This window comes from Actinoplanes sp. CA-252034 (assembly GCF_050956125.1).
Lineage (GTDB): Bacteria > Actinomycetota > Actinomycetes > Mycobacteriales > Micromonosporaceae > Actinoplanes.
Map to the genome: position 1 here is coordinate 5,303,106 of NZ_CP191846.1, position 111,313 is coordinate 5,414,418.

The window sequence follows — 111,313 nt, forward strand, 5'->3', positions numbered from 1 at the left end:
AGCTGGAGCTGATCCCGGGACAGGTCGACATCAGGTCGCGCATCGACGAGCAGTTCAACCAGGCGTTCCTGTGACCACGACGGCCAGTCCCCCGGTCGTCGGGACGCCCGCGCCGGCCAGGCGGCGGGGTGCCCGCGCGCCACGCCGCTGGTCCCGGGTGATCAGCCCGCTCGCACTGCTCGTGCTGTGGGAGGCCACCGCCCGTACCGGCGTGCTGCCGCCGGAGAAGGTGCCCGCGCCCAGCCTGGTCGCCGAGACCGGATGGCGCCTCGCCGTCGACGGCTCACTCGGGGAGCACCTGCTCAGCTCCCTGTCCCGGGCCGGGATCGGGCTGGCGATCGGCGGCATCCTGGCGGTCACGCTGGCCGCGGCGGCCGCGCTGCTGCGCGTGGGCGACGACGCCATCGACCCGCCGGTGCAGATGGCCCGCATGCTGCCGCACCTGGGCCTGGTGCCACTGCTGATCATCTGGGTCGGCATCGGTGAGGAGCTGAAGATCAGCCTGGTGGCGCTGGGCAGCTTCTTCCCGCTCTACTTCAACACGTACGCCGGGATCCGCGACATCGACCAGCGGCTCGTCGAGGCGGCCAAGACGTGCGGGCTCGACCAGTGGCAGCGCCTGCGGCACGTGGTGCTGCCCGGCGCGCTGCCGTCCCTGTTCCTCGGCCTGCGGCTCGCCATCGGCGCCGCCTGGCTCAGCCTCGTGGTCGGCGAGCAGGTCAACGCCCAGACCGGCATCGGGTTCCTGATGATGGAGGCCCGCGAGTTCGCCCAGACCGACATCGTCGTGTTCGGTCTGCTCGTCTACGCCGGGCTCGGCCTGCTCTCGGACACGCTCATCCGGATCGCGGAACGGAGGACCCTGGCATGGCGACGCGGCCTGCAGGCGACCTGACGGTACGGGTGACCGGCCTGCGCCGGGCGTTCGGCGACACCGTCGTGCTCGACGGCACGGACCTGACCGTCGGACCGGGCGAGGTGGTGGCGCTGCTCGGCGGCAGCGGCTCGGGCAAGAGCACGCTGCTGCGCGCGCTGGCCGGTCTCGACGCCGAGGCGACCGGGCAGATCGAGGTGCCCGCCCACTACGGCGTGGTGTTCCAGGAGCACCGCCTGCTGCCGTGGAAGCGGGTCATCGACAACGTGGCCCTCGGCCTGATCGGCACCGACCCGCGCGGGCGGGCCCTGGCCGCGCTGACCGAGGTGGGTCTGGGCGACCGCGGCGGCGCCTGGCCGGCCGAGCTGTCCGGCGGTCAGGCACAGCGCGTCGCGGTGGCGCGGGCGCTGGTCCGGGAGCCGGAGCTGCTGCTGCTCGACGAGCCGTTCGGGGCGCTGGACGCCCTGACCCGCCTGCGGATGCAGCAGCTGCTGGAGCGGCTGCGCGAACGGCACGGTTTCGCGGCGCTGCTGGTCACCCACGACGTCGACGAGGCGCTGCTGCTCGCCGACCGGGCGCTGGTGCTGGAGGGCGGGCGGATCGCCGAACAGATCCCGATACGCCTGCCCAAGCCCCGCCACGCCGACGATCCCGGCTTCGGCGGCCTGCGCCGCCACCTGCTCGACCGTCTCGGTGTCCCCGTCGTCTAGTGGGCCACCGTCCCGGGCCCGGCGGCTCGGACGGTGTCCACGCCGTGGCGCCCGCCGCCTCCCCTCGGCCCCGGGATGCGGCGTCGCCGTGGCCGGCATGCTCCTGACCACTCCGGCCATGATCGTCTGGTCGGTGCTTCGGGCTCCCCCGGTTGAGGTTTTGGCTTAGTGGTGGCGCTCACATGCCGAAGATCCCGGTGTGATGGGTTTGAACCGGCTGAGCATCAAACTGCGGCTGATCATCTGCGTGCTGCTGATCACCGGCGTGTCCCTGGTGCTCGTCGCCACCGTCATCACCCGCCGCAACCTCACCGAGGCGCGGGAGTCCGGGTTCGCGTACGCCCAGGAGATCGCCGTCCGCAACGCCACCGACCTGCAGGTGCAACTGATGACGGCGCTGGGCAGCGCCCGCGACCTGAGCGGGATGATGGCGGCCGAGGCGGCGTCCGGCGCCGATCGCGGCACGGCCAACGTCATGCTGCGTACGCTGCTCGACCGGCACCCGCGCTACTTCGGGGTGTGGGCCGCCTGGGAGCCGAACGCGTTCGACGGCCGGGACACCCGGTATCGCGGCAGTGACGCCCGGCACGACACCACCGGCCGGTTCGTGCCGTACTGGTACCGGGACGGCGACACCATCACGTCCACGGCGCTGACCTCGTACACCGAGGAGGGCGACGGCGACTACTACCTGATCGCGCAGAAGTCGGGCGAGGAGAAGGTCCTGGAGCCGTACGCCTACGAGGTCGGCGGCAAGAGCGTGCTGATGACCACGCTCGCCGTGCCGATCGTCGCCGGCGGCAAGGTCGCCGGGGTGGCCGGCATCGACGTCACCCTCGACGCCATCACCACGGCGCTGGCGCAGATCAGACCGTTCGGCACCGGCAGCGCCATGCTGGTCACCGCCGGCGGCCTGCTCGTGGCGGGCGGCGATCCGGCGCAGGCGGGCAAACCCGCCGACCGGGCGGTGGCCGCGCTGGCCGCCGACGCGGTCAAGGGGGGCGCCCCGGCCCGGCGCCTGATCGCCGGCGACGACGAGCAGGTGCAGATCGCCGCGCCGCTGGCCATCGGCGCCACCGACACGTGGTCGCTGATCGTCACCGTGCCGACCGCGACCATCCTCGAAGCGGCACACGGCTCGCTGGTGATCAGCATGTGGATCACCGCGGCGGTGCTGCTGGTCGCCGCGGTGATCGCCCTGATGGTGGCCCGTGGCGTGGTCCGGCCGATCGAGCGGCTGCGCGACCGGATGGCGGAGATCGCCGACGGGGACGGCGACCTGACCCAGCGGGCGACGGTACGCGGCGACGACGAGGCCGGTCAGCTGGCGGCCGCGTTCAACCGGTTCGTGGAGAAGGTCGGCGGAACCGTCCGCGGGATCGCCGGGTCGGCCGCCGAGGTGCGGGCCGCCGCCGACCGGCTCGCCGACGGCACCGCGCAGCTCAGCGCGAACGTCGTGCACGTCTCCGACAACTTGGGCACCGCCGCCGAGGCCACCCACACGGTGAACGTCAGCGTGCAGTCGGTGGCCGCCGGCGCCGAGGAGATGAACGCCGCGATCGCCGAGATCGCCGGCAGCGCGGCCAAGGCGGCCCAGGTCGCCAACGACGCCCGCACCGTCGCCGAGAGCACCAACACGCAGGTCGCCCAGCTCGGCACCGCGACCGAGGAGATCGGTGACGTGGTACGGCTGATCACCAGCATCGCCGAGCAGACCAACCTGCTGGCGCTCAACGCCACCATCGAGGCCGCCCGGGCCGGGGAGATGGGCAAGGGGTTCGCGGTCGTCGCCGGGGAGGTCAAGGAGCTGGCCCAGCAGACCGCGCAGGCGACCGAGGAGATCACCGCCCGGATCACCGCGATCCAGGCGATCAGCACGTCGGCGGCCACCGCGATCAACGAGATCGTGCAGGTCATCTCCACGATCGGGGACTACACGACGTCGATCGCGTCGGCGGTCGAGGAGCAGACCGCCACCACCCAGGAGATGAGCCGCAGCGTGTCCGAGGCGGCCGGCAATACCAGTCTGGTCACCGGGGCGATCTCCGACGTCGCCGATTCGGCCCGTGACGCGTCGGCGAACGCGCGCACCGGTCAGGAGGCGGTCGCCGACCTGAACCGGCTGGCCGGCGAGATGACCGCCATCATCGACAACTTCCGTTACTGAGGCACCGGGCCGCCCAGCTCGGACAGCTCGGTGTCGAGGAGCTCGGCCAGACGGGCGTACCGCTCGGGGTGGCCTTCGCGGGTGATCCGGCGACTCGGCATCTCCACCGTCATGAGCAGGTAGAGGTGCAGCCGGTACAGGCTCAGGCGCCGCCGCGCGGGCGCGTCGAAGCGGACCCCGCCGTAGCCGCGGACGAACGGGTTGTCCGGTTCGTCCTCGATCCGGCGGAACAGCGCGGCCGAGGTGAAGTCGAGCAGCGGGTCGCCGTGGAGGAACCGTTCGCCGTCGACGAAACCGGTCAGCCGGCCGTCGTCGACCAGCAGGTTGCCGTCCCAGCCGTCGAAGTGGAGCAGCGCCGGTCGCCGTACCGTGTCGAGCAGCCTCTCGTGGCGGGTGATCAGGTCACGGATCCGGCCGGGTGTCGCGGGCAGCTCCACGTCCCAGTCGGCGGCGTCGTCGAGCAGGTCGGCGATCATGGCGTGGAAGGCGGCCGACCAGGTCGGCGCGCCGGTGCGGCCCGCGTCGTAGCCGAACCGGTCACCGGTCAGGCGGTGCACCCGGGCCAGGGCCGCGCCGAACGCCTCCCGCACCGGCACGTCGTCGACGTCGTCCCCGGCCAGGGCGAGGTTGACCCCGGGCAGGCGCCCGGTGACGAGGAAGTCGGGACAGGCGTACAGCACCCGGGGCACCGGCACCTCCGGCGCCTCGGCGGCGAGCCGTCGCAGGTAGCGACCCTCGGCGCCGATCATGTCCTGCTCGTAGCGCAGCAGTCGCGCCTCGGGCCGCGGGCCCACCTTGACCACCACGTCGGCACCGTCGTCGAGGCGCGCCCACCAGACCGTCGCGAAGCCACCACCGGTCAGCGGCCCGCTGCCGACGACGCGCCGCTCCGGCAGGGCGGTGGCGATCAGGCGATCGACGTCGGTGGCGTCCAGGACTCGTTGCGTGGGGCTCAGCGCGGTCACCGCGCGACCCTATCGCCGCCGCCGGATGCGTTCCGCCCCGCCGCCGGTCGTCAGGAGCTGATCAGGCGGTGCAGGGCGGCACGGGCCGGTGGGCCCCAGGTCGCCTTGCCGCCGGGGCGGCCGTGGACGCCGTTGTCGCCGATGAGCAGGCCGCTCAACACCCGGGCCATCGCCCAGCCGCGAGCCCGGCGGCGGGTGGCGGCGTCGGCGACCGGACGGTAGGCGGCGTAGAAGTCGTCGGCGCCGCCGTCCGGCAGCAGGAGCCAGGCGGCGGACAGGTCGTAGGCCGGGTCGCCGGCACACATGTCGCCGAAGTCGATGATCCCGCACAGGGCGCCGCCGTCGGTGACGACGTTGGCCGGATGCAGGTCGGCGTGCAGCCACAGCCGCGGTCCGTCCCAGGGTGGTGCGGTGACCGCGTCCCGCCAGATGGCACGCACGGCGTCCGGGTCGTCGACGAGCCCGCGATCGGTGGCCATGGCGACGCCCGCGGCGAAGGCCTCGGACTGGTCGGCGAGCGGGCCGCCCCGGTCCCAGCCCTGGGGCGCGTCGGCGGGGGCGGGCCGGTGCAGGGCGGTCAGGAACCCGGCCAGGGAGGCGGCCGCGTCGCGGCTGGTCACCGGTGCCCGGTCGGCGGGCTCGCCGGGCACCCAGGTGGTGATCAGCCACGGCCGGGGGAAACGTGCGGACGGTACGCCGAGCCGCTGCGGAACCGGAACCGGCAGCGGGAGGCCGGGAGCCAGCACGGGCAGCCAGGTGTGCTCGTTGTGCAGCAGCTCGTCAGCACCGGTGACGGCCCAGGGCAGCCGGACCGCGAGGTCGTCGCCGAGACGCCACACCTGGTTGGCCCACCCGCGGGCGCCCAGCCGCACCGGGCGGCCGGCGAGGTCCGGATGCTGGTCACGCACCAGGTCGCCGACCAGCTCGGCGGTGATGTCGAAAGTGGAGTGGGTCACGCGCGGCGACGATAGCCCACCCCGGCAATCCCGGCGGGTCAGCCGATGCCGGTGCCCGCGTAGTGCCGGGCGATCGCGGCGAACGCCGCCTTGGGTTCCCAGGGCAGGCCGGGGTACGTCTCGCCGGTGCCGCCCTCCAGGACCCTGACGATGCCGGGGCTGGCCAGGTCGAGGTCGTCACGGGGGTCGCCGCCGGGCCGGTGCGGGAAGTCGTCGAGCGCGAACAGATACGGGAAGGCGCTGTCCACGCCCTCGTCGTCGAAGATCTCGAGCAGCTCACGGAAGTAGGTCGCCTGGCCCTGCTCGTCGCGCTCGTAGTGCCCGTCGAGCCGCAGCGGCGCCCCGGTGACCGGGTCGTTCTCGACGATCTCCATGCTGCGGGGCGCCACGTCTCCCGCCCCTCGCCAGGCCGCCGTGCCGAAGCCGGTGACGGCGACCGGCTTGGGCCCGGCGGTGAGCGTGCGGACGGCGTCGCGGAACCGCCCGGCGACCTCGGCGCTGCGGATCAGCTCCAGGGTGACGATGTCGAACAGGTCCCAGTCGACGTCCTCGAACGGGATCGCCGCGTAGGTGACCCGCCCGTGGAAACGCCGCCGGGCGGCGGGGACCACCTCGCGCAGGAAGTCGCCGAGGCGGGTGCGGGCCTCCGCGATTCGGCCGGCGAACAGCTGGGCGAGGCGGTCGCCGAGGCTGTCACCGTCGATGAAGCCACGGTTCATGATGGTCAGCTCGACGCCGGTGACCAGGACGACCTCGGCGCCGGTGGCACGGAGTCGCTCGGCGCGGTCGGCACAGTCGAGGAGCAGGGCGTGGATCCGATCGGGGGCGAGGTCGATCGGGTACGGCGACAACCACACCTCCAGGCCGAGGCCGGCGGCGATATGGGCGGCCGCCTCCAGCCGGCCGGGGTCGCCGCCGACCAGGTGGACGGCGTTGCAGTGCAGGTCGTCGCGGATGACGGCGAGCTCACGCCGAACCCGGCCGAGGTCGAGCGGCGTGGTGGGGGTCAAAAATCCGGTGTTGTAGGCGATGCCGTTGGCGCGCATGCCGACACCGTAACAGAAACTTGCGTGCACGCAATTTTGCGTGTGCGCACTCAGCATGGCAGAGTGGCGACATGACCGGCGTCCCAGGCCTGCGCGAGCGGAAGAAGCAAGCGACCCGGCAGGCTCTGCAGTCGGCGGCTCTACGGCTCGCCCTGGAACGGGGGCCCGACAATGTGCGCGTCGAGGACATCGCCGAGGCCGCCGGGGTCTCCCCCCGGACGTACAACAACTATTTCTCCAGCCGGGAGCAGGCGATCGTCGCCGCGGTCGCCGCCGATCGCGCCGCCCACCTCGCGGCCTCGGTGACCGGCCGCCCGGCCGGGACCGGCCTCGCCGACACCGTGATCGACGCGGTCGTCGCCTCCTACACCGATCCCGGCGATCAGCCGCGGGACGCCCTGCTGATGATCGCGACAAGCCCCGGCCTGCGGGCCTGTTACGTCGAGGCGGTGACCACGATCGAGGACACGCTCGCGGGGGCCGTCACCGCCCGCTGCCCCGGCCTCGATCCACCGACCGCCGAGGTGCTGTCCGCGGCGGTCGGCGCGGCCACCCGGATCGCCCTCCGCCGGTGGCTGCAGGCGACGGCCGTACCGCCGTCGATGCCCGGTTTCGTCGTCCCGTCCGGATCGCTGCCCGAGCTGATCCGCACCGCCCTGACGCCCCTCGCGCCCGCCCTCGACGCCGCGGGCCGATGACGCCGGGCCGTCACGCCGAGCGGCGCCGCCGGAGCGCGATCAGGAACAGCACCACGCCCAGGACCAGGACCACCATCGCCGCCGGCCCGGGAGCGCCGGTGGCGATGACCGCGCGCACGACCAGGCCGAGAGCGAAGATCGCGGCCAGCACGTAGCTCGCCCGGATCTTGCGCGCCTCCAGCCTCTCCTGCCGGGTGGGCGGTGGGTCCGGGACGGGCGCGGGACGGGGCGGCTGCGGCGGACGGGGCGACTGGTCCACGCGCAGCCCGGAGGGGATACGGGCGTCCAGGAACGCGACCGCCTCGTGGCCGTTGCGGAACAGGGTCGGCTCGACGCGCAGCATGATCCCGTCGTGGCCGACGAACTGCCGGGCCCCGTCCGGCCAGGCCCGCACGAGCGAGCACGCGGCGAACCGCACGGTCAGACGATCGTCGCCGGCGACCAGGGTGACGCCGTCCTCGGCCACGACCAGGTGGGCGTCCGGACCGGCGTGGGCGACGTGAGTCGTGCCGATGACCACCGAGTCGGACAGGCCCGGGGCGGGCTGGAAGCCGGCCCATCGCGCGTCCACCCCGTCCGGCGCCATCAGCAGGCCGGTCCCCCGGGCCAGACCGGCCACGGTCGCCACGTCACCGGCGGTGACCGCGGTGATCTCGGCGATCTCCTGCTCGACCTGCCGCACCGGACGCCCGGCCAGCAGTGCCACGGCCTCGTCGGCGACGCGGGTGCCCTGCTGGTCGGCGTTCCACAGCGACTCGCAGCGCTGCCGGACCACCACGGCCAGGTCGGCCGGATCGATCCGGCCGACCCGCATCGCGGCGAGCAGGTCGATCAGGCCCCCGACCACCGCCTCCTGCTTCTCCGGGAGGGAGTCGGCGATCGCGAGGACCATCGCCGCGTCCGTGCCGAGCTCCCGGTACGTGGTGCCGGCCGTGTACGACAGCCCGGCCTGCTGGCGCAGCGCCCGGTACATCTCGCGTTCCAGCAGATCGGCGAAGACCTGCGAGGCGGGGTGCCGGGGCACCAGCGCGTTCCAGCCGACCACTCCCGGCGGCCCGTCGAAGAACGCGGGCGTGACCGGCAGCGCGTTCGACGGTGTGGGCGCCGGTTCACGCCGCCCGGCCGGCAGGTGCAGGCGCAGCCCGGCGGGCACGTGATCCCCGGCGATCCACAGCACCGCGTTGTCGCGGGTGAAATACCGAGACGCCCACGCACTCAACTCGTCGGCGGTGATCGCGGGCAGGCCCCACTCCGGAAACGACGGGACGCCGTGGTCGCGGGCGCCGTGCCGCCACACCCCCATCGCGCCGAGGGGCCCGTCGCCGCGGCTGTTCGCCTCGGTCCGCAACAGCTCCTTCTCCACGTCGAGGCGGTGCGCCGGCAGATCGTGCAGCGACGCGCACACGCCGGTGAGGAACCGGGCCACGTCATCCGGGGTGCCCTGCATGTGGAACGACGTGTGCTCGACGCCGGTGCTGCCGTTGAAGTGGTAGTCGCTGAGCCCGAGCGGGTGGAGAGCAAGGTGTTCGAGCAGGTGGGTGATGCCGTGCCGGGACAGCGGCTCGTCGGCGAACCCCACCCGGAACACCAGACCCGCGCGCATCAGGCCGGGCGCCGGGCTGAGCAGCACCGGTACGCCGTCGAGCTCACCCTGCGCGATCATCGACGACTCCCGGTGGGGGCCGCCGACGACCGGCGGCGGTAGGTACGGATCACCGCGGCCACGTTGTCGCCGCGGTACTCGAACGGCCACTCGCTGGCCAGCGGCCCGAGCATCGCGAAGGCGGCACCGGCGGCGTCCCGGTCGCCCATCTCGGCGAACGCCATGGCGAACGTGCTGACCACGGACACCCAGCCGACGTCACGGACGAATGCCGGATGCCAGATCGACCGGTGCGCGGCCTCGTGCAGGCTGTCGCGTACGCCGGCCAGGTAGGTGGTGGCGGCGCTCTCGTCGTCCTCGGCGATGTCCAGCCAATGCTCGATGTGCGCCTCCGCGACGAGCGCACCCTGCGGGGCTCCGGGTGGGGCGGCGGTCATCGCCTCCCGGGCCCACGCGTGCGCCTGCGGCCAGTCGCCGTACCACTTGGGGCAGAGGCTCTGCAGGTAGGAGCTCTGTCCGGGCAGGTGGTGCGGATCAGCGGCGGCCATCCGGTCGTGCCGGCGGCGGATCTCGGCGAGATCCAGCTGCAGGCCGCGGGCCGTCGTCAGCCGCACGGTCCAGAGCGCCGGGTCGTACGGCCACCGTGCCGCCCCGTCGATCAGAACCTCCTCGGCCCGGCGCAGCCAGTGATGGAACCCCGTGAACCGGTCCGCGCCGACGTGCTCCGCTCCGGCGCCGCCGCGGATCTCCCAGCCGATGTCGATCAGGTTCATCCCGAGCAGCGCCGCGGCCGTGCTGTCCCAGGGATCGCCCTGCAGCACCTGGCGCAGCCACTGCTCGATGTCGCGGCGCTCGGACGCGAGCCGCAGCAGGTGGGTGCGCCCGCTGAGGGAGCCGGCGTCGAGGACCGTCCGGCAGGCCGCCCAGTCCCGGCGGTCCACGGCGGCGCCCAGTGCGGCGAACTGCGGGTAGGCGGCTGCCGGATCCAGCAGCACGTCGTCTTCTGACTTGGCGAACACACCGTCATGCTCCGGGCCGGCGGGTGCAGCCCGGGTGTGGCAGCGCTGCCGCCGGGGTGTGCGGGGAACCGCCGCTCAGACCCGTCGGCGCAGCTCGGCGGCACCCTCGCCGGAGAGGTCGTCGAGGGCGACCCGACGGCCGGTCAGGCCGAGCAGCAGCGCCTCACCGGTCCCGTGGACCACCGGCCCGCCGCCCCACGCCCAGTCCAGGTCGGTCGCCTCGAACCGGAGCCCCGCCGGTCGCCTCCTCGGCACGAAGCCGATCGCCTTCCCGCCGACCAGGAAGTCCAGCGAGACCCGCAGCCGGTCGGGGTCCGGATCGTACGGTAGGCCGAGGGGCCTGCGGATGTCCTGCCCGTGCACCTGCAGGTCGGTGAGCTGGCCCTCGAAACCCACGATCGGCGGCTTGAAGGGATGCTCCGCGTGCTCGCGCAACAGCGCCGCCAGCTCATCGGCAGGCCGCTGCGCGATCCGGGCGGCGAGCCGGGCGTTGGCCTTGTGGATGCTGAACCCGCTGCGGATCACGAGCAGCAGGGCGGCGCCGTCGGCGCCGGCGACCGCCGCGACGAGATGCCCGACGACCTCCTTGACCGTCCAGGCGTCACACAGGCTGCGGGTGGCGAGCTGCTCCGGGCTCAGCGATTCGACGAGATCAGCGGTACGGCGGCGTTCCTCTGCGATCATCCCCGTGACGTTCACACCGGGCATCGTCGCATGTCACTCGACCATGCGGGCCGGGCGGATGGACTCGCGGATGCGGTCGCAGAGCTGGGTCAGGTTCGCGCCGATCACCGGGCGGTGACGCCAGCGGCGCAGGCCCCGGCCGACGGCGTAGAAGTAGCCGGGCGGCACCTCCACGCCGGCGACACCGGTCGGGCCCTCGGCGGAGTAGCCGACCCGCCAGCCCGGCCACCTCGCCTCGGTGATCTCCCGGACCGCGGCGACCCGGGCGGTGTCGCGCCGGACGAGTTGCCGCATCAGGCCGTCCAGGTCGGCGGCGACCAGGCACGGCTCGTCGAGCTCCCAGTGCACCGCCCAGTAGTGGCCGGCCGGGACGCGCAGGTCCGGGCGTACCGTCCGCGGCTGGATCGCCCGGTCGATCTGCCAGCCGGGATGCCGTCGCTCGACGGCCAGCTGGGTACGGAAGTCATCGTCAGGAGTCAAGGCGGGCCCATTTCAGAAACCGGTCGAACAGTGCCGCGGGTGGCTCGTCGCGCAGGGGCCCGGCAGCGTGCTCCAGCTCGGTCCAGAGCCGCATGCTGAGCTGCATCGCGTTGGGGGCGCTGCGCAGCAGGTGCTCTCGAGCCGGGTCGCACGGCCACGGCTTCTCACAGGCCACACAGTCGTAGGTGGCCCGGTCCGGTTGATGGCCGGCGCCGTTCAAAAGTCGCTCCTGCGCATGTCGGCCCCCATCGGGTCGGGCTCGCCGGATGGCGTCGAGTCCAGAGTGGCCGTGCCCATCGACAGCGTCAATCTTATGTCGTAACTTTTTGGTTCCCGAACGGGTGATGCTGAAACGCGGATCCCTTTCGGGTGAATCCATTGATGTACGGCCGACATCGGACGAGGATGGCCGACGATCATCCCCCGTCGATGGAGGACAGCAGCATGCCGCGACCCATTGGCCCCACGATCCCCCGCTGGCAACTGGGCGAGCAGATGTCGCAGCTGCGCTCCGCCGCCCGCAAGTCGCAGCAGGACGCCTCCGGCCGCCTGGGTTGCTCGGTCAGCAAGATCCAGAAGATCGAGGGCGGCGAGGTCGGGATGAAACAGGTCGAGCTGGAGGCGCTCCTCGAGCTGTACGGCGCCCCCGAGCCGTTGCGGCTCCAGCTGCTCGAACTGCGCCGTCTCGGCGCCCAGCGCGGCTGGTGGTCGAAGTACGGCCAGGTGCCCGCGCCATTCGCGACGTTCCTGGGACTGGAGTCCGCGGCCACCAAGATCCGGATCTTCGAGCCCCTGATGATGCACGGACTGCTGCAGACCAAGGACTACGCGCACGCCCTCGCCGAGAGCCTCAACCCGGCCCTGTCCGACGCCGAGGTCGACCGGCAGGTGCAGATCCGGCTGGAACGCCAGGAGCGGGTCTTCGCCGAGGACCCACCGGAGATCTGGGTCGTCCTGGACGAGGCGGTGCTGCGCCGGCAGCTCGGTGGCAGCGACGTGATGGCGCGTCAGCTCGACCACTTGATGACACTGCCCAAACGGGTGACCGTTCAGGTCGTTCCGTTCGCGAATGGTGGTTATCCAGGTGCGCTGGGCGCTCTGACGCTATTCGAGTTCGCGGAGGATTTGCACACGCCAGTTGCGTATGTGGAGTCGCAGGCGGGAAACCTGTACCTCGAACGGGAAGAAGATCTGGGACGGGCTAACCTAGCCCTTGACCACATCAACGCGGCAGCGCTCAGCAAGCAGCAATCGCGCGACCTGATCGCCGCCGTCGCCCGCCAGTTCGTGCAGCAATAGGAGCCCCCTATGGACAAGTACGAGGTCAGCTTGACCGGCGCGGAGTGGCGCAAGGCCACCAAGTCCGGCAACAACGGTGGCTGCGTCGAATACACGCAGGTCGGCGCGTTCGTCGCCATCCGTGATTCCCGCAATCCGGACCGTGAGCCCCTCATCTTCGATGCCAACGAGTGGGACTGTTTCCTCGACGGCGCCGGAAAGGGCGAGTTCCCGGTTCCGACCGCTTGAAAATGCCTCACAGCAACGGCCCGGTCACCCGATGGGATGGCCGGGCCGTTTGCTTTCCGAAACGGTTACTCGAAAGAGGGAAAAGCTCTGGTGAGAGGCTTACTCGGGGACTGAATGCGGCTCACGGATTGCCGGGCCCGCCCCGGCGAACGGCCTAGGCCCGGGTCAGTTCGAGGACCGGGATGGTACGGATGCCGGCGGTCTTCTCGGCATAGCCCGCGAACCCGGGATAGCGACTCGCCTGCTCGTTGAACCGCCGGTCGCGCTCCTCCCCGGTCAGGTCGCGGACCGTCACCGGGTAGGTCTCGGTGCCCCGCTCCACCTCGCCACGGCCGGCGGCGGTGAGGTTGTGATACCAGCCGGGATTCTCCGGCGCCCCGCCCTTGGACGCGATCACGTAGATGACGTCGTCGTCGGTCTCGTGCGGCAGATACATCATCGGGCTGACCATCTCCTGCCCGGACTTGCGGCCGCGATGGTGGACGAGCACCATCGGCGCCCCCTCGAACGGGCCGCCGACACGGCCCCCGTTGGCACGGAACTCCTCGATGACCTGTGTATTCCAGTCGCTCATACCGACATCCTCGCCGTCCGGCGCGCCGCACGCCCGGCGACGGGCCGCTGCGGCGCCACCTCACCTCGCGATCACGCGCCGATCACCCGCGGCAGACGGCGACGGATCGCGGTCAGCAGCAGCAACGATCAGCAGGGGTACGCCGCCGTCGACGACGGTCGACGCGAAGGACAGCGCGATCGGTGCCTTCGACACGCCACTCTCCGCTAGCGTCGACGGCAGGGCGACACTGATCCGCCCGGAGAACGCGGCGTTCGATGCCACGGCTGCGCGGGCACTGACGGGTCCGGCCATCGACGGAGGGTGACCACGTTCACGGCCGTAGGAGTGCCTCCTGGAAACGGCGGAGCCTCGCTCGTACCGCCAGACGTCTCTTCTCTTTCCGTCCCGGCTCGATGTAGAGGATGAAGTCGCGATGCCGGTGGACACCCCGCCGGCCCGCGGCCCGCACGGTGGCGTCACGCACCGCGGTGAGTTGGGCGACGGTCAACGGGAGCACGTGCTCGTCGGGCTGGAACCGGGCGCCGAGCGGGTAGTCGCGGCCCGGCCTGCGGGTCATCTCGATGTGACAGCCGAGCACATGGGACACCGGGTGGGCCGCGGCGAAGGCGACCAGGCTGTCGAGGGTCTCGCGGAACGCCGGATAGTCGGCGACGTAGAGCCGCCCGGGATAGACGGTGTCACCGGTGAGCAGGAACCCGGTCCACGGATCGTGGACGGTGATCGCCGCCTCGTGATGGCCGGGCGAGCCGAGGATCTCCAGGATCCGCCCGCCCAGGTCGAAACGGACCGAACCGGTGAGCCGCCCGGGGAAGCCGAAGAACTCGCGGACCGCCTGCTCGCCATGCGGCACCACCGTCGTGTGTGGCCGGCCGTCGAACTGCGCGTCGGCGGCCACGCGATCACCGTGCCCTCGGACCTGGCGAGGTACGGCTCCAGCAGCGCCAGCCACTGGGCTTGAGCTGCTCGGCCTCCTCGGCGGAGACCAGGGCGAGCGCAGTGGTGAGCCCGGCCCGGCGCCGCCAGGCGGTGCTGTCCTCGTCGTCGCGGTCGGCGAACTCGAGGATCGCCTGCATCTCGCGGTCGACGACCATCCGCTCGAGCCGGCGGCGCACGACCGGGCTGCCGCCGGCGGAGAGCCGCAGCGACGGCCGCGGATCGGGCAGACGCCACTTGCTCCCTCGCCACGTCCTTGACCTGCACCTCGGCCAGCCACGGGCCGAGCTCGCCCGCGTCGCCACCGGAAACCGGTCCGGTCCCGGCGAGCCGCGCCCTTACCCGCAGCATCGCTACCGGGAGACCGGTCCGGTCATGGTGACCGATCGGTGGGCCGCGCCTGTTCCCCCGCCGGACCTCCGCCGGGCCGACCGTCGTTATGCTGCTGCCATTCGCTGTTCGATGGGGTACACGGGATGAACGACGGCACACCCGCCGTCGCGCTGCGCTTCGAGATGCTCGGTCCGATCCGTGCGTACCGTGGCTCGGAGCCGGTCGACCTCGGGCCCCCGAAACAGCAGGCGGTTCTCGCGCTCCTGCTGTTGCGCGCCCCTCGGCCGGTGCCGCTGGAGCAGATCGTCGCCGCCCTGTGGAACGGTGATCCGCCCTACAACGGCATCGACGTGGTGCAGCGTTACATCGGGGCGTTGCGCCGGGCCCTCGACCCGGAGCGGACGTCGCTGATCACCCTGACCGACGGCGGTTACGTCATCCGGGCGGGTGAAACCGCGGTCGACACCGGCATCTTCCGGGCGGCCCTGGCCCGCGCCCACACCGAGCACCAGACCGGCGCGATCGGCGCCGCCACCGACGAGGTCCGGACCGCCCTCGAGCTCTGGCGGGCCGAACCACTCACCGGTTTGAGCGGCCCGGTCTTCGACTCGGCCCGGGCCCGCCTCAACTCGGAACGAGCCGCCGCCTCAGCGCTGCTGGCCGAGCCGACAGCCGTGGCCACACCCCAGCCTGCCCCACCGCCTTCCCGGCCCGAACGGCCCGCCATGGCCCCACCGGCCCCTTCGCCACCGCACTCGCCGCCCGAACGGACCGCCGTGGCCACCCCCACGCCCTCACGCCCGTCTTCGCCACCGCCCGAACGGACCGCCGTGGCCCCGCCCGCGCCGCCGCCCTCTGCTCTGCCCGCCACCAGGCCATTCCCCGCGGCCAAGCCCGCGTCGGAGGCCGAGCCGGAGAAGTCCGCCTACCCGGACGCGGTCGACCCGTGGGAGGGCCACGACCTGTTCCCACCGGATCCGCTCGCGATGAGCTGAGCTGAGCGCGGTTCCCGGGATGGACGCCGCGCGGTAGCGTCGATCTGTGACTGAGCCGTATCAGACCCGGGAGGACCGCATCGTCGCCGAGTTCGGTGACGGGTATGAGGTCGAGGGGATCGCGGCACGATACGGGCTGACCGTCGAGCAGGTCTTCGCACTGGTCGAACGTGAGGTCGGCGCCACCGAATCAACCCGGCCCGGGCCTCAACCACCGCCGGCCTACTACCAGCCACCCCCGCCACCGCCCGGATACGGACCACCCGCGCCACCACACGGATACGGACCGCCTCCACCGCACCCCGGCTACGGCCCACCTCCACCCGGCTACGGGCCGCCCCCGGCGTACCACATGCAGGGTTTCGTCGATCCCGACTCGATCGTGGCCGAGTACGGCGACGGGCATGACGTCGCCCTGATCGCCCGCCGCCACGGCATCACCGTCGAGCAGGTCTACCTGGTGGTGCAGCAGTCCCTGACCGACGATCGGCGCGAGTCCTGATCAGCCGTCCTCCGTCGATCATCATCGGCAGAGTCGCCTGACGATCGATCTACGTCGGAGGTGGCCGCGCCGCGCAATGGGCGCCGGGACCACCGCCTCCGGCTCTACCGGTCGGAGGGGGGCCTGCGTTTGCGGGTGGCCGTCCTCTCCGGCAGGCGGTGGGCGTCCACGGCGCGGACGGTCAACTTCAAGGCCTCGGCGGTACGCTCGTACGTGCGCTGGGCCACCGCGACGTAGATCAGGTCGAGCACCAGCAGCTGTGAGTGCAGTGCGGAGAGCGCGGCCAGCCGGAACGTGGTCTCCAGAACGCTCGTGGTGAAGACGACGTCGGCGACCTCGGCCAGCGGTGACCGGGCGAAACTGGTCACCGCCACGGTCAGCGCCCCGTGGTCGGCGGCTTCGGCAAGCGTTTCGATGACCTCGCGGGTGCGCCCGGAGTGTGACAGCCCGATCGCGACGTCGCCGGGCAGTAGGAGGGCCGCGTTGGTGAGCGCGGTGTGACTGTCCTGGCGGTGCCACACCGGGACCCGGATCCGTTCGAGCCGGAACGCCATCTCCCGGGCCGCGGTGCCGCTGCTGCCGAACCCGAACAGCTCGACCCGCTGGGCTCCGGCGATCGCGGCGGCGACCCGGTCGACCGCGGTCACGTCGAGCCCGGCCGCGGTGCCCTGGATGGCCCGGGTGTCGGCGGCGGCGACGACGCTGAGCACCTGGTCGAGGGGATCGTCGGGTGCGATGTCGCCGCTGATGTCGGTCTCCCAGCGGGCCTGTTCGGCACGGCCGGTCTCGGTGGCCACGGCTACGCGCAGGCTGGCGTACCCCTTGAAGCCCAGCGTCCGCGCGAAGCGGGTGACCGTCGCGGTCGACGTCCCGGATCGCTCGGCCAGGTCGACGATGCTGGCGTGCGCCGACGTCTCGGGGTCGGCGAGGATCGCCTCGGCGATCCTGCGCAGCGCCTCCGGCATCTGTGGTTCCTCGATGCGCAGCCGCCCCAGCAGCCCGCCGCTCTCACCCGACATGCGTGGTCACCCTTTTCATCATCACTATGACCCGATGAAAATTACGACTGGCCCGGCTGTCCGTCAACCGAGGGCGGCGAGCAGCCGCGCGTACCCGTCGCGGGTGCCGATGGCGGCCCGCTCCGCGGGCTCGGCCCGATAGCGGCGGATCGCGGCGGCCACCTCGGCCTCCCGCCCGCTCTCGATGACGATCACGCGGCGCCAGACCCATCCGGAGGTACGGACGAGGCCGGGCTCGGCGAGCTCGAGCGTGATCCGCCCGCCCGTGGGATCGGGCTGCTCGTCGTCGAGGGCCGCCCAGGGCACGGTCATCGCTCCGAAGCGGGCCGCCGCGTGCAGGCCGGCCGCGCTGACGGTGAGCCCGGCCGTCCGCCACGCGGCTGTCACCTTCCCGGCGGCCGCCAGCGGGAGCAGCACGGCCGCGGCGGTCCGGAGCACGTCCTCGTCGAAGAGGTCCGCGGGCACCGGGGTGAGGAAGCCGACCAGCGCGAGAACGGCCACGCCGGTCGCGACGTCCACGCCACCCTCCGGCGTCCGGAAGACACGCTCCCGTTCGTCGACGAGGAAGACCGGCATCCGCCGCCGCACCGACGGCGCCCACATGACCGTCAGCATGAGCGTCGTGGCGGCGAGCAGGACCAGGAACAGCCACGGCATCACGTCGTCCGGATCGGTGCCGAGCCACCGCGCGGCCAGCCCGGCCAGGATCGGCGCGGTGGCGACGGCCAGCACCGGACGGCGATGCCGGGCCAGCGCCGCCTGCAACTCGAAGATCACCGCTGGAGTGTAGGGGACCTCAGACCGGGCGGAAGCGCAGCTTCAGGCTGGCCGGGGCCCGGGTGAACAGGCCCTGCACGGTCACCGGCCCGGCCGGCTCGATGTCCTCCATGGCGTCGAGCAGGGCGTTGGCGGCGACCTCGACCTCGGTCTTGGCGAGCATCGCGCCGACGCAGAAGTGCCGGCCCAGAGCGAAGCCGGTGTGGTTGGCGGCGGCCGTGAAGGCCTTCGCGAAATCCAGGTCGGGACGGCCGATGTCGAAGCGGTCGGGGTCGGCGTACCGGCGCGGGTCGCGGTTGGCGGCGGCGATCAGACAGACCACGGTGGAGCCGGCCGGCACGGTTCCACCGGAGAGCTCCACGTCGGCGGCCGGTTGCCGCATGATCATCTGTACGGGCGGCGAGTGCCGCAGCGTCTCGGCGAGAGCGTGGCCGATCAGGCTGCGGTCGGCGCGTACCCGGGCCATCTGCTCCGGATGGCGGACCAGGTTGAGCATCATGTTGGCGAGCGCCTTGTCGGTGGTCTCGCCCCCGGCCTGCAGCAGCAGGCTGACGAACGCCTTGATCTCGGGGGCGGTCATCCGCTCGCCGTCGATCTCGGCGGTGCACAGCACGGACATCAGGTCGTCACGCGGGTCGGCGGCACGCTCGGCGATCCGCGGCAGCAGGTACGCCTCCAGCTCGTCACGGGTCCGCAGCCCGGCCGCGGCCACCTCCGGATCGTGGGTGAGGTTGGCCAGGAACGCCATCAGCGACGTGTACCACCGGTGGAACAGGACGTGGTCGGATCGGGGCAGGCCGAGCATGTCGACGATCACGTTGATCGGGTACCGGGTGGTGAACGCGTCGACCAGGTCGACCTCGCCGTCGTGCCGGAACGCGTCGATCAGCTCACGCGTGTTGCGGCGCATCACCGGCACGAACCGGGCGGTCAGCTCGCCGCCGCGGAAGGCCGGGGTGACCAGGCGGCGGTGGATCGAGTGCTCACGCCCGTTCATCTGCAGGATCGTGCGGCCGTGCACCGGCTCCAGCTGCCAGCCGTAGTTGTCACTGGTGAAGACCGGGTCCTTGAAGGCCCGCTCGACATCGGCGTAACGGCTGATCACGTAGGCGTTCATGCCCTCGTGGAAGGCGAGCGGCTCGGTCTCGCGCAGCGCCTCCCAGACTTCGGCCGGGTCGGTGAGGCATTCGGGGGAGAGAATGTCGGTGACGGCCATCGGTGTCCCTTCCCGCTGAGCACTGTGAACCTACCGTCGTCCGGGAGCGAGGTGCCCGGCTTTCGGTGAAGTGTCATGCCGGCGGTGGCCGCCGCGGGGGGCCCGCACGGAGCGGGTAGGGCCGGCCCGGCTGGGAGGTGGGGCCCCGGTCAGCAGCGGTACCAGGCGGCGGTGGCGCCGGGCAGAGCGTCCCCGGCCGCCTGTGGATCGCTGACCAGCAGTGGCGTGGCGGCGCGGGCTTCGGCCGGCAGCGGGGCCGGTTCGTCGCCGACGTTGACCACGCAGAGGAATCCGGCGCCGCGGCGGAAGGCGAGCATCCCGTCGGGGGTGGACAGCCAGGTCAGGTCCCCGGCGGCGTGACGGCGCCGGGTCAGGGCGGCACAGTAGAGGTTGAGGGTCGACGCCGGGTCGGTGGCCTGGCGTTCCACGGTCAGCGCGGCCCAGGCCGGCGGCTGGGGCAGCCAGGACTCGGGGCCGGGCCCGAACCCCAGCGACGGCGCGGCCCCGACCACGGCAGCGGCACCCGGCATCCGTCGCGTCCGGGGTCGGCGCCGCCGGTGCGCCGGAAGACGGGGTCCCGGCGTGCCGCGTCGGGAAGGTCCTCGACCTCGGGCAGGCCGAGCTCCTCGCCCTGGTAGAGGTAGGCGCTGCCGGGCAGGGCCAGCATGAGCAGCGCCGCCGCCCGGGCCCGCCGCAGGCCGGCCGGGCCGCCGCCGTAGCGGGTGACGTGCCGGACGACATCGTGGTTGGACAGCACCCAGGTCGCCGGCGCGCCGACCCGTTCCAGGGCCAGCAGGCTGTCGTCGACGGCCTTCCGGAGCGCGGCAGCCTCCCACGGGGCGGTCAGGAAGGCGAAGTTGAACGCGGTGTGCAACTCGTCGGGCCGCAGGTAGAGGGCGAGCCGGTCGGCGGTCTGCACCCAGATCTCGCCGACGAAGACCCGGTCACCGGGGTAGCCGTCGAGGATCCGGCGCCACTCGCGGTAGACGTCGTGGACCTCGTCGACGTCCCAGTGCGGGTGGGCGCCGCCCGGTGGGGCCGGTTCGGTGACGTCGGGCATCCGCGGGTCCTTGGCCAGGCCGTGCGCGACGTCGATGCGGAACCCGTCCACCCCGCGGTCGAGCCACCAGCGCAGGATGTCGTGGAACTCCTCGCGGACCTCGGCGGCGGTCCAGTCGAGGTCCGGTTGCCGCGGGTCGAACAGGTGCAGATACCACTGGCCGTCCGGCACGCGTGTCCACGCGCCGCCGCCGAACCGGCTGGTCCAGTTGTTGGGTGGCCGGTCGCCACCGGGTCCGCGGCCGTCGCGGAACAGGTAGCGGCCGCGGGCGGCGGAACCCGGCGGGGACGCGAGCGCCGCCCGGAACCACGGATGCTCCGAGGACGTGTGGTTGGGCACCAGGTCGATGATGACCTTCAGGTCCAGGGCGTGGGCGTCGCGGATCAGCTCGTCGGCGTCGGCCAGCGTCCCGAACCGGGGGTCGACGTCGCGGTGGTCGGCGACGTCGTAGCCGTTGTCGGCCTGCGGTGAGGGGTAGAACGGGTTCAGCCAGATCGCGTCGACGCCGATCTCCCGCAGGTACGGCAGGCGTGACCGGACGCCACGCAGGTCACCGATGCCGTCACCGTCGGAGTCGGCGAAGCTCCACACGTACACCTGGTAGATGACCGCGTGGTGCCACCAGCTCATCCGGTCCGCTCCTGGAGCCGCTCCCGTTCCAGCCGGGCTAGCTCGGACGCGGCGGCCTCGTCCCGGGTGAGGTTCTCGCCGGTGCGCGGGTCGAACAGGTGCATGCGACGGGTGTCGGCCCAGAACTCGCCCTCGTGGTCCTCGCGCATCCGGCTCATCGCGTCGATCTTGACGACGAGCTGGGTGCGCAGGGCCTCGCTGTCGAGTTCGGCGGCCAGTTCGGCGAGCTGCCGGGTGACCTCGTCGCCGGCCTCGAACGGCAGGTACGCGTACTGCGCGTCGCCGAGCCACTCGGTGACGTCGACGCGGGCCCGGAACACCGCGCCGCGCTCGCGTTTCGCCGGGTCGAGCAGGCGGGCGTCGTCGAAGTGGTCCGGCCGCATCCCGGCGATCAGCAGCTGCCCGTCGGTGACCTTCGCGGCCACCCGCTCGGGGACGTCGATCTCCAGGAAAGGCAGCTTGAGCCGCCCACCGGCGACGACCGCGGGCAGGAAGTTCATCGGCGGCGACCCGATGAACCCGGCGACGAACATGTTGACCGGCTGCTCGTACAGCTCGCGCGGGGAGGCGACCTGCTGCAGGTAGCCGCGGCGCAGCACCGCCACCCGGTCGCCGAGGGTCATCGCCTCGGTCTGGTCGTGGGTGACGTAGACGGTGGTGGTGCCGAGCCGGCGCTGCATGCGGGAGATCTCGGTGCGCATCTGGCCGCGCAGTTTGGCGTCGAGGTTCGACAGCGGCTCGTCGAAGAGGAACGCGTCGACCTCGCGGACGATGGCCCGGCCCATCGCGACCCGCTGCCGCTGCCCGCCGGAGAGGTTGGCCGGTTTGCGTTCCAGGTGCTCGTCGAGCTCGAGCATCCCGGCGGCGGCCTTCACGCGGCGGCGTACCTCGTCCTCGGTGATGCTCTTCTTCAGCCGCAGCGGGAAGGCGATGTTCTCGAAGACGGTCAGGTGCGGGTAGAGGGCGTAGTTCTGGAACACCATGGACAGGTTGCGGTCGCGGGGCGCTTTCTCGTTGACCCGGTTCCCGCCGATCACCATGTCGCCGGAGGTGATGTCCTCCAGTCCGACGATCATGCGCAGCAGGGTGGACTTGCCGCATCCGGACGGCCCGACCAGGATCATGAACTCGCCGTCGGCGATGTCGAGGCTGACGTCGTTGACGGCCTTGAAGCCGTCGCCGTACTCCTTGACGATGTTGCGCATCTCGATGGCTGCCACGGGAAGTCCTTTCAGCCCTTGACGGCGCCGTTGGTGAGACCGGCCACGATCTTGCGTTGGAAGAGCAGCACCAGGACGACCACCGGAATGGTGACGACCACGGCGGCGGCCGCGATCGGCGCGGTCGGCTGCGAGAACTGCGAGGCGCCCTGGAAGAACGCGAGCGCGGCGGGCACCGGACGGGCCGACTCGCTGGAGGTGAGCGTGATGCCGAAGACGAAGTCGTTCCAGACGGCGAAGAAGGTCAGGATCGCCGCGGTGAAGACGCCGGGGGTGGCCAGCGGGACGATCACCCGGCGGAACGCCTGCCAGGAGGTGGCCCCGTCGACCTGGGCGGCCTGTTCCATCTCCCACGGGATCTCCCGGAAGAAGGCGGCGAGCACGTAGACCGACAGCGGCAGCGAGTACGACAGGTAGGGGATGATCAGGCCGAGCCAGGTGTCGTAGAGGCCGAGCGTGCGCCACAGGTTGAACAGCGGGGTGGCGATCGCGATGACCGGGAAGACGGTGATCGCCAGGGCCACCCCGAGGACCAGCCGTTTACCGGGGAAGTCGAGGCGGGAGATCGCGTACGCGGCGAGCGTCGCCAGGATCACCGAGATGGTGGTGGCGATCAGGGACATGCCGATCGAGTTGCGCAGCGCCGTGGTGAACAGGTCGGAGGCGAAGACGGTCCGGTAGTTCTCCCAGCTCCAGACGGTCGGCAGGAAGTCGTTGTTGGTGATGTCGTCGCCCTCCTTGAAGGACAGCGACACGATCCACAGCACCGGGACGATCGCGTAGGCGATGATCAGGATCGCGCCGCCGATCCACAGGCCGCGCGTCATCCGGCTGGTCTTCACCGGCGGTCCCCTCTCTGCTGCGACAGGTCGGTCTTGAAGACCTTCACGAACATCACCGCGATGAGTACGACGAGGACCGCCAGGATGACGCTGACCGCCGAGCCGAGCCCGATCATCACGCGGCTGATGGTCTGCCGGTAGGCCAGGAACGACAGGGTCTCGGTGCCCTGTGCGCCGGCGGTCATGATGAAGACGCTGTCGAAGATCCGGAAGGCGTCGAGGGTACGGAAGAGCAGCGCCACCATGATGGCGGCCTTCATGTTGGGCAGGATGACCCGTTTGACGCGCTGCCAGGCGGTGGCGCCGTCGACCTTCGCCGCCTCCAGGTAGTCGTCGGGGATCTGGGCAAGCCCGGCGAGCAGCAGCAGCGACATGAACGGGGTGGTCTTCCAGATCTCGGCGACGCAGACGGTGGCCAGGGCGGACCAGGTGCCGCCGAACCAGTCGAAGTCGCCGAGCCCGAACAGGTCGTTGACGAAGCCGTAGGTGTTGCTGAACGCGTACGCCCAGGCGTAGGCGGAGACGACCGTGATGATCCCGTACGGCACCAGGATCGCGGTGCGCAGCGCGGTCCGCAGGTAGAGCGCCCGGTGCATGACCATGGCCAGTGCGAAGCCGAGCACCAGCTCGGCCGAGACGGTGACCACGGTGATCAGGGCGGTGATGCCGAACTGCTGCCAGAACAGGCCGTCGGTGAGGATCATGGCGTAGTTGCCGAGGCCGACGAAGTCCCGGTCGCCGGGGTCGGTCAGGCGGTAGTCGAACATCGACAGCCAGACCGCGTTGAGGATGGGGTAGCCGGTGACGCCGACCATCGCGATGAAGGCGGGCCCGGCCAGCAGCCAGCCGAGGTTGCGTTCGTGGCGGGCGCGGTCGGTCAGCCGGATCCGTCGCGGGCGGCCGGTGGTCACGGGCTCGCGCGGCGGCGCTTCGACAGTGCTCACGGCCGCTCCTAGATCAGTCGGGAGTTGGACAGGACGTCCTCGAGGAGATCGTTGGCCTCCTGCGGGGTGGTCTGCGGCGACAGGGAGTCCGGCGGGTGGAAGGCGGTCTGCACGGCGCCGGTGACGTCGCCGTAGTAGGGGCTGACCGGTCGTGGGGTGGCGGCGTCGAGGCCGGTGCGGATCTCGTCGGCCATCGGGAACATCTCGCGGATCTCCGGGTCGTCGAAGACCGAGGCGAGCGCGGCCGGGTTGCCGGCGGTCTTCATGAAGTCCTTCTGGCTCTGCGCGTCGGCCAGGCAGCGGATCGCCTCGACGGCGAGCTGCTGTCTGTCGCTGAACGCGCTGATCGACAGGCCGAGCCCGCCGGACGGGGCGGCGCTCTCGGTGCCCGCGTCGACGCGTGGGTAGGCGGCCCAGCCGACGTCGTCCTTGAAGTCCGCCGGCAGCGACCCCTCCGCGATGGCGGAGTCGAAGGCGGCCCACACGTACGGCCAGTTGACCATGAAGCCGCCGTCGCCGGCCTGGAACGCGGCCCGGGAGTCCTCCTCGCCGGCGGTGCTGAATCCGGCCGGGGCCGCCGGTGACACGGCGAGGTCGTGCATGATCCGGGCGGCGGCCGCGCCGGCCTCGGTGTTCAGGCCGCCCTTGACCTGGGCGGCCGGCTGGTTCTCCGATCCCGGCTGCAGGATCGAGCCGCCGGCCGAGGAGACCAGCGCGTTGACCCACACCATCAGGCTCTCGTTGCGGCGGCCCTGCGCGGCGACCGTGACACCGGCCGTGGTGGCGCCCTGGATCAGCTGGTCCCAGGTGACCGGGCCGGCCGACGGATCGAGACCGGCCTTCTGCAGGACCGACTTGCGATACCAGAGCAGTTGCGTGTTGCCGTAGAGCGGTGCCGACCACAGGACGTCGCGGAACGTCGACTGCAGCAGCGGGCCGTCCAGGACACCGGTGGAGAGCTCCTGCCGCTCCTGGTCGGTGAACGGGCGCAGGAACCCGGCGTTGGCGAACTCGGCCATGAACGGCGGGTCGACGCTGACGATGTCCATCGACCGGTCCTGGGCGGCGAGCCGGCGCAGCAGCTGTTCCCGTCCACCGGCGGCGGTGTTCGGCAGTCGCTGGATGTTGAAGGCGTAGGCCCCGCCGGACTCGGCGGCGCAGCGGGTGGCCACGTCCTCCTGGGCGGCGTCGGCGATGTAGTAGGTCAGCGTGGTCGATCCGCCGTCGTCGCCACCGCATCCGGACAGGACCGAGGCGACCAGGACGAGAGCGGAGCCGCAGACCCACCGGCGTGGTTTCTTGTCGAGCACCATGCTGTCCCTTCGACGATGAAAGGCGCCTGGAAACGCTTGCAGACTTCAGCGTTCATGTGACGTACATCTCATGTCAATAGTCGCTATGCGCACACGCTGCGTGATCGGAAACGCTTCCAGCGGTTGCTACGCTGTCGCCGTGCCACCCGCGAACATGGCCGATGTCGCGCGCCGCGCCGGCGTGTCGATGGCGACCGCCTCCCGGGCGCTGAGCAACCATCCGCACGTCGCGGCGCAGACCCGCGCCCGGGTGCTGGCCGCCGCCGAGCAGCTGTCCTACGTGATCTCGCCGGAGGCGTCCCGCCTGGCCGGGGGCACCACCGGGCGGGTCGCGGTGGTGGTGCCGCACATCTCCCGCTGGTTCTTCGCGGCCCTGCTCGACGGCCTGGAGTCGGTGCTGCGCGACGCCGACCTCGACGTGCTGCTCTACCACGTCGGCGACGCCGCCGACCGGCGCGACTTCTTCCAGCGGCTGCCGGCACGGCGCAAGGTGGACGCCGTCGTGGTGCTCGGCATGCCGGTCCGCGACGACGAGCGGGCCCGCCTCGAGCTGATGGGCGTGCACATCGTGGCGGCCGGCGGCCAGGTGGAGAACTACCCGTACGTCTCCATCGACGATCTGGCCGCCGGGCGGCAGGCCGTCGACCATCTGATCTTCCTGGGCCACCGCCGGATCGGGATGATCGCCGCCGTCGACCCGGCCGAGCCCGGCTGGCCGGCGACTCCCGGCCGCACCCTGGCCTACCAGACCGCGCTCGCCGACGCCGGCCTGCTCGCCGACCCGGAGCTGACGGTCACCATCGACTGGGGCGGGCGCAACGGGGCCGAGGCCATGGAGCGGCTGCTGAGCCTGCGCGAGCCGCCCACGGCCGTCTACGCGCACTCCGACGAGGTGGCGCTCGGGGCGATGCGCACCCTGCGGCGGGCCGGGCTGCGGATCCCCGAGGACATGGCGGTCGTCGGCATCGACGATCACCCGATGGCCGACCTCGCCGACCTCACCACGGTCGCGCAGCCGGTCCACGAGCAGGGCGTGCTGGCCGGGCGGATGCTGCTGACGCTGCTGGCGGGTGAGCCGGGGACGGACGGTGTCACCGTGCCCACCCGCCTGGTCGTGCGGGGCTCGACCGCCCCGCCACGCCGCTGACGGGCTATCCGCCGGTGGCCGCCGCGGCGGCGCGACCGGCGGCACGCCCCGAGAAGAGGCAGCCGCCGAGGAACGTACCCTCCAGAGACCGGTAACCGTGCACACCGCCTCCGCCGAAGCCCGCCGCCTCGCCCGCCGCGTAGAGCCCGGGGACGGGGTTGCCGGAGGCGCCCAGGACCTGGCCCTGCAGGTTGGTCTGCAGACCGCCGAGGGTCTTGCGGGTGAGGATGTTGAGCTTGACCGCGACCAGCCCGCCGGAGTCCGAGCCGAGGATCTTGTGCGCGGACGCGGTCCGTCCGAGCACGTCACCGGGGTAGGACAGGGCGTTGCGGATGCCCTGGACCTGGGCGTCCTTGCTGTAGGAGTTGTCGATCTCGCGGTCCCGCGCCTCGATCTGCCGCTTGAGGCTCTCCAGGTTGATCAGGCTGCCGCCGGCGATCCGGTTCATGCCGGTGACCAGCTCGGGGAGCGTGGCCGCCTTGACGAAGTCGGCGCCGTACTGCTGGAACCTCTGGATCGGCTCCGGGGTCTGCCAGACACGGCTCAACAGCAGCCACAGGTTCTTGCCGGTCAGGTCGGGGTTCTGCTCGGAGCCGGAGAGCGCGAACTCCTTGTCGACGATCTTCTGCGTGGTGACGAACCAGGAGTAGTCGTGGCCGCTCGCGGTGATCGAGCCGAGCGTGTGCAGGGTGTCGTAGCCGGGCCAGTCCGGCGCGCGGAAGCGCTTGCCGGTGGCGTCGAACCACATCGACGACGGACCGGGCAGGATGCGGATGCCGTGGTTGGGCCAGATCGGGTCCCAGTTGCGCAGGCCCTCGGTGTAGTGCCACATCCGGTCCGGGTTGACGATCCGGCCGCCGGCGCTCGCGGTGATCGCCAGCATCCGGCCGTCGACGTGCGCCGGCACGCCGGTGATCATGCTGGTGGGCGCCTTGCCGAGCCGGGCCGGCCAGTTCTGCCGGATCAGGTCGTGGTTGGCGCCGATCCCACCGGACGCGACGATCACCACGGGCGCTTTCAGTTCAAAATCGCCGATGGTGGTACGCGACGACGGCTTCCCACGCGCAGCGGCGCTGGCCTCGAGGACCTTGCCCCGTACGCCGGTGACCGCCCCGTTGGTGACGACGAGCTCGTCGACCCGGTGCCGGAACTTGAACACCACCTTCCCGGCGGCGACCCCGGCGCGCACCTTCTTCTCGAACGGCTCGACGATCGCCGGCCCGGTGCCCCACGTGACGTGGAAGCGCGGGACCGAGTTGCCGTGCCCGTCGGCCAGGCCGCCGCCGCGTTCGGCCCAGCCGACCATCGGGAACCACTGCATGCCGAGCCCGGCCAGCCAGGACCGCTTCTCCCCGGCGGCGAACTGCACGTAGGCCTGCGCCCACTTGTACGCCCAGTGATCCTGCCCGGCCGGGTCGTCGACGCCGCGGTCGAAGCCGGCCGTGCCCAGCCAGTCCTGCCACGCCAGGTCGTAGGTGTCCTTGACGCCCATCAGCCGCTGCTCGTCGGAGTTGACGAAGAACAGCCCGCCGAACGACCAGTACGCCTGGCCCCCGAGGTTGGCCTCGTTCTCCTGGTCGAGGAGCAGGACCTTGCGGCCGGCGACGGCGAGCTCGGCGGTGGCGACCAGGCCGGCCAGGCCGTGACCGACCACGATGGCGTCGGCGTCAGCCGCGGCGGCCGCGCCGAACGCGGGCAGCCCACTCGCCTGGGCGATGGCCGCGCCGGCCACCACCCCGCCGGCCGCACCGATCGCCTGGCGGCGACTGACCCTGGGAGTTCTCGGCGCCACTATTCCTCCGTCGGTTCTCTGGTGCTCGGGGGTCCGGTGACGATGCTCAGGTCACCGATGGTCGGGTCTTCGGCACGCCGGTCCTCGACGGGCCGCCTCCCGGCGGCCCGGTCGTCGTCGGTCCGCGCCTGGTCGGCTCGCGCTTCGTCGGTCCGCGCCTCGTCGGTCCGCGCCTCGTCGGTCCGCGCCTCGTCGGTCCAGGCGAAGGCCAGGGCGCCGCCGGTCAGGGTCAGGAGCAGGCCGATGATGAACCCGCCCATGTTGGAGGTGAGCCAGGAGGCGAGGCCGCACACGATCGCGACCAGCGAGTAGAACACCCGCTGGGCCGGGGTGAACCACAGCAGCAGGCCACACAGGATGATCACGATCGGGATGAGGTAGCCGATGAAGTTCTGCATGCCGACGTGCAGCACCACACCCAGCGGCGCCCACACGGTGAACATGATCTCCAGGCCGCCGAGCAGCACGAACAGGCCGCCCCAGAAGGGCCGGGTGCGCCGCCACGACCGCTTCTCGACCGTCACGCCGGCTTCCGCCATGGTCAGCAGCCGCCCGAGGTGAAGGCCATCCGCAGGTTGGGCAGGTAGAACCGGGCGGCCGTGGTGGCGTAGTTGTTCTGCCGCAGGTTGGTCAGGGTGACCTCCTCGGCCTGCTGGCCGAACACGCCGATCGCGCCCTTCTTGCCGGGCACCCGGTCCAGCGTGCTGGCGTCCTGGCCGATGTCGATGGTCTTGAAGTCGGCGTTGGCGGTGATCACGTCGGAGTCGACGACCAGGGTGTCGGCCTTGACCGGGTCGGCCGGGCTGCCCGCGGTGATCTTGAGGTTGATGCCGCCGAGCTCGATGCTCTGGCACAGGCCGTCCAGGGTGGCGTCGCGGATGGCGGAGACGATCACCACGACCTGACCGCCGGTGTCGCCCTCGTTCGGGCTGCCGGGCTCCATCTGGTCGAGCTCGGCGTACTGCGCGAAGCCGTACCCGTGGAGCCGGGGCGAGGTGACGACGAACGGCATGCCGGAGATCGAGAAGGACGCCGCCAGGACGCCCTGGCCGGTGAGCACGACGAGGCCGATGGTGGCGGCCAGGCCGCCGAGCATGACCGCGGAGAAGCGGCGCCAGCGGGTGCGGCCGAACGGGGTGGAGGACATGAACGCTCCTTCTGCCGGGCACAGACGATCGCCACCGGTGCGGGCACTGCGGATGCCCTCCGGCGGGACCCTATTGGGAAACCTCGATGGATTGCGGGGAAGTTACGCCCCGGTAACACGGCCCGTCAAGCCTGGGAAGCCGCTTTCCCGTCAGTGAAAAACCTCGTCGGTATCTGACGTGGCACAGGGGGCCACCACCCGCTCCCCCACCGCCGGCAGCAGCAGCTCGGCCGAGGCGGCGTCGCGGCCCACGAACGGGGACGTCATGAAGTAGCTGAGCATCGGCAGCAGGTCCGGAAGCTGCGCGACCCGGCCGGTCGAGACGTAGCCGTAGATCGTGGCGTAGACGCCGCCGACCACGGTGTCGACCAGGCCGTCGGGGACCGGCGGGGCATCGGCGAAGAACCGGGAGAACCGGCTGAGCAGCTCGGTGCGCTTCTCCCTGGCCAGGGTCCCGGCCGCGTCGATCTCCACGATCGCCATCGCCGCGAACGCCGGGACGCTGGCAAGCACGTCGAGCAGCACCTTGAGCGCGGCCCGCACCCCGGTACGCCAGTCGCCGGCCGCCGCGTACGCCTCGTCCATGAGCCGCAGCACCACGCCGGTGCCGTGCCGGTAGGTGTCCAGGAACGCGTCCTCCTTGCCGGCGAACAGCGCGTAGAACGCCGGCCGCGTCACGCCGGCGGCCGTGCAGATGTCGCTGACCCGGGCGTTGGCGTAGCCCCTCTCGGCGACCGTGTGCACCAGCGCGTCGTGGAGGCGCTCCCGCTGGGTGGCGGCCACCGCCTCGGGCGTCATCGAGCGTGGGCCGCGTTTGATCGCCCGCGACGGGTCGCGGCCCGCCCGTGCGCCCGGCAGCGGGCTGATTACCGGATTAGTCATCGCCATCCCTCAATGTCTTGACATGACATACCGCTGAGGTTTCTCATACCGGGGAGACACGGACCTCGATGGTCACACCAGTATCGCCTCTTCTTCAATCCCCGGAACGCTGCGGAAACGGCCGGGCCACCTCGTCCTCGCAAAGGGAGGGTGGCGCCATATGCGCGCGTCACGGCTCACATCCGTCCTCGCTTCACTCCTGTTGATCGGCGCCGCGACCCCGGCGCGGGCGGCCGCCCCGGGTGGCGCCTACGCCGGCCTCGACGAATGCCCACTCACCTCGGCCGTCATGATGGACCCGACGAACCTGCAGGTCGGGTGCGTCCGCTCGGTCACCAACGGCGGCAGCATCACCATCGGCTCCACCACCGTCGAGTTCGCCAACCCGATCACCGTGCAGTTCGGCGTCTACTGGCCGGCCGGCGGTCCGGTCCGGGAGTTCCCGGACGGCAGCGTCGCCAACGTCTACTCGACCGTCCTGGCTCCCGGCGGCAAGACCCTGGTGGCCCGGCCGCTCGAGGTCACCGTGCCCGGCATCATCAACTTCCTGCCCGGGGTGACGAGCGTCTTCGCGCAGGTCGAGCTGGCCGGGCCGATCACCGACTTCATCCCGCTCGCCACCGGCGTGGACACCCCCGTCTTCGTGCTGCCGATCAAGCTCAAGCTCAAGAACGCCCTGTTCGGCAACCGCTGCTACATCGGCTCGGACGCCAGCCCGATCCGGTTCCAGCCGACCAGTGGCACCACCAGCCCGCCCGCGCCGAACGGGCCGGTCACCGGCGACCCCGGAACACTGGACATCGTCGCCGATCCGAACGGCTACCAGACCCTCGGCGTCGGCATCACCGGGGCCACGCTGCTCGACAACGCGTACGCCGTACCGAAGGCGACCGGCTGCGGGCTCATCCCCGGCAGCCTCGACCCGCTGATCAACCTGGCGTTCGGGCTGCCCTCCGCGGCCGGCCGCAACGCCGTGAAGTTCAGCGACAACGACACCGCGTTCGCCGTCTCCCCCAGTCTCGAAGACCTCAACCAGGCGCTCGCCGCCTCCTAGGAAAGGTGCACACCCCCATGCACAAGTCCCGTATCACCGCCGCCGCGATCGCCGGCGTCACCGCCGCCATGATGTTCGGCGCCCCGGCGCTGGCCGACGACGGCACCGTCCTGACCGCCGACAGCCCGGCCGGCCCGGCCGTCGCCGTCGGTGACACCATCTCGTCCGGTCTGGCCACCGGCACGCAGGCCGTCTTCGCGACCGCCCCCGCCGGCAGCAACGGCATGAAGTGCGCCGGCTCCAGCCTCAGCGCCGTGGTCAACGACAACCCGGCGGCACCCGGGGCGGCCACGCTCGGCGCCAACCTGGGCCTGTCCAGCTGCACGGTGTCCGGCATCGTCGGGGTGACCGGCGTCAACAGCGTGACGATCAACAACCAGCCGTACGCCACGACGACCGCCAGCGACGGCACCGTCTCGGTCGCCGGCACCGCCACCGCGCCGATCTCCGCGACCCTCAACCTGAGGACCCTGCTCGGATCGGTGACCTGCGTCTTCGTCGCCAGCGGCAACGCGATCACCGGTGTCGCCGACAACACCGACAACTCGATCACGTTCACCGACCAGCAGTTCGTCAAGAGCACCGGCCCGGCCGCGTGCATCGCGAACGCCTACTTCACCGCCAAGTACACCCCGGTGGTGACGTCGGCGGGCTCGCCGGTCTTCGTGAACTGACCCCCGCACCGGGTGGGGCCCGCGGCATCCCCCGTCCGCGGGCCCCACCCGGTGGCAGGTAACGGCTACGCCGGCGCGCCTCGACAGGACCATCCGCGCACCCGTCGCCGATCATTCCGACGGCCGGCCCGTGTGGATCGCCCTCGATACGGGTACACCCGGCGCATGAATGACGTGGCACGGGTCAACACCACCCAGCCGAGGGATTGGCAGCCGACCGAGGAGCAGATGCGCGCGGCACGGCGCAACGACGCCTACCCGGCGGCCGGGAGGCGCGTCACCGCCGCCCGGTAGGCCACGGACGGCCCACCGGACGACTCGGCAGTGCGGGATCAGTTGCGGTAGCGGAACGAGATCCGGCCGCGGGTCAGGTCGTACGGGCTCAACTCGACGAGCACCCGGTCGTACGGCAGGACCCGGATCCGGTTCTTGCGCATCTTCCCGCTGATGTGTGCCAGCACCTGGTGACCGTTGGTCAGCTCCACCCGGAAGGTGGCGTTGCGCAGGCACTCCAGGACGGTGCCCTCGAGGGCGATCTCCGACGACATCAGCGCAACACCAGCTCGAGGTTGCTGCTCTCGCGCCGGGCGCCGAACCCCTCGAACAGCGCGAGCGCCGCGGTGTTCGACTGGTGGACCTCCGCCGCGACGGTGGCCGCTCCGGCCCGGTGGGCGGCCGTGAGCACCTCGGCCAGCAGCGCCCGGCCGATCCCACGGCGCCGGTGCCCGGCCCGGACCGCGATCAGCCCGATGCGGGGCCGGCGCGGGATCGGCGCCACCCGGGCCAGGCCCACGTAGCGTCCGTCGTCGACGGCCACGGCGTAGCGTGACGCGTCCTGCAGGTGGAAGATCTCGGCCGGCATGTTGTGCCAACCGACGGTCGCGTCGACCTCGGCGCGGATCGCCCGGTCGAGTTCGCGCAACGGCTCCTCCTCGGCCGCCCCGGCCGACAGCACGGTGACACCCGATTCCTCGGCCGCCCCGGCCGACAGCACGGTGACACCCGGTGACGACGCCGGGACGACACCGGTGGGCACGACGAGCTCCCACTCCCGGCGGCGCGGCCCGAACCCGAGTCGCTCCCATTGCGACAGCAGGTCGAGATCGTCCTCGTCGACGACCGTGTAGAGGGGTTTCGGCAGCGTGGGCAGCATCGCACCGGCCAGCCGGTCGAAGACCGTGCCGTGCCACGCGTCGATGCTGAGGAAGCTGCGGCCGTCGGGCCGCCGCCACACCTCGCCGCGCCCGACGACCTGATCGTCGTCGAGGGCGTGCCAGTGCCGCTCCGAGACCCGTGTGATTTCAGCAGATTGCATAGTGTGCCTTTCGCCGACGTGCTCCCGGCGACACCTGTGTCAATCGCCGACCGTGACGGCATGGGGAGCACCCATCGTTACAACGATCACGATGCTCACCTCCTCATGCAGTGCCACGGCCGCCCGCAGGCTATCCGCGCCGCGTCTGCGCTGTCCAACGGTTTAATCCGTCGAGCAGCCGGTCGATCTCGTCGGCCGTGTTGTAGGGCGCCAGGCCCACCCGCAACGCCGCGTCCAACTTCAGCGCCACGAACGGCTCATACGCGTAGAAGGACCCGGCGGGCGCCAGGACGTCCCGCTCGGCGAGGAACACCTGCGCGGCCCTCGCCTCACGGCCGGCGAAACTCATCAACAGCGTGGGGGTACGGTCGACCGCCGCCGAATACAGCGTGACAACGTCTCCCAGTTCCCGTAGGCCCGCTTCGGCGCGCCGCCGCAGGGCCGTCTCGTGCTCGTGCACCGCCGCCAGCGAGAGCGCCAGCCGTTCGCGCCGGGTGCCGTCCGTTCCCGGCACGATCCCGGCGAGGAAGTCGACGGCCGCGGTGGCCCCGGCCAGCATCTCGTAGGGCAGCGTGCCGAACTCGAACCGCTCCGGAACCGCATCGGACGACGGTGTCAGCTTGTCCGGCCGGATCGTCTCCAGCAGCTCCGGAGCCGCGGCGAGCACCCCGCAGTGCGGCCCGAGGAACTTGTAGGGCGAGCAGACGAACAGGTCGGCCCCGAGCGCCGCCACGTCGACGAGCCGGTGGGCGGCGTAGTGCACACCGTCCACGTAGAGCAGCGCCCCGGCGGCGTGCGCCAGGTCGGCGATCCGGCGAAGCGGCGGCACGGTGCCCAGCACGTTGGAGGCGGCGGTGACCGCGACCAGCCGGGTCCGGGAGGAGAGCGCCCGCTCGTACGACTCCAGGTCGAGCTCCGCGGTGGTGGTGTCGAAGTCGATCCAGCGAACCGTGACGCCGGCGCGCTCGGCGGCCTGGATCCACGGCCGGACGTTGCTGTCGTGGTCCAGACGGCTCACCACGATCTCGTCCCCGGCTGCCAGGTCTTGGCCAGGTGCCGGGAGAAGTCGTAGGTGAGCTGGGTGGCGCTGCGCCCGTGCACGATCCCGCCCGCGGGCACGCCGAGCAGGTCGGCGTAGGCGCTGCGGAACTCGGCGACGGCCCGCTCGGCGTTGTGCTCGGACCGGCTCACGGTGCCGCGGTTGGAGAGCGGCCCGGTGAGCGTGGCCACGATCGCGTCGGCGACCGGCCGTGGCGTCTGGGTGCCGCCGGGCCCGTCGAAGAAGGCGAGACCGGAGTCGAGGGAGGGAAACTGGGCGCGCAGCGCGGTCACGTCGAGGCTCACGCCGTCCACCCTCGCACAGCCGTCAGCGCCGCAGCCGGACCGCCCACCGCCCGGCCATCAGAGCCCCGGCGAGGACCGCGGCGGTTCCGGCCGCCCGGCGGGGCTGCCACCACGACGGCCGCCACTCACCGTGCACCCCCTCGGCGGCCGGTGGAGCCGGCTCGAAGACGTTGCCGTGGTGGGCCTCGACCGGCTCGCGGGACAGTCCGCCGACGCGCATGAGTGGGACGACAAGCGCGTCGTACAGGGGTGGTGTCACCGCGAATCCCAGGGCGATGATCCGGTTGGCGAGCCCCACGCTCACCGTACCCCGCGGTCTGTGGGCGCAGCGCACGATCGCGGCGGCCACCGTCTCCGGCTGGTCGACCGGTGGCGGCGGTTTTCCGATCACTCCCGCGTAGTTCGCCGCGTTGCGGTAGATCGGCGTGTTCACGGCGCCCGGCGACACCAGGCACACGTGGATGTCCGGCGCGTCGCGGGTCTCCAGGCGCAGCGCCCGGATCAGCGCCCGCAGCCCCCACTTGCTGGTGACGTACGAGCTGGTGAACGGCGTGACCACGGTCCCCAGCAGTGACCCGCCGAAGATCAGCACACCCCGGCCCTGGCGCCGGAACCGGGCCAGCGCGACCCGGGCGACCGTCGCGCCGCCGAGCAGGTCGACCTCGACGACCCGCTCGAAGACGCCGGCGGGCACGTCCTCGAACTTCCCGTACGCCATGACGGCCGCGGTGTTGACCCACACGTCGATGCCGCCGAACGCGGTCACCGCCGTGGCCGCCACCTCCTCGACCGTCTCCGGCCGCAGGACGTCGGCGACCGTGACGCGTACGTCTGCGCCGGCTGCCCGGCACGACGCGGCGACGTCGTCGAGCGCGGGCCGGGAGCGGGAGGCGAGAACGAGACGGGCGCCGGTGCGGGCGAACGCGAGCGCGGTGGCGCGCCCCACGCCGCTGGAGGCTCCGGTGATGACGACGACCTGGTCGGTGGGCACGGCAACCGGTGTACCCACCGACCAGCCACTCATTCGCCGTCCGGTCCCGTTGTCACTGCGTGATGCGATTCTTGCCGGAACCGCCGTAGATCCGGTCCGTGCCGGGCCCGCCGGCGATGTCGTCGTTGCCGGCGTCGCCGTAGAGCCGGTCACCGCCGGAGCCGCCCTCGATGAAGTCCGGCCCGCCGCCACCGCGGATCGTGTCGCGGCCGCCCTCGCCGTTCAGGGAGTCGACGCCGTCGCCGCCGTAGACGGTGTCATCGCCCGCCCCGGCGAACACCCCGTCGTGGCCCGGACCGGCCTGGATCCAGTCGTCGCCGGCGCCACCGAGGATCCAGTCGTCGCCCGGGCCGCCGTCGACGGTGTCGGCGGAGCCGTAGGCGCGGATGGTGTCGTTGCCGGTGCCGCCGTGGATGCGGTCCCGGCCGGAGCCGCCGGACAGTGTGTCGTTACCGGCGCCGCCGTAGATCACCGCCGGGACCGCGGACCGGTTGGTGAACTGGTCGTTGTAGTCACCGAGCGAGACGACGAGCCCGGTCGGCCTGCCCTTGACGAAGCACTTCGCCCGGGTGGTGGTGCCCGAGACGATCCCGCAGCCCTTGCCGGGATGGATCACCCGCCGGTCGAGGATGGTGACCGTCCCGCCGGAGACCGCCACCAGCACCCTGTTCTCATTGCCGGGTGAGGCGGTGATGTGGACGACGTTCCCCTCCACGCGGACGGTGGTCCAGACCGGGGCGGCCTGTGCGGGCGAGGCGAGGAAAGGCGCCGACGCGAACGCGGCCAGAGCAGCCGCGGCCAGTGTTCTTCTGCGATGTGAGAACATGAATCCCCATGATCGGTTCTCGGGAAGCGGCTTCGGTAACCACTGCCGAGGATCCTATGAGGACATCGGTGGGGCCCTTTCTCCCCGATTCGTGTCACGCGCCGAGTTCAGCCGTTCGCCACCGGCCGGTAACCGACGGTCAGGCGGACTCGCGGAGGACCAGGGTGGGCTGGAAGATCACCGAGCGGGGTGAGCGGCCCGGTGTGTCGATGTGCGCGATCAGGAGCTGGGCCATCTCGGCGGCCATCTCCTCGACCGGCTGGCGGACGGTGGTCAGCAGCGGACGGCACTCCAGGGCGGCGCTGCTGTCGTCGAACCCGATGACCGCCACGTCGTCGGGCACCCGGCGGCCGCGGTCCTGCAGCGCGCGCAACGCCCCCTCGGCCATCAGGTCGCTGGCGACGAAGATCCCGTCCAGGCCGGGGTGCTCGTCGAGCAGGCGGTGGGCGGCCGTCTCCCCGCCGACCCGGGTGAAGTCGCCGATCTCGACCGCCACGGGCAGATCCGCGGCGGTCCGGAAGCCGTCGAGCCGGTCCGCTCCGGCCGGGATGTCGAGCGGTCCGCTGATCGTCGCGAGGGTGCGGCAGCCGCGGGCGAGCAGGTGTGCGGCCGCGAGCCGGGCGCCGAGTCGCTGGTCGACGTCGACGTAGCTGACCGGCAGTGGCCCGGCCGGGCGGGACGCCAGGACCGCCGGGATGCCGAGGGCGTGCACCTGGGCGGGCAGCGGGTCGTGCTCGCTGCTGCTGATCAGCAGGACTCCGTCGACGTGGCCCTGCCGCAGGTAGCGGACGACCTGGTGATGATCGTCGGCGTCGGTGGGGACGACGACCAGGTGCACGTCGTGCGGGCGCAGCGCCCCGGTCGCCCCGGCGGTGACGCGGCCGAAGTACGGGTCGGTGAAGATCCGGTTGAGGAACGAGTGGTCGTCGGGGCGGTCCGGTTCACTGATCACCAGCGCCACCGAGTCCGATCGGCGGGTCACCAGGCTGCGGGCGGCGACGTTCGGCACGTACCCCGTCTGCGTGATCGCCTTCTGGACCGCGTCGCGGATGCCCGGCGCGACCGACGCCGCGTTGTTGATCACCCGCGACACGGTCGCCCGGGAGACGCCGGCCGCGGCCGCCACCTGGTCCATCGTCGGATGGTGGCCGCCGCGCCCGGATCTCGTGGTCATGACCCCATGTTGTATCAGGGCCGTCCGTTGGTCCCGCACTTGATGATCGGGCGGATGCAGTCGTTCACCCGGCGGGCCATCTCCTCGACCGGCCAGGCGTTGAAGAAGTCACCGTGCATCGTGTATCCGCCGCCGGAGGCGAGCCGCAGCCGGGCCGGGTCACCGGAGACCGGGTAGCGCATGACCTGCCGCAGCTTGGGCACCACGACCGGGTGGCTGGCCGGGCAGGCGTTGCCCACCGGGTACGCCATGTGGCTCTTGTGATCGGTGGAGTCCAGGTCACGGCCGTTCCAGCAGTGCGGGAAGTCCAGGTACGACTCCAGCATGGTCCCGGACGGGCAGTTCACGAAGTCGGGTGACGAGCCGACGTGCCCGGCGTGCAGGCACGACCAGCGGGAGATGGTGTTGTCGGCCGGGCCGGTGGCCTTGGCGTTGCCGGCGACGATGCGCAGGCCCAGCGGCAGCGGCTGGGTCTGGGCGATCAGGTCGTCGCGAACGCCCTCACCGAGGTAGTAGAAGATCCCGGTGACCGGTTCGACCGGCACGTTGTCCTGGTAGAGGGTGGGGATCCAGTAGGACGACTTGTCGATCGACGGGTTGCAGTTGCTGTTCGCGTTGAGCAGCGTGTCGACGGTGCTGAAGGCGTTGGTGTTGGTGGCGCCGAAGAAGCTGTGCATGTGCGAGGCGCCGGGCAGGCCCGGGAAGATGATCGGATCGTCGGGCAGCCGGTGGCTGAACGGGCAGTCGGCGAGGAACTCGGCGACCCGCACCGCGCCCGGCGGGATGGTCGGCGTGGTCCCGCCGCCGCCGCTGCCGTAGACCTGGAACTCGGTGAGCGAGACACCCCACTGGGTGGCGCGCGCGGTGGTCTCCAGGCGCACGTACCGGCCGGTGCCGGTGACGGTGATCGTCTGCCGGCCGCCGGCACCGGTGGTGGTGCTGTGGACGGTGGTCCAGCTGGACCCGTTGGCCGAGGTCTTCAGGCTGAAGCTGCGGGCGTACGCGGCCTCCCAGTCGAGGACCACGGAGGTGACGGTCGCGCTGGCACCGAGGTCGACCTGCAGCCATTGCGGGTCGCTGAACGCGCTGGACCAGCGCGTGCCGAGGTTGCCGTCGACGGCGTTGGAGGCGGGGAACGCGGCCGACTCGCTGGAGGAGGCGGTGGCGGTCTTCCCCTGGGACAGCAGGGTGTCGGCGGCGCTCGCCTGGCCACCCAGAGCGATGACGGAGGTGGCGAGCAGGGCGCCGATTCCGGCGAGGGACAACAGACGGCGTCTCATGGGCGGGGGCTCCTAGAGGGGGGAACGACGCTGTGAAAGCGCTCTATTGACCGTCACTGTGAACGGGCCGTAAGAAGCTGTCAATGCACCGGAAACATCGGTGAAGCGCTTCCCCGGCCGTGCTCTGGGGCATCGACCCAGGTCAGTGGGCTGCACCCGCGGACACGGCCGGGGAAGTTCCGGAACCTCAGGCCCGGTAGACGCCGAGCTCGTAGAGCGAGTAGCCGTACGCCGTCGCCCTGCTCGTGCCGTTGACCCGGACGTAGCGTCCGGAGCCGGCGACCGTCAGCTCGTCGAAGCCGCCGTCACCCGCGGTGGTGGTGTTGACGGTCCGCCAGTTGCTGCCGTCGTCGGAGGTCTGCACCGTGTACGCCTTCGCGTACGCCGCCTCCCACGCCAGCCGCACCCGGTTGAACGACTGGACCGAGCCGAGGTCGACCTGGATCCACGCCGTGTCCACCCATTCGCTGGCCCAGCGGGTGCCGTAGTCGCCGTCGACCGCGTAGGACGGCAGCTGCGGTCCGTTCGTGCCGGTCGGCTGGTAGCTGGACGCGGTCACCGGCTTGCCGCGCGACAGCTCGGTCCCGGGGGCGGGCGGCGGCACGACCTTGAACGACCGCTGCTCGATGCCCACGTTGCCGTGGCCGTCGTAGGCGTACACGTAGACCTTCCAGACGCCCAGGGTCTCGGGCGCCCGTACCGTGAAGGTGCCGTTGCCCGTCTGACTGAAAGCCAGGTGCCGCAGGCCGCGGTTGCCGTTGATGTGCTTGTCACCGGCCATCAGGTTGTAGCGGATCAGGTCGCCCTGCGGGTCGGTCGCGGTGGCCGACACGGTGAACGTGCCACCGGCCGGGACGGCGGTCTGCGAGCCGACCGTCATCGCGGTGATCTCCGGCGGGGTGTTCGGGGCGGGCTGACCGGTGTACGCCTGGCGCATCGCGTGATAGCCGAGGCGCCGCCAGAAGCCGGTGGTGGTGTTGAGCCACACGCCGCCGAAGTCGTTCTCGATGCCGTAGTGGAACTCGGTCGCGCCCAGCGCCACGCCCGGGTGCCCCTTGATGGCGTTCCAGCTGTACGTGTACCCGGCCTTCTTCTGAAGGTCAGTGGGCTCGTTGGGCACCCCGTTGACGTCGTTGGGCACCTCCCACTCCCCCGCCGGCCCGCCCTCGGTGAGGATGTACGGCTTGGTGTGACCGCCCGCGAGCCAGTCCCGCTTGACCGTGTCGATCGCCCCGTACGAGTTGACCGCCAGCAGGTCCAGCGCCGGCGAGTACGGCTTGTAGTACGTCCAGGCGTGGGTGTACGCGTCGGTCGAGGTGACCGGGTGGTTCGGGTCGGCGGCGTGGATGGCCTCGGTGACCTCGTTGACGAACCGCGCGTACGCCACCCGCCGGGCCTCGACCACGTCGGCGGCCAGCCCGTAGTTCTGCATCTCCAGGATGACCTCGTTGCCGACGTCCCAGAGCAGCACCCCGGACCGGCCCTTGAGCTCGTTGACCTTGGCGACGATCTCGGCCTTGACGGCGGTCTTGTACGCGGTGTCGTTGACGTAGTCGGTGCCGTGGTTGAGCCACAGCCCGACTATGACCTTGATGCCGTGCCGGGCCGCGGTGTCCAGCAGTAACGGCGTGTTCGCGTCCGGTCCCCAGATGCGGATCGTGTTGACGCCCATGTTCTTCAGGTCGCGCATGTAGCCGTCGGCGGCGCCCTGCGGCGGGCCGTAGGTCATGCCCTTGATCTCCCACGGCGTGCCGTTGACGGTGAGCTGCCAGTTGCCCTGCGAGCCGGTGACCCGCACGACGCTAGGCCCGGCCGGCACCGGCGGGTCGGTCATCGCGGGCGCCGTGGTCTTGACGGAACGGGCCACGGTCACCGAGTCGATGCTGAGCGTGCCGCCCGAGGTGGTCGCGGCGGTCGGCGTGGTCGTGCCGGCGATCGCGTTCGGCAGCGAGCCGCCGATGGCCAGGTCGAAGCGCAGGTAGAAACCGTGGTGCACGGCCGCCTGCCAGGCTGCGACGCCGACCTGCGACTCGCGGACCACCCAGGTCTGCCGGCCGTCGAGGTAGAACCGGATCTCCTCGTCGGTCTTCGTCCGGTCGATGACCTGCGTGTACTCGTGGAAGCCGGACTGGCAGGCGACGCACGACGCGAACCCGGAGGACCGACCGTCGTACTCGTTGCAGGCCCCACCGGGCGCGGTGCCGCAGTGCAGCGTCTGCGACAGCTGGTCACGACCGTTGACGCCGGTCATGATGTCGGTCTCGCCGACACTCGGCCAGTTGGTGAAGTTGCCGCGGTAGGCGGCACCGGTGGCCCGGAAGCCCGGCCAGTACCCGGCGGCGTTCGCCACGTCCGGCTGCTTCAGCACGGCGGTGAACTTGAGCAGCTCACCGGGCTGCGGGGTGAAGTCGGTGCGCTGCGTCTCGATCCGGCCCGAAGTCCAGTTGCCGGCGCCGTCGCGGATCGCCCGGATGTTGAGCTTGCCCGCGCCGTCGAGGGAGACGTTGGCGGTCGAGTTGCTGGCCGTCTCCACCGAGCCGGTGCCCCAGTTGGCGGCCCCGCCCGGGTACTGCGTGCCGGTGCGCAGCAGCCAGTTCGCCGCGCTCGGGCCGGTGTTGGCCGCACCGTCGAAGGTGTCGGTCCAGATCGTGGCGAACTCGTCGTTCACCGGGCCGCTGTCGCCGCCGTAGACCTGGAGCTCCCACAGCGAGTAGCCGTAGCCGGTGCCGCGCTGGGTGCCGTTCATCCGGACATACCGGCCGGTGCCGCTGACCGCGTGCGTCTCGGTGCCTCCGGCACCATTGCTCACGCTCTTGATGGTGGTCCAGGTGTTGCCGTCGGTCGAGGTCTGGATGTCGTACGCCCTACCGAACGCGCCCTCCCACTGGAGCACGACCCGGCTGATCGCCACGGACGAGCCGAGGTCGACCTGGATCCACTGCGGGTCGGCGAACGCGCTGGACCAGCGGGTGCCGAGGTTGCCGTCGACGGCGAGCGCCGGGCTGTAGCCGGGTCCGGCGGCCTCCTGTGAGGACGCGGTGGCCGGCCTGCCTTGCGACAGCAGCGTCTCGGCCGCTCCGGCAGCGGAGGGGACGCCCAGGGTCGCGGCGACGAGCGCGATGAGAAGGAGCAGCCGTCTATACATGATCACACCAATGCGTCGGGGGACGGAAAGCGCTCTCCAAGCGAGGCGATTGTTTCGTCCCTGTTGCCGAGGGTCAATACGAAAGCGTTGACAGAATCAGTTCCGGAACTGGAGACTGCGCCACGTGAATGCGATTCCCCGTATCCTTCTCGCATGCGCCCTGCTCAGCGGGGCCGGATGTGCCGGCCCCGCACCGGTCTCCCCCACCCCCGTCGCCACCACCTCTGCACCCGGCTTCGGCGGCACCGACCGATCGTGGATCGAGATCACCATCGCGATGGACGAGGAGTTGCTGCCCCTGCTCGACCTGGTCGGTGACGACTCCGACCTGACCGATGTGGTGGCGCAGGTCAGAGAGTTCACCGAGGCCGAGCTGACCGAGCTGCGGCGCCTGCACGGCGAGGCGGGGCTGCCCTCGGAGAACCCGCACAAGGGCATGCCGATGCCCGGCATGGTGATGCCGTCGCAGGTCGCCGCGGCCGCCGCGCTCCGTGGCAAGGAGTTCGACTCGGCGCTGCGCGGGCATCTGCGGGCCCATCTCGAACAGAGCCAGAAATTGGCCGCGAGCGAACGGTCCGCCGGGTCGGAACCGCGCACGATCGCACTCGCCGCACGCATTTCCGAGACCCGGCAGTCCGCTCTCAATCTGCTCTAGAGAAAACTGTTATCGGGGCAGCTCGTAGTTCTCGTTCAACGCCGCGCCGCGCTCCGGCTTGTACAGGTCGAAGCCGCGCGGGTTGCACTGCAGGCCACCGTTGATGCAGTGGCGCACCAGGGCGGCCAGCGTCGCCGGGTCCCAGACGTTGTAGACGTCGTAGTGGAACGAGAACCCGCGGCCGCTGGAGAACCGGACCTGCGACATGTTCCCGCTGACCGGCCACGCCATCTTGAACTCGATCATCGGGACGGCCACCGGGTGCGACGTCGGGCAGACGCCGTTGACCGGGTACGCCATGTGGCTCTTGTGGTCCGGCGAGTCCAGGTGGATGCCGTTCCAGCAGCTCGGCGCCTGGTAGCGGGCGTTCAGCTGGGTGCCGGCCGGGCAGTTCGCCGGGATGTCCCAGTTGAACGAGCTGTTGCCGCACTCGAAGCCCTCGACCGCGCCCGGGGCGTTACGGAACTCGTCCTGGGTGGCGGTCGGGCTGCCGACCACGTAGCGCAGACCCGGCGGGAACGGGCGCACGCTGCGGTAGTCGATCACACCGCTCTTGTAGTAGATGACCTGCGGGCCGTCCGGCTGCACCGCGGTGGTGCCGTTGAGCAGCGTCGGCATCCAGTAGCCGGTCTTGTCGCCCGGCGTGATGCACGAGGTGCCGCCCGCCTGCAGGCTGGACAGTGTCGAGTTGGCGTTCGTCGTCCGGTTGCCCATGAACGTGTGCGAGTGCGAGGCGCCGGGCAGGCCGGGGAAGACGATCGGGTCGTCGTTCAGGTTGGTCCGGCTCACCGAGCAGTTCGCCTGGAACTCACGGTGCGTGACCGGCGGGTTGGTCGCCGGGGGGATCTCGGTGGACGGGACCACCCCGGTGACCGGCGGGTTCGCGTAGACGTAGCCGGGGCCGTCGGTCGGCGGCGGTGTGGCCGTGGACGTGCCGTAGACCTTGAACTCGTACAGCGAGTAGCCGTAGGTGGTGCCGCGCTGGGTGCCGTACATCCGCACGTACCGGCCGGTGCCGTTGACGTTCAGGGTCTGGGTGCCGCCGGCCGCGGTGGTCGTGCTGTAGACCGACGTCCAGGCGTTGCCGTCCGGCGAGGTCTGGATCTGGAAGGCCTTGGCGTACGCCGTCTCCCATTGCAGGACGACCTGCGTGATCGTGGCCGTGGCGCCGAGGTCGACGCGCAGCCACTGCGGGTCGGCCCACTGGCTGCCCCAGCGGGTGTCGGCACGGCCGTCGAAGGCCGCGATGGCCGGTGACTCGCCGTTCTCCAGCGACGAGGCCAGGGCGGGTTTGCCCTGGGAGAGCAGGGTGTCCGCGGCCTGGGCGGACTGGTTGCCGGCCACCACCAGCAGCGCGGCGGTCAGCAGGGTGGCGCCGATGGGCGCCAGGATGCGTTTTCGCACGGTTGATCTCCAAGTCTGTGCGAGGACGGGGGAACGCGCTTGGAGAGCGTTTTCCCATCGTGTGCTCCGGTGTCCCGAACGTCAATGATTTCCGGTTCCGGAACCCGGTGTTTCGGACCTGTGACGGGAGCGTCGGAAACCGCTCTCCCCGTGCTATAACTGCGGGCATGCAGAGCCAGCGGCTGCCCACCCTCGAGGACGTGGCGCGCGTGGCCGGAGTCTCCCGGGCCACCGTCTCCCGTGTCGTCAACGGCATCCGCAACGTCGACCCACAGTTGCACCAGCAGGTGTGGGCCGCCGTCGACCAGACCGGTTACGTGCCCAACCGGATGGCCCGGTCGCTGGTCACCCGGCGCACCGGCACCGTGGCCCTGGTCGTCTCCGACAGCGAGACCCACGACGACGACCCGTTCATGTCCCGGTTCTTCTCCGACCCCTATTTCGGGCGCGTCGTCGGTGGCCTGATGAGCGTGCTGCGCCCGCACGGTGTGCAGCTGGCACTGCAGATGGTCGGCGCCGACGGCCACAAGGGCCTGGTGGGTGACCTGCGCAACGGGCAGGCCGACGGCGCCGTGGTCCTGTCACTCCCGGCCCGCGACCCGCTGCCCGGCCTGCTCGCCGAGTCCGGGATCCCCGCCGTGCTGATCGGCCGCCCCGCCGACCCGGTCCCGATCAGCTACGTCGACCTCGACAACGAGGGCGGCGCCGCCCTCGCCGCCGACCGCCTCGCCGCCCTGGGCCGCCGCCGCCCGGTGATGATCTCCGGCCCGCCGGCCGTGCCCGCCAGCGTCGACCGGATCTCCGGTTTCCGCCGCGCGATGGCCCGGCACGGGCACGCGTGGATCCCCCAGGAGACCGGAAACTTCACCCAGGACAGCGGCGAGCGGTCGATGCGCGCGCTGCTGGCCGCTCATCCCGAGCTGGACGCGGTGTTCGTGGCCAACGACCTGATGGCCGTCGGCGCCCTGCTGGTCCTGCAGGACGCGGGCCGCAGCATCCCCGGCGACGTCGCCGTGATCGGCTTCGACGACAGCAGCGCCGCGCTGTCCGCCCGCCCGGCCCTCACCACGGTCCGCCACCCCCTCGAGGACATGGCCGCCGAGGCCGCCCGCATGCTCCTGTCCCGCCTCGACGACCCGGAGACCCGCGTGACCTCGGTGATCTACGAGCCCACCCTGGTCGAGCGCCGGACCGCCTGACGCCTGGCGCCGCCCGAGACCCGCCACTCCCGCCGCGATCCCCCGCACCGCCCGAGATCGCCACCCCCACCGCGATCCCCGCACTACCCGCGATCCCCGCACCACCCGCAACTCCGTGCCACCCGTGATCTCCGCACCCTCCGGAATCTCTGTGGTGCCGCGGTCGGGGCTCTGGTGCAATGTCGCGGTGGTGACAGATCTTTCCGGCCGGCACGTGCGCGCGGCCGCCGCCGACGACGTGACGCCGCACTCCTACTTCGTGTTCGCGGACGGCCGGCTACTGCGCGTGGCCACCGGCAGCACGCGGGCCGCATCGATAGCCGAGGTGCCGAACATCCGCGAGACCGGGCACGGCACCGGCGACGGGCGCCTGGAAGGCAGGCACCTCGAGGTCCGGTTGTACGTGCATGGGCCCTGGGTGTGCGTGACCGAGCGGTTCGGCACCAACGCGGCGCTGATCAACACGGTTGACCGGACGGTCCGTGAGCTCAGCCGTGCCGACTACCACTCGGACGTGTCCAGTTACTCCGTCGGCTTCCTCGAACGGGACGGACGCACGCTGCTGATCGCCCAGACCGGGTGGAACCGGCTGGACGTCTTCGACGCCGCGACCGGCGCCAACCTGACCGAGCGCGAAGTGCTCGTCAGCGACACCGAGCAGAAGAACTACGTCGACTACTTCCACTCGCTGCTGCACGTCTCGCCCGACTCACGTCACTTCCTGAGCAACGGCTGGGTGTGGTCTCCGGTGGACGTGGTGCGGGTCTTCTCGACCGAGGCGTTCCTGACCGGGTTCGAGCCGACCGGCGTCTCGGTCTCGACGGCCTTCGGATACAACTGGGACCGGCCCTGCACCTTCGTCGATGACCGCACGTTCGTGCTGGCGCTGGACGAGGAAGACGACGACACCGACGGCGACTACCGTCAACTGGCCTTCTTCCAGATCACGGACCCGACCTCGGCCGACCGTGCGGATCGGTGGCTGGAGCCCCGCGAACTGGTGGACTGCGACGTGTTCGCCCGCAACGAGCACGGCGAGGTCAAGGGCGAGCTGCACTACGACTCCGCGTCGGGTCGCCTGGTCGCGCTGACCGACGGCAACGGCGCCCACGTGCTCTCGCTGCGGGGTGAGGTCGTGGCCCATCTTCCTGACATCGACCTCGCGAGCCCGCCGTCACACGGTGACTTCGGCAGCACGTTCAGCAGTTCCGGAGGCTGGTCGTACGCGCCACGGCATCGTGTGTTCCACCGCTGGGCCGACGGCTCGGGCATCGAGGAACGTCCCCTACCCGAACAGGGACACCGATAGCCGCGAGTCGATATGGTGTCCGGCGTGAGACTTCGCCTGATGGCCGTACTGGCCTCTCTGCTCGTGGTCCTATCCCCGGCCACCGCCGCCCGCGCCGCCGATGACCCTCTGCTCGACCAGCTGACGGCCATACCGGGGCTTACCGTCATCTCCCAGACCCAGGGGACCGGCTACCGGTTCTTCGTCATGACCTACCGCCAGCCTGCCGACCACCGCCACCCCGGCCGTGGCTCCTATGAGCAGCGCCTGACCCTGCTGCACCGGTCGGAAGCCGGCCCGGTGGTGCTGTTCACCAACGGCTACGGCCTCGCCGCGAGCCCGCGCCCCTCGCAGACCGAGCCGGCCGCGCTGCTGAACGCCAATCAGCTCTCGGTCGAGCACCGGTTCTTCACCCCGTCCCGCCCGGCCGACGCCGACTGGTCCGACCTGACCATCTGGCAGGAGGCCACCGACGAGCACCGGATCGTCGGGGCTTTCAAGACGGTCTACGACGGGAAGTGGATCCAGACCGGCGGCAGCAAGGGCGGTATGACGAGCGTCTACCACCGACGGTTCTACCCGGGGGACGTCGACGGCGTGGTGGCCTACGTGGCGCCGAACGACGTGATCAACCCGGCCGACAGCGCGTACGACCGCTTCTTCGACACCGTGGGCACCGCCGACTGCCGGAGGAGCCTCGACGAGGTCCAGCGGCAGGCGCTGCTGCGCCGCGACCGTCTCGTCCCGCGGTTGGAGGCCGCAGCGGCCGAGGCCGGCTGGACGTTCGAGCGCACGATCGGCACCGCGGACCGCTCGTTCGAGATGACCGTGCTGGACTCGGTGTGGGCGTTCTGGCAGTACAGTCTGGCCGCCGACTGCGCGGACGTGCCGGCGGCGACGGCCTCCGACGACGAGATCTGGACGTGGATCGACACGGTCGCGGGCTGGAGCTTCTACACCGACCAGGCGCTCGAGTACTACTGGCCGTACTATTTCCAGGCCGCGTCGCAGCTGGGCTGGCCGAGCCTGAGGTTCGAGCACCTGCGTGGCCTGCGCAACCACCCGAACCTGTACACGGCGAACGCCTCGCTGCCGAAGGAGCTGCGCCGCCCGCACAACCCGCTCCCGATGATCGACGTGGACCTGTGGGTGCGGACGCAGTCGGAGCGGATGCTGTTCGTCTACGGCGAGAACGACCCGTGGGGCGCCGAGCGGTTCGCCCCGAGCCGGCGTGACTCGGCACTGTACGTCGCGCCGGGCGCCAACCACGGCGCGAACATCGCCCGCCTCAGCCCGGCCGACTCGGCCGCCGCCACCGCCACGCTGCGCCGCTGGGCCGGCGTCCCGGCCACCCTCGCCCGGCCGCTCGCCGCGGACCTGCCGCTGGACGACGGCCTCGGCGACCGCCGCCGGATCCGCTGATCACCCGCCCCGCCGGGGCCGCCCTCGCCGGCGGCCTCGGCGGGGCCACCGCGGCGGCCCCGCCCGGCGCGAGGCGACGCATCCCAGCGCTGCGGCTCAGTGCCCGGTCAGCATCCGGTCCTGACCCGGTCCGGCGTCCACTCGGGAGTGCGGGCCTGCTCCGGCGGAAGGTATTTGTCGAGGATCGGCTGGGCCAGCTCGGCATGACCCTCCTCGACGATCTCGGCGGTGCCGTAGGCGGCGAGGTAGACGCCGCGCACCGGGTCGTCGATCAGCAGCGAGATGTTCGGGTCGCGGCGCAGGTTGGCGTACTTTGCCCGGCCACGGGTGGTGCTGAACCGGAAGGTCTCGCCGTCCCAGAGGAACCACACCACGCTCAGCTGCGGCGGCCGGCCCGAGCGGTTGATGCCGACCACGGCATTCGCGGTGCTCGACAGCAGGCTCGTGACGTCCTCGGGCAGTGCGGTGTGATCCACAGTGGTCATGCGGCTACGCTACGGGATGTCGGCGGTGGCGTCGGGGATCTCCTCGTCGAAGCGCGCCAGTGGCCGGTAGCGCATCGCCAGCCCGGCCACCGTGGCGATGGCCAGCCCGCACAGGATGTAGGTGAGGCCGATGCCGCGACCCGGGCCGGCCCCGATCACGGCGCCGACCGTCGGCGCGAGCAGGCCGCCGGGTTCGAGCAGCGGGTTCAGCAGGTGGGTGGCGCCCGGCGCGACGAGCAGGAACGCGACCGGCATCGACGACCAGGCGATCATCTGGTTGGCCGCCAGCACCCGGCCGTGGAACCGCTGCGGCACCTTGACCTGGATCATCGTCATGTAGATGCCGTTGGTGGCCGACAGTGAGAAGAGGATCCCGAACACCCCGACGGCGACCGGGTACGGCGACGCGCGCCACCCGGTGAGCACGGCGAAGACCGCGAACAGCAGGATGAACAGCAGGACGGCCCGCATCCGCCGGCGTCGTGGCCCGCCCCAGACGGTCAGCGTTAGCCCGCCGGCCGCCACCCCGAGCCCTCCGGCGAACGAGATCCATCCGGCCGTGGTGAGCGGGGCGAAACTGAGCGACAGTGGCTGGACCAGCAGGATCAGCGGTGACATGAAGAGGTTGACGACCGCGAACAGGCCGAGCATGGCACGGAAGCTGCGGTTGCCCACCGAGTAGCGGAACCCGGCAGCGATCTCGGTCAGCAGTGGCTCACCACGCTGGTGGGTCATCGCCCGCGGGAAGCGGACGGCCAGCACCACGGCGATCGACACGGCGACCGTCGCGACCTCGAGCAGCAGGATCCACTCCATGCCGAACGCGGCCAGCAGGGCGGCGCCGGCCAGCGGGGCGATCAGGCGTGCCGCCCCCTCGGAGGTCTGGACCAGGCCGTTGGCGTGCCCGAGGAACTGTTTGGGCACCAGCTGCGGCACCGCCGAAAGGTAGGCCAGCCGCTGGAAGGTCAGCGCCATCGACAGCAGCGCCAGCAGGGGGTAGAGCGGCCAGTCGAGCAGGCCGCCGGTCGCGTACGAGACGGCCATCGCGGCGGCGACCAGGCCGGCCGCGCAGTCCCCGGCGAGCATCACCCGCCGCCGGTCGGTCCGGTCGATGATCGCTCCCGCGAGCGGCGCGACCACCAGCCCGGGCACGATCGCCAGGAGCGTGAGCAAGCCGAACCGGGTCAATGACCCGGTCAGGCTGTAGATCCAGAGCGGGACGGCGAAGTCGGCGATCTGGGCGCCGGTGAGTGACACGAGCTGGCTGACCGCGACCGTGGCGAATCGCCGCATGCTGGGCCGCGGCCCGCCGCGCTGGTCGCGTTCCGGGCTGCGCGACACCCCGGCCAGCCGCCAGCCGTCGCCCACCGCGGCGGCTCCGGTGTGCAGCGCCGCGTCCACGGTGGTGATCACCCGGGCCACCTGCTTCGCCCGGGACCCGAGGAAGTAGTGGCCGGCGCCGTCCAGGACCACCAGCGCGGACGTGTCGGTGAGCGGGTGCCACTCCCGGAAACGCTCCGCGTGGTAGCCGGTGGTCGGGTCGTCGGCGCCGACGATCGTGATGATCGGTACGGGCAGCCGCCCGGCCGGACGTCCCAGCAGCCGGGTGTGGTGCTCCTCGGCCCGCTCGGTGTCGTCGCGCAGGCTGCGTACCAGCCGCAGTGCCTGCTCCGGCTCGTGGCCGCTGAGCTCCATGCCCATGCCGGCGAGGCGGTTCGCGTACGCCTGATCGGAGCGCAGCCGCCGCAGCCGCGCCGACACGCCGCCGATCAGCCGGCTCGCCGGACGGGTCACCGGGAACACCGCGCCCAGGTAGACGGCCTCGATCGGGCGCCCGGCCGCGGTCAGCCGGTAGGCCAGTTCCAGGACCAGCGCCGACCCGACACCACCGTGGCCGTAGAGGACGAGCGGGCCGTCCACCCGGTCCAGGATCTCCGCGGCGGCCCGGCCCGCGAGCGCGTCGATGCCGCGCTCGCGGGCCGGCCGGTCGAACGACAGGAGGCGATGGCCGGGCGGCAGGGCGTCGGCCACGTCCTGATAGGCGGTGGCGGCGCCACCCCCGAAAGGCACGCAGACGTACGTCCGGACGACCGGCCCGCCCGGGTCGGGGCGGGCCAGCTCGCGCAGCAGAGTGGCGTCATCGGGCTCCGGCGCCACCGGGGCGCCCCGCCCGAGGGAATGGTCCAGGGATTGCATGTAATCCAACCTGTTGAATGCAAGGCTGGCTGCATCATCGCCACTCACGAGAATACGGGAACTCGCATCGATAAACGGGCCCTGATCAGCGTCCACAGAGGATGGCCACACTGTAGATCGGGTCCGTCAGAGCTGTCCACCCCCACGACAGTCAATCACCCATTGGTGTACGCCAATACGACATGTCATTTCCGGTCGCCATTTCTCCCGAATGGCACGCACGTGCCGAGGTTTACGCCGGGGCGGTGACCCGATAGACCGCGCCGGCGTAGTCGTCGCTGACGTAAAGCGCACCGTCCGGTCCCTGGACCGCCATCACCGGACGGCCCCAGCGGGACCCGCCGGCGCCCTGGAACCCGGTGATCAGAGTCTGCTGCGGGCCGAGCGTGCCGTCGCGCCAGGCGAAGAACGACACCTCCGGGGCGCGCGGCGGGTTGCGGTTCCACGAGCCGTGGACGCCGACGAGCGCGCCGGCGCCGTACCCCCGGCCAGGCCCGGCCCGGTCACGAAGCTCAGGCCCAGCGGCGCCGAGTGCGCGCCCATCCCCTGCTCCACCGGCGGCAGCTTCGCGCAGTCGAGCTTCGAGCCGTCCACGTTGGTCTCCAGGTCGAGCACGAACGGCCGCCCCGAGTAGCTCAGCGGCGAGTCCGGGGCGCCCGGATTCACGTCGGCCTCCGAGTTGCAGTACGGCCAGCCCAGCTCCCGGCCCTCGGTGAGCCGGGCCAGCTGCTCCATCGGGTGGTCGTTGACGTACGCCTGGATCACGTCGCCGTTGTCCTTGGTCCCGTCGCCGTCGTAGTCGCGCTCGTGCGGGTACTGGATGTTGTCGCGGTGGTTGACCGCCGTCCACACCGCGCCGTCCGGGTCGACGGCCAGGCCGGTGCCGTTGCGGACGCCCCGCGCGTACACCGTCGGGGTGCCGCCGCCGGCCGGGGCCCGCAGGATGGTGGCCCGCTGCGGGGTGGCGTCACGGTCCTGGACCGAGATGTTGCCGGTCGAGCCGACCGACACGTAGATGCTGCCGTCCTTGCCGATGGCCACGCTCTTGAGCGCGTGCGAGTAGGCGCCCCGCAAGTCCGGGCTCTTGTCGTCGGGCAGCCCGTCGACCACGATCTTGCGCCCGGTCACCTGGCCGTTGCGGTAGGCGTACGAGTTGATCTGATCACTCTCGGCCACGTAGAGGGTGTCCCCGGCGAAGGCGAGCCCGTGTGGCTGGTTCAGTCCGCTGAGCAGGGTCCGCTGGGCGGGCGCGCTGCCGTCCGCGCCGGGGGTCAGCGCGATCACGTCACCGAACTTCGGCCGGGACACCAGCAGCTGCCGGTCCGGGGTCCAGGCCAGCAGGCGGGCGCTGTCGATCCGCGCCCACACCGTCACCGTCCATCCGGGCGGGGCCTGGACCGTGCGCTCGGAGTCGAACGGCGCCGCCCCGGTGCCGTCGAGCGTGCGCACCGCGGAGGCGGTCAGCTCGGGCACCCGTGCCGCCCCGGTGGCGGGCACCGTGGATCGTTCGGGCCCCGGGGCCTCCTCCATGGCGGTGCACCCCGCCAGCGCGAGCACCAGGCTCGCCGTCATCACACCGTGCGCGATCGTCCTCATCCGGGCATCTCTACCCACCCGGCATGCCGATCCGCAAATCAGCATGCCGGGTACCACCCGTCAGGGCAGGGTCCACCTCTGGTTGGCGCCGGCGAAGCAGTCCCAGATCTGCAGGCGCGCGCCGTTGGCGGAGCTGTTGTTCTGCACGTCCAGGCAGCGGCCGCTGGCCGGGTTGCGCAGCGTGCCGTCCGATGAGGACTGCCACTGCTGGGCGCCGGTGCCGTTGCAGTCGTAGATCTGCACGAGCGACCCGTTGGCGGTGCCGGCCGCGTTCACGTCCAGGCACTTGCCCAGGCCGCGGATCGTGCCGTCGGTGCCGATCGTCCAGGACTGCGCGCCGGAGCCGTTGCAGTCGTAGAGCTGGACGGCCGTACCGTTGGCGCTGCTCGCCGCGTTGATGTCGACGCACTTGCCGCCGAGGCCGGTGATCCGCCCGGTCCGGCCGACCGGCCCGCTGCCGCCCATCACCGTCTCGTAGATCGCGCTGACCAGTGAATTCGCCCCCGTGGCGTCCTGGCTCAGCTCCCAGTTCATGATCCCTCCCGCGTTGGCGAGGGCCCACTGGGTCTTGCGGCGGATCGTGGGCAGGCCGTTGTAGCACTCCTGCGCGCCGTTCGCCGTGGTGCAGTCCCGGTTGGCGTTGGCCGGGTCGAGGGCGACGAGCTGGGCGTACGTGAGATAGCCCGGCCGGCTGTAGAAGGGCACGCCGAGCACCGTCTTGGCCTTGGGCAGCCCCCGGTTCTTCCAGAAGTTCGCCGCGGCGATCGACCAGTCGTAGTTGGCGTGCGGGCTGCCGCCGTCGTAGGCCATGATGTTCAGCCAGTCGACATACCCGAAGACCGCCGGCTGTACGCCGTTCGCCGTCCCGCCCTCGCTGACGACGGCCGCCGTCAGGAGCTTGCCCTCGTTGTGCAGGGCGGTGCTGAGCTGCCCCATCAGGGCGGTGTAGTTGTTGCCGGAGGCGCCCGGGTCGGGATACTCCCAGTCGATGTCGATGCCGTCCAGGTTGTACTGGCGCACCACCGACATCAGCGCGTTGACGAACGTGGTGCGGGTGCCGGCGTTGGCGGCCAGGCTCTCGAAGGCGGAGTCGTTGCCGTCGTTCCATCCGCCGACGGCCAGGGAGACCTTCACGTTGTTCTGGTGGCCGAGGGCGACGAGCTGCTGGAGCTTGGCGGTGTTGTCGATCGGCTGGAGGGTGCCGTTGGCGTTGGGCAGCGCGAACGAGTAGTTGATGTGGGTGAGCTTCGAGTACTGGACGGCGGTGACACTGCCCGCCCAGGACGGCATGTAGCCGACGCTCTTGAAGCCGTTGGGCAGCACCGCGGCCTGCGAGGGCTGGGCCGCGGCGAGCGCGATCGCCGAGGTGGCGAGGGTGAGCGCCGCTGCGAGGACTTTCCTGATCTTCATGGGGATTGGACCCTTCTGTCCGGGTCAGGAAAGGTTAGGAAAGTTAACTTACAAACGTCAATAAGAACGGGAGGTTCCGGAACAAGATGATGCGCAGCCGTACGGGCGCGGATGGCCCGGGGTCGGCCCAGGCGGGAAGGGGAAGGACGCGCGGATCGACGCCACCGGCGGCGGGACCGTGACGGCGCTCAGGGATCAGCGCCGCCGGTTCCGGCGCGGACGGCGGCGGGGACGACGTTCGAGCGGTCGCGGCCCGGGCCGCCAGACGGGGTAGCGGCCGGGCGGTATCAGGGAACGTTCCGGGGCGGCGGGCCCGCCGCCGAGGAGGGCGGCGACGCAGATGACGGCGAACGCGCCGACGCCGATGTTGGCGATCCAGGCGGACTCGACGACCTCGGCCCGTGTCTCGGGGGCGATGAGGCCGGTCGGCTCGATCATCACCTCGACGGCCTCGCCACGGTCGTAGGAACGGTCGTCGCGGCAGACCCGGCCGGTCATCTCGGAGCCGTCGGCCCGCAGCAGGTGGTAGCAGTACTCGATCTTCTCCCGGCTGCTGCGGGTGGGCACCTTCTCGGCGTCCCGGGCGCCGATGTACGCCACGTCGGGCCGGCCGACCAGACCGAGAACGCCCGGGCGGGCGACGTTGAGGGCCACGAACGCGAACACGATCGACGCCAGGAACAGCAGGAAGCCGAGCGCGTCCCGCAGTGGCCCCTTCTCGGCGGGCTTCCCGGCGGGCCTGCCCGGTCTTTGGCGTGCCACCGCCACGAGGAAGACGCCGACGACGATGCCGAGGCAGACCCATCGGAGCGGCCAGGCACGGAAACTGCCGACGGCAGCCGCCAGTCCGGGTGCCGAGCACCACGCGATCAGGCGCAGGCGGTCGGCCAGGGGCGGGATCTCGGCTCTCACGACCATGATTCTGAGGCGGCCGGGCAACCCGTCCAAGAGGGCCGAACGGCCGGATCACGGCCGGTCTCCGCCAGCCGTCGCGGAGCAGGTGCGTTCCTCACCTCCGGACCGTGAGGAACACACCGGGAACCCGTGATTCCGGCGACTACTGTGGACGACCGCCGGACCGAAGACTCGGCACATGATGAAAGCACTGCTCTCGCTGGTCCTCGCCGCCACTCCGGTGTCGACCGTCACCCGGCTCTCCCTGCCGCCGCCGACCGGGCCGGACCGCATCGGGACGGTCACCGCCCATCTGATCGACCGGTCCCGCCCGGACCCGTGGGTCGCCTCGGAGAGGAGCCGTGAGCTGATGGTGTCGATCTGGTACCCGGCCCGCACCGTCCGCGGCCACCGGCGCGCCGACTGGGTGTCGCCCGCTGTCGCCGCCCGGATCAATCCACCCGACAGCGGCTACACGCTGCCGGTCACGCACGGTTACGTCGGGGCGCCGCCGACCGCGGGCCGGCATCCGGTGGTCCTCTACTCCCCCGGCTTCGGGATGGAGCGCACCAGCGGCACGGTGCTGGTCGAGGAGCTGGTCAGCCACGGCTACGTGGTCGTCACGATCGACCACACCCACGACGCGAGCCTCGTGGAGTTCCCGGACGGCCGGATCGCGGCCGGTGCGATCGAGCCGCCCGCCTCCCCCGAGGACGAGGAGAAGCTGCTGGAGAAGGTGGTCGACGTCCGGGTGCGGGACACCCGGTTCGTGCTCGACCAACTGGGCCGGATGCCGTTGGCGCGCACCATGGACCTGTCCCGGGTCGGCATGTTCGGCGCGTCGATGGGCGGGACCACGGCGGCGAACGTCATGCTCGCCGACCGGCGGGTGCGAGCCGGGATCGACCTCGACGGCAGCTTCGTCGGCCCGATCCTGACGACCGACCTGGAGCGGCCGTTCCTGCTGTTCGGGTCGGACACCCACGGCGAGCAGGACGAGACCTGGACGAAGGTGTGGGACCGGCTGCGCGGGCCTCGCTACCAGCTGGAGATCGACGGGTCGGCCCACCTGTCGTTCACCGACTACCAGTCGCTGGTCCCGCAACTCGGACTGCCGCCGGAGCAGGTCGAGCCGGTGGTCGGCACGATCGACGCCAACCGGTCGGTGGCCATCCAGCGGGCCTACGTGCGGGCGTTCTTCGACAGGCATCTGCGGCACCGCGGCGGCGGACTCCTGGACCGGCCGTCACCGCGCTACCCCGAGGTCGCCGTCCACTCCTGAGAGCTGGGCCGGCCGGGAATCGCCGCCGGCGGGGCGAGCAGGGCGTACAGCGCCACGTCGCGGGGGCCGTCCGGGAACCGGGCGGCCCCACGCAGGACGCCTTCGAGGGTGAATCCGAGACGCTCCGCCAGGCGGCGGCTGCGGTCGTTGGTGGTCAGGGTCCGCATCTCCACCCGGTGCAGCCCGAGGTCACCGAAGGCGTAGCCGAGCACGGCGCTCAGGGCCCGGCCGGCGATCCCCCGGCCCTCGGCTTCGGCGGCGATCCAGAACCCGGCCTCGGCGCTTGCCGCGGCGGCGTCGACGGCCAGGCTCACCGCGCCGACCAGACGGTGACCGCCTTCGGCGCGGACGCCGACGGCCAGCGGCAGGCGGGTACCGGCGACCCAGGCGGTCCCGGAGCGTTCCAGGGCGGCGCGGGTGCCCTCGGGCGTCGCCTCCGCGATGCCGGGCGACCAGGCGGCGAGCCGGTCGTGGTTGGCGGCCACGAGCTCGTGGTACGGCCCGGCGATCGCCGGTGTGCGAGGGATCAGGACGACATCGTCCCCGATCGGCCAGACGAACCGGGCACTCGTGATCGACATGGGCGCATTCAATCACCGACCTTCAGGGGTACGGCGGCGGTGTACCCGACGTGGCCGAGGGCGGTGATCCGGGCCAGCGCCCACCACTGGGCGCCGGGACGTGAGCCCGGGGCGGCGCTCACCGTGAACGTGAGGGTCGTGGTGGCGCCGGCCGGCAGGTCGTAGCCGCGGATCCAGGGCTGGACGTCCAGGTCGTCGGCGGTGTCGCCCCACGTTCCGTACGGGGACAGCAGTTGGGCCTCGCCGCGCAGCGGGGCATCGGTCGGGTTGTGCAGGCGCAGCGACAGGACCGCGGTGGAGCCGGGCGTCAGCGTCAGCTCCGACGGCGACAGGTCGGCGTCCGGGCCGGCGGCGACGATGTCGGAGACGTCCTCGAGAAGCTGGCCGTGCGGGTCACGGATACGGGCGGCGATCCGCCCCCGCCCGGTCACGGTCAGGTCGAAGTGCCGGTGGCCGTCGGCGGGCAGGTCGTAGGTGTACGGGCCGGCGGGGCTGACGGTGACGCCGGGCGGAAGCTCCACCTCGACCGATCCGGCGGCGGCGATCGTGCTGGTGGAGACGGTGATCCGCGCCGTTCCGGGCGTGGCGGACACGTGGACGGTCACGGGCAGGTCGTTCAGCGGCGCCGGGCCCTTGTTGTGCAGCCAGTAGCGAGTGAACACCGGCTGGACCGGCTCGATGGCCCGCTCGGTGGCCGGGAACGGCGTCGCGGGCAGGGCGGCGACGGTCACGACGTCAGCCGGTGCCAGGTCCACGGTCACGTCGCGGCCGCCGTCGCGGTCGCCGTCGCCGTCGCCGTCGGAGCGTGCCGGGGCCGTCGGCTCGCCGAGGACGTCGGCCAGAGCGGGATCGTGCAGGCCGCCGTGCAGGCGGATCCGGGCCTGCGTCCGGGTGCCGCTCGACTCGTAGATCCGGACGGTCAGCTGGTCGCCGTCCGGTTTGAGGGCGGTGAGCACGGCGTTCGCGGGCTCGACCGAGCCCAGGGACAGCCGCGGCGGCAGGTCGCCGGGCGTGGACGGCACCGGCACGGCGATCAGCGGGTGGTTGGACTCCTGCCCGGACCGGACGAAACCAGCCGCGCGCCAGTCACCGGGACCGGCGGCGAGGCTGTAACGGAACGTGTGGGTCCAGTGCTGCAAGGCGAAACCGGAGCCGTCCGGGACGGTACGGCGTGGGCCGTCGATCCAGACGCCACTGGGCCAGCCGGTACAGGCGCGCATCAGTGACAGGTACAGGGAGCCGTCACGGGCGGCGACGAACCCGGGGGTGCCGTGGTTGATCAGAGCCACCGAATGGTCGGTGAACCCGCCGGCCGGCGACTGGTCGACGGTGATCTCGGCGTCGTCGAGGTCGGCGATCAGGTCCGGCAGGCCGCCCTCGGCGACGATCAGGACCGGCAGGTCGCGGGGGCCCCGCAGGTCGGCGTCGGGCACCCAGGTCTCGTCGAGCGAACGGGCGGCGGGCACATAGACCCGGCCGGTGGTGGACAGGATCTCCGCGTAGGACGGGCCGGCCGAGGCGAGGACCGCGGCGGTGAAGGCGTTGTCGCCGATGACGATGCGGAGGTCCGGCAGGTTCGAGTCGGCGTCGAGCGCCCCGTAGCGGGGGCCGTCCGGGCGGCCCGCGGTCGCCGTGACACCTTGCCGGACCAGCGCGACCATCAACTCCCGCGAATCCCGCTCACTGATGACCTCGGCGACCCCGAAAGCGACCCCGATCGCGGCGGCGCCGAAGGTCGCGGTGGTGTCCGAGGTCGCGTTGGTGTCCGAGGTCGTGTCGGCCTCGGAAGGAGCGGCGGTATCCCAAGACGCGGCGGCGCCGGAAGTCGCCGCGGTGCTGGACGGCGCGGCGTGGCACCTGGTGAAGCGGATGCGGGCGGTGGTGGACAGGGCGGCCCAGGTGTGGGCCGGATTGTCGAGGGTCCACAGGCTCTCGGCGGCGTCGAGGTCGGGGAATCCGAAGGAGCGGCCGATGGCGGCGAACCCCACCTCCGACACCGGTAGCGTGCCCGGCAGGTCGAGGTCGAATCGCACACGGAGCAGGCGGTCCTGGCCGATCGAGCCGTCGACATGGGTGTGGAAGTCGATGCGGTCGCCGCCGGCCCACAGGGTGACCTCCCGGGTGATCCGCAGGTCGTCGACGGCGGTCTCGCTGATCAGGCGACTGCCGGCGGGGCTGTGTTCGATGCGGACCGTGGCGGGCTGTCCGTCGAGACCACGGCCCGGGCCCTTGGGGAGCAGGTGCCACGGGCCCTCACCCCAGTACGGGTGGTCCGGATACTCCTCCTGCACGACCAGCTCGCCGCCGAGACCACCGGATCGCAGCAGCTCCCGGCCGGTCCGGCGGTCGACGATGCTGGTCAGGGCGCCGCCACGGGTCGCGTCCGCGCGTACCTCGAAGTGGTCGTTGCGGATGACGGGCTCGCCTGTCGCCGCCCGCCAGACGGTGACCGGGGCCGCCGCCGCGGATAGGACCGAACCCGCGGAAGGAACCGGCGCGGAATGCGCCGGCGCGAAGGAGTCCGGCGCGAAGGAGTCCGCCGCGAAGGAGTCCGCCGCGAAGGAGTCCGGCGCAGAAGAGGCCGGCGCGGAAGGAACCGATGCGGAAGCCGGTTCGGGTGAGGGCTGGATGTGCCACACCTGGTAGCCGAGGGCGGGGACGTCGCAGGCGACCGCCGCCAGCGACGCGGCGGCGATGGAGCCGTCCGGATGCCGGGTCAGCGCCGAGGCGACCGCCGGCACCGCCGAGCCCTCGTCGTCGAGAACGGTCAGCGCGGCCGGGCCCGGCGCCGGGAACGTGACCTCGAACCGCACGACACCGCCACGCGCCCACGACAGCGGGTTGGTGACCAGCACGGCCTGGCCGGAGCCGCGCGTGTCGGCGTGCGAGGCCAGCCCGGCCACCGCCGACCGCCGGGCGGCCGCGGCCAGCTCGAAGGCCTCCCGCCAGCCGGCGAGCAGGTCGAGGTAGACCTGATCGGATTCGGTCCCGGTGACGGCGTCGTGGTGGGCGCCGTACGCGAGCAGCCGCCACGCCTTGTCGACCTGCGCCCGCGGATAGCCGGTGCCGAGGAGCGCGGCGAGGGTGCCGAGGCGCTCGGCGTCGAGGACGATCGTCTCGATGGCCCGCTGCGCCTGTTTGGTGTCGATGTAGGAGACGTCCTTGCCGGTGTAGACCGGGTTCATGTCGCGGGTCTGCGGCGACAGCTGGGGCGAGGCGGCGCGGACGGCGGCGAAGAAGTCGCGGGGCAGGCCCATCGTGAAGCGCGGCCACACGTACCGTTTCGCCCATTCGCGGTGGATCTCGGTGCACCAGCGGGACGGGATGTTGTGGTCGTGGCCGACCGGGAGCATCACGTTGGGGGTGGCGGCGACCTGCCGCAGCGTCCGGTACTGGTGGTAGGCCTCGGTGAGGGCTTCCTCGAGGGTCTCCTTGCGCTCGACGTCCCACCCGGCGACGTAGTGGTTGGCCATGTAGGCGGTGACGAGTCCCCGCCCGCTCGGGGAGATCCACTCGAACTCGCTGGGGAACTGCATCCGGGCGATGTCACCGGTGTGCCGCCGCGGGCCGATGTGGTGGAACGGCCCGCGCGCCCACGAGCTGGAGGTCAGCCCGGCGTCGGCCATCAGTCCCGGGAACGCCGGGTCGTGGCCGAACACGTCGAGCATCCATGCGGTCTTCGGATCCCCGTCGAGGACGTCGCGCTGGTATTCGACGCCGAACGCGGTGTTGCGGATCGTCGACTCGGGGTGGGTGAGGTTGGTGTTCGGCTCGTTGTACATGCCGCCGACCAGCTCGACCCGTCCTTCACGCAGCATGCGCCGCAGGTCGTTGCGGTCCTCGGGGAACACGTCCCAGTACGGCTTCAGGTAGTCGATCTCGGCGAGCACGAAACGGTAGTCGTCGTCGAGACGGGCCGCGTCGATGTGGGCCCGGACCAGGTCGAAGGCGGTCCGTACGAACGCCGGCCGGAGCTTGTCGACCTTCGGCACGTCGGGCAACTGCTGCCACACCTCGGTGAAGCCGCGCTGCGTGTTCCACCACACCGGGTCGTAGTGGAAGTGCGACACCATCCACATGGTCCAGCCGGTCGCGGCGACCCGGAGCTCGCCGTCGCGGGTCACCGGGCCCGCGTCGGTGTCGGCGATCGCGGTGACCTGCAGGGGCGTGCCTTCGGCCGCCGGGGCGGAGACGAGCACACCGACCTCGACGGTGCGTTGCTCGCCGGCGGCCAGTCCGGTGGTGACGGCTGCTTCGGGGGTACGCACGGAGGCGCCCTCCACCCGTACCCGGAAGGGGTTGGTCGCCTCGGTGGCGGCGACGGTGACCCGGACGACCTGCCGGGGCGCCGCGGCCGGGCCGTGGAAGAGATCGGTGCCCTCGATCGCGGTGATCCGCATCAGGATGCCTCCGGTGTCCAGGTCCAGGCGGGCGCGGTCGCCCAGGTCGCGCCGAGCTCGCGGTAGAGGCGGCCGGTGGCGGCGGCCTCGCGGGTGAGGGCGGTGAGGTCGGCGAGCCGGTCCTCGGTGACCGGGGTGGGTGGCGGGCTCTGCCGGACGGCTTCGGCGACCTCGGTGAACGCGCGGGTGGCGGCGAGCGGCACGAGCAGGTCGACGGCCGGGTCGGCGAGGTGGTCGAGGAGGTTGCCGAGCAGGTCGGTGCGCGGGTGCAGGGTGTCGCCGGCCGGCGTCACGAGGCGGTCCCGCGTGTAGTGCAGGGTGGCGGTTCCGCGGCTGCCGTGCACGACGACGAACGGGTCCTCCTCGGCTTCGGCGCAGAGGGTGACGGCGACGGTGACCCGGGTGCCGCGGGCGGTGTGGATGCGGGCGCTCGCGGTGTCGTGCGCCTCGGCCGGGCGGGTGCGGTAGGTGTCCAGGTCGACGCCGCGTACCGACTGGTCGCCGCCGGAGCCGTCGAGCGTGAGAGCGAGCGCGACGGCGTGCGCGAACGGGTTGGTGAGCGCCCCGTCGTTGACGTCGTGCCCGTCGAGGAAGCGGCGCCCGGCCCAGCCGGCCCGGTTCCAGTAGGCCTCGCCCCGCCACCACAGGCCGGTCGCGCTGATCGCCTCGACCTCGCCGAGGTCACCGGCGTCGATGCTCCGGCGCAGCTCGGTGACGGCGCCGGACCCGAACGCCTGGAAGCCGACCTGGACGGTGCGGCCGGTCTCGGCCTGCACGGCCAGCAGGTGGTCGAGGCCGGCCAGGCTCGGCGCGGGCGGCTTCTCCAGCAGCAGGTGGGCGCCCGCGCGCATGGCGGCCTCGGCCAGCTCGACGTGGGTGTGCACGGGCGTGACGATGACGGCCAGGTCGGGGCGGATCGCCGCGACCAGGCTCGCCGCGTCGCGCCGCCAGGGCGCGTCGGCGGCCGCGGCCCGCTGCTCGGGGCAGGGCGGGCGCGGGTCGGCCACCCCGGCCAGCTCGATCCTGCCTTCCGCGTGCAGGGCCGAGAGCTGGTCGAGGTGGCCGCGCCCGTGTCCGTGCGCGCCGACGAGGACGACGCGTGGCGGGGTCATGACTTCGTGACCCGGACCGAGACGCCGGTGCGGGTGTAAACGGCCTCGGCCGGACGGCCGTCGACGGTGACCGTGGCGAAACGGCCGGTGACGCGCTTGGCCGAGAGGGCGAGGCCGCGGGCGGTGACGTCCAGGGTGCTGCCGGGGCCGATCGTGACCGTGCCGTCCAGGCAGGCGCCCGGGACTGTGCGCAGGGTGGCGCCGCGGATCTCGACGTCGCCGCCGCCCAGGGCGTGGGTGCCGGTCGCGGCGAGGGTGCCGCCGAGGACGCGCAGGCCGCCCCGGAAGCGGTTGGTGCCGGTCAGGGTCAGTGTGCCGGTGCCGCGCAGCGTCAGGCCGCCACGGCCGGTGATGTCGTTGCGCCAGCTGTCGGACCGGCCGTCGAGGGTCACGTCGACGTCGTTCTCGAACGTGCCGTAGCCGTCGGCCGCTTTGAACAGGTCGAGGCGTCCCCACTGTTCGGGGCCGTCGAGCAGGGCGTATCCGGCGGGCAGGGCGGTGCTGCGCAGCACGGCGCGGCGCTGGTCGGCGGTCAGGTACGGCTGACGGGTCTCCAGCAGCACCTCGGCGCCCTTCGGGACGGTCAGGGGCTTGTCGGGGCCGGTGCGCGGGAGGATGTAGGTGAGCTTCGGGAGGATCAGCCTGCGGTTGGCGGCGCGGTCGGCGTACCCATCGAGGTCGGTCTTCGCTGCGGACGCCAGGAAGGCGGCCGCCTGGGCCCGGGCAGCCACCTTGAGCTCGGCGTTGGCCGGGTCGTTGAGGATCGCGGCGGTCAGCGCGGTGGCCAGGATGCGGCCGCTGACCACGTCGAGCGGCGAGTGCATGCCCGCCGTGATGCGGGTGTCGGCCAGGTCGAAGGCGCAGGTCAGCAGCTCTTGGAAACGCTCCGGGAAGGCGTAGGCGAAGGCGAGCGCGGCCAGGTGCAGGGCGTTGGTGTGGCCACTCGGGAAGCCGCCGTCGTCGGCCTGGACGAGGCCGCGCTGCCGCAGCAGCTGGGGCGCGACCACGACCTTCGAGTGGTAGACGGGGAAGCCGAAGGCGTCGAGGGCGCCGGTGTCGACGACCGTGCTGTCGGTGGTCAGCCGCCAGGGGCGCGGGTACTGGACGGCGAACTTGCTCGGGTTGCTGGAGGACCAGTTGCCGCGGACCGTGTTGACCAGGGTGACGATCTGGCCCAGCAGCGAGGTCGGCGAGCCGGCGCCGAGCGTCGATCCGGCGGGGGCGCCCGCGGGCACGGCGTCGCTGATCGTGGTGGCCGGGGTGCCGGCCGGGGCCTCGGTGATGCCGGTGACGGCCAGGGCCGTGGTGCGGTAGGCGGCTGCCCACGGGCCGAGTCCGTCGGTGACGGCGTAGCTCTGGTGGCGGCGGTCGACGATGAACGACCAGGCGGCCTCGGCGTCGGTGCGCTCGGCGGTGCGCTTCTCGCAGAAGCGGATGTTGGCGCGCAGCACCGTGGCGTCGAGGACGGCGCCGTTGTTCCAGGCCGTGCCGGTCTGCCAGTAGGACTGGACGCCGGAGAGGATCCGGACGGCGGCGTTGGTGTCGACGGTCAGGTTGGTGGTGAGGTTCGTCTTGTAGTCGTCGACGAAGGCCTTGATCTCGGCCGCCAGGCCGGCGCGGCTCAGCAGTGGGGCGGCCAGGCCGGCGGTGGTCGCCGCGAGCAGGGTGCGGCGGGTCAGAGTGGTCATCTGTGTTCCTCAGTCTTTGAGGCCGGCGTTGATGTCTGCGTTCATCACGTACTTCTGGAAGACCAGGTAGAGGGCGACCAGCGGGACCATGGACAGGACCGAGGCGCTGATCAGGACCGACCAGTTCACGTTGTTGGCGCCGACGATGCCCGCGATGCCGATCTGCAGGGTGAACTGGCTCGGCTCGTTGAGGATGATCAGCGGCCAGAGGTACTCGTTCCAGCGCCACTGGAACGAGAAGATCGCCAGGGTCAGGATGATCGGGCGGGACAGCGGCAGCATGATCCGGACGAAGGTGGACAGCTCGCTGGAGCCGTCGATGCGGGCCGCTTCGAGCAGGTCGTTGGGGACGGTAACGAAGAACTGGCGGAACATGAACGTGCCCGTGGCGGTGATGACGGCGGGCACCACGACGCCGGCCAGGCTGTTGTAGAGGCCGATGTTGCGGACCACCAGGAACAGCGGCGCGAGGATCGTCTCGGCCGGGAGCATGGTGGTGGCCAGGATGCAGCCGGCGAAGATCTTGAGCCACCAGTTGCTGTACTTGGCCAGCGCGTACCCGCAGGCGGCGCTGACGATGATGGTGAGCAGCGTGGCCGCGATGGCGACGATCATCGTGTTCAGTAGGTAGCCGGGAAAGTCGAAACTCGTCCAGGCGTCCCGGTAGCCCTCGATCGACGGGTTCTTCGGCCAGAACGTCAGCGGGTAGGAGAACAACTCTCCGCCGGGCTTGAACGAGCTGACCACGAACCAGAGCAGCGGGAAGCCGTACAGGGCGGCCAGCAGCCACATGATCGCGCTGGAGCCGATCTTCTTCGGCGTGTCACCGGTCCTGCTGTGGGAAGTGGCCATCTCAGGATCCCTTCCGGCGGCTGGCGATCAGTTGGAGCACGGCGACGATCATCAGAATCACGAGGAGTACGAACGACGCCGCGCTGGCGTAGCCGATCTGGGCCCGTTTGAAGCCGGTCTCGTAGATGTACTGGACGATCAGGTTGTTCTCGGTGCCCGGGCCGCCGTCGTTGACCGCGACGAAGTACGTGTACTCCTTCATGGCGTGCAGGGTGCTCAGCAGCACGACGATGAACGAGGTGGGCGCGATCGCGGGCAGCGTGATGCTCCGGAACTTCTGCCAGGCGTTGGCCCCGTCCAGGTCGGCGGCCTCGTAGTAGGAGACCGGCACGTTCTTCAGCGCCGCCACGAACAGCAGCATGTTGAACGCGGTGCCGGCCCAGGTGGCCACGATGACGACGATCAGCAGCGACAAGTCGCCGTTGGACTGCCAGGAGACGGGATCGCCGCCGAGCTCGGTGATCACGAAGTTGACCAGGCCGAAGTTCTCGCCGAACAGCCAGCGCCAGATGACACCCGCGATGATCGGGGAGATGAGCCAGGGCAGGAAGAAGATCACCCGGGCGATGGTCTTGCCCTTGGCGTACGGGCTGACCAGCAGGTAGGCGATGCCGAGCGACGTCACGAACGTCAGCGGGACCACGCCGGCGGTATAGATGGCGGTCCGCAGCAGGGCCGCGTAGAAGTCGGAGTCGCCGACCAGCTCCTGGTAGTTCTCCAGTCCGACCCAGGGCGCGTCGCCGACACCGGTGTAGCTGGTGAAGGAGTAGGTCAGTCCGATGATGGCCGGCCAGACGAAGAAGGTCAGGAAGAGCAGGACGTTGACGGAGATCAGGATCAGCGGGGCGACCGTGTAGCTGTTGTGCCTGCGCCGGGGCCACCACCGGGGCGTGGCCCGGCTGGCGCTGTCGACCATGGTTCTCTCTCTTTCCCCAGCGAGGTGGGCCCGCCGTCGCCGGCGGGCCCACCCGTCGCGGTCCCCTACTTGATCTGGTCGTTCAGGCCGGTGACGATGGCGTCGACGGTCTTCTGCGCGTCCTGCTCGCCGTTGACGAACTTCGCCATCTCGGTCTTGATCAGCGCGTCCTCGACCTTCTGCTTGGCCAGCAGCAGCTTGGTCTGGTTGGCCTGGCCGGAGCTGGAGATCGGGTCCGCCAGCTCGATCTCCTTGATGTAGAGGGCGAACGCGTCCTGGGCCGCCTTCTTCTCGAACGGGTAGGTGAGCGTCAGCCCGGTCTCGATCGGCAGGTAGCCGTTGGTCTGCGCCAGCTTGGTGTAGTTGGCCGGCTGGAAGATGAAGTCGAGCCACTTCTTGGCGGCGTCGGCCTTGTCGCCGTTGGAGAACGCGACCATCTTGCCGCCGAGGTTGATGTCGGTGGCGTGGGTCGGCTGGGCCGGGCTCGGCACGCTGGCCCACTCGAAATCGGTGATGCTGTCGGCGAAGTCGGCGACCTGCCAGACGCCGGAGTAGTAGGCGACCACCTGGCCGCTCTTGAACAGGGCGTTCGGGTCCTGGCCGGAGGTCCAGACCGACTTCGGCATGACCTTGTCGTCGTTGATCTTGCCGAAGTCGCTGATCGCCTGGACGGTGGCGGCGTCCGGGGCGGCGAACCTGCCGTCGGCGCCGAGCTGGAAGCCGGTGCCGCCGTGGGTGTAGATCCAGCCGCGGATGCGGGCCGCGGAGTTGTCGTAGACCATGTCGTACTTGGCGTTGGTGGCCTCGCGGACCTTGGTGGCCGCGGCCAGGAAGTCCGTCCAGGTCCAGGTCTGCGCCGGGTCGGTCGGGTAGGACACGCCGGCCTTCTCGAACAGGCTCTTGTTGATGTAGAGGCCGGCCGCGGTGACGTCCGACGGGATCGACAGGACCTTGTCACCGTCGGCGGTGATCAGGCTCTTGTTGATCTTGTTGGCCTCGTTGTTCGCGATGCTGGCGAGGTCCTGCACCTGGTTGACCCAGAGCGGGTCGAGGGACGGCACGCTGGCGGTGTCCGGCAGGGCGTTGGCCTGGGCGGCCTGGCTCAACTTGTCCTGGTAGCCGTCGTACGGGACGTTGACGATCTCGACCTTGATGCCCTCCTTGGCCTCGAACTCCTTGGCCAGGTCGGTGTAGCCCTTGTCCTGGGCGGAGGTGGAGAACCAGAAGGTGATGCTCTTCGGGTCACCGTCGCCGCTGCCGGACCCGGACGAGCAGGCGCCGAGGACGAGGGCGCCGACGACGCTCGCGGCCAGCCACCCCTTCCGAGCGGATGCCGAAATGCCCATGACTATCTCCTCGATGAAATGTCTTCTCGTGGTTCTTCTCGTGGCGACGGACGTTAGAGGAAAGCGCTTACCGCGTCAACGACATGTTAATTCACAGGACGCTTTTTATCGACGTGGGCCGATCGGCCCGGGCGTACTTCTGTACAGTTTCCTAAACGGCCGGGGCGGTGATGCGCAGCCGCAGCCTCGACGGGGCTTTTCCGGTCACGTAGAGCCGGACGCCATCGGCCGCGTCGGTCCCGCCGAGGAATTCGTAGTCCTCGCCCGGGTGGTAGGACGGCTCGGACTCGGACGCGGTCTCCGGCCCCTCGACGACCGTCACACCGAGCCCGCCGTAGGTGGCGGTGCCCGACTCGAGATGCCATCGGTCGCCGCCCAGCGGACGGGCGCCGGTCATCGTGCCGCCGGGCCGGAACGCCAGTTCGAGGGCCCAGTCCACGGCCGCCCCGCCGATCTCGACGTCCAGGTCGACGACCGGTGGGGACTCCACCGCCGTCTCCGCGTCGCCGGGACGGCGGTGAGCGCCCCACGACCCGAACGCCACACGGACGCGGGTGGTGAGGGCGACCTCGTCGCGGGGCGGCGGGCGAAGTCCATGGCGGCGCTGAAACGGCCGTCGTCGGTGACCGCGTGACGGCCCGTCCCGTCGCCGGACAGCGGCTGGTAGTAGGCCGCCGACACGCTCTCGGTCAGGGTCGCGGCCGGGCCAGGTTCGACGGTCAGGGTGTCGGCCCGGAACGGCCCCAGGCCGAAGAACGTCCGCGACAGGCGAACACTCTCCAGGACCGTGCCGCCCGCGTACAGACGCAGCAGGGTGGGCGAGTTGGCCAGGCCGGACCGGATCCGCCGGTGCCTGCTGTAGTCGGAGCCGCCGAACACCACGGCGGTCGTGCCCGGACCGTGCGCCACCAGGGTTCCGGCGGCGGCGAAATGTCGGTGCCGGGGTGTCGGTGGCGGCACCGCCGGGGGGAGCCGGCGGCCCGCGACCGGGTCGGCGACGGCGCTCGCCGGCGAGTCGATGCCCTGCTCCAGGGCGATCCCGGCGGCCCAGGCCAGATCACCGCGGTCCCGCCGGATCGCCATGACGCGCAACGGCAGCAGGAAGGGCCGCAGCGGGAACCGGCCCCGCTGATCCTGCCGTCGGGACAGGACGGTCTCCACCGTCCCGTCGGGCAGCAGCAGGTCGAGGGTGGCGGTCAGGTTCGCCTCGACCGCGTCCAGCAGGTCCGGCCGGTCGAAGACCTCGGCGATGACCAGCAGGGACGGGTTCGAGACGGCGGACGCGTAGATGGCGCTGCGCTCCGAGTAGAGCCCGTCCTCGATGTCGACGCCCTCGGCCAGCCACTCGCCCACCCGGGCGGCGATCTCCGGCCGGGGTTCGAGTCGATGCAGCCGGGCCAGAGCCGCGGACAGCTCCCATCGATGGTTCGGGGTGTGCACCCCACCCTTGATCAGGGCGGGGGTCATCGAGTCGAGCAGCTTCAGCAGGCCGGCCCGCTCGTCGGCGCCGTCCAGCAGCCGGGCCGCGTCGGCGAGGTCGTTGACGCTGAACGCCGAGTCCGGCGGTGAGTCGACGTTGTCGCCGCCGCGGAACAGCCCGGACGGGTTCTGCCGCTCCCGCAGCAGCCCGGTGAGCCCGGCGACGGGAGCGAGCACGCCGGGGTCGCCGGTGAGATGCCAGTGAGCGGCCAGCGCCTTGACCCGCTCGGCGAGCCGGCGATGCTGGAGCCGCCGCCAGAGCTCGCCGGTCTCGGCTCGGATGTCGCGGACCTCTCGGTCCAGAGCGGTCTGCGCCCGGGCGGCGAAGTCCAGATCAGAATCAGTCACCGCATCACTTTCGGAAACACGTGAAGGAATGGCGCCCACCTTTTACTACCGCCGGTATAGCCCGGGTATCGCCGGCATCTCGACGGTATAACGTTCTCCGCTTTCCAGCGCGTTCACACACGCCTGTGCGACGAACGTGGCGGCGAATCCGTCCCATGCCGTGGCGCCGTGGGCGGTGCCGTCGATCCAGTCCTGCAATTCCAGGCGGTACGCCTCGGCAAAACGGGGCCGCCAGTCGGCCGGAAGCGCCCGCGCGTGCAAGCCGGAACGGCGTACCGAGGTGGGCGGCGGGGCGTCCAGAGTCACCGTGCCGGTCTCGGCCACGAGCTCGCAGCGGACCTCGTAGCCGTACCGGGCGTTGACGAAGATCTCCACGTCGGAGAGCACCCCGGACGCGGTGGTGAGGATCAGCAGCTGCGGGTCGCGCGTGCCGCCGGAGTTGCCGGTGGGCCGCGGGGTGTGCACGGCGACCTCGGTGATCTCGGAGTCGAACAGCCAGCGGGTGATGTCCAGCTCGTGCACCGCCGAGTTGGTGATCAGGTTGGCGCTGGGCATGCCGGGCACGGCGGCCGGGTTGCGGTGCACGTTGTGCAGCATCAGCGGCGCGCCGATCTCGCCGGTCGCGAGCAGCGCCTTCAGATCGGTGTAACCGGGGTCGAAGCGGCGCATGAACCCGACGGTGATCAGCCGGCTGCCGTGCGCGGTCTCGGCCTCGAGGATCCGGGCGCAGCCGTCGACGGTCGGGGCGAGCGGCTTCTCGCACAGCACCTGCTTGCCGGCGGCGATACAGGCCAGCACGTACTCCTCGTGGGTGGCGTCCGAGGAGGCGATCAGGACGGCGTCGATGTCGTCGTCGGCGATCAGCGCGTACGGGTCGGCGAACACCCGGGCGCCGCCACTGGCCCCGGCCACTGCGCGCGCCCGGTCGCCGTCGAGGTCGAAGACCCCGCCGACGGCCGCGCCGGAGACCGCGTGGGTGAGCAGCCGGGCGTGGTCGGCGCCCATGATGCCGGTGCCGATGATCCCGATCCGTTTCACGCCCGCGCCTCCGGTCCCTGCCGGGACCGGCCCCGGCTCGATCAGCGTCGTGACCGCGCCGCCTCCGTTCGTCACCGCGCCACCGCCGCTCGCCACCGCGCCGCCCCCGTTCGTCACCGCGCCGCCGCCGTTCGTCACCGCGCCACCGCCGTTCGTCACCGCGCCACCTCCGTGAGGAACTCGAGACTGCGGCGCGCGTCGCCGATCGGGCCCTCGCCGTCAGCGGGCACGAGCGCCAGCGCACAGTCCTGTTCCAGCACGTACCAGCCGGTGTATCCGGTGTTCTCCAGGGCGCGGACGATGCCGGGGATGTCGACGTCACCGGCGCCGAGCGGGGTGTACAGCCCGGCCCGGACACCGTCGATGTAGGCACGGGACCCGTCCTGGACGGTCGCCGACACCTCCAGGTCGACGTCCTTGAGGTGCACGTGGGTGATCCGGGACGCGGCGAGCTCCAGCAACTCGGCCGGCTGCATGCCGCCGATCAGCAGGTGGCCGGTGTCGAGGCAGATCGGCACGTCGCTGCCGTCCAGCACGCGCAGCACGGCCTCGCGGGACTCGACGGCGGTGCCGACGTGCGGGTGCAGGCTCGGGCGCAGGCCACGGTCGCGGGCCATCTCCTGCAGCGTGTCCAGCGTCGCGAACAGGGTCTTCCACTCGTCGTCGCCCAGGTGCACCTTGTGGTCGTAGCTGCCGTCACCGGAACGGGCGGCCAGCACCACGACCTCGGCTCCGGCGGCGGCCAGGGTGTCCATGGCGTCGGCGGCCCCGGCCAGGTCGGCGGCGGTCGCCACGTGCATCGGCACGGGCAGGAAACCGCCGATCAGCGTCATGCCGTGGCGGTCCAGGGTCACCCGTACATCCGCCGGGGTCCTGCCCAGGTAACCGGTGGGGCCGAGCTCGGTGGCCCGCAGCCCGAGCCCGCCCATCTCGGCGAGCACCCGGTCGGCGGGGAGCTCCAGTCCCCAGCCGGGCGCCTCACAGACGCCCCAGGAGATCGGCGCGCCGCCGATACGTTCCGCGAAGCCGGTCAAAGTGTCCCCTCCTTCTACAGGTAGTCGCGCTGTCCGCGCTTGCCGTCGAGGTACTGCTCATGGGCGGTCCGGACCGTCTCCAACGAGGACGTCTCGGCGACCGGGACGTCCCACCACGACTCGCTGGACGGCGAATCGACCATCGGATCGGCGTCGACGTGCACGACCGTGACGCCGTCGGTCTCGCGGGCCTTGGCCAGCGCCTGCCGCAGCTCGTCGACGGTGGAGGCCCGGAAGACGGTCGCGCCGAGGCTGGCGGCGTTGGTGGCCAGATCGACCGGGAGCACCGTGCCGCCGAGGCGTCCGTCCCGGTCGCGGTAGCGGTAGGCGGTGCCGAACCGCTGCGCGCCGACCGACGCCGACAGCCGCCCGATCGAGGCATAGCCGTGGTTCTGCACCAAAACCACGATCAATTTCACTCGCTCCTGTACGGCGGTGACGAGCTCCTGGGCCATCATGAGGTAGGAGCCGTCGCCGACCATCACGAAGACCTCACGGTCCGGGGCGGCCAGTCGCACGCCCAGCCCACCGGCGATCTCGTAGCCCATGCAGGAGAACCCGTACTCGACGTGGTAGCCCTTCGGGTCTCGGGTGCGCCACAGTTTGTGCAGGTCACCGGGCATCGAACCGGCCGCGCAGACGACCACGTCCCGGGGGCCGGCGGCCTCGTTGACGGCGCCGATCACCTCCGTCTGTGCCGGGAGCGGCTGGTTGCCGAGGTGATAGGCGCGTTCCACGGTCGCGTCCCAGGCCTGTGACCTCTCGCGGGCCCGGTCCTGGTAGGCCGCTTCGGTCCGGTAACCGGCCAGCGCCTCCAGCAGGGCCTCCAGGGCGGCCCGGGCGTCGGCGACCACGGCCTCGCCGGAGTGCTTGGCGGCATCGAACGACGCGATGTTTACGTTAACGAAACGGACCGTGGGGTCCGCGAACGCGCTGCGTGACGCCGTGGTGAAGTCGCTCCAGCGGGTGCCGACGCCGATCACCACGTCGGCGTCGCGGGCGAACTCGTTGGCCGCCACGGTTCCGGTCGCGCCGACCGCACCGAGAGCGAGCGGGTGGTCGTACCGCATCGAGCCCTTGCCCGCCTGCGTCTCGGCCACCGGGATGCCGGCCGCCTCGGCGAGGGACCGCAGCGCCCCGGTCGCCTCCGAGTAGATCACTCCCCCGCCCGCGATGATCAACGGGCGCCGGGCGCTCCTGATGATCGCGACAGCGCGGGCCAGGGCGCCGGGCTCCGGCAGTGTCCGCGGGACGTGCCAGAGCCTCCTACGGAACATCCGGTCCGGGAAGTCGTACGCCTCCGCCTGCACGTCCTGCGGCAACGCCAGGGTGACCGCGCCCGTCTCGGCCGGGTCGGTGAGGACACGCATCGCGCCGAGCAGCGCCGAAGGCAGCTGCTGGGCCCGCCAGATCCGGTCGTAGAAGCGCGACACCGGCCGCAGCGTGTCGTTGACGCTGATGTCGAAGCCGCGCGGGTCCTCCAGCTCCTGCAGCACCGGGTTGGCGACCCGGGTGGCGAACACGTCGCCCGGCAGCAGCAGCACCGGCAGCCGGTTGACGGTGGCCAGGGCGGCGCCGGTGACCATGTTGGTGGCGCCCGGCCCGATCGAGGTGGTGCAGGCCAGCGTCGACATCCGGTTGCGCATCCGGGCGAACCCGGCCGCCGCGTGCACCATGCCCTGCTCGTTGCGGGCCTGCCGGTAGGGGACGGCGTCCGGGTCGGTCAGCTCGGCCTCCAGCAGCGCCTGGCCGAGGCCGGCGACGTTGCCGTGGCCGAAGATGCCGAACCAGCCCTCGATCAGCCGGTGCTCGACCCCGTCACGCTCGGTGAACTGGGCGGCCAGGAACCGCACGACGGCCTGGCCCACGGTGAGTCTCATCGGTCCTCCTCGCCTTCGCTGCCGGACGTTCCGAAGGGCAGCCGTTCGTCGATCGCCTGGCCGGTCCACGTGTCGCGGATCCAGGCGTGCTCCGGCTCGTCCTCGATCACCCAGGCCCGCTCCCCCGGCCCGGCCATCACGTTCAGGTAGTAGAGGTCGTAGCCGGGCGTGGCCATCGACGGCCCGTGCCAGCCGTTCGGGATCAACACCACCTCGCCGGTACGGACCTCCCGCACCCCGTCGGCACGCTGGTAGGCGGGACCGCCCCCGGCCACCTCGAAGTAGTAGATCTCCTCCAGGTCGTCGTGCCGGTGCGGCGGGTACGACGACCAGTTGCCGCCCGGGGTGAGCACCTCGCAGGCGATGATCCGGTCGGCGTCGAGCACGTCGGTGGTGGCGAAGTTGTTGACCTGCCGGGAGCAGACACCCGCCCCGCGCAGCTCGATGCGCTGCTGCGCGACCGGGATGTGCCGGAACGGCAGCCGCTTCACGGCCCGTGCCGTGGCCAGCGCGAATCGGCCGCCCGCCTCGCTGCGCAGCGTCAGCGTCGACTCGATCGGCACGTAGACCACATCGGTCGGCCCGTCGAAGACGCTGGCCCGCCCGGTGAGCTCGGCCCTGTCACTGTCGGTGGTCACCGTCGCCGCCCCGCTCAACGGGACCACGACCACCTCGTCGCCTCCGGTGGCCTGCTGATACTCGTCGCCGGCGGCCAGCACCACGACACGCAGGCCGCTGTAGCCCCAGCCCGCCGACTCCGGGGTCACGTCCAGACGGATCATGCGGCCACCCCCGACCGGACCAGCCGCACCGCGGAGTCGACGGCGGCGGCCACGTCACCGTCCGGCGGATACAGCAGGGCCCGGCCCACCATCAGACCGCGCACACCGGGTACGGCCAGAGCCCGCCCCCACGACGCGTACGTCTCGTCCGGACTGCCCGACGGGTCACCGCCGAGCAGCAGCGCCGGCATCGTCGTCGCCGCCATCACCGCCTCCATGTCGTCCACGACCGGCAGTTTCAGCCACGTGTAGGCGCTGGTCCCGCCCAGTCCCGCGGCGATCGCCACCGACCGGGCCACCGCCGCCGTGCTCAGATCGTTGACCACCGAGCCGCTGCTGCCCCGCTTGGACAGGAACGGCTCCACCATCGCCAGCAGCCCGTGCGCGGCCAGCTCGTCGACCGCCCGGGCGCTCGCCTCCAGGGTGCGCACGCTGGCCGGGTCCTCCGGGTCGATCCGGACCAGCATCTTGCCGCCGTCGAACCGCATCCGGGCCACGGCCGCCGCGTCGTAGCCGGTGAACCGGTCGTCCAGCTCGAACACCGCGCCCTGCAGACCACCCCGGTTCATCGACCCGATCGCGATCTTGCCGTCCAGCTCGCCGAGCAGCAGCAGGTCCTCCAGGACGTCGGCGGTGCCGAGCACCCCGTCCACGCCCGGGCGGCGCAACGCCGTCCGCAGCCGGCGCAGCAGCTCGTAGCGGTCGGCCATCGCGCCGCCGTCACCCCGCACACCCAGCGCCCCGCGGGCCGGGTGGTCGGCGGCGACCAGCATCAACCGGTCACCGGCGTCGGCGAGCAGCGGCCGGCGCACCCGGCGGGCCGCGGCCTCGGCGATCGCCTCCGGGCGGGTGGCGCGCAGGCCGCGCAGCTCGGCGAAGTCGTCGCTGCTCCAGGGCCCTTCCGGGCGGGCGCCACACTGCTCCGCGACATCGTCGTCATACACGTCCGGCCTCCAGGACCTTCTCCACCTCGGCCGTGGTCGGCATCGCGGTGGAGCATTCGAGGCGGCTCGCGACGATGGCGCCGGCCGCGTTGGCGAAAGCGATGGTCCGGTCCAGCGGCCAGCCGTGGAGCAGGCCGTGGCAGAGCGCGCCACCGAACCCGTCCCCGGCGCCCAGGCCGTTGACCACGTCGACTTCCGTGGGCGGTTTCGTCACGCTCTCCTTCGAGGTCTTGGCGAGCACCCCGGCCGGCCCCATCTTCACCACGGCCAGCGACACGCCGGCGGCGAGAAGAGCGTCGGCGGCGGCGTCCGGATCGGACTCGCCGACCGCGATCTCGCACTCGGTCAGGTTGCCGACCGCCACGCTGACGTGCGGCAGAGCTTCCCGGACGGCGGCCGTGGCCTCGGCCGGGGAGTCCCAGAACATCGGCCGGTAGTCGAGGTCCAGGACGGTCAGCGGACGGCGTCCACGGGCCCGCCACGCGGCATGGTGGGCGCTGTTGCTCGGGTTCTGGGACAGGCCGGTGACCGTGGCCCAGAAGATGCCGGCGTCCCTGATCGCGTCCAGGTCCAGCTCGTCCGGCTCGATCATCAGGTCCGGGGCGGTCGGCTGGCGGTAGAAGTAGAGCGGGAAGTCGTCCGGCGGGAAGATCTCGCAGAACGTCACCGGGGTGGGCAGGCCCTCGACGGCGGACACGAACCGGTCGTCGACGCCCAGCTCACCGAGCGCGCGGTGGACGTAACGGCCGAACGGGTCCGCGCCGACCCGGGTGATCACCGCGGTGCGGCGCCCGTGCCGGGCGGCGGCGACCGCCACGTTGGTCGCGCTGCCACCGAGGAACTTGCCGAACGAGGTCACGTCCTCCAGGCCCACTCCGGTCTGCAGAGGATAGATGTCGACACCGACACGTCCCATGGCGATGACCTCGAAGTCCTGCATCACACCTCCGATTACGGCAAGATGTCGCGAACGTTTCCGCCGCACGTGTCAGCAGCCTCTGCCGCCGTGTTGATCACGTCAATAGTTTGTATTGACATTCTTCTGAACGCACTGACAAACTTCCGCGATTGTCACCGTTGAGGGGGTGCCACCGATGCCCATGCCGCCTCTCGAGATCGACCGCACCAGCCCCGTACCCATCTACTTCCAGCTCGGCCGACGCCTCGAGGAGGCGATCGACCGGGGCGAGCTGGTGCCCGGCGAGCGCCTGCCCACCGAGATCGAACTGGCCGAGGCGCTCGACATCTCCCGGCCCACCATCCGGCGGGCCATCGAGGAGCTCGTCAGCAAAGGGCTGCTCACCCGCAAACGGGGCGTCGGCACCCGGGTCACCGACGTGCAGGTCCGCCGTCGCGTCGCGCTCACCAGCCTCTTCGACGACCTCGCCGCCGCCGGACGGCAGCCACAGACCCGGGTGCTGCGCTTCGACCGCGACTGCGTCGACCGGCACGCCGCCCGGATGCTGGGGCTGCCCGCCACCGAGAGGCTGGTGCACTGCGAGCGCTTGCGGCTGGCCGACGGGGTGCCGCTGGCGCTCCTGCGCAACTGGCTGCCGCCGCGGTTCGCGGACCTGACGGTCGAGGCCCTGGGATCGCGCAGCCTCTACCGGATGATGGCCGAGTGGAACGGGCGGCCGGCCGTCGCCAAGCAGCGGATCACCGCCAAGGCGGCGACGCCGGCGCAGGCCCGGTTGCTCGACATCGGGCAGCACACGCCGCTGATCAGCATGCAGCGCACGTCGTTCGACAGCACCGGAGCCACCGTCGAGTACTCCGACAACCTCTACCGGGCCGACCACTACGCCATCGAAGTCACCGTCTTCAACCGCTGACCCGCGGCCCTCCCCCGTCACCGGCGAGCGTTTCAGGCGACCGCTTTCGCACATTATTCAACACCGGTTGACGGCGAGTCGTCCCGGTTGACAGGGTGCCTGGAAGTTGCGAGTGTGCGTCCGTTGTGTTTCGTGTTTGAAACTGTTCCTTTCCGGGGGCACTCCATGTCATTGAAAGCTCGCGCTCTGCTGGGCACCCTACTCTTGACTCTTGTATCTGTGAACGTTCCCACATCGGCGGTCGCGGGGCCGAGGCCGACGACCTGCGCGACCACCGGGTCGGTCGACTTCGGCGTCGATCTGGCCGGGGGCGGCTGGAAGCTCACCACCGGCGACGACCCCGCCTGGTCGGATCCGTCCTTCGCGGACACCGCCTGGCGGGACTGGACCGTCCCGGACAACTGGGGCGACCACAGCGACCTCAGCTCGTACGACGGCTTCGCCTGGTACCGCAAGACGTTCACGCTGCCCGCGCGGCCGGACGGGGTCACCGACGCGGCCGTCGTCGCGGCGCTCGGCAAGATCGACGACGCGGATCAGGCGTTCCTCAACGGGCAGGAGATCGGGCGGACCGGGGGCTTCCCGCCCACCTTCGACTCCACGTGGGAGGTGCCGCGCGAATACTACCCGGCGGACGGCCTGCTGCGATGGGGCGCCACCAACGTCCTCGCCGTGCGGGTCTACGACGGGACCGGGGGCGGCGGCTTCTACCAGGGACCGGTCGGGCTCTACTCGAAGGCCCGCCTCCGCGCGCTCGCGGGCGACACCGGGACGGCTGCCACCCGTACCCAATTGGCCCATGTCTGCGCCGTGCTGGACCGGCAGCATCGCGCCGTCGCCTCCGGGGACGTCCGCGGCTATGCCGCGACGCTGGCCGACGGGTTCTTCCATCAGGGCGACACCGCCGCCCGCCGGATCGCCGGCCTGCGGGAGATGCTCGAGGCCGGCCGGGTCACCCTGACCGATTCTCAGGCCGAGGTGTACGTGGACGCCCGCGGCCGCCTCGTCGTCGACACCATCCGCACCTGGACCGGGCTGCCGCCGACGCGCGAACTGCTCCACATCGACCCGCGGCGACCGGTCGAGCTGGGCGACCGGTCCCGCTTCTTCCGGGACGACTACGCGTCCGCCGCGATGGGACGCCGGGCGCAGTTCAACGTGTACCTGCCGAAGGACTACACCCGCACGAGCAGGCGCTTCCCGGTGGTCTACATGCTGAACGGCTTCAACGGCAGCAACATCGAGTGGGAGGCGCGGGACATCGACACCGTCCTCGACAGGCTCGGCGTCGAGGCGATCGTGGTGTTCCCGGACGGCGGAAGCGGGTGGTATGTGGACACGTCCGCCGGAAAGTACCGGACGATGATCGTGGACGAGATCGTGCCGCTGGTCGACCGGGCCTACCGGACCGTCGCCGACCGTGACCACCGCGGGATCAGCGGTGTGTCGATGGGCGGGCAGGGCGCGTTCACGCTCGGGCTGACCAATCCGGCCGTGTTCAGCTCGATCGCCAGCCACATGGGCGCCCTGAGCCTGCCGCCCCTGGTCGGCACGCCCGCCGAACAGGCCGCCAACGCCGGACTGCGGCCGCTGACGCTGGTGGCCGGGATGTCGGCGGCAGACCTGAGCCGGCACCGGTTCTACTTCGACGGCGGTGACTCCGACGAGTACCAGTTCGGGGTGGCGGCACAGCAGATGAGCACGGCGCTGGCGGCCAAGGGGGTAAGGCACGACTACCAGCTGGGCGCGGGGCGGCACGACGACGCGTACTGGATGCCGAAGCTGGACCGGTCCTTCGCGCTGCACGCCGAGCAGTTCGCCGCCCACCCGGTGAGATAGCACCGTCGATGATGTGAGCGGCGACACATCCCTGGCCGAAATGAGGATTCCTCGCATCTCTGCGTCGAAGCAGAATGCGGCATGGACTCGGCATTGACGGCCATCGGGCTGCCCATCGCTCTCGGCATCATCATGCTCGGCCTCGGCCTGGGCCTCACCACCGCCGACTTCCGGCGCGTCGTGCAGTTCCCGAGACCGGCGCTGATCGCACTCGCCTGCCAGGCGCTGCTGCTACCGGCGCTCTGCTTCGGCCTGGTCGTCGTGATGGACCTGAAACCCGAGCTCGCCGTCGGGATGATGCTGCTCGCAGCGTCACCCGGCGGCACCACGGCCAATCTGTACAGCCACCTCTTCGGCGGGCACGTGGCGCTCAACGTCACCCTGACCGCGGTCAACTCGGTCCTCGCCGTGGTCACCCTGCCGGTGATCGTGAACCTGTCGGCCGCCCGCTTCCTCCCCGACGGGGCCTCGATCGGGCTGCAGTTCGACAAGGTGCTGCAGGTCTTCGCGATCGTGCTGATCCCGGTCGCGATCGGCATGGCGGTACGGGTGCTCCGCGAAGGGCTCGCCGACCGTCTCGCCCGGCCCGTCAAGATCCTGTCGGTGATCGTGCTGGTCGCGGTGATCGCCGGGACGCTTCTCAAGGAACGCGACAACATCCTCGACTACCTCGCCGCCGTCGGCGTCGCGGTCCTGGTCTTCAACGTGGTCAGCCTCGCCGTCGGGTACGGCGCACCCCGCCTCGCCGGGGTGGGCAGACGCGAGTCGATCGCCGCCGGCATGGAGATCGGCATCCACAACAGCACCCTGGCGATCACCGTGGCGGTCAGCCCCGCCCTGTTGAACAGCACCGAGATGGCGATCCCGGCCGCCGTCTACGGCATCGTCATGTTCTTCACGGCCGCCGCCTTCGGCTATCTCGTCACCCGCCGGCGGTCCGCCGCACCCAGTGACGCCGTCACCTGAGCTCGTCCCTGTGCTCACTGCCAGAGCGCGCAACCCGAATCGGGCGCGGCGACGAGATGGAGCGCCGCCGACGTCTTCGGGGCGTAGGTTGGCGACCGTGTTCGACGATCTCTGGTGGATCGGCGGGTCGCCGTGTTCGGGCAAGAGCACGGTAGCCGCCCGGATCGCCGCGGACCGGGGTGTGCCGGTGTACTCCTGCGACGACGCCTTCGACCGGCACGCGGACGGCGGCCCCGCGCTGCGCAAGGTCACCTCGATGAGCGTCGGCGACCGGCTGGCCCAGCCCGTCGAGGTGCAGGTCGACGATGTGTTCCGGCTGTACCGGGAGGAGTTCCCGCTGATCCTGGACGATCTGCGGGACACCGGGGACGGCACGATCGCCGAGGGTGCGGCGCTGCTGCCGGAGCTGCTCGCCGGGATCGGTGTCCCTCGCGAGCGGGCGGTGTGGATCGTGCCGACGGAGGACTTCCAGATCCGCCACTACCGGCAGCGGCCCTGGGCGTACGAGCTGCTCGCCGGCCTGGACGAGCCGCAGGTGGCCTTCGACCGGTGGATGCGCCGGGACGCCCTCTTCGCGGAGAGGGTCGCGGCCCAGGCCCGGGAACTGGGCTACCGGGTGATCGTGGCGGACGGTGGCCCGATCAGCCTCGGTCCACGCTGGGAGTCATGAGCCCGGCAAGCGGGCTGGTGGGCAGGGCGATCCATCCCTCGGTGCGGGCCGCGGCGAGCTGGTCCGGCGCCGGCTCGGTGGCCCGGCCGCAGGCGGCGGCCCGCGCGCTGAGGGCGGCGATGACGGCGTCCAGGGCGTGGTCGGTGCGTGCACAGCGATCGGCGTGGGCGCCGAGGTCCAGCCAGGGTGCTTCGGCACGCAGGCCGTCGACGATCGCGGCACGGACGGCGGCCTGGTCGGGGCGTTTGTAGCCGCGCCACGGCAGTCCCCAGATCTTCAGCGAGGCCGCCGGATAGACCTCCACCAGCGGCCCGGCCCCGCTGCGGTCGACCACACCGAGCCGCGCCTGCAGGAACGCGCAGCGCAGGGCGGTGTGGGCGATCCGGTCGGCGGCGACGCTCAGCGGCACGACCCCGACGGCGGCCCGGACCACCTCGTCGGTGTGCCGCCAGGCCAGGCTCCGGCGCCACGCCCGGTCACCGGTGGCGCTGCCGGGCGGGACGGCGCTCCGCTGGTGGGCGCCGACGAACGACACGAACGCCTCCGGCCAGCCCAGCGGGCAGTCGACGCCCACCTTGTCGGCCGAACGGATCGCGGCGAGGACCGCGTCGTCGGCGGCGGGCAGCACGACGTCCTCCAACCGTGCGCCCGCCGCGGACCAGCGCACGACGGCGACGGCGGTACCGGCCGGGTCCGCGGCGAGATCGACACCTACAGTCAGCACACGACACGATAGCCATCGGATCGGAGCATGCCGTGACACGAGCCGCTGTGGTGATCGCCGGGATGGGGCCGGTGGGCGCGCTGCTGGCGGCGCTGCTCGGTGAGCGCGGCGTGCCGACGGTGGTGGTCGAGCCGCAGGAGCGGCCGTATCCTAAGCCGCGGGCGGCGGTGCTCGACACCGAGGCGCTGCGAGGGCTGGGGCTGGTGGCGGGGCTGGCGCCGTTCGAGGACTGGGCGACGCCGGTGGCCCGTAACGGGGTGGTCGGGGCCGACGGGCGGCCGCTGTTCATGACCGAGCAGAGCGGCCGGGCGTACGGCTACCCCGCGCTGGCCCGGCTCGACCAGCCGCGGCTGGAGGCCGGGCTCTGGGCGGCCGCCGCCGCGACGGGCAGTGTGCGGGTCCTGACCGGGCGACGGGTCACCGGTGTGGAGCAGCACGATGCCGAGGTGACCGCGGTCCTCGACGACGGGCAGCGGGTCACCGAGCGGTGGCTGGTCGGCTGTGACGGCATCGGCAGTGCGGTCCGGGAGGTTGCCGGGATCGGCTTCTCCGGTACGACGTACCCCCAGCCGTGGTTGGTGGTCGACGCCGTGGGCGGCGATGTGGACGGTGGGCCGAGTGTCGCCTTCGTGACCGACGCGGCGCGCCCGGCGGTGGTCATGTCGCAGTCCGGCCGCTGGCGGTGGGAGTGGATGCTGCTGCCGGGCGAGGATCCGCGGGCGATGGCCGCCGACGAGCCGGTGCGGCGGCTGATCGGGGCGTGGACGGACCCGGCCGGCCTGGAGATCGAGCGGGCCGCCGTGTTCACCTTCCACGCGCGGATCGCCGACCGGTGGCGGGCCGGGCGGGTCCTGCTGGCCGGGGATGCCGCGCACGCCATGCCGCCGTTCGCGGGCGCCGGGCTCGGGATGGGGATCCGTGACGCGGTCACCCTGGCGTGGCGGCTGGCCGAGGCGGTCGCCGGGGACGACGGGCCGCTGGACGCCTACGAGGGTGACCGCCGCCCCGACGTGGAGAGGACCACGGCGCTGTCGCTGCGCATCGGGCGGATCGTGCAGAGCCGCAACCGTACGGTGATGAGCCTGATCCGCGGTGTGCTGCGGACGGTCGCCGCCCTGCCCGGGGTGGGACGGCTCGGGAGCCGGCCGCCGATGGTCCGCCGCGCGCTGCCGAACCCGGCGGTCCGGGTCGCCGGTGGGCCGCCGACACCGTTGGACCAGGTCATCGGCTACCGGTGGGCCTACCTCGGGCACGGTTGTGATCCCCGTGACGTGGTCACCGCCATCCCGGACGGCGCGGTGCTGCTGGCGCTGGACCATCCCGATCCCGCGCCGGGCTGCCTGCCTCTCACGGATCCGGACGGTCCGCTGCCCGGCCGCGCGGGGACCGTCACGGTGGTCCGCCCGGACCGTTTCGTGCACGCGACGATCCGGCAGAATCGCTGAGGATCGATTCGCGGGGGAACGTGTGAACGACATCGGAATGCCGGTGCCCGGCCGGGTGGAGCGGTGGCTGCGGTCGTTGCCGGCGCTCGCCGTGGACGGCGCGCTGGCCCTGCTCGCGCTCGCCGCGCAGCTGGCGCCGTTCTTCCCGGGCGGCCGCACGTGGCCGCTGTCGGGCTATCTGGTCGCGGCCGGGGTGTCGCTGCCGGTGCTGTTCGCGCGGCGGGCGCCCTTCGCGGCGCTGATGGTGAGCGAGGCGGCTGCCGCGGCCTACACGTTCGTTCCCGACGGGCCGAGACAACCGCTGTGGTACGGCGCACTGATCGCCATGTTCACCACGGCCGCCCTGGCCCCGCGCTGGCAGCGGCGCAGCGCGATCGTGATCATCGGGTGGGGCGCGTTCGTCCTGACCGGCTCGGTGGAGACGGCGGTGCGGGGCGCGCTGCTGTGGACGGCGGCGTACGCGATGGGCCGCGCGTGGGCGTCCCGGCAGGAGCACGTGCGGCTGCTGCGGGAGCGGGCGCTGCACCTGGAGCGGGAGCGTGAGCTGGAGGCGGAGCGGGAGCGGTCACGGATCGCCCGGGACATGCACGACGTCCTGGCGCACGCGGTGGCCGTGACGGTCGCGCAGGCGGAGGCGGGGCCGATCGCGATGCGCCACGGTCCGGCCCGTACCGAGGAGGCCTTCGACGCCATCGCCGACGCCGGCCGGGACGCGATGGCCCAGGTGCGCCGCATCCTCGGTGTCCTCAACGGCGGTGCGGCGCCGACGCTCGCCGGGATCCGCTCCCTGGTGGACGGCGTCTCCCGGGCCGGGACGACCGAGGTGACACTGACCGTGACCGGGCGGCCCGGCAGGCTGAGCCCGGACGCCGAGACGGCGGCGTACCGGATCGTGCAGGAGGCGCTGACCAACATGACCAGGCACGCGCGGGCGACGACCGCGTCGGTGACCCTCGACTGGACCGCCGGCCGGCTCACGGTCACGGTCCTCGACGACGGTATCGGCGCCACGGAGGGTGAGGGGTACGGATTGAGCGGCATGCGACAGCGGGCGGCCGGCTGCGGCGGCGAGGCGTCGGCCGGCCCGGTGCCGGGCGGCGGGTTCCGGGTGCGGGCGTGGCTGCCCGTGGGAGACAGGCGATGACCATCAGAGTCGTGGTCGCGGACGATCAGGAGCTGGTGCGCGGCGCGTTCGCGATGATCCTGGACACCGAACCGGACATGGAGGTGGTGGCCGAGGCGGCCGACGGCGCGGAGGCGGTCGCCGCGGTCGAGCGGCACTCCCCGGACGTGCTGGTCCTCGACATCCGGATGCCGCTGATGGACGGCATCGAGGCCACCCGCCGGCTCGCGGGCCACCCGGTGCGGGTGCTGATGCTGACCACCTTCGGTCAGGACGAGTACATCGTCGACGCGTTGCGAGCGGGTGCCAGCGGGTTCCTGCTCAAGGATGTGCGCCGGGCCGAGCTGGTGCAGGCGGTCCGGGTGGTGGCGGCCGGCGAGTCGCTGCTGGCGCCGTCGGTCACCACCCGGCTGATCGAGACGGCGGTGCGCCGGCAGGGCCCGCCGGCCGGCTCGTGGGCCGGGACGGACCGGCTGACCCCGCGCGAGCGGGAGACGTTGCAGCTGCTCGGGCGTGGCCTGACGAACACCGAGATCGCGGCGGCCATGGTGGTCACCGAGCACACGGTGAAGACGCACGTCAGTGGCGTGCTGTCCAAGCTGGGGCTGCGCGACCGGGCGCAGGCCGTGGTGGCCGCTTACGAGTCGGGTCTGGTGGTGGCCGGGCAGCCGTCTCCCTCTGGCGAGTGAGTTCAGGACCGCTCGCCGGGCCGATGTCCGCCCGGAGGAGTCCGGACAGGATCGACGCATGTTCAGAAACGGCCTGCGTGCCCTGGTCCTGCTGACGTTGCTCACCCTCGGGCTCCTGGTCCGCGGCGGCCCAACCGCCGCGAGCCCGGACGACCTCTCACGAACCGAGGTGAGCATTCCGGTCTCCGGAGGAAAGACCCTCAGCGGTACGGTCCACGCGCCCCGCAACGCGCAAGAGGCTCTTCCGGGGCTGGTGCTGGTGCACGGCTCCGGCAACGGCACCCGGGCGGGCGTCGCCGCCGAGGCGACGGCGTTCGCCGAGCGGGGCATCGCGGTGCTCACCTACGACAAGCGCCCGCTCGGCGATCCCGACTACTCGCTGCTCGCCGACGACGTGGTGGCCGCCGTCGACGTGTTGCGCCGGCAGCCGGGCGTGAACCCGGACGCGGTCGGGGTCTGGGGCATCAGCGAGGGCGGCTGGGTGATGCCGATCGCCGCCGGCCGCTCCCCCGGTATCGCCTTCCTGGTCCTGGCGTCGGCGCCCGCCCAGTCGCCGATCCGGGTGCAGACCTGGAACATGCGCAACAAGCTGGCCGCCGCCGGGGTGTCCGGTGCGCTCGCCGACACCCTGTCCACCCGCCTGTACCGGCTCGCGAACGACGCCGGCATGTTCGCCGAGGCCGATCACGACCCGCTCCCGCCGCTGGCCGCGCTGACCCGGCCGGTGCTGGCCGTCTACGGCGCCGACGACACCCAGGTCCCGGCCGCGGAGAGCGCCGCCGTGGTGCAGCGGACCGTCACCTCGCCTCTGACCGTGCGGTTCCTGCCGGGCGCGGGCCACACGCTGCGGGTGCTCGACGAGGACGGCATGTACACCGGCGAGCTGGTTCCCGGTTACGCCGACACGGTCGGTGACTGGGTGTCGGCGGTCGCCGCCGGTGAGCCGCTGCCGCCGTCGGGCGGGGCCGCACCGGTCCAGCGGGAGCAGAGCGCGCCACTGGCCCGCTCGGCGTGGTGGGAGTCGTGGCCGGTGCAGCTGACGGTGCTCGCGCTGATGGTGATCGGCTTCCTGTCGTACCCCCTGATGGGTCTGGTCCGTCGTGGGCGCGTCCCCACGCGTAGCGCCCGTGTCCTCGCCACCACCGGGCCTCTCGCGGTCCTGGGTTTCGTCGCCTATTTCGTGACCGTGGTCGACAGCGCGAACTGGCGGGGCATCTCTCCCGGTCCGATGGCCGCCGGGCGGCCGGTGCTGTGGCTCGGTCTGCAGGCGCTGGCGCTGACGACGGTGATCGCGACGGTGATCACGGCCGCGGCCTGGCGCACCGACCGGATCCGGCTCGGGCTGCTGTCGGCCGCCGGGATGCTGTTCGTCCCGTGGGCCCTCTACTGGGGACTCCTCCTGCCCTAGAACGTCTTTACGTAATTACGATATGGTGTACGGGTGAGCGACACCGACCGTCTCGCCGCGCTCGAACGACGCGTGGCCGAGCTGGAGCAGAGACTCGACAGCCGGCCGGGCGACGACCGGCCGGCCCGGACCCCGGACGCGGAGCTGTTCTGGGCGCTCGAGGGGCTCCTCGCCCGGGTCGACGACCCGGGTGCCGTCCTGCTCACCGGGCACGTGACCCTGCCCGACGGCCGCAGGGCCCGGTGGCAGGAGGGCGTCGGCACCGAGGAGCTGCTCGACAGCGACTGGACACAGCACGTGGCGGCGCTGGCCGCCCTGGCCCATCCGGCCCGGATCCGGATCCTGCAGCGGATCCTGCACGGCGCCGGCACCGCCGCCGACCTGGTGCAGATCGACGGCATGGGCACCAGCGGCCAGGTCTATCACCACCTGCGGCAGCTCGTGGCCGCCGGCTGGCTGCACACGGCCGGCGGCGGGCGCTACGAGGTGCCGGTCGCCCGCATCGTCCCCCTGCTCGCCCTCCTGTTGGGAACCCGCCGATGAAACGCGCCATCGCCCGCCATCAGACCCTGTGGGCCCGGTTGTTCGTCCTCAGCGTCATCGCCACCCTCCTCCTGCCGGCCGTCCCGTGGTGGCTCGACCTGCCGGTCAAGGCGCTGCTGGTGACGCTCGCCCTCACGCGGGCGCCGCGATCGGCCAGGGCGCCGGTCGAGTCGGCACCTCCGGTGCGGGGCCGGTGGGTGGCGATCAACAGTCCCGGCACCGGCACCCCCAGCCACGGCGTCCGGGCGTACGGGCAGACCTACGCCGTCGACCTGCTCCAGCCGTCTCCCGACGCGCCCGCGACGATCGGCTGGTCCCTGCGCACCCGGGCGCCCGAGTCGTTCCCGTGCTTCGGCGCCCCGGTGCTGGCGATGGCGCCGGGCACGGTGGTGGCGGTCGTCGACCGGCGGCGTGACCACCGCAGCCGGGACACCTGGCCGACGCTGGCCTGGATGATGACGGTGGAGGCGCTGGGCCGCGAGTTCGGCGGCGTCTCCTGGATCCTCGGCAACCACGTGATCGTCGCGCACGGCGACGGGACCTTCGCGGCGTACGCCCACCTGCGCCGGGCCTCGGTGAAGGTCCGCCCGGGTGACGTGGTCACCGCAGGCCGGCAACTGGCCGACGTGGGCAACAGTGGCAACACGTCCGAACCGCACCTGCACGTTCAATTGATGGACGACCCGCGCCCGACGGCCGCCGCCGGTGTCCCGATGCACTGGACCGGCCTGACGTGCGAGCAGGAGAAGGATCCGCGCTGGTCCACCGGCGACCCGAAGCCGACAGCCGTGCCCGGCTTCCCGCAGAACGGCCAGCTCTTCGAGGCCGGCGTGCGGTAGGGCCCTATCCTGCCGGGCATGGCATCTTATGATCCCGCTGCTTCGTATGATCCCAAAGCGGGTCTTCGCCGGTATCTCGACGCGGCACGGCGGGCACTGGTGTGGAAGCTGGACGGCCTCTCCGAGTACGACGTGCGCCGCCCCCTGACCAGCACCGGCACCAACCTGCTGGGCCTGGTCAAGCATGCGGCGGGCGTGGAGAGCGGCTACTTCGGCGTGACGTTCGGCCGCCCGTTCCCCGAGGCGCTGCCCTGGTGGAACAGTGACGACGCCGAACCGAACGCCGACATGTGGGCGACCGCCGACGAGTCCCGCGAAGAGATCATCGCCCTCTACCGCCGGGTGTGGGCGCACGCCGACGCCACCATCGAGGCCCTGGATCTGGAGACGACCGGCCGTGTCCCGTGGTGGCCGGACGACGTGGACGGTCACTCCCTGCACCAGGTCCTGATCCACGTGATCGCCGAGACCGACCGGCACGCCGGCCATGCCGACATCGTCCGCGAGCTGATCGACGGCGCGGCCGGCACCTACGACGGCAACAGCGGGCTGCCGGACGGCGACGCCGCCTGGTGGGCCGCGCACCGTAAACGTCTCCAGGAGACCGCGGAGAGCTTCCGCTGAGCCACGCCGGGGCTATCCGGCCGCCTGGGGCCGCGGCTATCCGGCCGCCTGGACGTGGGCGACGAAGTCGCGGACCCGGCGCACGTCCGCGACGTCCCACAGCACCGGGGTGTCGGACGGCTCGGCGGACCAGGGCCGAAAGCCGTTGCGCCGGCCGCCGTTGAAGACGTCGCCGACGGTCGGGAACCCGCCGAACGCGAGGTTGCCGGATCCGTCCTGCTGCTCGTCGATCACCGGCGGCGGCAGCGCTTTGAGGTACGCCGTGGTCAGCCGCCTGCCGGTCAGCCCGCCGCGGACCACGACGCGCCGGTCGGTGATCGTGTAGGTGGTGTGCGGGGCGGCGAGAGCCCGCACCACGAACCGGCCGGCGAGCAGGTAGAAGGCCATGACCACGAAGAGGACGCCGAAGACGGAGAACAGTCGCGCGCCCTCGCTCAGCACACCGATCACCCAGAAGATCGCGAACGCGGCGAAGACCGTGCTGAACGGCACGAGCGCGGCATCGGTCGCCCGGAACAGGCGGCGCCGGACCGGGGCGCCCTCCCAGAGGATCCGCTCACCGGGCAGAAGGTAGGACTCCACGACTGCATGATGGCCGCCGTCCGCCACCCGCGCGACCCCGCTGTCCGATCAGGACGCCGGAACCGTCCGGACACCGGTCACGGGACGCTGGTTTAGCGGTCCACACTGTGGGGGTACTGCGTCGCCGCTCTCGACCCCCATTGCTAGGAGCGGACATGTCCATTCAGGGACTCTTCTATATCATCGCCGTCATTCTGCTGGTCGTGGCGGCGCTGCCGATCAACACCGGGCGGATCAGTCTGGGACTGCTGGCGGCGGCGTTCGCTCTGCTCGGTTACTCCTGGGACACCATCACCGGCACGGTGGCCTGACCCCGCGTCAGTGGGCCAGGACGCACAGCTCGTTGCCCTCCGGGTCGGTCAGAACCGCCCACGCGACGTCGCCCTGGCCCACGTCGGCCGGGGCGGCGCCCAGGGCGAGCAGGCGGGCCACCTCGGCCCGCTGACCCTCGGCCGGGTCCGGCAGCAGGTCCAGATGCAGACGGTTCCACCAGCTCCTCGCCCCGTGGTGACGCAGGAGCTCCAGCCAGGGGCCGGTGCCCTCCGGGGACCGCAGCCGCGCGAAGCCGGCGGCCGACTCGTGGACCGGCCAGCCCAGGGCCCCGCCCCAGAACCGGGCCATGGCCGGCGGGTCGGCGCAGTCGACGACGACCGCCGCGACCGGCCCGGTGTCCCGGTAGGTCTCGCGCGGCTCCAGCACGCAGAACACGTTGCCCTCCGGGTCGGCCAGAACCGTCCACGGGACGTCGCCCTGACCGATGTCGGCGGGTGTCGCGCCGAGGTCACACAACCGTGCGACGAGCTCGACCCGGTGGTCCGCCGAGCCGGTGGCCAGGTCCAGATGCAGGCGGCCCCGGACCGCCCCGGGGTCCGGCACGGCGATCAGATCGAGACACAACGCGCCCGGATCGGGCCAGGTGAACCCGGCCGGGCCGACGGCGGTGGCGCCGGGCCGCTCGCTGACGACGGTCCAGTCGAGTGCCCGCGCCCAGAACCGGCCGAGCGCCGCCGGGTCCCGCGCCTTGCCGTTGACCATCGCGAGCCGCAGCGCCATGCCGCCGATCATAGGCCGCCCCGTGTACGCCGTTCGTGAGCATGTCCGGCAGTCGGCCCCGGTGGCCGCGTTCAGGTGTGATGATCGGCGACGATGACAGTGACCCTGGCTCACCTGCCGGCCCCGTCACGGGCCGTGGTGCTGGCCTGCGGCGGTTTCCTCGATCAGTGGGCGGCTCTGGGCACCCCGCTGTCGGTACGGGCGCTGCGGGCCGCCGGAGCCGGTGGCGGCCACCTGCGCGACTGGCTGGCCGAAGCGGTCGCCGTCCCGGCCGGCCCGGGGAAGCTGACGGTGACGGCCCGGACCCGGCCGGGCGCGTACGAGCCGGGCGACACCGTCGCCGCGATCGACGTGGACCTGGATCTACCCTGGCCGGCGGTGTCGTCCGGGCCGGGGCCGGTGGTGCTCGGCGACCTGCCGCTGGATCCGTGCGGGATGGTCATCGGCGACGCCGCGGCGCTCGACTCGTGGGTGGGCTTCCTGCCGGCGGCGCGCAGTGTCGACGGGTTGGCCGACCTGCGGCTCGACGGCCGGGGCGAGGAGGAGGCCCGGGCCCGCTACAGCGCGCAGCCGCTGCCGGTGGCCCGTGGACGGCTCCTGCACGGCTGGCTGGACCTGCCGGTCGCGGTGGCGTACGAGCGGGCCGCGGAGATCAACGAGTGGGCGGTCGGCCGCGGGCACTCCGCCCACCTCGCGTTCGTGGACCCGCACAGCCACCATCATCTCGGCGTACGGGCGGGCCGCCGGGACCCGTACGGGGCCGGTGTGATCGAGGTGGCCGGAAGCGCGGTCGTCTGTGTCGGCTGGCCGCCGGGCGAGGTTCGGCGTTTCGCTGCGGGCCGTGCGTTCGGGCAGGTGTTCCCGGTGACGCTCGAGGACGTCGAGGGCCGGGCCGCGTTGCGGTGGTCGGTTCCACCGGCCGCGGGCTCTATCGTGTGATCCCGTGAGCAGGGTGACGGTGGTGGGCGCCGGGGTCGTCGGGCTGAGCGTGGCGCATGAGCTGGCCCGGGCCGGGCACCGGGTGAGCGTGGTGGCGGACCGGGCGGCGGCGGACAGCGTCTCCGGGGTGGCGGCGGCGATCTGGTTCCCGCACGATGTGGACCATTCGGTGACGGTGCTGGAGTCCGCGGCGGTCACCTACCGGCGCCTGGCGGAGCTCGCCGAGGACCCGCGGACCGGGGTGAGCCTGCGCGGCGGGACGGTGCTGTCGCGGCGCCCCGGGCCGGACACGTCCTGGACACGGGCGGTGCCGCACACCGAGCCGGCCCGGCCGGACGGGCTGCCGGAGGGTGCGTCCGGGATCCGGTGCACGGTGCCGCTGGTGGAGACGGGCGCCTACCTGGCGTGGCTGCGTGAGACGGTGACCGGTCTGGGCGTACGATTCCGCGCCGCGGAGGTCACGTCGATAGCCGAGTTGTCGCGCCAGGACGACGCGGAGGCTCTGGTGGTGGCGGCGGGGCTGCGGTCGGCGGCGCTGCTCGGCGACGACGACGTCAGCTTCCCGATCCGGGGCCAGGTGGTGCGGCTGGCCAATCCGGGGCTGACCGACTGGATCACCGACGACGACAACCCGGGCGGGCTGACCTATGTGGTGCCGCGCCGCCACGACGTGGTCTGCGGCGGGACCGGGAACGTCGGCTCCTGGGACGAGCGGGTCGACCCGGAGGTGGAGGCGGCCATCCTGGAGCGGGTCACCGCGCTGGTGCCCGCGCTGGCCGGGCAGCCGGTGCTGTCGCGGGCGGCCGGCTTGCGGCCGGGCCGGGCGGGGGTCCGGGTGGAGCCGGTCGCCGGCCACGACCGCCCGGTGTTCGCCTGCTACGGCCACGGCGGAGCCGGTTTCACGCTGTCCTGGGGCGACGCGGCCCGGGTCGCCGCGATGCTGGGCCCGGCCGGATCGTGATCCGGGCGGTCCTGTTCGACGTCGGCGGGACGATTCTCGACGCGATCGGGCGAGTCCGCCCGGCTGGATGGACTGGCTCGGCGTTCCCCCGGCACACGTTCTCCGCGGTGTTCGGTGCGGTGATCGCGCGGTCAGGATATCCGGAGGTGTTCCGGATCGGCGCATTGACCGAATTACCGGCCCGGTAGCCACTTACAACGCTCTGACCTGCCGAAACAATACACAGATAGCAATCTGGCGGTTCGTGGCAAGAAACTGAGAGACCTCTCTCTTCGATGCCCGTTCCGGGTGTCGCGGGCTCTACGTTGGCCGCCATGGAGAACGGGGAAGCCACCGACGGGCACGCCATCGCCGAGGAGCAACGATTCCTCGATGCCGCCCGGGAGCTGCGCGACCGGCTGGCCGTGCGGCTGGGCGACGAGATCGAGGCCGCCGACGACGACGGGCTGGGGGCGGCACGGCGGCGGATGCTGCGGCAGCGGGCCGAGGAGCTGCGACGGGCCGGGGACGGCCTGGTGTTCGGGCGGCTCGACGCGGTCGACGGGACGGTTCGGCACATCGGGCGGGTCGGGCTGCGCGACGACGCGGACGGCGAGCCACTGCTGATCGACTGGCGGGCCCCGGCGGCCCGGCCGTTCTACACGGCCACCGCCGTCGAACCTCAGGGACAGGCACGGCGCCGGCACGTCCGTACCGCCGAAGGGGTCGTCATCGGGGTCGACGACGAACCGCTGGACGGATCCGTGGAGTCCGAGCTCGTCGGGGAGGGCGCCCTGCTGGCGGCGCTCGGGCAGCGGCGGACCGGGCGGATGTCGGCGGCGGTCGCGACGCTGCAGCGCGAGCAGGACGAGATCGTGCGGGCCGAGGCGTCCGGGCCGCTGTTCGTGCAGGGTGGACCGGGCACCGGCAAGACCGTGGTGGCGCTGCACCGGGTGGCGTTCCTGCTGTTCACCCATCAGCGGATGGCGGAGCGGGCGGTGCTGGTGGTGGGGCCGTCGACGCGGTTCCTGGACTACATCGGGCAGGTGCTGCCGGCCCTCGGGGAGACCGCGGTCGTGTCGGCGACGTGCGACACCCTGCTGCCGGGCATCGTGGTGCGGCGGGCGGAGAGCCGCCGGGTCGCCGAGATCAAGGGCCGGGCGCTGTGGCAGCCGGTCCTGGATCGGTATGTGGCGTCGCTGCACCCGCGGGCCCGGGAGCTGAAGCTGCGGTGGGCCGGTGACTTCCACCCGGTCGGCGTGGATCCGGCGCCGGGCCTGCCGTACCACCGGGCCCGCGCGGCCGTCGCCGAACAGGTCCACCAGCGCCTGGCCGAGGCCGTCGCCGAGCAGCGCGAGACGACGTTGCGGCAGATGGAGGAGGGGTACGAGGACATCCTGTCCCGTCTAGGCCGTGTCTTCAAAGGATCATGACCATGGATGATGTACGGCGTGATCCGCCGCTATGAGCTGACCGACGCCGAGTGGGAATCGCTGTCACCACACCTGCCATCGGTGATCACCGGCGGCCGTCCGCGCGAGGACGACCGCCGGGTACTCAACGGCATCGTGTGGAAGATCCGCTCCGGCGCACCCTGGCGCGACGTGCCCGCCCGATACGGCTCCTGGAAATCGATCTACACCCGTTTCCGCAGGTGGGCGTTGAACGGCACGCTCGCCAAGATGCTCGCCGCCGCCCAGGCCGCAGCGGACGCGAACGCCGACATCGACTGGCTGGTCTCGGTCGACTCCACCATCGTGCGCGCCCATCAGCACGCGGCGGGCGCAAAAAGGGGCAGCCGGAAACGGGCAAACCGGATCACGCCCTCGGACGATCCCGTGGCGGGCTGACCACCAAGATCCACCTGGCGTGCGACGGCGCCGGCCGGGTCCTGGCCTTCGTGCTCTCCGGCGGCAACGTCAACGACTGCACCCGCTTCGAGCAGGTCATGAACGCCATCCGCGTCGACCGGATCGGGCCGGGCAGGCCACGCACACGCCCCGATCACGTCATCGCCGACAAGGGTTACAGCAGCCGCGCGATCCGCCGCTACCTGCGCCGCCGCGGCATCGCTCACACCATCCCGGAACGCTCGGACCAGCAGAAACACCGCCGCAACCGCGGGCCTCGCGGCGGCCGCCCACCGACCTTCAACAAGCTGATCTACCGGCACCGCAACGTCGTGGAACGTTGCTTCAACAGGCTCAAGCAATGCCGATCGGTGGCCACCCGCTATGACAAGACCAGCACCTCTTTCCAGGCCACCGTCACCATCGCCGCACTGCTGCAGTGGCTATGACCCTTTGGCGACACGGCCTAGGCCCGAGCGCCGCCGACCCGGCCGTCACCGGCAGCGACGTCGACGGGCTGCTCTCCGAGGAGGAGATCGAGGAGCTGCGGGAGCAGATCGCCGGCGACGGGACGATCGCCCGGTTCCTGGAGTCGTGGTGGCCCACCCGCGATCCGGAGACGGTGCTGCGGGAGCTGCTGACCGATCGCGAGCGGCTGGCCCGGTTCGCCCCGGAGCTGACGCCCGGCGAGATCGGCGCGGTGGCCGCCGAGCCGGACGGGTGGGCGCCGAGCGACATCCCGCTGCTCGACGCGGTGGCCGAGCTGCTCGGCGAGACCGGGACACCGGCGCCGCAGGCGGAGTTCACCGCCGACCGGGCCCGACGGACCCGTGACTGGGTGTACGGGCACGTCGTCGTCGACGAGGCGCAGGAGCTGTCCGAGATGCAGTGGCGGATGGTGCTGCGGCGCTGCCCGAGCCGGTCGATCACCGCGGTCGGCGACATCGATCAGGCCGAGGCCCCGCACCGGCACACGAGCTGGGCCCAGGCGGTCGGCGCGGTCCTCGGCGACCGGTGGACCGCGGCCCGGCTGAGCGTCTGCTACCGCACACCCCGCGAGGTCATGGGCCTCACCGGGCCGGTGCTGGCGCGGGCGGGCAGCCACAACGAGCCACCGACGGCCGTACGCTCGTCGGGCGCCGAGCCGTGGCGGCTCACCGTCACCGAGGCGGACCTGCTCAGCACCGTCCAGCGGGCCGTCACCGGCCTGGCGCAGCGGTGGACCGTCGGGGTGGTCGCGCCCGCAACCCGGATCGCGGCGCTGCGGACCGTCGTGGGTGACGTGCCGGTGCTGACCGCGACCCAGGCCAAGGGCCTGGAGTGGGACGCGACGCTGGTCGTCGACCCGGACGGGATCGCCGCCGGGCCGCGCGGCTGGAACGGCCTCTACGTGGCGCTGACCCGGTGCACCCAGGAGCTGGGGCAGGTGAGCGTGGCTCGGTAGGACACCGGCGCGGCGGCGCGGGCGGCACGCTGACCGGCCGGAACGCGACCGCAGGCGCGGCCGGCTAAATCGCTGTCCGATTCGGGCATCCGGTGGTAGACATCGCGGGTGTCAACGAACCTGGACTTCTCCGACCTGCTTCGCCTGATCGACGAGCGGTCGACCGCCTTCCGTGCCGCCATCGCGGCCGCACCTCGTCTCGACGTGCCCGTGCCGACCTGCCCGGACTGGACGCTCGCCGACCTGGCGCAGCACCTCGGCGAGGGCCGTCACCGCTGGGCCGCGACCGTGGCGGCCGGCCCCGCCGACGCTCCCCCGGACCGGTCGTTGTGGAATACCTCGGCCGCCCCGCAGGATCGTGCGGAGCTGCTCGACTGGCTGGCCGAGTCGGCGCAGCGGCTGATCGACGCGCTGCGCGAGGCCGGCCCGGACCGTGGCTGCTGGACCTGGTGGGACACCTCCCAGTCGCCGCAGACCAGTGGCGCCGTCGCCCGGCATCAGGTGCAGGAGGTCGCCCTGCACACGTACGACGCCCAGCTCACCGTCGGTGAAGCGGAGCCGCTGCCGGTCGAGGTGGCGCTCGACGGGGTGGACGAGTTCCTGTCCACGTGCGTGGCGACGACCAGTCCGTGGCCGCACGACCCGGCCGTCGTGGAGTACCGCACCATCGAGGGCCAGTCGTGGACTCTTCACCTGTCCGCGGCCGGCGCCCGGGTCGACCGGCTTGCGGCGCCCGCCGACGTCTCGACCGAGAGCACGGCCGGTGAGCTGGTCCTGACGTTCTACGGCCGTAACCCGGTAGAGGCCCTCAAGCTGGACGGCGACCGCCGCATCCTGGACCGGTTGGTGGCCTGGGAGCCGGAGTAGAGATCAGGGCGCCACGGCGGCGGCGCACTGTGGAGTCGCCTGGCGGCCGTGCTGCCCTCAGCAGAAGGGGGTCGCCGGCGAGGACCGCCTCGGGTCAGGGTGGACCGATGGGGATCACCTACGTGCTCATGCACAGTCCGTCGGTCGGGCCGGCCACCTGGGCACCGGTGGCCGCGCGTCTGCCCGGCTCGATCGTGCCGTCGCTGGCGCACGTCGGCGAGGCGGGTCCGCCGTTCTGGCCCGCGGTCGCCGAGGGTGTCGGCGCGGCGATCGGCGGGTTGCCGGCCGACGAGCGGGTGGTGCTGGTGGCGCACAGCAACGCGGGACTGTTCGTCCCTGTAGTGGTGGAGGCGTCACCGCGTACCGTCGAGGCCTGTGTCTTCGTGGACGCCGCGGTCCCGGGCCGCCCGGGCCCGACCGCGGTGGTCTCCCCCGGCGTGCTGGATTCGCTGCGGGCGATGGCCGGCGCTGACGGCCGGTTGCCGCCGTGGACCACCTGGTGGGACGGGTCGGACGTGGCGCCGATGTTCCCGGACGCCGAGACCCGCCGCTCGGTCGAGGCGGAGCAGCCGCGGCTGCCGCTGGCCTACTACGAGCAGCGGGTTCCGGCGCCGCCCGGCTGGGACGATCGCCCCTGCGGGTATGTGCTGTTCGCGGACCCCTACGCGACGATCGCCGCGGAGTGCGGCTGGCCCGTCGAGCATCTGCCGGGCCTGCACCTGCACCAGCTGGTCGCCCCGGATGCGGTGGCGGAGGCGATCCGAAAGTTGTCACATTCGGGTTAGCGGCGGTGCTTACCTGGTGTGAAGCAACTGTTGAAGGAGCGGGAGGGCGCCGTGCCGGCCTCCGTGCGATCCGACCTGGAGCACATATTCCGGGCGGCCTATCCGAAAGTGGTCGGGGTGGCGGCCCGGGTCCTCGGGTCGCGGGACGAGGCCGAGGACGTGGCCCAGGAGACGTTCCTGGCCTTCGGCCGAACCGATGTTCCCGCTGGTGAGGCGCTCGGCTGGCTGTGTGTGGCGGCGGCGCACACGGCGCTCAACCACCGACGGTCCGGGCGGCGGCGGGTCTCCCGGGAGGAGGCGGCGTCCGCGTCGGCCGGCGTCGCCCCGGACGTCGCCGAGACCGTCGTGGCACGGGAAGACCATCAGAGGGTACGCACGGCGCTGTCCCGTCTCCCCCGCAAGCAGGCCGTGGCTCTGGTCCTACGGCACAGCGGCTTGAGTTACGCCGAGGTGGCGGCCGCCCTCGATCTCTCTCCGGCCAGCGTGGGCACGACCGTGCGGCGCGCCGAGTCCGCTCTTCGTGAGGAGTTGAACCGTCATGCGTCATCCGAGTGACGGGCTGCTGCGCCGGCTGCTGGACGAGCCGGACGGTGTGGCCGACAGTGATCGTTCGCACGTCGACGGCTGCCCGGTCTGTGGCCCTCGTCTGGCGCGGGTGTCCGGTGACGCGCTGGACGTCGGCGCGGCGCTGAGTCTCGGCGTGGACGTGGACGTGGACGCCGGCTGGGAGCGGCTGCGCGCCGGTCTGGAGACCGCGGCCCCTCAGCCGGTCCGGCAGCGCAGGCGCCCGGTGCGTACCCCGCTGGTGGCCGTCGTCGGGGTGATGGCGCTGCTCGGTGGGGCGTCGGCGGCCGCGGCCGGCAACTGGTTCCCGATCTTCCGGACCGAGCAGGTCGCCCCGATCACGGTGCCGCAGGCCGATCTGGTGCAGCTGCCGGAGCTGGAGGAGTTCGGGGCGATGCGGGTGGAGAGCCGCCCGGCGATCCGGAACGTCGACGACGCGCGGGCGGCCCGGGAGGCGACCGGGCTGGCCAGCCCGCGGATCACCGACCTGCCGATGGGGTGACCGGGCAGCCCCGGTTCCTGGTCGGCGACCGGGTGCTGGGTGTGTTCGAGTTCGACCGGGCGAAGGCGGAGAAGGCGCTGGGCCGGCCGATCCCGCAACCGCCGGCCGGGCTGGAGACGACCGAGTTCCGTCTGACCGCGGGGCCGGGCCTGGCCGCGGTGTGGCCGGGCAACAGCGGAGCGCCGGCGCTCATGATCGGCCGGGTGGTGGCCCCGAAGGCGTTCTCCAACGGTATCCCGTTCGAGACGGCCCGCGACTATCTGCTGTCCCTTCCGGGCCTGCCGGAGTCGGTGTCGAGCCAGCTCAAGGCGTTCGCCAAGGAGGGCGGCACACTGCCGCTGATCGTGAACCAGGCCAGCGAGACCAGCTTCACCACGAAGGTCGGCAAGGCCCCGGCCACGGTCCTGACCACGGAGGGCGGCGCGGTGTCGGCGGTGCTGTGGGTGCAGGACGGCTTCGTCAACGCGGTCGGTGGCTCGCTCAGCACCGACGAGGTGCTGCGGGTGGCCCGCGAGACCCGGTGGGCGCAGTGACCGAATCCCCCGCCGTGTGGGCTTCCCACCTGCGGAAACGCTACAAGCGCAGGACCGCGGTCGACGGTGTCTCGTTCACCGTCGGCCGCGGGGAGGTGCTGGGCCTGCTCGGTCCGAACGGGGCCGGCAAGACCAGCGTGATCAAGATGATGCTGGGGCTGGTCCGGCCGGACGCCGGCGAGGTGATGCTGCTCGGGCGCCCGCACACCGACCCGCGGTCACGGGAACGTGTCGGTTATCTGCCGGAGCTGTTCCGCTATCAGCCGTGGCTCAACGCCGACGAGGTGCTGCGTCTGCACGTACGGCTGGCCGGGGTGAGCATCGGTGACCGGGACCGGCGGGAGACCCTGGCGCTCGTCGGCCTCGCCGACCGGGCAGCCGATCGAGTCGGGGGTTTCTCCAAGGGCATGCAGCAGCGCCTCGGTCTCGCGGTGGCGCTGGTCGCGCGGCCCGACCTGGTGGTGCTGGACGAGCCGACGAGCGCGCTGGACCCGCTGGGCCGGGCCGACGTGCGCGATCTGCTGCTGTCGCTGAAGGACCGCGGTGTGGCCGTGCTACTGAACTCGCATCTGATCGGGGAGGTGGAACGGGTCTGCGACCGGGCGCTGATCCTGGACCACGGCCGGGTCGCCGCCTCGGGCACGCTCGCCGAGCTGCTGGGCCGTCGTTCGCTGCGGCTGACGCTGACCGACGTGACCGCCGAGGCCGCGGCCGTGCTGGAGCCGTTCACCCGGGACGGCGAGGTCTACACCGTGGCGATGCCGGAGGACGTCCCGGCGCTGATCGCCGGACTGGTCGGACGCGGGGTACGGGTGCACGCCGTCGAGCCGGCGCGGATGAGTCTCGAGGAACGGTTGCTGGAAGTGCTGCGGGAGAAGTCATGAGGATCGTGCTGACCGTCGCCGCGCTCACGCTGCAGGAGGCGTCGCGCCGCCGGGTGCTGCGCTCTCTGGGTGTGCTGACCACGATCCTGCTGGCCCTGAGCGCCTGGGGCTTCTCCGAGATCGCCGCCGACTACGGGGGCCTGACCAGCGGGGAGGCCAAGATCGCGGGTTCGACCGTGCTGAATCTGGTGATGTTCGGGTTCAGCCTGATCGCCGCACTCGGAACCGCGTTCCTGGCCGGGCCGACCCTGTCCGGTGAGGTCGAGTCGGGGGTGGCGCTGTCCATGATGACCCGCCCGATCCGGCGGGTGCAGGTGCTGGCCGGCAAGTGGCTGGGTCTGGTCGCGTTCGGCACCGGGTTCGTGACGGTCGCCGGCGTCGCCCAGTTCCTGATCGTGCACACCACGGTCGGCTACTGGCCGCCGCACCCGGTGACCGGGCTGGCGCTGCTGGCCGCGCAGACGGCCGCGCTGCTCACGCTGGGCCTGCTGTTCTCGACGGCGATCTCCCCGATGGCGTCCGGGATCGTCGCGGTCGGGCTGTTCGGGGCGACGTGGATCGCCGGGGTGGTCGGGTCGGTCGGTGACGCCCTCGGCAACCCGAGCGTCGCCATGGTCGGCACGGTGTCGCGGATGCTGCTGCCGACCGACGGTCTCTGGCGTGGCGCGATGAACTCCTTCCAGGATCCGGCCCTGCTGGCCCAGATCGGCTCCGGTGTGGAGGAGTCCCCGTTCCTGAGCATGCACCCGCTGACCGGGACGTACCTGCTGTGGGCCGCCGTCTGGACCGCTCTGGTGCTGTCACTGGCCGCCCTCTCCTTCCAGCGCCGCGACCTGTGACCGCAGCCGATCACGGTAGGCCCGGGCCCGGGCCAGCACGATGGTCGCCGCTGCGATCGTCAGCAGTCCGGGCCCGGCCGCCCATGGGCCGGCGATCATGGCGGTGACCAGGGTGCTCGCGGTGGTGAACACGACCGCGAGCCGTCCCGCGATCACCCGGTCGGCGGCGAACAGCGGGCGGCGCCAGGCCGTCCAGGCGGCGAGCGCGGCCCAGGTGAGTCCGACGAGGATCAACCCCGCAAACGCCCCGGCGGTACGGGTGGGCAGCCGGCCCGGTTCGGTCGCCCACAGTGTCGCGATCAGCGCGGCGCCGGTGAACCCGGCGATCCCGGCTGCCAGCAGTCCCCGCGACACCGGGCGGATCAGCTGCTCGGGGCGGTACCCCGGTTCCTCGCTCACGTCGTGTACCCCTTCTCGATCATCTGGTCGCGTAGTAGCCGCCGGGCCCGGTTGAGCCGCGACTTCACCGTGCCGGGCGGGACATCGAGCACCTGGGCGCAGTCGTCGAGGGTCAGGTCATGCAGGTAGAACAGGACCAGCACCTCCCGTTCCCGCGGCGGCAGCGCGGCGAGCCCTTCGGTGACCTGGGCCCGGTCGAGGACGCCGGTGGCCTCGTCGGCGGTGACGGGTTCCGGGCCGGGTTCGATGTCGTACCCCCGGCGTAGGTTGGCCTGGACCGAGCGGCGAGCGATGGTGAGCAGCCACGGCGCGAAGCGTTCGGGCTGCCGCAGTCCCGGCAGCCCTCGCAGCGCGCGGGCCCACGCCTCCTGGCTGACGTCGTCGGCCCGCACCCGGTCACCGAGCATGGCCCGCACGTAGCGCCACACCGGGAGGTGCCAGTGCCCGACCAGTTCGCCGAGGGCCTGCCGATCCCCGAGTTGCGCCCGCACCACGAGCAGCGTGTCCCGCTCCGCATCCGTCACACCTCAACAGTGCGCGGCGCGGCGATTTGGGTTCACGTTCGTCACGGGGCAAGATCCTCAGGTGCTACCCGAGGAAGAGTTCGACACGTCAGTCCTGCCCGAGCGCCTGCGCCGCATTCTGACGGTGATCCGGGACGCGGCCGTCAAGTACGGTTACGCCCCGTCGTCCCGCGAGATAGCCGACGCTCTGGGCCTGTCGTCGTCCTCGGTGAGCCGCCATCTGCGTACCCTGGAGGATCTTGGTTTCCTCCGCCGCGGCCGGACCGTCTCCCGCCCGGTGGACATCCGGATGTTCCTGGAGCCGGCCGAGCCCACCCGGGCACCCGCCGACATCGTGGGGTCCCGCTCGTCGGCACGATCGCCGCGGGCACCCCGATCCTGGCCGACGAGCACGCCGAGGAACTGCTCAACCTGCCCCGCGACCTGGTCGGCCGGGGCACCCTGTTCAGTCTTCGGGTGCAGGGCGACTCGATGATCGACGCGGCGATCTGCGACGGTGACATCGTCGTGGTCCGCCAGCAGCAGGAGGCCTGGACCGGCGACATCGTGGCCGCCATGATCGACGAGGAGGCGACGGTGAAGGTCTTCCAGCGCCGGGGCGGTCACGTCTTCCTGGAGCCGCGAAATCCCGCTTACGAGCCGATCCCCGGTGACGAGGCCGTGATCCTGGGCAAGGTGGTCTCCGTGCTGCGCCGGGTCTGACCGCCGGCCGCTGATTCCACAGTGGTCACTGTACGTAATGCTCCGGCTCGGTGACGGCCTGCACTGTGGTGCTCGACGTCACCTGAACTGGGATTTCCTGAATCCTCTCGATGTCATAACCTACGCAGCGTGATCTTCTTCGACGACTCGGACACTGCCACGGTCCAGCACTCGCCGGCCCTGCCCGCCCGCATCGACGCCCGGACCATCGCCGGCCGGCTCGCCGCCGGAGCCGGCGCCGCGGCGCTGATGCTCGTTGCCGTCGCCGCGGCGGTCGTGGTGACCGTGGCCGTGGCCCTTCCCTGACCGACCGCCCCTACAGTGGACTACCCGCGACGCGGTTTGATCAAGCGCCGTACGAGGTCAGGCGGCTTGATCAGGATCCGTCGCGGTCGGTCCGACTGCCGGCGTTGCTGCACTTCACTGCGGTACAGCAACGCGGGCGCCAGGCTGGCCGGCACCGCCGGTTGCGGTCACCGACCAGCAGGTACTGCGCCATGCCGTACCCCGGCAGCACCCGGACCACCGTATTCAGTGGCAAGCCGCGAAGCGGCACGGCATCGAGCTCCACTGACGGCAGTCGGCGGCCACGCGGTCGCCTACTTGATGACACCGACAATGCCGGTAACGGTCCCGACCAGGCCGCTGACAGTAGCCAACTTGGCCGAAGCGCCTGTCCGGATGCCCCTAGTCTTCTGCCGCCACCGGTGTCCGAGTGGCCATCAACGTGCCGCCGCCGAAGTACGCGGTCGTCGTCGCCTGGCACCGCCATCCCCAGCTCACCGCTGAGTTCGACACCTCACGACCTACCGTCGTGCGCGCCCTGGTCAATGGTTCCTCCGGACCGCTTGCCACCCCGCGCCGAACAGCGCAAGCATCCGGTACAGCGCGTATGCCGCCCACAAGGTGGCCAGCGGCACGCTGATCAGGATGACCGCGCCGCCCAGGTAACGGGTGGTCTCCAGCATCCAGCCGCCGGCCAGCCATACGGAGCCCACGACGACGGCCCAGGCCAGGATGCGGCCGGCCTTGGTCAGCGAGATCCACAGGCGGGCGTTCTCGGCGTCGCCAGGCTCCGTCGGGTCGCTGACCTGCGACTGCACGGTGAGGCTGTCAAGGTCCCGCGCGGCGGCCCGGTCGGCCTCATGTGGTGAATCGCGCATCACGGCGGACAAGGCGCGCAGGTCGTCGTGGCCGCGAAGCCGTCCTGTCCGCGGATCACCGAGCAGCACCACGGCGTGCGGGAATCCGAGCAGCCACGCCTTGCCGTAGCCCCGTTTCGCCCCCGGCGGCAGTACGACGGCTTTGCCGCCGTGCATGTCGTCGCGGTGGGTCCGGTCGCCGATCACTCGCACCAGGTCCGTGCCGGAGATCGCGAACTCGGCGTCGACGAGGTCTGTGGCATGGCTGAACAGCGTGACGAACTGGGCGTACGCGGCGACGACCGCCAGCAGACCCAGTACCGCGACCGCGGCGCCGAACAACTCGTGCAACCGGGCCGCGAATCCGGTGAGCAGCAGCGTGGGGACGACGGCGAACAGGTACCAGCCGACGAACAGTAGGAAGCGCCGCCGGTTCAGCCAGCGGTGCACCCGCACGCCCTCCGCGCCAGGCGGGAAGGAAGGGAGAGCTTCCCCGCCGTTCAGCTGTTCCGAGGCGTCCTCGCTCAGCAGCCCCAGGCTGAGGCGGTAGACCCGTACTTCCAGGCGATCGCCTGCCAGACTCGCGAGTTCGCGGACAAACTGCTTTTCCTCGATCTTCGGGTCCTCCAGGTCGAACAGCCGCAGCGCCGGGCGGCCGTCCACGGTCGCCCGCAGGTCGTTGGGAGCGTGGACACTGACGCCCGGTTCTGGCACCAGGTAGAGCGCCGGAACCATCCGGCGACCTCGCCCCTCGATCGTTCGGTTCTCGATCACCACCGCCGAGATCTCGGCCCATCGGAGGTCATGCCGGAACCGGCCGATCCGCACCGTCCAGCCGTCCCGATCGACACCGACCTGAAATCGCTGCAACGCGTACCAGAGAAAGCTGCCCGCCATGAGTAGGGCGAACAGGGTCATCGCGCCGATGAAGAGCCGCCCGGACACCGAATCGCCGGCGCGGAACTGCAGGCTCACCAGAAAGCCGGCAAGACCCGTCATCGATGCCGCGAAAACCGCCGGGAGCACGCGGGAGCCTACTGGACGACGCAGTTTCACCCACTCATCATGATTCAGGCGGCCAACTTCACCGCGGCTCCGTACGTTCACTCTTCTATCGCCGAGCGCTCGTGGTGGCCAGGCGGCGAGCCGACACGCACGCTGGTGCCGAGATCAGTGCGGCCCTCGCATCACGCGGGGGCGCTACTGATGAAGGCCTCCGGCCGGCACAGCACGGTGATTCGATACGACAGGCCGACGTTGGACCAGATCCGGCCCCGCAGCGTGAGACAGATGCCGACCCGGTCGTCGTGTTCCGGGTGCTCGAAGAAATCCGCACGTGGGTCCGCGACGGCGCCGACCAGCCCTTGTGAGCCCTGCGTGGTGCCCGGCACCTGAAGCAGGCCGACAGTGATCTGGATCTCGGCATCGTCGAGCTCGTGGACGGTGTACCAGTGGGTGTCAGGCAGAAACAACTGCGAGTCGACAACACGCCGCTGGTAGTTCGGTCCCATCATCCCGGATGCCGGATCAGGGACGTCACCGATCCAGGCCGTCCCCGCGAAGTCGGTGCGCAGCCGCCGCGCGTCGGAACGGAACTCCGTCACGAGCGTGTCGAGACGAGGCTGGGCGACGAGGTGCACGGATGCGTCGGTCATGATCGCACTCTAAACCGGGCCGGTGACACCTCACGTGGCCACGGTCACCCCTCCGGATCGGGCACACCGCGGCCCGCCGACTCAAGCACCGCACCACCTCCGTCGGGATCCGATGCCGGGGATACGCCCGCAGATGCTGCGCCACCCGTTCATCACGGCCACGCTCCGCGACGTCCAGATCGCCGCCCACGCCGGCCCACGCACTACCCTCCGCTACGACCGCGCCCGTACGAACCTGGACCGACACCCCAACTACATCCTCGCCGCCTTCATGGCTTCCGGAACGTAGCCATGATCAACGTGCGGGCGCGCCGAGAACGGAAGACGAGTTCAAGGCCACCGCCGTGCCGGAGAAGGACCGTGTCGGCCTGGACGAGGAACCGCCGTTCGACTTCTGGGAGTACTTCGAGTTAAACCTGAACCGGGTCTACGGCTTGACGTGAGCACGACGCGAGTCACTCACGGATCGGCTTCGGACGGCCGGGCCAGTGGTCGACATCCCGTCGCGCCGAGTTGAGCGCGTTCACCGAGCCGCCGAAGTATTCACCCCTTCCCCATGAGAGAGCCTGATCTGCGGACAATCACGGGTTTGTCTTCGCCTGCCCGGCTTGGCAAAGATGATCGAATTGTGCTGGGACGATCGGAAATCGCTGACGCCATGAGGGGTACAGCGCTCGCGGGTTTGCCTGTCCATGAATGGGTTGAGGGCACGCTGATTGTGTCGGGGGTCGACGCGGACGACAATGCGGACCTGCTCAAGGCCTGGCGGGCGGCGTACGCACTGCTCCCGAGGACCGGTCGATGGCCCGTGTTGGTCGCCGACGAGGATGTGAACTACGAGTTGGAGCCGAGTCCCTTCGATGCGCGAGTGGAAGCAGAACTGGTCGCCCTCGATCAGGCGGCTCGCACGGTGGACCCGTGGCCGTTCTTCCAAGAAGGTGACGATGGGCCTCCGGAGGTCGAGCTTTCCTTCTATACGGGTGGCCTTCATGGCGTCGACGTCACCGCTGATGTCCTACCGACGGTGTCGCAGAACGCCGGCACTCAGCAGATACTGCGAGCGGCCTACGATCACGTCCTCGCTGATCCCCGCCTGACCGCCAAGGTGCTGGAAGGCGCACGTCATCTGGTCAACACCGAATACTGGTACCAGCCGAACGCTGCCTCGCTCCTGTTGGCACCGACCCCATCACCCTGGCTCGCGGTGGCTCCGCTCGGGTTCTACGGCGCGCTCGGTCACGATGCGGAATTGGCTGCCGTGCTGCGGCAGTGGCACGAGCGGTGGGATGTCCGGCCGGTTGCTTTCTGGGGCACGATGATGCAGTTCGAGGTACACCGAAAGCCGTTACCCGGCGACGACGCATGGACTGCAGCACGGCAAGTGCTCGCGCTATCGCCCAACATCGACGTTCTCCAGTGGGAGCTGGCCGTCGCTGTCGCCGCCGGTGACACCTGGTTCGTACACCACCGGCCCTGAGACACGATCTGTCTAGACGATAGGCAACCAATCGCTACGGGAAATGCCGAGTTGAGGACGTCTGGCGGATCGCGCCTTCACGGTGAGGCGTAATCTGATCGGTCGGTATCGAAGCGAGGATGATATGGGCTACGCGTTCCACAGAACTCGAGCCTCGAACTGGTCGAAAGGGAATAATTCCCCATCTACCAAGAAGAATCGCTTCAGGTACGAATCGAGGTAGCGCCGCGCCGCTGTCGAACTTCCTCACATGGCGAGTCGCGCGTTACGGACGGTCATGGAGGCTTCGCCAGTGATGGCTTCTCGAATCAGTTGAGCCGGGGATGGTCCGGGCCGCCCAGCTCGGCGGAGATGGTGTCGACCAGCGTGCGATAGTCGGCGCTGTTCTGCGGCGCATCGCCGGTCTCGGCGGCGACCTCATCCTCGAGGTAGGCGGATCCAGTCAGCTGGACGAGTAGGTCGGTCCAGCGAACGCCGGACAGCGCCATCCTCGCCCGCGTCCGGCCGATGTCGGTCCCGGCGCGGAGCAGGCGTTGTTGGCGGCCGGAGAGGTGGACGGCATAGGTACGGTCCGGACGCAGGCCGAGTTCTGTCAGCGCCTCGAGACTGACGTCGCCGAGCCCGCTGTAGTCGACGGCGTCCGCGGACACGGTGAACTCGCACCACGGTGACCAGGCCCGCTCATCCTCGTTCGAGCTCCGAAGCAAGGTGGTCTCGTCTGTTCTGGCGTACTCGGCTCGGGCCCGCCAGCGGTAGCTGCTACCCGGCGTCAGCTCACCCGGGCCGAACTCGAGGGCACCGCTGCTGCCGGAGTCGACCGCTTCGCCGTCGCCGAGCGCCTGGTGCTCATAGATGATGATCCCCGTGCGGAGATTCGTCGCCGAGACGCTGGTCAGCGCCGTGTCGACGACAGGCCGGCCAGGCCCGGTGACGCACCTGCCCACCGGGACCGGAGCCGGTGGGGTGGGGACGGCCGGCACCCACAGGGTGGTGTCTACCAGGCTGCCGTCTGGCCTCGAGCAGGCTACTGCGACCGCCGTGTCGTCGGCATCGCGGTAGCGGTCGATGATCTGTTGTGCCTTGCGCAGGCAGTCGGCGTACAGGGCTGGTCCGTCGCTCGGGATGTCGGGCGTAGGCGTCGACCCAGCCGACCCGGCGGTAGCGAGTACCAGCCCGAGCACCGTGGCCCCTGCCACCGCGCGCCGTATAGCCTGCCCCCTGCCGATCACCTGGACATCATCGGCTCCTCGGCGCCGAGATCAAGGTCCGCGCGATGAGCCAGTGAGCGAAGGCGCCGGCGCAGCGCTCCAGCAGTCATCAGGTCGCGCAACGCTCCTGCGGGCAATGTGGCGGACGCCATCGTCGCGGTCGCCTGCCAGGGCGAACTAGCGGCTTCAGGGGGCGAGGAGCATCAAATGGCCGTGCGGGTGGCCTTGAGCAGGAAACCCGGCAGCGGACCGTCGACCGAGACCACCTCGGCGGGCTCGACCGTGACCCCGGTCCACGTGGGTGCGGCGAACGCGGCCCGCAACTGCTCCTCGGTGAGGCCCCAGCCGTGCGCGCCGGCCGCGGAGATCGCCAGGACGGTCAGGCTGCCGCCGGGCGCGGCCAGCTGGGGCAGCAGATCCAGGTAGTCTTGGGCTTCGCCGTACCGGTGCAGGCTGTGCAGCAGTCCCGAGTCGACGATCGCGTCGAACCGGCCGAGCCGCGCCGAACGGGCGTCCCCGACCCGGAAGTCGACGGTCAGGCCCTCGGCAGCGGCCTTGGCCCGGGCCTGTCCGATGGCGACGGCCGAGATGTCGACACCGGTCACCTGGTGGCCGCGCCGGGCGAGCTCGAGCGACACCTCGCCGCTGCCGCATCCGAGGTCGAGCACCCGTGGCCCGGTGATCTCCAGGTCCAGGCCGGGTTGCGGCCGGCCGATCTCCCACGGGGCGGTGCCGTTTCGGTAGACGTCGTCGTAGCCGGTCACGGCGCCTCGACCCCGCTGATCCGGTACTTGCGCACGTCGGCGGAGTTGATGGCGGGCAGTTCCGGCTGCGGGCCGGGGCTGTCGCGGAAGGCGTGCAGGTGCTCGTCGGACTCCCAGCGCTCGAAGACTGTGATCCGCTCGGCGTCGAGCGGGTCGGGTGCCTGCACGAAGTCGAGGCATCCGCCGGCCTGCCGGGCCAGGCGGGTGACGTCGGCGACCCCGGCCAGGTAGCGGTCACGCTCGGACGCGTCGACGCGCAACTCACCGGCGATGATGATCATTTTGTCCTCCCGTGTCGGCTCTGTCCCGGCAGTCAATCACGCAGTAATGCCTGCACGCCGTCCAGGAGCCGGTCCAGACCGAAGCGGAACGAGCGGTCCGGGTCGCTGACCGCGTTGTACTCCTCGCCGGCGGCCGAGCCGACCCGCCCGGCCAGCGGATACGCGCCCGGTGGCATGACCTTCTCCAGGATGGGCGCGTTCGCCTCCCACCACTGCACGTCGGAGATCCCGGAGTCCTCCACGGTGTGCCGGGCCAGGACCGACGTGCGGGCGGCGCCGGCCGTGAAGTGGCCGATCATGGTGATGATCTGGTCCATGTCCAGGTCACTGAACCCGGCTCCGTCGATGGCGGCGAGCTGCCATTCGTACCGGTCGCAGACGTTGGGCCCGATCCACGGCCGGCTGCTCTCCACCTGCAGCAGCCAGGGATGGCGGTGGTACTCGTCCCACTGGTGCCGGGCGACGCCCTCCAGACGGGCACGCCAGTCGCCCCGATGCGGGGGGTGCGGCAGTTCGCCGATGACCTCGTCGAGCATCAGCCCGATCAGCTCGGAGCGCCCCGGCACGTACGTGTAGATCGACATCAGTTTGAGCCCGAGCCGGTCGGCGACCTTGCGCATGGAGAAGGCCGGCAGCCCGTCGGCGTCGGCGACGGCGATCCCGGCCTGGATGACCTCGTCCACGCTGACCCGCTGTTTCGGCCCGCGCGTTCCCTGCGGGCTGCCGAGGGTGCGCCGCCAGAGCAGCGTCATCGTCCGCGCGAGGTCTTCCGGTTTCTCCATGTGCCAAATCTACCCCGTGCGGTGTACGGTGTTGCCCGCGACAATTTTCCGTAAGGCATACGGAGTTTAAGGAGCGCTCGTGCAAACCCTGATCGCCGAGGGACTACGCAAGCGATACGGCGACCTGTCCGCTCTGGACGGGTTCGACCTGCACGTGCCGGCCGGTGTCATCCACGGCCTGCTGGGCCCGAACGGCGCCGGCAAGACCACGGCGGTGAAGGCCCTGGCCACCCTGATCGACGTCGACGAGGGCACGGCCAGCGTCGCCGGGTTCGACGTGCGCACCCAGGCCGCCCGGGTGCGCCGCAGCATCGGCCTCGTCGGGCAGAACGCAGCCGTCGACGAAGTGCTCAGCGGCCGGCAGAATCTCGTGATGTTCGGCCGGCTCTACGGCCTGAGCAGGGTTGACGCCGAGACCCGCGCCGGGGAGCTGCTCGGCGCCTTCGGGCTGGCCGAGGCCGCGGACCGGGCGGTGAAGACCTACTCCGGCGGCATGCGGCGGCGCCTCGACATCGCGGCGGGGCTGATCCTGACCCCGGCCGTGCTGTTCCTGGACGAGCCGACCACCGGCCTCGACCCGCGCGGGCGCAACGAGGTGTGGACCACCGTCCGCGAGGTCGCGGCCCGCGGCACCACGGTCCTGCTGACCACGCAGTACCTGGACGAGGCCGACCAGCTGGCGTCCGAGATCACGGTCGTCGACCACGGCCGGGTGATCGCCCAGGGCACACCGGAGAAGCTGAAACGCCAGGTCGGCGGCGACCGGGTGACGATCACCGTGCGGGGCGACCTCGACGAGGCGGCACGACGGCTCGGCGGCGACGTCGACCAGGATGAGCGGTCGATCACCGTGGAGGTCACGTCCGGGCTGATCGACGTGGTCCGCGCCCTCGACGACCTGGGCATCGCCGTCGAGGACCTGCAGCTGCGCCGGCCCACCCTCGACGAGGCGTTCCTGGCGCTGACCGACAAGGAGGCGACCCGATGACGACCCTGCGTGCGGGATGGATCCTCACCCGGCGGGAGCTGGCCCACTGGAAGCGTGAGCCGTGGGGCCCGATCTTCGGCCTGGTCTTCTCGATCATGCTGCTGCTGGTGTTCGGGTTCCTGTTCGGCGGGGCGATCACCGTGCCCGGCGGCGGTGACTACATCGCCTTCCTGCTGCCCGGCATGATGGCGCTGAGCATGATGTTCGGCGTGGAGACGACGGCCACGAAGATGGCGGCCGACGCCGGGAAGGGCATCACCGACCGGTTCCGGTCCATGCCGATCGGCAGCGCGTCACCGGCGCTCGGGCGGGTCGGCGCGGACATGACGAACTCTGCGGCCGAGCTCGCGGTGCTCCTGGTGGGCGGCGTGGCGATCGGGTGGCGGGTCACGTCGGATCCCGGGTCGGCGGCTCTGGCCGTACTCCTGCTGCTGCTCTTGAGGTTCTCGATGTTGTGGATCGGGATCTTCGTGGGCCTGACGTTCCGTGGGGGCGGCGCGACGGCGGCCGTGCAGGTGCTGGTGTGGCCGATCGGGTTCCTGTCGACGGCGATCGTGTCGGCCGAGACGATGCCGGTGTGGCTGGGCGCGATCGCCGCGTGGAACCCGCTGTCGGCGACCGCGACGGCGGCGCGCGAGCTGTTCGGCAACCCGACCGGGATGACCGGCGGCGTGCTGGCCGAGCACGCCGTGTGGCTGGCGCTGGGCTGGCCGGTGCTGATCGCCGCGATCTTCATCCCGTTGTCGGCACGCGCGTACCGGAGGCTACGAGACTAGCCGTCGTCTCACGCCGCGCTTGACCCGCGCGAACACCCCGGGGGTCGCTGCAGTTGCTGCTGCAGCGACTCCGCGTGGGTGATCATCCCGACGATGGTCTGGATCGCGGCGTCCAGGATCTGCCTGTCGTCGAGGGCGTCCGGGCTCGTCGACTCGCTCATCCGGCCCGGGCGCAGCTCGCCGAGGTCGCCGACGATGTGGCACGGGTAGTCCTGCAGTTCCTTGATCTGCTGGTCGGCGAGCTCGGCGACCCACTCGGCGCGGTCCAGGCCGACCCCGAAACGCATGTCGTTGTCGCGCTGCTGCAGCACCGCGCGCAGCAGATGGTGGTGCACGACCCGCTGGTAGGGCATCCGGTGCGGGTAGAGGTCGCCGAGCGCGCTGTTGACCCGTCGCAGCACCTCGATCTCCGGCGCGCCCAGCGACGGGTTGGACTCGGGCGCGGCGAGCTCACAGACCCCGTCCGGGACACCGAGGACCCCGGCGAACCTCGTCCACAGCAGATCGTGCGGCGAGCCCGGCTGGGGGACGGTGATGACGTGCCGCTGCGCGGGCGGAACCAGATCGCCCCAGCGCTGGAGCATCCGGTTCGCCGTGTAGTGATCCCAGAACCCGTCGAACCTCCCCTCCTCCACGGCGGCGAGGAAGTCCTCGAAACTCCAGGTGCCGCGGGCCCGGATGCTCTGCTGCCACATCGACGGGAAGGTGCGCCACAGGTCGCGGGCGGCGACGACGATGTGCACCTCGGCCGGAGCCAGGCTCTCGATCGCCCGCCTCGCCTGCCCCTCGGTCGCCGCGCCGAAGCCCTCGCTGGTCAGCACGACGTCACCGGGCCAGCGCCCGAACCGCTCCAGCAGCCGCTCCCACGTCCAGTACAGCTCCGGGTCGCGCCACGGCACCTGACGCAGGTCGGTCATCGCCTGATCGTGGGCGCTGAACGTGGCCGGGACCAGGATGCCCACCCGTTCCAGCCGGTCGGCGTTGCCGAAGAGCACGTTCTGCACGTAGGTGCTCCCGGTCTTCGGAGCACCGATGTGCATGAATACACGCTTCGGCATGCTTCGTCCCACCTTCTGTTCAGTGTCCATTCATGATCAACAGGCCGGGTGAAAGGTTGGTGACACGTTCCCGTATCAAGTGTTTAGAACTGCGAAACCTTTGCCTTTGTACGGGCCACACCTCCGCAGAGGCAACGACCTCGTCCCGGACTACGACGCGACGTCCCCGACCGGTTCAGCCCGCAGCGCCGCTGCGGGCGGGGCTGAGACGACGGTGCAAGATTTTTGACAGGGACCACGCGCATGATGCCCTCGCAAACCGGCGAGAAGCGGGGGCTGACCAGCATGGACACGGGCGGGACCAGGGCGATCCCGGCGAAGGTGGCGGCACTCGCCGCCGCGCATGATCTCGGCGAGCCGGTCGGGCACCGCGACAACGGTGACCCGGCACGGGCGGCGCTCGTCGCACTGCTGCTGAGCGTGGCCTCGTTCGCGGTGTCGTTCGCCCTCTTCCACGCCGCCGGCGCCTGGTTCCGGCCGCTGCTGCCGGCCGCGATCCTGGCGCTGGCAGCCGCGATCGGCAGCCTGGGCTGGGCGATGCTGTTCCCGTTCCGGGGCGGCCGGCCGGTCTGGGCCTACGAGCACGGGCTCGTGCACCTGCGCAAAGGCCGGCCCCGTGCCACCCTGTGGCGCGACATGGAACGCCTGGAGCTGCACGTCGTCCGGGACGGCACCCTGACGGCCGGAACGACGTCGGCGTACCTGCTCAAGCCGAGCGGCCAGCCCCCCATGCGGGTCCGGACACAGATCAGCGAACAAGCCGACGGCACCCGGCACGACCCGTTCGGCACGTTGCTGACCCGCCTGGTCGCCGACGCGGGCCGCCCGGTGGTGCAGACCCTGATCGGCCGCAGGTAGCCCTCGGTCCCGGTACGGCGTTCTGCCGGTGGCCGTCACAATCCGAACGCCCGGCCCGTCCTTGTACCGACCATCAAGGAGGGCCCGTTGTCCACGGCTTACACCATCGTCACCCTGGTGACC

114 protein-coding genes and 4 pseudogenes (2 of these 118 only partly in view) are annotated in these 111,313 nt (G+C 71.5%); 51 read left to right on the forward strand and 67 right to left on the reverse strand.

Features of this window, described 5'->3' with window-relative positions:
* The 4 genes from ACQPZW_RS24275 to ACQPZW_RS24290 all read left to right on the forward strand — a co-directional run.
* Positions 1–74: the 3' end of an aliphatic sulfonate ABC transporter substrate-binding protein gene (locus ACQPZW_RS24275; RefSeq protein ID WP_433797234.1), read on the forward strand. 949 nt of this gene lie to the left of the window's left edge; the window shows 74 of its 1,023 coding nt (coding positions 950–1,023); its start codon lies off the left edge, out of view; its stop codon occupies positions 72–74.
* Positions 71–895 (forward strand): ABC transporter permease, encoded by an 825-nt coding sequence (locus ACQPZW_RS24280; RefSeq protein WP_433797235.1) that lies wholly within the window; start codon positions 71–73, stop codon positions 893–895. The genes ACQPZW_RS24275 and ACQPZW_RS24280 overlap by 4 nt, the downstream gene beginning before the upstream one ends.
* Positions 868–1,584, forward strand: coding sequence for an ABC transporter ATP-binding protein (locus ACQPZW_RS24285; protein ID WP_433797236.1), 717 nt, complete (start codon positions 868–870; stop codon positions 1,582–1,584). Before ACQPZW_RS24280 ends, ACQPZW_RS24285 begins: the two co-directional genes overlap by 28 nt.
* A 202-nt stretch (positions 1,585–1,786) precedes the next feature.
* Entirely contained in the window at positions 1,787–3,751 is a 1,965-nt protein-coding gene (locus tag ACQPZW_RS24290; RefSeq protein WP_433797613.1) for a methyl-accepting chemotaxis protein, read from the forward strand.
* Here the strand turns inward: ACQPZW_RS24290 and ACQPZW_RS24295 are convergent.
* Genes ACQPZW_RS24295 through ACQPZW_RS24305 form a run of 3 tightly spaced genes read right to left on the reverse strand, consistent with a single transcriptional unit; the run spans position 3,745 to position 6,682 of the window.
* Entirely contained in the window at positions 3,745–4,716 is a 972-nt protein-coding gene (locus ACQPZW_RS24295; protein WP_433797237.1) for a phosphotransferase family protein, read from the reverse strand. The genes ACQPZW_RS24290 and ACQPZW_RS24295 overlap by 7 nt on opposite strands.
* A gap of 50 nt (positions 4,717–4,766) precedes the next feature.
* Positions 4,767–5,672 (reverse strand): aminoglycoside phosphotransferase family protein, encoded by a 906-nt coding sequence (locus ACQPZW_RS24300; protein WP_433797238.1) that lies wholly within the window; start codon positions 5,670–5,672, stop codon positions 4,767–4,769.
* Positions 5,673–5,710: 38 nt separating this feature from the next.
* Entirely contained in the window at positions 5,711–6,682 is a 972-nt protein-coding gene (locus tag ACQPZW_RS24305) for a hypothetical protein (protein WP_433797240.1), read from the reverse strand.
* Positions 6,683–6,789: 107 nt separating this feature from the next.
* On the opposite strand from ACQPZW_RS24305, the gene ACQPZW_RS24310 reads away from it, so the two are divergent.
* Entirely contained in the window at positions 6,790–7,416 is a 627-nt protein-coding gene (locus ACQPZW_RS24310; protein WP_433797241.1) for a TetR/AcrR family transcriptional regulator, read from the forward strand.
* A gap of 10 nt (positions 7,417–7,426) precedes the next feature.
* Here ACQPZW_RS24310 and ACQPZW_RS24315 read toward each other — a convergent pair whose 3' ends face one another.
* From ACQPZW_RS24315 to ACQPZW_RS24335, 5 genes are all read right to left on the reverse strand, one after another.
* Positions 7,427–9,079: a M16 family metallopeptidase gene (locus ACQPZW_RS24315; RefSeq protein ID WP_433797242.1), complete on the reverse strand. Its 1,653-nt coding sequence runs from the start codon at positions 9,077–9,079 to the stop codon at positions 7,427–7,429.
* Entirely contained in the window at positions 9,076–10,038 is a 963-nt protein-coding gene (locus ACQPZW_RS24320; protein ID WP_433797244.1) for a hypothetical protein, read from the reverse strand. The genes ACQPZW_RS24315 and ACQPZW_RS24320 overlap by 4 nt, the downstream gene beginning before the upstream one ends.
* Positions 10,039–10,113: 75 nt before the next feature.
* A complete protein-coding gene (locus tag ACQPZW_RS24325) occupies positions 10,114–10,722 on the reverse strand; it encodes a maleylpyruvate isomerase family mycothiol-dependent enzyme (protein WP_433797245.1) in 609 nt (202 codons plus the stop codon).
* Between the two features lie 33 nt (positions 10,723–10,755).
* A complete protein-coding gene (locus tag ACQPZW_RS24330; RefSeq protein ID WP_433797246.1) occupies positions 10,756–11,202 on the reverse strand; it encodes a hypothetical protein in 447 nt (148 codons plus the stop codon).
* The gene (locus tag ACQPZW_RS24335; protein ID WP_433797247.1) at positions 11,192–11,422 is read right to left on the reverse strand and encodes a hypothetical protein; all 231 of its coding nucleotides are present in this window, start codon (positions 11,420–11,422) and stop codon (positions 11,192–11,194) included. The genes ACQPZW_RS24330 and ACQPZW_RS24335 overlap by 11 nt, the downstream gene beginning before the upstream one ends.
* Positions 11,423–11,646: 224 nt before the next feature.
* On the opposite strand from ACQPZW_RS24335, the gene ACQPZW_RS24340 reads away from it, so the two are divergent.
* Both ACQPZW_RS24340 and ACQPZW_RS24345 read left to right on the forward strand, forming a co-directional pair.
* Complete coding sequence (locus tag ACQPZW_RS24340; protein WP_433797248.1) at positions 11,647–12,501, forward strand: helix-turn-helix domain-containing protein; 855 nt, start codon at positions 11,647–11,649, stop codon at positions 12,499–12,501.
* A gap of 9 nt (positions 12,502–12,510) precedes the next feature.
* Positions 12,511–12,729, forward strand: a complete 219-nt coding sequence (locus ACQPZW_RS24345; protein WP_433797249.1) for a DUF397 domain-containing protein — start codon at positions 12,511–12,513, stop codon at positions 12,727–12,729.
* 154 nt (positions 12,730–12,883) lie between these two features.
* Here ACQPZW_RS24345 and ACQPZW_RS24350 read toward each other — a convergent pair whose 3' ends face one another.
* Genes ACQPZW_RS24350 through ACQPZW_RS24365 form a run of 4 tightly spaced genes read right to left on the reverse strand, consistent with a single transcriptional unit; the run spans position 12,884 to position 14,418 of the window.
* A complete protein-coding gene (locus ACQPZW_RS24350; RefSeq protein ID WP_433797251.1) occupies positions 12,884–13,303 on the reverse strand; it encodes a nitroreductase family deazaflavin-dependent oxidoreductase in 420 nt (139 codons plus the stop codon).
* Between the two features lie 60 nt (positions 13,304–13,363).
* The gene (locus tag ACQPZW_RS24355) at positions 13,364–13,597 is read right to left on the reverse strand and encodes a hypothetical protein (protein ID WP_433797252.1); all 234 of its coding nucleotides are present in this window, start codon (positions 13,595–13,597) and stop codon (positions 13,364–13,366) included.
* 19 nt (positions 13,598–13,616) lie between these two features.
* Positions 13,617–14,201, reverse strand: a complete 585-nt coding sequence (locus ACQPZW_RS24360) for a hypothetical protein (protein ID WP_433797253.1) — start codon at positions 14,199–14,201, stop codon at positions 13,617–13,619.
* Between the two features lie 4 nt (positions 14,202–14,205).
* Positions 14,206–14,418: a hypothetical protein gene (locus ACQPZW_RS24365; protein WP_433797254.1), complete on the reverse strand. Its 213-nt coding sequence runs from the start codon at positions 14,416–14,418 to the stop codon at positions 14,206–14,208.
* 297 nt (positions 14,419–14,715) lie between these two features.
* Between ACQPZW_RS24365 and ACQPZW_RS24370 the strand changes: the two genes are divergently transcribed.
* Complete coding sequence (locus ACQPZW_RS24370) at positions 14,716–15,567, forward strand: AfsR/SARP family transcriptional regulator (RefSeq protein ID WP_433797255.1); 852 nt, start codon at positions 14,716–14,718, stop codon at positions 15,565–15,567.
* 46 nt (positions 15,568–15,613) lie between these two features.
* Positions 15,614–16,069 carry a hypothetical protein gene (locus ACQPZW_RS24375; RefSeq protein WP_433797256.1) on the forward strand — a complete coding sequence of 152 codons (456 nt, stop codon included), beginning with the start codon at positions 15,614–15,616 and terminating at the stop codon, positions 16,067–16,069.
* 104 nt (positions 16,070–16,173) lie between these two features.
* On the opposite strand, the gene ACQPZW_RS24380 is transcribed toward ACQPZW_RS24375, so the two are convergent.
* The 8 genes and pseudogenes from ACQPZW_RS24380 to ACQPZW_RS24415 all read right to left on the reverse strand — a co-directional run bounded on the left by ACQPZW_RS24380 (position 16,174) and on the right by ACQPZW_RS24415 (position 25,090).
* The gene (locus ACQPZW_RS24380) at positions 16,174–17,088 is read right to left on the reverse strand and encodes a MurR/RpiR family transcriptional regulator (RefSeq protein WP_433797257.1); all 915 of its coding nucleotides are present in this window, start codon (positions 17,086–17,088) and stop codon (positions 16,174–16,176) included.
* A 63-nt stretch (positions 17,089–17,151) separates the two neighbouring features.
* Positions 17,152–17,865 carry a hypothetical protein gene (locus tag ACQPZW_RS24385; protein ID WP_433797259.1) on the reverse strand — a complete coding sequence of 238 codons (714 nt, stop codon included), beginning with the start codon at positions 17,863–17,865 and terminating at the stop codon, positions 17,152–17,154.
* A gap of 19 nt (positions 17,866–17,884) precedes the next feature.
* On the reverse strand, positions 17,885–19,081 hold the full coding sequence (locus ACQPZW_RS24390) for a cytochrome P450 (protein WP_433797260.1): 1,197 nt from the start codon (positions 19,079–19,081) through the stop codon (positions 17,885–17,887).
* A 149-nt stretch (positions 19,082–19,230) separates the two neighbouring features.
* Positions 19,231–20,771, reverse strand: a pseudogene (locus ACQPZW_RS24395) (glycoside hydrolase family 13 protein).
* Positions 20,768–21,991, reverse strand: coding sequence for an ABC transporter ATP-binding protein (locus ACQPZW_RS24400; protein WP_433797261.1), 1,224 nt, complete (start codon positions 21,989–21,991; stop codon positions 20,768–20,770). Before ACQPZW_RS24400 ends, ACQPZW_RS24395 begins: the two are co-directional and overlap by 4 nt.
* Before the next feature lie 11 nt (positions 21,992–22,002).
* Positions 22,003–22,833: a carbohydrate ABC transporter permease gene (locus ACQPZW_RS24405; protein WP_433797262.1), complete on the reverse strand. Its 831-nt coding sequence runs from the start codon at positions 22,831–22,833 to the stop codon at positions 22,003–22,005.
* The gene (locus ACQPZW_RS24410) at positions 22,830–23,777 is read right to left on the reverse strand and encodes a carbohydrate ABC transporter permease (protein WP_433797263.1); all 948 of its coding nucleotides are present in this window, start codon (positions 23,775–23,777) and stop codon (positions 22,830–22,832) included. The genes ACQPZW_RS24405 and ACQPZW_RS24410 overlap by 4 nt, the downstream gene beginning before the upstream one ends.
* Positions 23,778–23,785: 8 nt before the next feature.
* A complete protein-coding gene (locus tag ACQPZW_RS24415) occupies positions 23,786–25,090 on the reverse strand; it encodes an extracellular solute-binding protein (protein ID WP_433797264.1) in 1,305 nt (434 codons plus the stop codon).
* Between the two features lie 139 nt (positions 25,091–25,229).
* Here ACQPZW_RS24415 and ACQPZW_RS24420 point away from each other — a divergent pair, with 139 nt between their 5' ends.
* Positions 25,230–26,237 carry a LacI family DNA-binding transcriptional regulator gene (locus ACQPZW_RS24420; protein WP_433797266.1) on the forward strand — a complete coding sequence of 336 codons (1,008 nt, stop codon included), beginning with the start codon at positions 25,230–25,232 and terminating at the stop codon, positions 26,235–26,237.
* A gap of 4 nt (positions 26,238–26,241) precedes the next feature.
* Here ACQPZW_RS24420 and ACQPZW_RS24425 read toward each other — a convergent pair whose 3' ends face one another.
* The 4 genes from ACQPZW_RS24425 to ACQPZW_RS24440 all read right to left on the reverse strand — a co-directional run bounded on the left by ACQPZW_RS24425 (position 26,242) and on the right by ACQPZW_RS24440 (position 30,058).
* Positions 26,242–27,936 carry an FAD-binding dehydrogenase gene (locus tag ACQPZW_RS24425; protein ID WP_433797615.1) on the reverse strand — a complete coding sequence of 565 codons (1,695 nt, stop codon included), beginning with the start codon at positions 27,934–27,936 and terminating at the stop codon, positions 26,242–26,244.
* Between the two features lie 92 nt (positions 27,937–28,028).
* Positions 28,029–28,553 (reverse strand): DUF6114 domain-containing protein, encoded by a 525-nt coding sequence (locus ACQPZW_RS24430; protein WP_433797267.1) that lies wholly within the window; start codon positions 28,551–28,553, stop codon positions 28,029–28,031.
* Between the two features lie 17 nt (positions 28,554–28,570).
* Positions 28,571–29,176, reverse strand: a complete 606-nt coding sequence (locus ACQPZW_RS24435; RefSeq protein WP_433797268.1) for a DUF6230 family protein — start codon at positions 29,174–29,176, stop codon at positions 28,571–28,573.
* Between the two features lie 150 nt (positions 29,177–29,326).
* Positions 29,327–30,058, reverse strand: coding sequence for a TetR/AcrR family transcriptional regulator (locus tag ACQPZW_RS24440; protein ID WP_433797269.1), 732 nt, complete (start codon positions 30,056–30,058; stop codon positions 29,327–29,329).
* A gap of 160 nt (positions 30,059–30,218) precedes the next feature.
* On the opposite strand from ACQPZW_RS24440, the gene ACQPZW_RS24445 reads away from it, so the two are divergent.
* The 3 genes from ACQPZW_RS24445 (at position 30,219) to ACQPZW_RS24455 (ending at position 32,080) form a co-directional block, all read left to right on the forward strand.
* Positions 30,219–31,112 carry a hypothetical protein gene (locus ACQPZW_RS24445; protein ID WP_433797270.1) on the forward strand — a complete coding sequence of 298 codons (894 nt, stop codon included), beginning with the start codon at positions 30,219–30,221 and terminating at the stop codon, positions 31,110–31,112.
* Positions 31,113–31,129: 17 nt separating this feature from the next.
* On the forward strand, positions 31,130–31,786 hold the full coding sequence (locus tag ACQPZW_RS24450; protein ID WP_433797271.1) for a Tat pathway signal sequence domain protein: 657 nt from the start codon (positions 31,130–31,132) through the stop codon (positions 31,784–31,786).
* Positions 31,787–31,951: 165 nt separating this feature from the next.
* Positions 31,952–32,080 carry a hypothetical protein gene (locus ACQPZW_RS24455; protein WP_433797272.1) on the forward strand — a complete coding sequence of 43 codons (129 nt, stop codon included), beginning with the start codon at positions 31,952–31,954 and terminating at the stop codon, positions 32,078–32,080.
* A gap of 38 nt (positions 32,081–32,118) precedes the next feature.
* Here ACQPZW_RS24455 and infA read toward each other — a convergent pair whose 3' ends face one another.
* From infA to ACQPZW_RS24500, 9 genes are all read right to left on the reverse strand, one after another.
* A complete protein-coding gene (infA, locus tag ACQPZW_RS24460) occupies positions 32,119–32,334 on the reverse strand; it encodes a translation initiation factor IF-1 (protein ID WP_433797274.1) in 216 nt (71 codons plus the stop codon).
* Positions 32,334–33,101 carry an N-acetyltransferase family protein gene (locus ACQPZW_RS24465; RefSeq protein ID WP_433797275.1) on the reverse strand — a complete coding sequence of 256 codons (768 nt, stop codon included), beginning with the start codon at positions 33,099–33,101 and terminating at the stop codon, positions 32,334–32,336. Before ACQPZW_RS24465 ends, infA begins: the two co-directional genes overlap by 1 nt.
* Positions 33,102–33,231: 130 nt before the next feature.
* Positions 33,232–34,119, reverse strand: a complete 888-nt coding sequence (locus ACQPZW_RS24470; protein ID WP_433797276.1) for an aminotransferase class V-fold PLP-dependent enzyme — start codon at positions 34,117–34,119, stop codon at positions 33,232–33,234.
* On the reverse strand, positions 34,116–34,445 hold the full coding sequence (locus ACQPZW_RS24475; protein ID WP_433797278.1) for a hypothetical protein: 330 nt from the start codon (positions 34,443–34,445) through the stop codon (positions 34,116–34,118). Before ACQPZW_RS24475 ends, ACQPZW_RS24470 begins: the two co-directional genes overlap by 4 nt.
* Positions 34,446–34,467: 22 nt before the next feature.
* Positions 34,468–35,436 carry an SDR family NAD(P)-dependent oxidoreductase gene (locus ACQPZW_RS24480; protein ID WP_433797279.1) on the reverse strand — a complete coding sequence of 323 codons (969 nt, stop codon included), beginning with the start codon at positions 35,434–35,436 and terminating at the stop codon, positions 34,468–34,470.
* 52 nt (positions 35,437–35,488) lie between these two features.
* Entirely contained in the window at positions 35,489–36,262 is a 774-nt protein-coding gene (locus ACQPZW_RS24485; protein ID WP_433797280.1) for a calcium-binding protein, read from the reverse strand.
* 139 nt (positions 36,263–36,401) lie between these two features.
* On the reverse strand, positions 36,402–37,436 hold the full coding sequence (locus tag ACQPZW_RS24490; RefSeq protein ID WP_433797282.1) for a LacI family DNA-binding transcriptional regulator: 1,035 nt from the start codon (positions 37,434–37,436) through the stop codon (positions 36,402–36,404).
* 14 nt (positions 37,437–37,450) lie between these two features.
* Complete coding sequence (locus tag ACQPZW_RS24495) at positions 37,451–38,716, reverse strand: DUF1996 domain-containing protein (RefSeq protein ID WP_433797283.1); 1,266 nt, start codon at positions 38,714–38,716, stop codon at positions 37,451–37,453.
* 187 nt (positions 38,717–38,903) lie between these two features.
* On the reverse strand, positions 38,904–41,861 hold the full coding sequence (locus ACQPZW_RS24500; RefSeq protein ID WP_433797285.1) for a discoidin domain-containing protein: 2,958 nt from the start codon (positions 41,859–41,861) through the stop codon (positions 38,904–38,906).
* A gap of 124 nt (positions 41,862–41,985) precedes the next feature.
* Here ACQPZW_RS24500 and ACQPZW_RS24505 point away from each other — a divergent pair, with 124 nt between their 5' ends.
* Positions 41,986–42,516 carry a DUF305 domain-containing protein gene (locus tag ACQPZW_RS24505; protein WP_433797286.1) on the forward strand — a complete coding sequence of 177 codons (531 nt, stop codon included), beginning with the start codon at positions 41,986–41,988 and terminating at the stop codon, positions 42,514–42,516.
* A gap of 9 nt (positions 42,517–42,525) precedes the next feature.
* Here ACQPZW_RS24505 and ACQPZW_RS24510 read toward each other — a convergent pair whose 3' ends face one another.
* The gene (locus tag ACQPZW_RS24510) at positions 42,526–43,920 is read right to left on the reverse strand and encodes a DUF1996 domain-containing protein (protein ID WP_433797288.1); all 1,395 of its coding nucleotides are present in this window, start codon (positions 43,918–43,920) and stop codon (positions 42,526–42,528) included.
* 167 nt (positions 43,921–44,087) lie between these two features.
* Between ACQPZW_RS24510 and ACQPZW_RS24515 the strand changes: the two genes are divergently transcribed.
* The 3 genes from ACQPZW_RS24515 to ACQPZW_RS24525 all read left to right on the forward strand — a co-directional run bounded on the left by ACQPZW_RS24515 (position 44,088) and on the right by ACQPZW_RS24525 (position 47,829).
* A complete protein-coding gene (locus ACQPZW_RS24515) occupies positions 44,088–45,119 on the forward strand; it encodes a LacI family DNA-binding transcriptional regulator (protein ID WP_433797289.1) in 1,032 nt (343 codons plus the stop codon).
* A gap of 190 nt (positions 45,120–45,309) precedes the next feature.
* Positions 45,310–46,428, forward strand: a complete 1,119-nt coding sequence (locus ACQPZW_RS24520) for a hypothetical protein (RefSeq protein WP_433797290.1) — start codon at positions 45,310–45,312, stop codon at positions 46,426–46,428.
* 24 nt (positions 46,429–46,452) lie between these two features.
* The gene (locus tag ACQPZW_RS24525; RefSeq protein ID WP_433797291.1) at positions 46,453–47,829 is read left to right on the forward strand and encodes a S28 family serine protease; all 1,377 of its coding nucleotides are present in this window, start codon (positions 46,453–46,455) and stop codon (positions 47,827–47,829) included.
* A gap of 107 nt (positions 47,830–47,936) precedes the next feature.
* On the opposite strand, the gene ACQPZW_RS24530 is transcribed toward ACQPZW_RS24525, so the two are convergent.
* The 6 genes from ACQPZW_RS24530 to ACQPZW_RS24555 all read right to left on the reverse strand — a co-directional run bounded on the left by ACQPZW_RS24530 (position 47,937) and on the right by ACQPZW_RS24555 (position 54,428).
* Positions 47,937–48,314 (reverse strand): TIGR03618 family F420-dependent PPOX class oxidoreductase, encoded by a 378-nt coding sequence (locus ACQPZW_RS24530; RefSeq protein ID WP_433797292.1) that lies wholly within the window; start codon positions 48,312–48,314, stop codon positions 47,937–47,939.
* Between the two features lie 9 nt (positions 48,315–48,323).
* Positions 48,324–50,510: an MFS transporter gene (locus ACQPZW_RS24535; RefSeq protein ID WP_433797293.1), complete on the reverse strand. Its 2,187-nt coding sequence runs from the start codon at positions 50,508–50,510 to the stop codon at positions 48,324–48,326.
* A 232-nt stretch (positions 50,511–50,742) separates the two neighbouring features.
* A complete protein-coding gene (locus tag ACQPZW_RS24540) occupies positions 50,743–50,925 on the reverse strand; it encodes a hypothetical protein (RefSeq protein WP_433797294.1) in 183 nt (60 codons plus the stop codon).
* Positions 50,874–52,106 carry a PQQ-dependent sugar dehydrogenase gene (locus ACQPZW_RS24545; RefSeq protein WP_433797295.1) on the reverse strand — a complete coding sequence of 411 codons (1,233 nt, stop codon included), beginning with the start codon at positions 52,104–52,106 and terminating at the stop codon, positions 50,874–50,876. Before ACQPZW_RS24545 ends, ACQPZW_RS24540 begins: the two co-directional genes overlap by 52 nt.
* Positions 52,107–52,166: 60 nt before the next feature.
* The gene (locus ACQPZW_RS24550; protein WP_433797296.1) at positions 52,167–53,516 is read right to left on the reverse strand and encodes a glycosyl hydrolase family 18 protein; all 1,350 of its coding nucleotides are present in this window, start codon (positions 53,514–53,516) and stop codon (positions 52,167–52,169) included.
* Positions 53,517–53,711: 195 nt separating this feature from the next.
* On the reverse strand, positions 53,712–54,428 hold the full coding sequence (locus tag ACQPZW_RS24555) for a hypothetical protein (RefSeq protein ID WP_433797297.1): 717 nt from the start codon (positions 54,426–54,428) through the stop codon (positions 53,712–53,714).
* A 181-nt stretch (positions 54,429–54,609) separates the two neighbouring features.
* Here ACQPZW_RS24555 and ACQPZW_RS24560 point away from each other — a divergent pair, with 181 nt between their 5' ends.
* Positions 54,610–55,692: an alpha/beta hydrolase family protein gene (locus tag ACQPZW_RS24560; RefSeq protein ID WP_433797298.1), complete on the forward strand. Its 1,083-nt coding sequence runs from the start codon at positions 54,610–54,612 to the stop codon at positions 55,690–55,692.
* Here the strand turns inward: ACQPZW_RS24560 and ACQPZW_RS24565 are convergent.
* The 15 genes from ACQPZW_RS24565 to iolC all read right to left on the reverse strand — a co-directional run bounded on the left by ACQPZW_RS24565 (position 55,665) and on the right by iolC (position 75,032).
* Positions 55,665–56,273, reverse strand: coding sequence for a GNAT family N-acetyltransferase (locus ACQPZW_RS24565; protein WP_433797300.1), 609 nt, complete (start codon positions 56,271–56,273; stop codon positions 55,665–55,667). The two genes, ACQPZW_RS24560 and ACQPZW_RS24565, sit on opposite strands and share 28 nt — an antisense overlap.
* 8 nt (positions 56,274–56,281) lie before the next feature.
* Entirely contained in the window at positions 56,282–60,673 is a 4,392-nt protein-coding gene (locus ACQPZW_RS24570; protein ID WP_433797301.1) for a glycoside hydrolase family 38 C-terminal domain-containing protein, read from the reverse strand.
* Positions 60,673–61,785 (reverse strand): Gfo/Idh/MocA family protein, encoded by a 1,113-nt coding sequence (locus ACQPZW_RS24575; protein ID WP_433797302.1) that lies wholly within the window; start codon positions 61,783–61,785, stop codon positions 60,673–60,675. Before ACQPZW_RS24575 ends, ACQPZW_RS24570 begins: the two co-directional genes overlap by 1 nt.
* On the reverse strand, positions 61,782–63,473 hold the full coding sequence (locus ACQPZW_RS24580) for a phosphatase PAP2 family protein (protein WP_433797303.1): 1,692 nt from the start codon (positions 63,471–63,473) through the stop codon (positions 61,782–61,784). The genes ACQPZW_RS24575 and ACQPZW_RS24580 overlap by 4 nt, the downstream gene beginning before the upstream one ends.
* A gap of 9 nt (positions 63,474–63,482) precedes the next feature.
* Positions 63,483–64,325, reverse strand: coding sequence for a carbohydrate ABC transporter permease (locus tag ACQPZW_RS24585; RefSeq protein ID WP_433797304.1), 843 nt, complete (start codon positions 64,323–64,325; stop codon positions 63,483–63,485).
* A gap of 1 nt (position 64,326) precedes the next feature.
* Complete coding sequence (locus ACQPZW_RS24590) at positions 64,327–65,241, reverse strand: carbohydrate ABC transporter permease (RefSeq protein WP_433797306.1); 915 nt, start codon at positions 65,239–65,241, stop codon at positions 64,327–64,329.
* Between the two features lie 65 nt (positions 65,242–65,306).
* Entirely contained in the window at positions 65,307–66,587 is a 1,281-nt protein-coding gene (locus ACQPZW_RS24595; protein ID WP_433797307.1) for an ABC transporter substrate-binding protein, read from the reverse strand.
* 151 nt (positions 66,588–66,738) lie between these two features.
* On the reverse strand, positions 66,739–67,077 hold the full coding sequence (locus ACQPZW_RS24600; protein WP_433797308.1) for a hypothetical protein: 339 nt from the start codon (positions 67,075–67,077) through the stop codon (positions 66,739–66,741).
* Positions 66,981–68,414, reverse strand: a complete 1,434-nt coding sequence (locus ACQPZW_RS24605) for a hypothetical protein (protein ID WP_433797309.1) — start codon at positions 68,412–68,414, stop codon at positions 66,981–66,983. The genes ACQPZW_RS24600 and ACQPZW_RS24605 overlap by 97 nt, the downstream gene beginning before the upstream one ends.
* A 45-nt stretch (positions 68,415–68,459) precedes the next feature.
* Positions 68,460–69,611, reverse strand: coding sequence for a Gfo/Idh/MocA family protein (locus tag ACQPZW_RS24610; protein ID WP_433797310.1), 1,152 nt, complete (start codon positions 69,609–69,611; stop codon positions 68,460–68,462).
* The gene (locus tag ACQPZW_RS24615; RefSeq protein WP_433797311.1) at positions 69,608–70,486 is read right to left on the reverse strand and encodes a TIM barrel protein; all 879 of its coding nucleotides are present in this window, start codon (positions 70,484–70,486) and stop codon (positions 69,608–69,610) included. The genes ACQPZW_RS24610 and ACQPZW_RS24615 overlap by 4 nt, the downstream gene beginning before the upstream one ends.
* 14 nt (positions 70,487–70,500) lie before the next feature.
* On the reverse strand, positions 70,501–72,366 hold the full coding sequence (gene iolD / locus ACQPZW_RS24620) for a 3D-(3,5/4)-trihydroxycyclohexane-1,2-dione acylhydrolase (decyclizing) (RefSeq protein ID WP_433797312.1): 1,866 nt from the start codon (positions 72,364–72,366) through the stop codon (positions 70,501–70,503).
* Positions 72,363–73,148 carry a 5-deoxy-glucuronate isomerase gene (iolB, locus tag ACQPZW_RS24625; RefSeq protein ID WP_433797313.1) on the reverse strand — a complete coding sequence of 262 codons (786 nt, stop codon included), beginning with the start codon at positions 73,146–73,148 and terminating at the stop codon, positions 72,363–72,365. Before iolB ends, iolD begins: the two co-directional genes overlap by 4 nt.
* Positions 73,145–74,092, reverse strand: a complete 948-nt coding sequence (locus ACQPZW_RS24630) for a Cgl0159 family (beta/alpha)8-fold protein (RefSeq protein ID WP_433797314.1) — start codon at positions 74,090–74,092, stop codon at positions 73,145–73,147. The genes iolB and ACQPZW_RS24630 overlap by 4 nt, the downstream gene beginning before the upstream one ends.
* On the reverse strand, positions 74,085–75,032 hold the full coding sequence (gene iolC / locus ACQPZW_RS24635; protein ID WP_433797315.1) for a 5-dehydro-2-deoxygluconokinase: 948 nt from the start codon (positions 75,030–75,032) through the stop codon (positions 74,085–74,087). Before iolC ends, ACQPZW_RS24630 begins: the two co-directional genes overlap by 8 nt.
* A 154-nt stretch (positions 75,033–75,186) precedes the next feature.
* Between iolC and ACQPZW_RS24640 the strand changes: the two genes are divergently transcribed.
* From ACQPZW_RS24640 to ACQPZW_RS24655, 4 genes are all read left to right on the forward strand, one after another.
* Positions 75,187–75,924, forward strand: coding sequence for a GntR family transcriptional regulator (locus ACQPZW_RS24640; protein ID WP_433797316.1), 738 nt, complete (start codon positions 75,187–75,189; stop codon positions 75,922–75,924).
* A gap of 219 nt (positions 75,925–76,143) precedes the next feature.
* Positions 76,144–77,763 carry an alpha/beta hydrolase-fold protein gene (locus ACQPZW_RS24645; RefSeq protein WP_433797317.1) on the forward strand — a complete coding sequence of 540 codons (1,620 nt, stop codon included), beginning with the start codon at positions 76,144–76,146 and terminating at the stop codon, positions 77,761–77,763.
* An 81-nt stretch (positions 77,764–77,844) separates the two neighbouring features.
* Complete coding sequence (locus tag ACQPZW_RS24650; RefSeq protein WP_433797318.1) at positions 77,845–78,729, forward strand: bile acid:sodium symporter family protein; 885 nt, start codon at positions 77,845–77,847, stop codon at positions 78,727–78,729.
* A gap of 97 nt (positions 78,730–78,826) precedes the next feature.
* Positions 78,827–79,399 carry a hypothetical protein gene (locus ACQPZW_RS24655; protein ID WP_433797319.1) on the forward strand — a complete coding sequence of 191 codons (573 nt, stop codon included), beginning with the start codon at positions 78,827–78,829 and terminating at the stop codon, positions 79,397–79,399.
* Here the strand turns inward: ACQPZW_RS24655 and ACQPZW_RS24660 are convergent.
* Positions 79,371–80,123: a DUF429 domain-containing protein gene (locus ACQPZW_RS24660; protein WP_433797320.1), complete on the reverse strand. Its 753-nt coding sequence runs from the start codon at positions 80,121–80,123 to the stop codon at positions 79,371–79,373. The genes ACQPZW_RS24655 and ACQPZW_RS24660 overlap by 29 nt on opposite strands.
* A gap of 62 nt (positions 80,124–80,185) precedes the next feature.
* Between ACQPZW_RS24660 and ACQPZW_RS24665 the strand changes: the two genes are divergently transcribed.
* Genes ACQPZW_RS24665 through ACQPZW_RS24695 form a run of 7 tightly spaced genes read left to right on the forward strand, consistent with a single transcriptional unit; the run spans position 80,186 to position 86,794 of the window.
* A complete protein-coding gene (locus ACQPZW_RS24665) occupies positions 80,186–81,568 on the forward strand; it encodes an FAD-dependent monooxygenase (RefSeq protein ID WP_433797616.1) in 1,383 nt (460 codons plus the stop codon).
* A 22-nt stretch (positions 81,569–81,590) separates the two neighbouring features.
* The gene (locus ACQPZW_RS24670; RefSeq protein ID WP_433797321.1) at positions 81,591–82,712 is read left to right on the forward strand and encodes a sensor histidine kinase; all 1,122 of its coding nucleotides are present in this window, start codon (positions 81,591–81,593) and stop codon (positions 82,710–82,712) included.
* Entirely contained in the window at positions 82,709–83,380 is a 672-nt protein-coding gene (locus ACQPZW_RS24675; protein ID WP_433797323.1) for a response regulator, read from the forward strand. Before ACQPZW_RS24670 ends, ACQPZW_RS24675 begins: the two co-directional genes overlap by 4 nt.
* Before the next feature lie 58 nt (positions 83,381–83,438).
* Complete coding sequence (locus ACQPZW_RS24680; protein ID WP_433797324.1) at positions 83,439–84,788, forward strand: alpha/beta hydrolase; 1,350 nt, start codon at positions 83,439–83,441, stop codon at positions 84,786–84,788.
* A gap of 33 nt (positions 84,789–84,821) precedes the next feature.
* A complete protein-coding gene (locus ACQPZW_RS24685) occupies positions 84,822–85,331 on the forward strand; it encodes an ArsR family transcriptional regulator (RefSeq protein WP_433797325.1) in 510 nt (169 codons plus the stop codon).
* Positions 85,328–86,170 carry a murein hydrolase activator EnvC family protein gene (locus ACQPZW_RS24690; RefSeq protein WP_433797326.1) on the forward strand — a complete coding sequence of 281 codons (843 nt, stop codon included), beginning with the start codon at positions 85,328–85,330 and terminating at the stop codon, positions 86,168–86,170. The genes ACQPZW_RS24685 and ACQPZW_RS24690 overlap by 4 nt, the downstream gene beginning before the upstream one ends.
* 18 nt (positions 86,171–86,188) lie before the next feature.
* Positions 86,189–86,794: a DinB family protein gene (locus tag ACQPZW_RS24695; protein ID WP_433797328.1), complete on the forward strand. Its 606-nt coding sequence runs from the start codon at positions 86,189–86,191 to the stop codon at positions 86,792–86,794.
* 36 nt (positions 86,795–86,830) lie between these two features.
* On the opposite strand, the gene ACQPZW_RS24700 is transcribed toward ACQPZW_RS24695, so the two are convergent.
* Positions 86,831–87,376, reverse strand: coding sequence for a hypothetical protein (locus ACQPZW_RS24700; protein ID WP_433797329.1), 546 nt, complete (start codon positions 87,374–87,376; stop codon positions 86,831–86,833).
* Between the two features lie 155 nt (positions 87,377–87,531).
* Here ACQPZW_RS24700 and ACQPZW_RS24705 point away from each other — a divergent pair, with 155 nt between their 5' ends.
* Positions 87,532–87,687 carry a hypothetical protein gene (locus tag ACQPZW_RS24705; RefSeq protein ID WP_433797330.1) on the forward strand — a complete coding sequence of 52 codons (156 nt, stop codon included), beginning with the start codon at positions 87,532–87,534 and terminating at the stop codon, positions 87,685–87,687.
* A 7-nt stretch (positions 87,688–87,694) separates the two neighbouring features.
* On the opposite strand, the gene ACQPZW_RS24710 is transcribed toward ACQPZW_RS24705, so the two are convergent.
* A complete protein-coding gene (locus ACQPZW_RS24710; protein WP_433797331.1) occupies positions 87,695–88,429 on the reverse strand; it encodes a VOC family protein in 735 nt (244 codons plus the stop codon).
* Positions 88,430–88,522: 93 nt separating this feature from the next.
* On the opposite strand from ACQPZW_RS24710, the gene ACQPZW_RS24715 reads away from it, so the two are divergent.
* From ACQPZW_RS24715 to ACQPZW_RS24775, 13 genes and pseudogenes are all read left to right on the forward strand, one after another.
* Positions 88,523–89,368 (forward strand): hypothetical protein, encoded by an 846-nt coding sequence (locus ACQPZW_RS24715; protein ID WP_433797332.1) that lies wholly within the window; start codon positions 88,523–88,525, stop codon positions 89,366–89,368.
* Positions 89,369–89,372: 4 nt separating this feature from the next.
* Positions 89,373–90,329 (forward strand): FAD-dependent oxidoreductase, encoded by a 957-nt coding sequence (locus ACQPZW_RS24720; protein ID WP_433797333.1) that lies wholly within the window; start codon positions 89,373–89,375, stop codon positions 90,327–90,329.
* Positions 90,326–90,487: pseudogene (locus ACQPZW_RS24725) on the forward strand (haloacid dehalogenase); the annotation flags it as partial. The gene ACQPZW_RS24720 and the pseudogene ACQPZW_RS24725, both read left to right, overlap by 4 nt.
* Positions 90,488–90,643: 156 nt before the next feature.
* Positions 90,644–91,741: a UvrD-helicase domain-containing protein gene (locus ACQPZW_RS24730; protein WP_433797334.1), complete on the forward strand. Its 1,098-nt coding sequence runs from the start codon at positions 90,644–90,646 to the stop codon at positions 91,739–91,741.
* Between the two features lie 9 nt (positions 91,742–91,750).
* Positions 91,751–92,607 (forward strand): annotated as a pseudogene (locus ACQPZW_RS24735) (IS5 family transposase).
* Positions 92,604–93,602 carry a hypothetical protein gene (locus ACQPZW_RS24740; RefSeq protein WP_433797335.1) on the forward strand — a complete coding sequence of 333 codons (999 nt, stop codon included), beginning with the start codon at positions 92,604–92,606 and terminating at the stop codon, positions 93,600–93,602. The pseudogene ACQPZW_RS24735 and the gene ACQPZW_RS24740 overlap by 4 nt, the downstream one beginning before the upstream one ends.
* Positions 93,603–93,710: 108 nt before the next feature.
* A complete protein-coding gene (locus ACQPZW_RS24745) occupies positions 93,711–94,469 on the forward strand; it encodes a maleylpyruvate isomerase family mycothiol-dependent enzyme (RefSeq protein ID WP_433797336.1) in 759 nt (252 codons plus the stop codon).
* A gap of 107 nt (positions 94,470–94,576) precedes the next feature.
* Positions 94,577–95,254, forward strand: a complete 678-nt coding sequence (locus ACQPZW_RS24750) for an alpha/beta hydrolase (protein ID WP_433797337.1) — start codon at positions 94,577–94,579, stop codon at positions 95,252–95,254.
* A gap of 18 nt (positions 95,255–95,272) precedes the next feature.
* Positions 95,273–95,809 carry an RNA polymerase sigma factor gene (locus tag ACQPZW_RS24755; protein WP_433797338.1) on the forward strand — a complete coding sequence of 179 codons (537 nt, stop codon included), beginning with the start codon at positions 95,273–95,275 and terminating at the stop codon, positions 95,807–95,809.
* Positions 95,793–96,320, forward strand: coding sequence for a hypothetical protein (locus ACQPZW_RS24760; RefSeq protein ID WP_433797339.1), 528 nt, complete (start codon positions 95,793–95,795; stop codon positions 96,318–96,320). The genes ACQPZW_RS24755 and ACQPZW_RS24760 overlap by 17 nt, the downstream gene beginning before the upstream one ends.
* Positions 96,317–96,853, forward strand: coding sequence for a hypothetical protein (locus tag ACQPZW_RS24765; RefSeq protein ID WP_433797341.1), 537 nt, complete (start codon positions 96,317–96,319; stop codon positions 96,851–96,853). Before ACQPZW_RS24760 ends, ACQPZW_RS24765 begins: the two co-directional genes overlap by 4 nt.
* A complete protein-coding gene (locus ACQPZW_RS24770; RefSeq protein WP_433797342.1) occupies positions 96,850–97,737 on the forward strand; it encodes an ABC transporter ATP-binding protein in 888 nt (295 codons plus the stop codon). The genes ACQPZW_RS24765 and ACQPZW_RS24770 overlap by 4 nt, the downstream gene beginning before the upstream one ends.
* Positions 97,734–98,576, forward strand: coding sequence for an ABC transporter permease (locus ACQPZW_RS24775; protein ID WP_433797343.1), 843 nt, complete (start codon positions 97,734–97,736; stop codon positions 98,574–98,576). The genes ACQPZW_RS24770 and ACQPZW_RS24775 overlap by 4 nt, the downstream gene beginning before the upstream one ends.
* Here ACQPZW_RS24775 and ACQPZW_RS24780 read toward each other — a convergent pair.
* Both ACQPZW_RS24780 and ACQPZW_RS24785 read right to left on the reverse strand, forming a co-directional pair.
* Entirely contained in the window at positions 98,538–98,975 is a 438-nt protein-coding gene (locus ACQPZW_RS24780; protein ID WP_433797344.1) for a hypothetical protein, read from the reverse strand. The genes ACQPZW_RS24775 and ACQPZW_RS24780 overlap by 39 nt on opposite strands.
* The gene (locus tag ACQPZW_RS24785; RefSeq protein WP_433797346.1) at positions 98,972–99,499 is read right to left on the reverse strand and encodes an RNA polymerase sigma factor; all 528 of its coding nucleotides are present in this window, start codon (positions 99,497–99,499) and stop codon (positions 98,972–98,974) included. The genes ACQPZW_RS24780 and ACQPZW_RS24785 overlap by 4 nt, the downstream gene beginning before the upstream one ends.
* Here ACQPZW_RS24785 and lexA point away from each other — a divergent pair.
* Positions 99,477–100,201: pseudogene (gene lexA / locus ACQPZW_RS24790) on the forward strand (transcriptional repressor LexA). The gene ACQPZW_RS24785 and the pseudogene lexA overlap by 23 nt on opposite strands.
* A gap of 129 nt (positions 100,202–100,330) precedes the next feature.
* The gene (locus ACQPZW_RS24795; protein ID WP_433797347.1) at positions 100,331–100,507 is read left to right on the forward strand and encodes a hypothetical protein; all 177 of its coding nucleotides are present in this window, start codon (positions 100,331–100,333) and stop codon (positions 100,505–100,507) included.
* 521 nt (positions 100,508–101,028) lie between these two features.
* Here ACQPZW_RS24795 and ACQPZW_RS24800 read toward each other — a convergent pair.
* Positions 101,029–102,399 carry a hypothetical protein gene (locus ACQPZW_RS24800; protein WP_433797348.1) on the reverse strand — a complete coding sequence of 457 codons (1,371 nt, stop codon included), beginning with the start codon at positions 102,397–102,399 and terminating at the stop codon, positions 101,029–101,031.
* Positions 102,400–102,530: 131 nt separating this feature from the next.
* On the reverse strand, positions 102,531–102,998 hold the full coding sequence (locus ACQPZW_RS24805; RefSeq protein WP_433797349.1) for a hypothetical protein: 468 nt from the start codon (positions 102,996–102,998) through the stop codon (positions 102,531–102,533).
* Between the two features lie 112 nt (positions 102,999–103,110).
* Between ACQPZW_RS24805 and ACQPZW_RS24810 the strand changes: the two genes are divergently transcribed.
* Complete coding sequence (locus tag ACQPZW_RS24810) at positions 103,111–103,287, forward strand: hypothetical protein (protein WP_433797350.1); 177 nt, start codon at positions 103,111–103,113, stop codon at positions 103,285–103,287.
* A 300-nt stretch (positions 103,288–103,587) separates the two neighbouring features.
* The gene (locus tag ACQPZW_RS24815) at positions 103,588–104,475 is read left to right on the forward strand and encodes a DUF4253 domain-containing protein (RefSeq protein ID WP_433797351.1); all 888 of its coding nucleotides are present in this window, start codon (positions 103,588–103,590) and stop codon (positions 104,473–104,475) included.
* A 308-nt stretch (positions 104,476–104,783) separates the two neighbouring features.
* On the opposite strand, the gene ACQPZW_RS24820 is transcribed toward ACQPZW_RS24815, so the two are convergent.
* The 4 genes from ACQPZW_RS24820 to ACQPZW_RS24835 form a co-directional block, all read right to left on the reverse strand.
* A complete protein-coding gene (locus ACQPZW_RS24820; protein WP_433797352.1) occupies positions 104,784–105,704 on the reverse strand; it encodes a hypothetical protein in 921 nt (306 codons plus the stop codon).
* Between the two features lie 182 nt (positions 105,705–105,886).
* Positions 105,887–106,447: a class I SAM-dependent methyltransferase gene (locus ACQPZW_RS24825; protein WP_433797353.1), complete on the reverse strand. Its 561-nt coding sequence runs from the start codon at positions 106,445–106,447 to the stop codon at positions 105,887–105,889.
* Entirely contained in the window at positions 106,444–106,728 is a 285-nt protein-coding gene (locus ACQPZW_RS24830; protein WP_433797354.1) for a putative quinol monooxygenase, read from the reverse strand. Before ACQPZW_RS24830 ends, ACQPZW_RS24825 begins: the two co-directional genes overlap by 4 nt.
* Before the next feature lie 32 nt (positions 106,729–106,760).
* The gene (locus tag ACQPZW_RS24835; protein WP_433797355.1) at positions 106,761–107,510 is read right to left on the reverse strand and encodes a TetR/AcrR family transcriptional regulator C-terminal domain-containing protein; all 750 of its coding nucleotides are present in this window, start codon (positions 107,508–107,510) and stop codon (positions 106,761–106,763) included.
* Between the two features lie 79 nt (positions 107,511–107,589).
* On the opposite strand from ACQPZW_RS24835, the gene ACQPZW_RS24840 reads away from it, so the two are divergent.
* Complete coding sequence (locus tag ACQPZW_RS24840; protein WP_433797356.1) at positions 107,590–108,498, forward strand: ATP-binding cassette domain-containing protein; 909 nt, start codon at positions 107,590–107,592, stop codon at positions 108,496–108,498.
* On the forward strand, positions 108,495–109,274 hold the full coding sequence (locus ACQPZW_RS24845) for an ABC transporter permease (RefSeq protein ID WP_433797357.1): 780 nt from the start codon (positions 108,495–108,497) through the stop codon (positions 109,272–109,274). The genes ACQPZW_RS24840 and ACQPZW_RS24845 overlap by 4 nt, the downstream gene beginning before the upstream one ends.
* Positions 109,275–109,282: 8 nt before the next feature.
* Here the strand turns inward: ACQPZW_RS24845 and ACQPZW_RS24850 are convergent, their stop codons facing one another.
* Positions 109,283–110,332, reverse strand: coding sequence for a hypothetical protein (locus tag ACQPZW_RS24850; protein WP_433797358.1), 1,050 nt, complete (start codon positions 110,330–110,332; stop codon positions 109,283–109,285).
* Between the two features lie 243 nt (positions 110,333–110,575).
* Here ACQPZW_RS24850 and ACQPZW_RS24855 point away from each other — a divergent pair, with 243 nt between their 5' ends.
* Both ACQPZW_RS24855 and ACQPZW_RS24860 read left to right on the forward strand, forming a co-directional pair.
* On the forward strand, positions 110,576–111,190 hold the full coding sequence (locus ACQPZW_RS24855) for a hypothetical protein (RefSeq protein WP_433797359.1): 615 nt from the start codon (positions 110,576–110,578) through the stop codon (positions 111,188–111,190).
* 87 nt (positions 111,191–111,277) lie between these two features.
* Positions 111,278–111,313, forward strand: partial view of a DoxX family protein gene (locus tag ACQPZW_RS24860; RefSeq protein ID WP_433797361.1) — the beginning only. It continues 315 nt past the right edge of the window; 36 of the gene's 351 nt are visible here — the first part of the coding sequence; it begins with the start codon at positions 111,278–111,280; the stop codon falls past the right edge of the window.

Excerpts from the sequence above, each read along its gene's own strand:
- ACQPZW_RS24285 (WP_433797236.1), top strand. The coding sequence starts at position 868 with ATGGCGACGCGGCCTGCAGGCGACCTGACGGTACGGGTGACCGGCCTG.
- ACQPZW_RS24290 (WP_433797613.1), top strand. The coding sequence starts at position 1,787 with ATGGGTTTGAACCGGCTGAGCATCAAACTGCGGCTGATCATCTGCGTG.
- ACQPZW_RS24310 (WP_433797241.1), top strand. The coding sequence starts at position 6,790 with ATGACCGGCGTCCCAGGCCTGCGCGAGCGGAAGAAGCAAGCGACCCGG.
- ACQPZW_RS24315 (WP_433797242.1), bottom strand. The coding sequence starts at position 9,079 with ATGATCGCGCAGGGTGAGCTCGACGGCGTACCGGTGCTGCTCAGCCCG.
- ACQPZW_RS24325 (WP_433797245.1), bottom strand. The coding sequence starts at position 10,722 with ATGATCGCAGAGGAACGCCGCCGTACCGCTGATCTCGTCGAATCGCTG.
- ACQPZW_RS24340 (WP_433797248.1), top strand. The coding sequence starts at position 11,647 with ATGCCGCGACCCATTGGCCCCACGATCCCCCGCTGGCAACTGGGCGAG.
- ACQPZW_RS24345 (WP_433797249.1), top strand. The coding sequence starts at position 12,511 with ATGGACAAGTACGAGGTCAGCTTGACCGGCGCGGAGTGGCGCAAGGCC.
- ACQPZW_RS24350 (WP_433797251.1), bottom strand. The coding sequence starts at position 13,303 with ATGAGCGACTGGAATACACAGGTCATCGAGGAGTTCCGTGCCAACGGG.
- ACQPZW_RS24355 (WP_433797252.1), bottom strand. The coding sequence starts at position 13,597 with ATGGCCGGACCCGTCAGTGCCCGCGCAGCCGTGGCATCGAACGCCGCG.
- ACQPZW_RS24370 (WP_433797255.1), top strand. The coding sequence starts at position 14,716 with ATGAACGACGGCACACCCGCCGTCGCGCTGCGCTTCGAGATGCTCGGT.
- ACQPZW_RS24380 (WP_433797257.1), bottom strand. The coding sequence starts at position 17,088 with ATGTCGGGTGAGAGCGGCGGGCTGCTGGGGCGGCTGCGCATCGAGGAA.
- ACQPZW_RS24390 (WP_433797260.1), bottom strand. The coding sequence starts at position 19,081 with ATGGCCGTCACCGACATTCTCTCCCCCGAATGCCTCACCGACCCGGCC.
- ACQPZW_RS24415 (WP_433797264.1), bottom strand. The coding sequence starts at position 25,090 with ATGGTGCTCGACAAGAAACCACGCCGGTGGGTCTGCGGCTCCGCTCTC.
- ACQPZW_RS24435 (WP_433797268.1), bottom strand. The coding sequence starts at position 29,176 with ATGTCCTCCACCCCGTTCGGCCGCACCCGCTGGCGCCGCTTCTCCGCG.
- ACQPZW_RS24440 (WP_433797269.1), bottom strand. The coding sequence starts at position 30,058 with ATGACTAATCCGGTAATCAGCCCGCTGCCGGGCGCACGGGCGGGCCGC.
- ACQPZW_RS24445 (WP_433797270.1), top strand. The coding sequence starts at position 30,219 with ATGCGCGCGTCACGGCTCACATCCGTCCTCGCTTCACTCCTGTTGATC.
- ACQPZW_RS24450 (WP_433797271.1), top strand. The coding sequence starts at position 31,130 with ATGCACAAGTCCCGTATCACCGCCGCCGCGATCGCCGGCGTCACCGCC.
- ACQPZW_RS24455 (WP_433797272.1), top strand. The coding sequence starts at position 31,952 with ATGAATGACGTGGCACGGGTCAACACCACCCAGCCGAGGGATTGGCAG.
- infA (WP_433797274.1), bottom strand. The coding sequence starts at position 32,334 with ATGTCGTCGGAGATCGCCCTCGAGGGCACCGTCCTGGAGTGCCTGCGC.
- ACQPZW_RS24465 (WP_433797275.1), bottom strand. The coding sequence starts at position 33,101 with ATGCAATCTGCTGAAATCACACGGGTCTCGGAGCGGCACTGGCACGCC.
- ACQPZW_RS24485 (WP_433797280.1), bottom strand. The coding sequence starts at position 36,262 with ATGTTCTCACATCGCAGAAGAACACTGGCCGCGGCTGCTCTGGCCGCG.
- ACQPZW_RS24490 (WP_433797282.1), bottom strand. The coding sequence starts at position 37,436 with ATGACCACGAGATCCGGGCGCGGCGGCCACCATCCGACGATGGACCAG.
- ACQPZW_RS24495 (WP_433797283.1), bottom strand. The coding sequence starts at position 38,716 with ATGAGACGCCGTCTGTTGTCCCTCGCCGGAATCGGCGCCCTGCTCGCC.
- ACQPZW_RS24500 (WP_433797285.1), bottom strand. The coding sequence starts at position 41,861 with ATGTATAGACGGCTGCTCCTTCTCATCGCGCTCGTCGCCGCGACCCTG.
- ACQPZW_RS24515 (WP_433797289.1), top strand. The coding sequence starts at position 44,088 with ATGCAGAGCCAGCGGCTGCCCACCCTCGAGGACGTGGCGCGCGTGGCC.
- ACQPZW_RS24530 (WP_433797292.1), bottom strand. The coding sequence starts at position 48,314 with ATGACCACTGTGGATCACACCGCACTGCCCGAGGACGTCACGAGCCTG.
- ACQPZW_RS24535 (WP_433797293.1), bottom strand. The coding sequence starts at position 50,510 with ATGCAATCCCTGGACCATTCCCTCGGGCGGGGCGCCCCGGTGGCGCCG.
- ACQPZW_RS24545 (WP_433797295.1), bottom strand. The coding sequence starts at position 52,106 with ATGAGGACGATCGCGCACGGTGTGATGACGGCGAGCCTGGTGCTCGCG.
- ACQPZW_RS24550 (WP_433797296.1), bottom strand. The coding sequence starts at position 53,516 with ATGAAGATCAGGAAAGTCCTCGCAGCGGCGCTCACCCTCGCCACCTCG.
- ACQPZW_RS24560 (WP_433797298.1), top strand. The coding sequence starts at position 54,610 with ATGATGAAAGCACTGCTCTCGCTGGTCCTCGCCGCCACTCCGGTGTCG.
- ACQPZW_RS24565 (WP_433797300.1), bottom strand. The coding sequence starts at position 56,273 with ATGTCGATCACGAGTGCCCGGTTCGTCTGGCCGATCGGGGACGATGTC.
- ACQPZW_RS24570 (WP_433797301.1), bottom strand. The coding sequence starts at position 60,673 with ATGCGGATCACCGCGATCGAGGGCACCGATCTCTTCCACGGCCCGGCC.
- ACQPZW_RS24575 (WP_433797302.1), bottom strand. The coding sequence starts at position 61,785 with ATGACCCCGCCACGCGTCGTCCTCGTCGGCGCGCACGGACACGGGCGC.
- ACQPZW_RS24580 (WP_433797303.1), bottom strand. The coding sequence starts at position 63,473 with ATGACCACTCTGACCCGCCGCACCCTGCTCGCGGCGACCACCGCCGGC.
- ACQPZW_RS24585 (WP_433797304.1), bottom strand. The coding sequence starts at position 64,325 with ATGGCCACTTCCCACAGCAGGACCGGTGACACGCCGAAGAAGATCGGC.
- ACQPZW_RS24590 (WP_433797306.1), bottom strand. The coding sequence starts at position 65,241 with ATGGTCGACAGCGCCAGCCGGGCCACGCCCCGGTGGTGGCCCCGGCGC.
- ACQPZW_RS24595 (WP_433797307.1), bottom strand. The coding sequence starts at position 66,587 with ATGGGCATTTCGGCATCCGCTCGGAAGGGGTGGCTGGCCGCGAGCGTC.
- iolD (WP_433797312.1), bottom strand. The coding sequence starts at position 72,366 with ATGAGACTCACCGTGGGCCAGGCCGTCGTGCGGTTCCTGGCCGCCCAG.
- iolB (WP_433797313.1), bottom strand. The coding sequence starts at position 73,148 with ATGATCCGTCTGGACGTGACCCCGGAGTCGGCGGGCTGGGGCTACAGC.
- iolC (WP_433797315.1), bottom strand. The coding sequence starts at position 75,032 with ATGCAGGACTTCGAGGTCATCGCCATGGGACGTGTCGGTGTCGACATC.
- ACQPZW_RS24640 (WP_433797316.1), top strand. The coding sequence starts at position 75,187 with ATGCCCATGCCGCCTCTCGAGATCGACCGCACCAGCCCCGTACCCATC.
- ACQPZW_RS24650 (WP_433797318.1), top strand. The coding sequence starts at position 77,845 with ATGGACTCGGCATTGACGGCCATCGGGCTGCCCATCGCTCTCGGCATC.
- ACQPZW_RS24665 (WP_433797616.1), top strand. The coding sequence starts at position 80,186 with ATGGGGCCGGTGGGCGCGCTGCTGGCGGCGCTGCTCGGTGAGCGCGGC.
- ACQPZW_RS24675 (WP_433797323.1), top strand. The coding sequence starts at position 82,709 with ATGACCATCAGAGTCGTGGTCGCGGACGATCAGGAGCTGGTGCGCGGC.
- ACQPZW_RS24680 (WP_433797324.1), top strand. The coding sequence starts at position 83,439 with ATGTTCAGAAACGGCCTGCGTGCCCTGGTCCTGCTGACGTTGCTCACC.
- ACQPZW_RS24690 (WP_433797326.1), top strand. The coding sequence starts at position 85,328 with ATGAAACGCGCCATCGCCCGCCATCAGACCCTGTGGGCCCGGTTGTTC.
- ACQPZW_RS24695 (WP_433797328.1), top strand. The coding sequence starts at position 86,189 with ATGGCATCTTATGATCCCGCTGCTTCGTATGATCCCAAAGCGGGTCTT.
- ACQPZW_RS24705 (WP_433797330.1), top strand. The coding sequence starts at position 87,532 with ATGTCCATTCAGGGACTCTTCTATATCATCGCCGTCATTCTGCTGGTC.
- ACQPZW_RS24710 (WP_433797331.1), bottom strand. The coding sequence starts at position 88,429 with ATGGCGCTGCGGCTCGCGATGGTCAACGGCAAGGCGCGGGACCCGGCG.
- ACQPZW_RS24715 (WP_433797332.1), top strand. The coding sequence starts at position 88,523 with ATGACAGTGACCCTGGCTCACCTGCCGGCCCCGTCACGGGCCGTGGTG.
- ACQPZW_RS24730 (WP_433797334.1), top strand. The coding sequence starts at position 90,644 with ATGGAGAACGGGGAAGCCACCGACGGGCACGCCATCGCCGAGGAGCAA.
- ACQPZW_RS24740 (WP_433797335.1), top strand. The coding sequence starts at position 92,604 with ATGACCCTTTGGCGACACGGCCTAGGCCCGAGCGCCGCCGACCCGGCC.
- ACQPZW_RS24750 (WP_433797337.1), top strand. The coding sequence starts at position 94,577 with ATGGGGATCACCTACGTGCTCATGCACAGTCCGTCGGTCGGGCCGGCC.
- ACQPZW_RS24760 (WP_433797339.1), top strand. The coding sequence starts at position 95,793 with ATGCGTCATCCGAGTGACGGGCTGCTGCGCCGGCTGCTGGACGAGCCG.
- ACQPZW_RS24775 (WP_433797343.1), top strand. The coding sequence starts at position 97,734 with ATGAGGATCGTGCTGACCGTCGCCGCGCTCACGCTGCAGGAGGCGTCG.
- ACQPZW_RS24805 (WP_433797349.1), bottom strand. The coding sequence starts at position 102,998 with ATGACCGACGCATCCGTGCACCTCGTCGCCCAGCCTCGTCTCGACACG.
- ACQPZW_RS24810 (WP_433797350.1), top strand. The coding sequence starts at position 103,111 with ATGCCGGGGATACGCCCGCAGATGCTGCGCCACCCGTTCATCACGGCC.
- ACQPZW_RS24830 (WP_433797354.1), bottom strand. The coding sequence starts at position 106,728 with ATGATCATCATCGCCGGTGAGTTGCGCGTCGACGCGTCCGAGCGTGAC.
- ACQPZW_RS24835 (WP_433797355.1), bottom strand. The coding sequence starts at position 107,510 with ATGGAGAAACCGGAAGACCTCGCGCGGACGATGACGCTGCTCTGGCGG.
- ACQPZW_RS24845 (WP_433797357.1), top strand. The coding sequence starts at position 108,495 with ATGACGACCCTGCGTGCGGGATGGATCCTCACCCGGCGGGAGCTGGCC.
- ACQPZW_RS24850 (WP_433797358.1), bottom strand. The coding sequence starts at position 110,332 with ATGCCGAAGCGTGTATTCATGCACATCGGTGCTCCGAAGACCGGGAGC.
- ACQPZW_RS24855 (WP_433797359.1), top strand. The coding sequence starts at position 110,576 with ATGATGCCCTCGCAAACCGGCGAGAAGCGGGGGCTGACCAGCATGGAC.